The 115343-nt window shown below is 51.6% G+C and carries 83 protein-coding genes and 3 pseudogenes (2 of these 86 cut by a window edge); 21 read left to right on the plus strand and 65 right to left on the minus strand.

Annotation, left to right across the window (positions count from 1 at the left end; all coding sequences use genetic code 11):
• From MKX70_RS27965 to MKX70_RS28090, 27 genes and pseudogenes are all read right to left on the minus strand, one after another.
• A protein-coding gene (locus MKX70_RS27965; protein ID WP_231637828.1) for a cache domain-containing sensor histidine kinase crosses the window boundary here: on the minus strand, positions 1-1482 show its 5' portion. 330 nt of this gene lie to the left of the window's left edge; only the first 1482 of its 1812 coding nucleotides appear in the window; its start codon is at positions 1480-1482; its stop codon lies beyond the left edge, outside the window.
• A 29-nt stretch (positions 1483-1511) separates the two neighbouring features.
• Positions 1512-2828 carry an ABC transporter substrate-binding protein gene (locus MKX70_RS27970; RefSeq protein WP_340841308.1) on the minus strand — a complete coding sequence of 439 codons (1317 nt, stop codon included), beginning with the start codon at positions 2826-2828 and terminating at the stop codon, positions 1512-1514.
• A 44-nt stretch (positions 2829-2872) separates the two neighbouring features.
• Positions 2873-4651, minus strand: a complete 1779-nt coding sequence (locus MKX70_RS27975) for a family 43 glycosylhydrolase (RefSeq protein WP_340841309.1) — start codon at positions 4649-4651, stop codon at positions 2873-2875.
• Between the two features lie 21 nt (positions 4652-4672).
• Positions 4673-5506: a carbohydrate ABC transporter permease gene (locus tag MKX70_RS27980; protein WP_340788427.1), complete on the minus strand. Its 834-nt coding sequence runs from the start codon at positions 5504-5506 to the stop codon at positions 4673-4675.
• Positions 5507-6400, minus strand: coding sequence for a carbohydrate ABC transporter permease (locus MKX70_RS27985; RefSeq protein ID WP_231637826.1), 894 nt, complete (start codon positions 6398-6400; stop codon positions 5507-5509). It lies immediately after the preceding gene.
• A 93-nt stretch (positions 6401-6493) separates the two neighbouring features.
• A complete protein-coding gene (locus tag MKX70_RS27990) occupies positions 6494-7798 on the minus strand; it encodes an ABC transporter substrate-binding protein (protein WP_340841310.1) in 1305 nt (434 codons plus the stop codon).
• 787 nt (positions 7799-8585) lie between these two features.
• The gene (locus MKX70_RS27995; protein WP_340841704.1) at positions 8586-9473 is read right to left on the minus strand and encodes a phosphotransferase enzyme family protein; all 888 of its coding nucleotides are present in this window, start codon (positions 9471-9473) and stop codon (positions 8586-8588) included.
• Positions 9474-9757: 284 nt separating this feature from the next.
• The gene (locus MKX70_RS28000; protein WP_340841311.1) at positions 9758-9916 is read right to left on the minus strand and encodes a hypothetical protein; all 159 of its coding nucleotides are present in this window, start codon (positions 9914-9916) and stop codon (positions 9758-9760) included.
• A complete protein-coding gene (locus MKX70_RS28005) occupies positions 9883-10029 on the minus strand; it encodes a hypothetical protein (RefSeq protein WP_340841312.1) in 147 nt (48 codons plus the stop codon). Before MKX70_RS28005 ends, MKX70_RS28000 begins: the two co-directional genes overlap by 34 nt.
• Before the next feature lie 317 nt (positions 10030-10346).
• Positions 10347-10487: a hypothetical protein gene (locus MKX70_RS33490; RefSeq protein ID WP_445323722.1), complete on the minus strand. Its 141-nt coding sequence runs from the start codon at positions 10485-10487 to the stop codon at positions 10347-10349.
• 105 nt (positions 10488-10592) lie between these two features.
• Positions 10593-11665, minus strand: a pseudogene (gene tnpB, locus MKX70_RS28010) (IS200/IS605 family element RNA-guided endonuclease TnpB).
• Between the two features lie 9 nt (positions 11666-11674).
• Positions 11675-12073 (minus strand): IS200/IS605 family transposase, encoded by a 399-nt coding sequence (gene tnpA, locus MKX70_RS28015; protein ID WP_152679875.1) that lies wholly within the window; start codon positions 12071-12073, stop codon positions 11675-11677.
• Positions 12074-12199: 126 nt separating this feature from the next.
• Positions 12200-12529 (minus strand): immunity protein YezG family protein, encoded by a 330-nt coding sequence (locus tag MKX70_RS28020; protein ID WP_340841313.1) that lies wholly within the window; start codon positions 12527-12529, stop codon positions 12200-12202.
• 232 nt (positions 12530-12761) lie between these two features.
• Positions 12762-14795 (minus strand): methyl-accepting chemotaxis protein, encoded by a 2034-nt coding sequence (locus MKX70_RS28025; protein ID WP_340788445.1) that lies wholly within the window; start codon positions 14793-14795, stop codon positions 12762-12764.
• A gap of 261 nt (positions 14796-15056) precedes the next feature.
• The gene (locus MKX70_RS28030) at positions 15057-16085 is read right to left on the minus strand and encodes a bile acid:sodium symporter family protein (protein ID WP_340841314.1); all 1029 of its coding nucleotides are present in this window, start codon (positions 16083-16085) and stop codon (positions 15057-15059) included.
• A gap of 311 nt (positions 16086-16396) precedes the next feature.
• The gene (locus tag MKX70_RS28035) at positions 16397-16723 is read right to left on the minus strand and encodes an L-rhamnose/proton symporter RhaT (RefSeq protein ID WP_052416228.1); all 327 of its coding nucleotides are present in this window, start codon (positions 16721-16723) and stop codon (positions 16397-16399) included.
• Between the two features lie 128 nt (positions 16724-16851).
• Positions 16852-17805, minus strand: coding sequence for a radical SAM protein (locus tag MKX70_RS28040; protein WP_042234877.1), 954 nt, complete (start codon positions 17803-17805; stop codon positions 16852-16854).
• A 278-nt stretch (positions 17806-18083) separates the two neighbouring features.
• Complete coding sequence (locus MKX70_RS28045; RefSeq protein ID WP_340788458.1) at positions 18084-19334, minus strand: stalk domain-containing protein; 1251 nt, start codon at positions 19332-19334, stop codon at positions 18084-18086.
• Positions 19335-19507: 173 nt separating this feature from the next.
• The gene (locus MKX70_RS28050) at positions 19508-20467 is read right to left on the minus strand and encodes a nucleoside hydrolase (protein ID WP_042234872.1); all 960 of its coding nucleotides are present in this window, start codon (positions 20465-20467) and stop codon (positions 19508-19510) included.
• A gap of 264 nt (positions 20468-20731) precedes the next feature.
• Positions 20732-21913 (minus strand): MalY/PatB family protein, encoded by a 1182-nt coding sequence (locus tag MKX70_RS28055; RefSeq protein WP_042234870.1) that lies wholly within the window; start codon positions 21911-21913, stop codon positions 20732-20734.
• Positions 21914-21995: 82 nt separating this feature from the next.
• Positions 21996-22358 (minus strand): LytR/AlgR family response regulator transcription factor, encoded by a 363-nt coding sequence (locus MKX70_RS28060; protein ID WP_340788466.1) that lies wholly within the window; start codon positions 22356-22358, stop codon positions 21996-21998.
• Positions 22359-22518: 160 nt separating this feature from the next.
• Entirely contained in the window at positions 22519-23208 is a 690-nt protein-coding gene (locus tag MKX70_RS28065) for a S1 family peptidase (RefSeq protein ID WP_340788468.1), read from the minus strand.
• Between the two features lie 31 nt (positions 23209-23239).
• Positions 23240-31957 carry a chitobiase/beta-hexosaminidase C-terminal domain-containing protein gene (locus MKX70_RS28070; RefSeq protein WP_340841316.1) on the minus strand — a complete coding sequence of 2906 codons (8718 nt, stop codon included), beginning with the start codon at positions 31955-31957 and terminating at the stop codon, positions 23240-23242.
• 81 nt (positions 31958-32038) lie between these two features.
• Positions 32039-39829: an S-layer homology domain-containing protein gene (locus MKX70_RS28075; RefSeq protein WP_340841317.1), complete on the minus strand. Its 7791-nt coding sequence runs from the start codon at positions 39827-39829 to the stop codon at positions 32039-32041.
• A gap of 24 nt (positions 39830-39853) precedes the next feature.
• Entirely contained in the window at positions 39854-45418 is a 5565-nt protein-coding gene (locus MKX70_RS28080) for a hypothetical protein (RefSeq protein WP_340841318.1), read from the minus strand.
• A 386-nt stretch (positions 45419-45804) separates the two neighbouring features.
• Positions 45805-46458, minus strand: a complete 654-nt coding sequence (locus MKX70_RS28085; RefSeq protein WP_039303943.1) for a deoxynucleoside kinase — start codon at positions 46456-46458, stop codon at positions 45805-45807.
• Positions 46455-47078, minus strand: coding sequence for a deoxynucleoside kinase (locus MKX70_RS28090; RefSeq protein WP_340841319.1), 624 nt, complete (start codon positions 47076-47078; stop codon positions 46455-46457). Before MKX70_RS28090 ends, MKX70_RS28085 begins: the two co-directional genes overlap by 4 nt.
• Before the next feature lie 235 nt (positions 47079-47313).
• Between MKX70_RS28090 and MKX70_RS28095 the strand changes: the two genes are divergently transcribed.
• The gene (locus tag MKX70_RS28095) at positions 47314-48825 is read left to right on the plus strand and encodes a stalk domain-containing protein (protein WP_340841320.1); all 1512 of its coding nucleotides are present in this window, start codon (positions 47314-47316) and stop codon (positions 48823-48825) included.
• 89 nt (positions 48826-48914) lie between these two features.
• Here MKX70_RS28095 and MKX70_RS28100 read toward each other — a convergent pair whose 3' ends face one another.
• Both MKX70_RS28100 and MKX70_RS28105 read right to left on the minus strand, forming a co-directional pair.
• Entirely contained in the window at positions 48915-49469 is a 555-nt protein-coding gene (locus MKX70_RS28100; protein WP_340788484.1) for a PadR family transcriptional regulator, read from the minus strand.
• On the minus strand, positions 49466-50308 hold the full coding sequence (locus MKX70_RS28105; protein ID WP_340788486.1) for a sialate O-acetylesterase: 843 nt from the start codon (positions 50306-50308) through the stop codon (positions 49466-49468). The genes MKX70_RS28100 and MKX70_RS28105 overlap by 4 nt, the downstream gene beginning before the upstream one ends.
• Positions 50309-50560: 252 nt before the next feature.
• Between MKX70_RS28105 and MKX70_RS28110 the strand changes: the two are divergent.
• Positions 50561-51226: pseudogene (locus MKX70_RS28110) on the plus strand (Type 1 glutamine amidotransferase-like domain-containing protein).
• A 65-nt stretch (positions 51227-51291) separates the two neighbouring features.
• Positions 51292-52158: a GNAT family N-acetyltransferase gene (locus MKX70_RS28115; RefSeq protein WP_340841321.1), complete on the plus strand. Its 867-nt coding sequence runs from the start codon at positions 51292-51294 to the stop codon at positions 52156-52158.
• 64 nt (positions 52159-52222) lie between these two features.
• Here MKX70_RS28115 and MKX70_RS28120 read toward each other — a convergent pair whose 3' ends face one another.
• The 3 genes from MKX70_RS28120 to MKX70_RS28130 all read right to left on the minus strand — a co-directional run bounded on the left by MKX70_RS28120 (position 52223) and on the right by MKX70_RS28130 (position 55863).
• Positions 52223-53206, minus strand: coding sequence for a phosphotransferase enzyme family protein (locus MKX70_RS28120; RefSeq protein WP_340788494.1), 984 nt, complete (start codon positions 53204-53206; stop codon positions 52223-52225).
• Between the two features lie 295 nt (positions 53207-53501).
• Positions 53502-54638, minus strand: coding sequence for a carboxynorspermidine decarboxylase (nspC, locus tag MKX70_RS28125; protein ID WP_340841705.1), 1137 nt, complete (start codon positions 54636-54638; stop codon positions 53502-53504).
• Positions 54639-54663: 25 nt separating this feature from the next.
• A complete protein-coding gene (locus tag MKX70_RS28130; protein ID WP_042234847.1) occupies positions 54664-55863 on the minus strand; it encodes a saccharopine dehydrogenase family protein in 1200 nt (399 codons plus the stop codon).
• Between the two features lie 840 nt (positions 55864-56703).
• On the opposite strand from MKX70_RS28130, the gene MKX70_RS28135 reads away from it, so the two are divergent.
• Entirely contained in the window at positions 56704-57057 is a 354-nt protein-coding gene (locus MKX70_RS28135) for a hypothetical protein (protein ID WP_042234846.1), read from the plus strand.
• Between the two features lie 31 nt (positions 57058-57088).
• Here MKX70_RS28135 and MKX70_RS28140 read toward each other — a convergent pair whose 3' ends face one another.
• A complete protein-coding gene (locus MKX70_RS28140; RefSeq protein ID WP_340841322.1) occupies positions 57089-57925 on the minus strand; it encodes a helix-turn-helix transcriptional regulator in 837 nt (278 codons plus the stop codon).
• 156 nt (positions 57926-58081) lie between these two features.
• On the opposite strand from MKX70_RS28140, the gene MKX70_RS28145 reads away from it, so the two are divergent.
• On the plus strand, positions 58082-59902 hold the full coding sequence (locus tag MKX70_RS28145; protein ID WP_340841323.1) for an acyltransferase: 1821 nt from the start codon (positions 58082-58084) through the stop codon (positions 59900-59902).
• Between the two features lie 209 nt (positions 59903-60111).
• Here MKX70_RS28145 and MKX70_RS28150 read toward each other — a convergent pair whose 3' ends face one another.
• Positions 60112-60318 carry a hypothetical protein gene (locus MKX70_RS28150; RefSeq protein WP_039303983.1) on the minus strand — a complete coding sequence of 69 codons (207 nt, stop codon included), beginning with the start codon at positions 60316-60318 and terminating at the stop codon, positions 60112-60114.
• 18 nt (positions 60319-60336) lie between these two features.
• The gene (gene clpP / locus MKX70_RS28155; protein WP_340841706.1) at positions 60337-60954 is read right to left on the minus strand and encodes an ATP-dependent Clp endopeptidase proteolytic subunit ClpP; all 618 of its coding nucleotides are present in this window, start codon (positions 60952-60954) and stop codon (positions 60337-60339) included.
• 167 nt (positions 60955-61121) lie between these two features.
• Here clpP and MKX70_RS28160 point away from each other — a divergent pair, with 167 nt between their 5' ends.
• Together MKX70_RS28160 and MKX70_RS28165 are read left to right on the plus strand one after the other, a co-directional pair.
• The gene (locus tag MKX70_RS28160) at positions 61122-61883 is read left to right on the plus strand and encodes an RNA polymerase sigma factor (protein WP_052416224.1); all 762 of its coding nucleotides are present in this window, start codon (positions 61122-61124) and stop codon (positions 61881-61883) included.
• Between the two features lie 52 nt (positions 61884-61935).
• Positions 61936-62829, plus strand: coding sequence for an NAD-dependent epimerase/dehydratase family protein (locus MKX70_RS28165; RefSeq protein WP_340841324.1), 894 nt, complete (start codon positions 61936-61938; stop codon positions 62827-62829).
• Here the strand turns inward: MKX70_RS28165 and MKX70_RS28170 are convergent.
• Positions 62809-64893: a methyl-accepting chemotaxis protein gene (locus MKX70_RS28170; protein WP_340841325.1), complete on the minus strand. Its 2085-nt coding sequence runs from the start codon at positions 64891-64893 to the stop codon at positions 62809-62811. The genes MKX70_RS28165 and MKX70_RS28170 overlap by 21 nt on opposite strands.
• Before the next feature lie 187 nt (positions 64894-65080).
• Between MKX70_RS28170 and MKX70_RS28175 the strand changes: the two genes are divergently transcribed.
• Together MKX70_RS28175 and MKX70_RS28180 are read left to right on the plus strand one after the other, a co-directional pair.
• Positions 65081-65998 (plus strand): helix-turn-helix transcriptional regulator, encoded by a 918-nt coding sequence (locus MKX70_RS28175; protein ID WP_340841326.1) that lies wholly within the window; start codon positions 65081-65083, stop codon positions 65996-65998.
• A 63-nt stretch (positions 65999-66061) separates the two neighbouring features.
• Positions 66062-66592, plus strand: a complete 531-nt coding sequence (locus MKX70_RS28180) for a DUF1761 domain-containing protein (protein WP_042234833.1) — start codon at positions 66062-66064, stop codon at positions 66590-66592.
• A 100-nt stretch (positions 66593-66692) separates the two neighbouring features.
• Here MKX70_RS28180 and MKX70_RS28185 read toward each other — a convergent pair whose 3' ends face one another.
• Both MKX70_RS28185 and tnpA (MKX70_RS28190) read right to left on the minus strand, forming a co-directional pair.
• The gene (locus MKX70_RS28185) at positions 66693-67457 is read right to left on the minus strand and encodes an RNA-guided endonuclease TnpB family protein (protein ID WP_340841327.1); all 765 of its coding nucleotides are present in this window, start codon (positions 67455-67457) and stop codon (positions 66693-66695) included.
• A 9-nt stretch (positions 67458-67466) separates the two neighbouring features.
• On the minus strand, positions 67467-67865 hold the full coding sequence (gene tnpA, locus MKX70_RS28190) for an IS200/IS605 family transposase (RefSeq protein ID WP_152679875.1): 399 nt from the start codon (positions 67863-67865) through the stop codon (positions 67467-67469).
• A gap of 819 nt (positions 67866-68684) precedes the next feature.
• Here tnpA (MKX70_RS28190) and MKX70_RS28195 point away from each other — a divergent pair.
• Complete coding sequence (locus MKX70_RS28195) at positions 68685-69254, plus strand: YdeI/OmpD-associated family protein (RefSeq protein WP_340788510.1); 570 nt, start codon at positions 68685-68687, stop codon at positions 69252-69254.
• Positions 69255-70271: 1017 nt separating this feature from the next.
• Here MKX70_RS28195 and MKX70_RS28200 read toward each other — a convergent pair.
• The 8 genes from MKX70_RS28200 to MKX70_RS28235 all read right to left on the minus strand — a co-directional run bounded on the left by MKX70_RS28200 (position 70272) and on the right by MKX70_RS28235 (position 79956).
• On the minus strand, positions 70272-70679 hold the full coding sequence (locus MKX70_RS28200) for a VOC family protein (RefSeq protein WP_042234823.1): 408 nt from the start codon (positions 70677-70679) through the stop codon (positions 70272-70274).
• 218 nt (positions 70680-70897) lie between these two features.
• On the minus strand, positions 70898-72067 hold the full coding sequence (locus MKX70_RS28205; protein ID WP_052416222.1) for an N-acetylglucosamine-6-phosphate deacetylase: 1170 nt from the start codon (positions 72065-72067) through the stop codon (positions 70898-70900).
• Positions 72064-72843, minus strand: coding sequence for a glucosamine-6-phosphate deaminase (locus tag MKX70_RS28210; protein ID WP_042234820.1), 780 nt, complete (start codon positions 72841-72843; stop codon positions 72064-72066). The genes MKX70_RS28205 and MKX70_RS28210 overlap by 4 nt, the downstream gene beginning before the upstream one ends.
• On the minus strand, positions 72837-74480 hold the full coding sequence (locus MKX70_RS28215) for a response regulator transcription factor (RefSeq protein ID WP_042234818.1): 1644 nt from the start codon (positions 74478-74480) through the stop codon (positions 72837-72839). The genes MKX70_RS28210 and MKX70_RS28215 overlap by 7 nt, the downstream gene beginning before the upstream one ends.
• A 19-nt stretch (positions 74481-74499) precedes the next feature.
• Positions 74500-76299, minus strand: a complete 1800-nt coding sequence (locus MKX70_RS28220; RefSeq protein WP_042234817.1) for a sensor histidine kinase — start codon at positions 76297-76299, stop codon at positions 74500-74502.
• Positions 76300-76417: 118 nt separating this feature from the next.
• Entirely contained in the window at positions 76418-77779 is a 1362-nt protein-coding gene (locus MKX70_RS28225; RefSeq protein WP_042234815.1) for an ABC transporter substrate-binding protein, read from the minus strand.
• Between the two features lie 388 nt (positions 77780-78167).
• Positions 78168-78956, minus strand: a complete 789-nt coding sequence (locus MKX70_RS28230) for a carbohydrate ABC transporter permease (protein WP_340790222.1) — start codon at positions 78954-78956, stop codon at positions 78168-78170.
• 64 nt (positions 78957-79020) lie between these two features.
• Positions 79021-79956: a carbohydrate ABC transporter permease gene (locus tag MKX70_RS28235; protein WP_331281911.1), complete on the minus strand. Its 936-nt coding sequence runs from the start codon at positions 79954-79956 to the stop codon at positions 79021-79023.
• Between the two features lie 328 nt (positions 79957-80284).
• Here MKX70_RS28235 and MKX70_RS28240 point away from each other — a divergent pair, with 328 nt between their 5' ends.
• Genes MKX70_RS28240 through MKX70_RS28250 form a run of 3 tightly spaced genes read left to right on the plus strand, consistent with a single transcriptional unit; the run spans position 80285 to position 83339 of the window.
• Positions 80285-81049 (plus strand): SIS domain-containing protein, encoded by a 765-nt coding sequence (locus MKX70_RS28240; protein WP_340788523.1) that lies wholly within the window; start codon positions 80285-80287, stop codon positions 81047-81049.
• On the plus strand, positions 81046-82860 hold the full coding sequence (locus tag MKX70_RS28245) for a glycoside hydrolase family 20 zincin-like fold domain-containing protein (RefSeq protein WP_340788526.1): 1815 nt from the start codon (positions 81046-81048) through the stop codon (positions 82858-82860). Before MKX70_RS28240 ends, MKX70_RS28245 begins: the two co-directional genes overlap by 4 nt.
• Complete coding sequence (locus tag MKX70_RS28250; protein WP_039305222.1) at positions 82860-83339, plus strand: GNAT family N-acetyltransferase; 480 nt, start codon at positions 82860-82862, stop codon at positions 83337-83339. Before MKX70_RS28245 ends, MKX70_RS28250 begins: the two co-directional genes overlap by 1 nt.
• A 126-nt stretch (positions 83340-83465) precedes the next feature.
• On the opposite strand, the gene MKX70_RS28255 is transcribed toward MKX70_RS28250, so the two are convergent.
• The 3 genes from MKX70_RS28255 to MKX70_RS28265 form a co-directional block, all read right to left on the minus strand.
• The gene (locus MKX70_RS28255) at positions 83466-84233 is read right to left on the minus strand and encodes a class I SAM-dependent methyltransferase (protein WP_042234811.1); all 768 of its coding nucleotides are present in this window, start codon (positions 84231-84233) and stop codon (positions 83466-83468) included.
• 13 nt (positions 84234-84246) lie between these two features.
• The gene (locus tag MKX70_RS28260; protein ID WP_042234810.1) at positions 84247-85041 is read right to left on the minus strand and encodes an SDR family NAD(P)-dependent oxidoreductase; all 795 of its coding nucleotides are present in this window, start codon (positions 85039-85041) and stop codon (positions 84247-84249) included.
• A gap of 123 nt (positions 85042-85164) precedes the next feature.
• Positions 85165-86184, minus strand: coding sequence for an AraC family transcriptional regulator (locus MKX70_RS28265; RefSeq protein ID WP_042234809.1), 1020 nt, complete (start codon positions 86182-86184; stop codon positions 85165-85167).
• A gap of 220 nt (positions 86185-86404) precedes the next feature.
• Here MKX70_RS28265 and MKX70_RS28270 point away from each other — a divergent pair, with 220 nt between their 5' ends.
• Positions 86405-87388 carry a zinc dependent phospholipase C family protein gene (locus MKX70_RS28270; protein WP_042234808.1) on the plus strand — a complete coding sequence of 328 codons (984 nt, stop codon included), beginning with the start codon at positions 86405-86407 and terminating at the stop codon, positions 87386-87388.
• A gap of 710 nt (positions 87389-88098) precedes the next feature.
• Here the strand turns inward: MKX70_RS28270 and MKX70_RS28275 are convergent.
• Positions 88099-88269: a hypothetical protein gene (locus MKX70_RS28275; protein WP_156123072.1), complete on the minus strand. Its 171-nt coding sequence runs from the start codon at positions 88267-88269 to the stop codon at positions 88099-88101.
• Between the two features lie 178 nt (positions 88270-88447).
• Here MKX70_RS28275 and MKX70_RS28280 point away from each other — a divergent pair, with 178 nt between their 5' ends.
• Both MKX70_RS28280 and MKX70_RS28285 read left to right on the plus strand, forming a co-directional pair.
• The gene (locus MKX70_RS28280) at positions 88448-89605 is read left to right on the plus strand and encodes a glycosyltransferase family 4 protein (protein ID WP_042234807.1); all 1158 of its coding nucleotides are present in this window, start codon (positions 88448-88450) and stop codon (positions 89603-89605) included.
• Positions 89606-89800: 195 nt separating this feature from the next.
• Entirely contained in the window at positions 89801-91195 is a 1395-nt protein-coding gene (locus MKX70_RS28285) for a helix-turn-helix domain-containing protein (RefSeq protein ID WP_340788540.1), read from the plus strand.
• Between the two features lie 467 nt (positions 91196-91662).
• Here the strand turns inward: MKX70_RS28285 and MKX70_RS28290 are convergent, their stop codons facing one another.
• The 6 genes and pseudogenes from MKX70_RS28290 to MKX70_RS28315 form a co-directional block, all read right to left on the minus strand.
• Positions 91663-92007 (minus strand): DUF2642 domain-containing protein, encoded by a 345-nt coding sequence (locus MKX70_RS28290; RefSeq protein ID WP_231637823.1) that lies wholly within the window; start codon positions 92005-92007, stop codon positions 91663-91665.
• 234 nt (positions 92008-92241) lie between these two features.
• On the minus strand, positions 92242-92808 hold the full coding sequence (locus MKX70_RS28295; protein ID WP_340841328.1) for a GNAT family N-acetyltransferase: 567 nt from the start codon (positions 92806-92808) through the stop codon (positions 92242-92244).
• Between the two features lie 70 nt (positions 92809-92878).
• Positions 92879-93796 (minus strand): helix-turn-helix transcriptional regulator, encoded by a 918-nt coding sequence (locus tag MKX70_RS28300; RefSeq protein ID WP_340788545.1) that lies wholly within the window; start codon positions 93794-93796, stop codon positions 92879-92881.
• Positions 93797-93966: 170 nt separating this feature from the next.
• On the minus strand, positions 93967-98070 hold the full coding sequence (locus tag MKX70_RS28305) for a choice-of-anchor I family protein (RefSeq protein ID WP_340841329.1): 4104 nt from the start codon (positions 98068-98070) through the stop codon (positions 93967-93969).
• A 436-nt stretch (positions 98071-98506) separates the two neighbouring features.
• A complete protein-coding gene (locus MKX70_RS28310; RefSeq protein WP_340841330.1) occupies positions 98507-99082 on the minus strand; it encodes a GNAT family N-acetyltransferase in 576 nt (191 codons plus the stop codon).
• A gap of 38 nt (positions 99083-99120) precedes the next feature.
• Positions 99121-99207: pseudogene (locus tag MKX70_RS28315) on the minus strand (VOC family protein); the annotation flags it as partial.
• A gap of 240 nt (positions 99208-99447) precedes the next feature.
• Between MKX70_RS28315 and MKX70_RS28320 the strand changes: the two are divergent.
• Both MKX70_RS28320 and MKX70_RS28325 read left to right on the plus strand, forming a co-directional pair.
• A complete protein-coding gene (locus tag MKX70_RS28320) occupies positions 99448-100611 on the plus strand; it encodes a copper amine oxidase N-terminal domain-containing protein (RefSeq protein WP_340841331.1) in 1164 nt (387 codons plus the stop codon).
• Between the two features lie 153 nt (positions 100612-100764).
• The gene (locus MKX70_RS28325) at positions 100765-101148 is read left to right on the plus strand and encodes a hypothetical protein (RefSeq protein WP_042234798.1); all 384 of its coding nucleotides are present in this window, start codon (positions 100765-100767) and stop codon (positions 101146-101148) included.
• Positions 101149-101156: 8 nt separating this feature from the next.
• On the opposite strand, the gene MKX70_RS28330 is transcribed toward MKX70_RS28325, so the two are convergent.
• A complete protein-coding gene (locus MKX70_RS28330) occupies positions 101157-102992 on the minus strand; it encodes a UbiD family decarboxylase (RefSeq protein WP_042234797.1) in 1836 nt (611 codons plus the stop codon).
• A 187-nt stretch (positions 102993-103179) separates the two neighbouring features.
• On the opposite strand from MKX70_RS28330, the gene MKX70_RS28335 reads away from it, so the two are divergent.
• On the plus strand, positions 103180-104268 hold the full coding sequence (locus MKX70_RS28335; protein ID WP_042234795.1) for a low temperature requirement protein A: 1089 nt from the start codon (positions 103180-103182) through the stop codon (positions 104266-104268).
• A 69-nt stretch (positions 104269-104337) separates the two neighbouring features.
• Here MKX70_RS28335 and MKX70_RS28340 read toward each other — a convergent pair whose 3' ends face one another.
• The 3 genes from MKX70_RS28340 to MKX70_RS28350 all read right to left on the minus strand — a co-directional run bounded on the left by MKX70_RS28340 (position 104338) and on the right by MKX70_RS28350 (position 108596).
• Complete coding sequence (locus MKX70_RS28340; protein WP_042242114.1) at positions 104338-105741, minus strand: flavin-containing monooxygenase; 1404 nt, start codon at positions 105739-105741, stop codon at positions 104338-104340.
• A 324-nt stretch (positions 105742-106065) separates the two neighbouring features.
• Positions 106066-107199: a Ger(x)C family spore germination protein gene (locus MKX70_RS28345; protein ID WP_042234793.1), complete on the minus strand. Its 1134-nt coding sequence runs from the start codon at positions 107197-107199 to the stop codon at positions 106066-106068.
• Complete coding sequence (locus MKX70_RS28350) at positions 107196-108596, minus strand: spore germination protein (protein WP_340841332.1); 1401 nt, start codon at positions 108594-108596, stop codon at positions 107196-107198. Before MKX70_RS28350 ends, MKX70_RS28345 begins: the two co-directional genes overlap by 4 nt.
• Positions 108597-108722: 126 nt before the next feature.
• On the opposite strand from MKX70_RS28350, the gene MKX70_RS28355 reads away from it, so the two are divergent.
• Positions 108723-109790, plus strand: a complete 1068-nt coding sequence (locus MKX70_RS28355) for a GerAB/ArcD/ProY family transporter (protein WP_042242110.1) — start codon at positions 108723-108725, stop codon at positions 109788-109790.
• Here the strand turns inward: MKX70_RS28355 and MKX70_RS28360 are convergent.
• From MKX70_RS28360 to MKX70_RS28370, 3 genes are all read right to left on the minus strand, one after another.
• On the minus strand, positions 109765-110757 hold the full coding sequence (locus MKX70_RS28360) for a hypothetical protein (RefSeq protein ID WP_042234791.1): 993 nt from the start codon (positions 110755-110757) through the stop codon (positions 109765-109767). The genes MKX70_RS28355 and MKX70_RS28360 overlap by 26 nt on opposite strands.
• A 14-nt stretch (positions 110758-110771) precedes the next feature.
• Entirely contained in the window at positions 110772-111503 is a 732-nt protein-coding gene (locus tag MKX70_RS28365; protein WP_042234789.1) for an alpha/beta fold hydrolase, read from the minus strand.
• Positions 111504-111643: 140 nt separating this feature from the next.
• Complete coding sequence (locus tag MKX70_RS28370; RefSeq protein ID WP_340841333.1) at positions 111644-111979, minus strand: hypothetical protein; 336 nt, start codon at positions 111977-111979, stop codon at positions 111644-111646.
• A gap of 195 nt (positions 111980-112174) precedes the next feature.
• Here MKX70_RS28370 and MKX70_RS28375 point away from each other — a divergent pair, with 195 nt between their 5' ends.
• The gene (locus tag MKX70_RS28375) at positions 112175-113449 is read left to right on the plus strand and encodes a S8 family peptidase (RefSeq protein WP_340841334.1); all 1275 of its coding nucleotides are present in this window, start codon (positions 112175-112177) and stop codon (positions 113447-113449) included.
• Positions 113450-113697: 248 nt separating this feature from the next.
• Here MKX70_RS28375 and MKX70_RS28380 read toward each other — a convergent pair whose 3' ends face one another.
• Positions 113698-115008 (minus strand): amidase, encoded by a 1311-nt coding sequence (locus MKX70_RS28380; protein WP_340841335.1) that lies wholly within the window; start codon positions 115006-115008, stop codon positions 113698-113700.
• Between the two features lie 200 nt (positions 115009-115208).
• Positions 115209-115343, minus strand: the 3' end of a protein-coding gene (locus MKX70_RS28385) for a hypothetical protein (protein ID WP_042135502.1). It continues 309 nt past the right edge of the window; only the last 135 of its 444 coding nucleotides appear in the window; its start codon lies off the right edge, out of view — the gene reads right to left on this strand; it ends in the stop codon at positions 115209-115211.

Here is a 115343-nt window from a genome sequence, read left to right on the forward strand (position 1 = left end):
ATTGATTGCATTCTCCACCAGCGGCTGGATCATCAGCGGAATGACCTCACAGTCCAGCAGCGAAGGTTCAATGGTCATCGTGAAGTGAATGCGTTCTTCATAGCGCATCTGCTGGATTGCCATATATCCGCCGACATGGTCCAGCTCATCCTGAAGCGTCACATGCTCCGTGCGCCCGCTGAGGCTGTAGCGCAGCAGCTTGCTGAGATTGTTGGACATCGTAATAATCTCCGGACTGCCCTCAAGCTCGGCGTACATGCTGATGGAACCCAGTGTATTGTACAGAAAATGCGGATTGATCTTGCTCTGCAGCGCGGCAATCTGCGCATCCTTCTCCCGGATCTCCGTCTCATAGAGCAGATATCCCAGTTCGCTAAGCTTGGCGAGCATGCCGTTGAACGAATGGCCCAGCATTCCTACCTCGTCCGTACCGCTCACCGGGAAAGCCCTGCTGAGGTCTCCGCGCTCGACACTGCGCATCAGCCGGCTCAGCTTGCGCAGCGGTTGGGTGATCCGGTAGGCGATAAACACATACAGCAGCAGGGCCAGACCTACACAGATGATGCCAATAAGAATAATGTAGGTGCGTAGAACCTCGGTATCTTTCATCAGACTGGAGACCGGTACAACACCCACCGTGGTCCAGCCTGTCACTTCAGAAGTTACGTGGGCCATCAGCAGCCCTTCGCCCTCCGACTTCACATGACTTACCCCTTCACCCGAATGTTCAGGAGACAGGGAAGGTGCTGCCTGCGGCAGTCCATGATCCTTGCCGATGACCAGGTTGCCGGAATCATCCGTAATGTACAGCAGTTCCTTGGCATCCAGCTTTACTTTGGACAGAATCTCACTAATGAACTTAGGGTCCACATCAATGACGATGTACCCTAGGGTCACCCCGTCATCGAAGCTGCGCAGCTCCCGCACAATGGAGAAGGCCTGATACACATTTCCGCCGCTTGAGCTTAAGTCATGTGTGGCAACATACACTGGCTGCCCGTAGTGACCCTTGAACTTGTTCAGCCAGCTGACATTCTCGTCGAGCTTATAGGTCGTCACATACTGGCTCTCCGGCATGACCACATACGAAGCTCCGCCCGTACCATACAGAGAGACACCTAGTATATCTACCCGGCCGTTCAAAAACACCTGAGTGACGAAGCTGTTCAGTCCGCTAATCTCATCCAATGTCAGCGGTTCACCGGAGATACGTTTGGTAGCCAGATACTCGGTTACTTTCGGATACTGATAGGGCATCACGGTCAGCCGGTTCAGCTCATTCATATAGGTGTCGATATTCAGGGTAAGCTGCTTCAGCGTCTGAAGCTGATAATCGCCAACCTTGCGCTCCGTCGTTTCGGTGAAGCGTGCGAAGGCGAAATAGCCCATCAGCCCCAGCGGCAGCACAATGAATACCACATTGATAAGAATAAGCTTGCGCGCGAGCGCCAGATTCCTGAACCAGCCGCGAAATGATTTCAACCGCATTCTCCCCTTTAATCCTTTTGCATTTATTTCTTCAGCTGAAGGTTAATGCTGTCCACCGCTTTTTGCAGAGCCTGCTCCGGGCTTTGCTCCTTGTAGATCATTTTCTCAAACTGCCGGATAATCTCTTCATTAATACTCCACTGCTTCACATTTCTCGGCCAGTAGGCTACGGAGTTGGCGGTATTGGCATAATCACTGCGGAACTTCAGTGCAGCATACGCTCCGCTCTCTACGACCTCCCGGGAACTCGGTACATGACCGGCTTCCGCCCACATCACTCCATGCTCCACCGCCCAGCGGGCAAAAATCATGGCAGCATTACGCTTCTCCGCACTCATCTCGCTTTTGGCCGGAATAGCCAGCGTATGCGAATCTCCCCAGACCGCCGGATGATCGTAGATGACCGGAACCGGCACGACGCCCAGCTCCAGGTTCTCATCCTTCTCAAAAGCGCCGGTTCCCCACACCCCCGTAATCAGCATAGCGGCCTCCCCGTCATAGAACAGCTTGAAGGCATCATTAATATCCGGCGGAATCAGCTCCTGCTGATACAGGCTATTCACGAACTCCAGAGCCTGAAGCGATTCCTTGTTGTTAAAGACCGCCTGCGTACCTTCGGGATTGTAAAAGACACCACCGCCCTGCATCTGATTGTACAGGCTCCACCACAGCCACACGGAATCAATACGTGTGCTGGGCAGAGCCAGCGGAGCAACACCGGGCGGCAACTCCGCCTTCAACTGCTGCAGGAACTCCGTAAACCCTCGCTCTCCCTTGCTGATCAACGGTTTGTCCCCGGCATCCAGCAGCCCAGCCTCTTTTAAATACTTCTTATTGTAATAGAGCACTAACGTATGCGTATCCAGGGGTATAGCATAATGGGCACCGCCGTAGACCGTGGACTCAGCGATTTTGGCATTGAACTGGCCCCAGTCCAGCCCGGTATCCGCAGCGAGTCCGTCAAGCGGCTCAATATAACCGTTCTGCACGAATTGCGGCAGATTGGTCGCGTGAATAATGGCTAAATCAGGTGCATTACCGGACAGAATCGCCGTGCGCAGCCGGGAATAATAATCATCCAGCCGGGAGTTGATCTGTTCGATCCGGATATCCCCGTGCTCCCGGTTGAACTGCTGCACCAGCTCGGTCATGAAAATGTTGTCTCCGCCGCTGAATGGAGTCCAATACTCCAGAGTTACCGGCTCAGCGGCAGCCTGGGGGGATTCCTCTGCCCCATCTGTACCGCAACCGCCCAGCACCAGAAGCATAGCCAGCAGCACAATTGAAAGCGTAATCAGTTTGTTCCGTTTGAGTCCGCTATAGCGTCCCGTATCTCTCATATGGTTAAGCCCCCGTCTTGCTTGCATTCTATGAATCTTCCGGCTCATTCACTCTTCTGCCATATATCCATATAATCTATACCGAAGCTGCCTTGTCTGTCAAAAAGAATGATTTCGTTCGCTCCGCTCTGCAATTGCAGCTCCAGCTCCATGAAGGATAATTGGTTTCGTTCCTTAGATTCCAGGGTTGATACGATCGCAGAATCCCCGTTCACCCCTACCTCCAGCTTCGCATCCGGTGAAGCGTTAAGGACAGCTACAGAGACAGTGTAAGTCCCGCTTCCCGGTAGACGGATGTTGCTGAAACGCAGCGCCGCATCACTTCCGCTGAGGGTTGCCGCCGCCCCGCCAGAGGCATACGGGTTATCCTCCGCATCAGCATTCCCCTCCAGCGTCTGGGCTTCAGCTTCATACCGGGGAATTTCAATGGCCTTCAGTTCAGCTGCGCTTCCCTCCGGCAGCTCAATGGCTACTGTATTCATCCCGGCTGTGAACGGTAAGCTCAGATAGGCGTATCCGGTCTGTCCCTCTTCGGAAGGCGGCAGCTGAAGCTTTGACGGCGTTCCAGCATTCACTGAAACTGCCGCAGCGGCCGGTTCTCCACCCGGATTCATATAATGCACCAGCAGCGGGGTATCGCTATTCACCGTGGACGGCAGGGACGGGAACGCCAGCCGGTTCCCGCTGCGGATGGCGTTCTCAGGTTGGAATACTCCCATTCCAGCGGGAACATCAAGCGCCGTGCTCAGCGCCAGCGGCTTCCCGAACACCGGCAGACCGCCATCGTCCCAGCTGACCCGCTGGGCCCGTGCTTTGCGGTTGTTCCAGCCGTCCGCCGCTCCAGTAGTCGCGTGATAGACAATCCACTGCTCGCTGCCATCCGGCGACACCGTGAACGAGTTATGCCCCGGCCCGTACACTCCGGCGGCTTCATCCATCGCCAGCAGCGGCTGCTGCAGCTTGGTCCAGTCTGCCGCCTCCAGCGGATTGCCGCCGGGCTTCAAGACCAGCAGGCCCAGACTGTAATACGGAGTCCAGCTGCCCGCGCCGGAATAGACAATGAAGACGCGGCCGTCATGATGAAGGACCGACTGGCCTTCATTGATATACGGCGGGCCTCCGGCCTGCTCCCATGGAAGCAGCGGCTCGCTGAGCAGCACCCTCGGACCGCTGATCGTCAGCGGGTCACTCATCGGCGCAATATAGGTGTTCTGCGCAGCGTTCACTTCGCCTTCCCAGCCGGACCAGACGAAATACAGCTCATCATCCACTTCCATCGCCAGCCCATCAATCGCCCACTTGTTGGTGTCGTCGGTGACTTGGCCCTTGAAGGTATAATCGCCCAGCGGATCACCGCTATCCCCCTGCAGCACATACATCCGGTGATTCTCGTTATTACCATCATCTGCGGCAAAATAGACATACCAGTTCCCACGAATGTACTGGAGCTCGGGTGCCCAAAGATTCGCCGAATAGGAGGTCTCCGCCGGGGGATACCATACCACCTTCCGCTCGGCCTGGCGGAAATCCATTGTGCGTGACTTCATCATCATAATATCCGTTCCGTTATGGGTGAAGGTCATGTAATAATATCCATCCTTGTAGATCATACTCGGATCCGGAGTATCGATCTCGGCCAGTGTATTCTTAAACGTTCCGCCGTGCCCGTTATAGACTTCATCTGTCCCGCTATTATTGTGCTGATGCACCAAATATGCACCTCCCGCCAGTATAAGTAACATAATCGCTGCAAGCGAGTAGAGTATTCTACGTGATTTCTTACCTGTCCATGCCATGTGCGGATTATCAGGTTTCATTCTCATCCGCTTCCCTCCCATCACCCGTTATTTCACACCCGAGCTCGTTATGGCTTTTACAAAAGACTTCTGGCCTACAATGAAGATAATCAGCACCGGGAGCGCCGCGATAGTGGTCATAGCCATTAATTTGCCGTAACTCTGGGTGTAGCTTCCGGTGGCCATCATAGCAATACCTGCGGTGATCGTCCGCATCTCCGGCGAGGTGGTCGCATACAGCGGCCAGACAAAGTCATTATAGATTCCCATGAAGGTGAAAATCCCCAGCGTCATCATGATCGACACTGCGGAAGGCAGCAGGATCCTGGCATACAGATTCCATTTGTTCACCCCGTCGATCCGGGCCGCCTCTTCGATTTCTTTCGGGAAGGAGACAAAGAACTGATACAGCAGGAACACGCCGAACGCCCCGGCTGTAGCCGGCAGAATCAGCGCCTGATACGTGTTGATCAGCCCTAGTGTATTGAACTCAATGTACATCGGCAGAAAGGTCAGCACGCTGGGAATCATCAGCGAGGCAATGAACATGGACAGCAGCGTACGGCGCAGCGGCAGATCCGGCAGCCGGGCCAGGGCAAACGCCGCCATCGAATCAATCAGCAGCACGATTGCTGTTCCCACAATCCCGACTGACAGGGAATTGATGATCCAGCGCAGAATCGGTGTATTCATCAGCTCCCCGCTCAGCCCCTGAACGAAATTATCAAGCGTGGGCTTCTGCGGGAAGAAGTTCATCCGCCCGGAGAGGGCTTCGAAGTCATTTTTAAACGCAGTGGACAGCATCCACACGAGCGGCAGCAGCACGAACAGTGCAATCAGAATGGCCAGCAGCAGCAGGCCGGTTTTTTTGGCTTTTCCCATTTATACCTTCTCCTTCCGGTTCGTAAGACGGAACTGTACGATGGACACCATCATGATCAGCAGCGCCATCAGAATCGCCATCGCGGAAGCTGAGCCGATATCCTTGCGCACGAATGCCTGGTCCAGCACATTGATCAGCAGCACCTTGGTGGTGTCTCCCGGCCCTCCGCGCGTCAGCAGGAACGGCTGGGCATAAATGTTGAAGGACGCGATCGTTGAGGTAATCATCACGAACAGCATCACCGGCCGGATCGAGGGCAGTGTAATTGACACGAACCTGCTCCAGGCGCCCGCCCCGTCAATAGCAGCAGCCTCGTAATAATCTTCAGGCACCTCATTGAGCGCATTCACAAAAATAATCATATTGAACCCGATCGTCCACCAGAGCGTCGTGAGCACCAGCGCAATCCATACCCAAGGCGTAGCGGTCAGCCACGGGATACCGGTCAGACCTAGCTTTTGCAACAGACTGTTAATGAATCCGGCATTGGTATCGAACATCATCAGCCAGATCACGGCCATAACCGAAGCCGACAAGGCATAAGGCAGGAAATAGAACGTCCGGAATAACCCCCGGAGCTTCGAAGGCAGCGCATTGACCAGCATCGCCATCCCCAGCCCCACCACGATCAGCAACGGAACGGAGTACAGTACAAACTGGAAGGTGGTCCACAGCCCGCGGAAGAAGATACTATTCTCATACGTCCCCGGGGTGAAAATCGTAATATAATTGCGCAGCCCCACAAAGGGATGCGCGGCAGACAGCAGCTCAAAGTCCTGCAGGCTGATCACAACACCATACAGGATCGGAAACAGCAGAAACAGTCCGAAGGCTGCAAGGTAGGGCAGGATGAACAGGAATGAGGTGAAGCGGGAAGTCCATGTGCTTTTCAAAAGGGGTTCCTCCATTTCTTCGTATAGGGAAAAGCGGGAAGCGATCCGCGCTCCCCGCTTTTGCTTACCGAAATGATCACATCATCATAAGTGCTATTTCATCGCCTGACGGGATTTGGCAACTGCATCATCCATCGCCTGCTGCGGTGACTTTTTGCCGAGAATGGCATTGCTCAGCTCGCTCCATACCGGCTCGACGATGGTGCCCCAGTTCAGTACATTCGGTGCAAACTGTACAGAGGAGAAGCTCTGCGATACGGTACTCTGGAACTCCATAGCTCTGAATTCTGCACTGTCCATAACAGTTTTGGAAGCTACCGCCTGACCGGATTCAGCCCAGTCCAGGGAGTTGCCGGAGACATATTTCAGGAAATCACCGATACCGGCCAGTGTGTTGCTGTCTGTCACAGCCTTTGGAACCACAAAGCCATGTGAGCCTGCATAAATAGCCTGCTTTGCTTTGCCGATCTGCGGCATAACGGCTACGCCATAATGAAGTCCGGCTTCGTCAAACTGCGATTTCATCCACGGTCCGTTAAACTGGATCGCGTTCTTGCCCTGCAGGAACAGGGTATTCTCGCCGTCCTGCTGAACATTGGCCGGGGAGATCCCCTTGTCTACCATATCGCGCAGCCACTGTACCATTTCTACCGCTTCAGGAGAATTGTAGGCTACATCCGTTCCGTTCCAGAGCTCTCCGCCATTCTGCCAGACGAGCGACGGGAAGATGAACTGCTGCGGCCAGAGGGTTGGCACTACATATCCATAGACCCCTTTGGATTTATCCGTCAGCTTCTCTACGGCGGCGTCGAATTCGGCACGGTTCGTTGGCGGTGCGGTAATTCCCGCTTTTTCAAACAGATCCTTGTTGTAATACATCACCACCGGGTGAATGTCGAGCGGAATGGTGTACAGCTTGCTGTCGATGGTGGCGTATTTCACCGGGGCTTCGGCAAAATCAGCAGAATTAATTCCGGCTGTTGCCGCCAGCTCATCCACCGACTGCAGCTGATCCTTGCTCTGGTAGGTAGGTACCTGATCCACGTGCATAATCATCAGGTCCGGCCGTTCCTTGCCGGTGCTGAGCGCTACATCCAGCTGCTTGTAATACTCACCATTGGGCTGGATCACGAAATTCACTTTATATTTATCCTGGGAGCTGTTGTATTTATCTACGATTTTCTTCATGAACGGGCCATCCGAGCCGGAGAACGGTGACCAGAACAGAAGCTCTGTCTTCTTGCCGCTGCCGCTGCCTTCTCCCTGCGTCTCCTTGCCGCTGTTGCCGGCGTTTGCGCTGTTGTTCTTCGCATTGTTCCCGCCGCAGGCGGTTACTACCATTGCCAGCATCATAACCATCAGTAATATTGACGTTACTTTTTGCATGGATCGTTTCATCTGTGTACTCCCCTTTTACCCGGTAATTCAAAGCTGGCTGCGCTTTGATGTCTTTATGTTACCGCCCCAACGGAGATCAAAAAATGTCCTTAGACTAGGAACAATGGACATATTTACAGATTGGCGGATATGCTGCAGGTCTAACGTATGACTTCAACGCTCAGGGGGTCCGAATCCAACGGCGGCTCCCGGCGGAACAAAACAAAAGTTCAATTAACGCAACTTGCTCAGTGACATATTGTATTCGGTTTTTCGCATACATTGGGCTCGGTTACCTTCGCAGTGACATATTGTATTCGGTTTTTCGCATACATTGGGCTCGGTTACCTTCGCGATGACACATTGTATTCGGTTTTTCGCTTACATTGGGCGCGGTTACCTTCGCGGTGACACATTGTATTCGGTTTTTCGCTTACATTGGGCTCGGTTACCTTCGCAGTGACATATTGTATTCGGTTTTTCGCTTACATTGGGCGCGGTTACCTTCGCAGTGACATATTGTATTCGGTTTTTCGCATACATTGGGCTCGGTTACCTTCGCGGTGACACATTGTTTTACAGCTCATTTCCTCCATGACTCACTGCGGGAGTCTCATCAATACATCGCATAATTTCCTAGCATAATTTTTGGCTTATTTTCTTGAAATACACAATAAATGACTGATCGGATACCTCCCGGCACATCAAAAAAGCTGCCCCACCGGCATTATCACCGGGGAACAGCTGATATTGGAGAAGCAGACCGCAAAGGGCTCTGCTATTTATTAAGTACAACTGGACGCTGCCCTCACTCTATCACGAAGGGTTCGATACGACTGAACAAAAAACGCTCACCCTGCAAATATTCTCTCAGGTAAGCCAGGGCATACGGCTGTTCTTCCCGCAGACCGGGGATTTCATCCGGATTAGAAATGTGATGGCTGTAATTGCCTATCATGATCATAACGAAGAAGCATTCCAGCTTCCGTTCATAATCCGGCTCCAGCTCCCGGACACTTCTATAGCCCTGGATCAGGTCGCCGCGCTGCCCCGGGGAGAGCTCCAGCAGTGCGGCGGCCATATCATAGAGGAAATATCCGTAGCCGCAGCGGCCGAAATCGATCGCACGCGGCTGGCCTTGGTCAAAAACAATATTTCCGCTATGCAAATCGCCGTGAATCAAGCCGTAGCTGCTGGCGTCAGGCTGCATGGCTTCGAGATCTGCCCGTATCTTCGCGGCAGCAGCCTGATAGAGCTTCCATTGTTCCTCCGTTACCATTACCGCGTGATGCGCCTCCAGCTTGCTCCACTCCAGCTCGAAGCTGCCTGCTCCCCATACCGGACGGGTGAAGCCGGCAGACGGAACGAACGGTGTACTCGCTACGTGCATACCGGCCAGCATTTCCCCCATCCGGAAGATATAATCATCCGGCAGATTGCCCTCTACAGGCGCCCCTTCCACCCAGTGCATCACCGTTGCCCTGGCAAGCCGCCGCTCTTCGCTTCCAATCTCAAGGATATAGCCGCCGCTGGAACTGGCCAATCCTTGCGGGACCACAAAGCCCGCTGTCTGATTGAGATACCGGGTCCATTCCAGCTCCGACAGGATCTCCTCCCGGCTGAAGCGCTCACCATGAATCCGCAGCAGAAAGCTGCCGGCGCTGCAGTCTCCACCCGGAATGTAAAATTGTCTGATAAGCCGATAAGCTCAATCCTGTTCCATTCCAGATCATACTCTGCCAATGCCCTGAGTGCTATATTCCTGCCCGATCTCCAGAGATCCCGCGATGGATCACCCGCACTGCTGCTGCATAAATTATGTTCCGTCATCTTCCTGCCTCCCGCATACATCTGTCTATATAATTATAGGGGTGACTCAATGGATGAACATAGATAATAAACAGCTGCAATTCATTTTTTGCACAAAAAAAAAGAAAGAGCCCTGTTCGACTCCTTCTCTCATCTCAATATAAGTGCTGCTCATAGCTGCTTGCTTCCATAGACAATCTTCTTGATGCTGTCACCCGACAGACAAAATTGCTCGGCAAGCTCGGTTACGCTTAAGCCCCTGGCATAATGGTCACGAATGGACTGGTTCCGGGCCGTCAGATAGGTTCTGCCGCCTGAGTTCTCCCCCACCGTTTCCGCTGTCCCTCGGGCTTGGGGATGTAGAGCATCCCGCCTTGCATATATTTCTGTACTTCCTGCAGCAGTTGCTGCGGTAATACCAGATCTGCATTTACATATTTCATATAGCTCCGCTCCTTTAAAGTAGTGAACTTGTAAAGGCAGCAAAGTCTATAGAACAGACCATTTTATCCGGCGGATCGTTGCAGCGGAGACTTGCTATCAGCTCTACACAACAACCACTGCCATGTCGTCCATAGACTTTGCGTAGAGCTGAGCATTAATCTTCTCATGAATCGTCCTCCTTCCATTATCTGACTTGGATTATAAATAATATAGCATACTGAAACTGCGATTTCCCGCTAAAAGTTCCATTTCTAAATAAACAACTTGAGGTGCTTCGGTCAGCCGTTGAATAGCTGAAGGGACACCTCTAGGGGGATTAATTCGTTTTTGTTTTGAGATATTCATCTAAATACTTCTGGTGAAAGCCATCTGTAGGATGTAGTCCTAGAATTTCATACTCCCAAATTGTACGCTGTTGTGAGGGGGAATACAAAACAGCGCCATAATTATAATCAATAGTGAACTACACACCACCTAAGAGGTGGGTGTTTCTTGGTCAATAGAGCTACTGCTCCAAGTTTACCCAAGCTTATAAGCTAGTTCCTAACCCGCTAAGGGCCATTTACATGGCTAGTTGTAGAAGATTCAGTGCCGCATTCCGGTCTCTGTCATGCTCCGTATGACTGGCAGGGCAGGACCACTCCCGTACGGCTAGGTTCTTGACTTCTGCATTTTTGTAGCCACAGCAGGAACACAATTGACTGCTTGCAAAGTGTTTGGGAGCAATGATTAATTCTCTGCCGTACCATTTCGCTTTGTAGGTCAGCATGTCTCTGAACAGGCTCCACGACACTTCGGATATGGCTTTGGCTAACTTATGATTCTGCATCATGTTCTTTACACGCAAGTCCTCCATCACGATCACTTGGTTTTCGTTTATCATTTGGGTGGACGTTTTGTGCAAAAAGTCTTTCCGTTGATTCGCTATTTTTTCATGCAGTCTGGCGACCTTCAGCCTTGCTTTATACCGGTTACGGCTCCTTTCTTCTTTCGTGACAAGTCCTTTTGCAGCTTGGCTAATCGTTGTTCAGACTTCCGCAAGTACTTCGGATTCGGTATGATTTCGCCATGTGAAGGAATCGCAAAGTCTTTCAACCCCAGATCCACACCGATCTTCGTCTCGAGTGGGGGCAATGGGATGATATCCGTTTCCACCAATACGGAAGCGTAATATTTTCCCGTGGGTGTTTTGGAAATGGTGCATGATTTAATACGTCCCTCGAATGGACGGTGCAGCTTGATTTTGATTTTCGTTTTTAGTTTGGGGATTTTGATCCTTCCCTCTGTAATGGCAATGGTTCCCTTCTGGTTATTGGTTGTGAAGCTATGGCTATTCTTCTTCTTGCTCTTGAATTTTGGAAATCCCGCGTTCGGTTCACGGAAGAAATTCTGATAAGCCTTCTCTAAGTGAAGCTGGGCATTGGCTAAGGCTAGACTATCCACTTCTTTCAGCCAGGCAAAATCCTTTTTGTATGGCGCAGGTGTCGTTTGGAGCATCGTTTCCGTTTGCTTGTAATGTTCAAGCTTATCTGCAAGCATTCGATTGTAGATGAAGCGAACAGCGCCGAATACTTTAGTGAAGTACTGCTCTTGCTCATAGGTGGGATGGATTCGATACTTATAAGCCTTTAACACCTGCCCACCTCATTTCTGACCTTGAGATTCGATGTACTTCCGGATGACTTCAATCGGCGCACCGCCAATCGTCAGTAGACAATAACTTCTGGACCAGAAATATTCCTTCCACAGCTGTTGACGAATTACAGGAAATTCTTTCTTAATTAGACGGGAGGATGCACTCTTATAAGCGTTCAGAAATTTAGAAATATCGCTATTGGGGTGAGCTTTCATTAGTATGTGAACATGATCCTTGTCATGCTTCCATTCCTGCAGGGTGATATTGTAATTAGGCTGAATAGACTCAAATATCTCTTGTAACCGATTCGAAATGTCATCGTCTATTACTTTTCTGCGGTACTTCACGACTAGCACAAGATGATAATGAAGAGAGAATACTGAATGATTATTTGTGTCTAATTCCACGGATATCACAACCCATTTCATAATACTACTGAATGGTTTTATTGTAATATTTTAGGTTGTATTTATCTGTGAGAAAGACCGCTGACATTCATCCCGCCACTTAGAGAAGTGGGGGAATTCTGACAGCTAACTATTAAATTTGCCTGTTTGACTTAAATACATAGTTAAATTTGTCCATTGTTGAGGATTGTTTTTGCTAAATTCCGCATTAAGATCAACAAAGTACTTTTCTAATTCACTACACAAACGGTCATAAATGCGCTCATCTACCCCATAAATTTCAGGAATATTATGACCAAATATCAACTCGTTCCGGGTTGTAGAATTGTAATAAAAATAGACTATTCTTGAACCCGGCAATACCTCAGCATAGAGATAAACTTTGTCCCACTCATCAGGAATTATTCCTATGAGCTTATTGCCTATCAGCTGATATAATTCTTCAATCTTTCCCACAGCTACCTTAGCCTCCACTCCAAATTCAACGCTACAACCCAGTTTTCACCATAATTCACCATTTGCGGAGTCTTGAGAATGTGGAATGGGTGAGCCTGAATTCCAGACAAAAAAAGGGACCCCGCCAGCGTCCGGCGGGGTCTAAGTTATATTAAAGGGGGGTTATGTGTTTAATATATACCCCGAAGCTTAAAATCAGATGAAGCGCGGGTAAAAATCTGCTGAAACCGGCTTAGATTTTGAACTTCTCTACCAGGACCTGCATCTCCTTGGCGCTCTGCGTATTCTCATCAGCCATGGTGGCCTCATGGAAGGTTTTCTCCACAATATCCGCCGTCTTCTCGGCGATATCCTGAACACCAATTGCACCCTCGTTCACGGTAGCCGCCACTTCATTGACGGCGATGGCGATGCTGGACACCGTTTCGTTCAGATGGTCCGCTGCCTCCTCGAACTGGTTCATCAGCTCATTAATCGTTGAAGCATCGCTGTTATACTGCTGACTGACCTCAGTCAGCCGCTCATAATCGCCCAGTACATTCTGATCAATGAACGTCAGCATGGCTTCAGAATGTTCAATCATCTGCTCTACGGAGTTGTAGACATTCTTGACAACACCCTGGATACCTGCCGCAGTCTCTGACGACTTCTCGGCCAGCTTACGGATTTCACCCGCTACAACGGCGAATCCGCGGCCGGCATCGCCCGCCCGTGCAGCTTCAATCGCCGCATTGAGCGCCAGCAGATTGGTCTGGCTTGTAATGGAGAGAATCGTATCCGCCAGCACATTGATCTCGTTGATGGCACCCGATTGCTCAATAGCTTTCTGCATCTCACCACGGACCGAGCCGTAGATCTGTTTGGCATTCTCGGTGGATGTGACCGCATCATGCTGAAGCGCCAATGCACGCTCCGTAATTTGCCCGGATACACCGGAGCCTTCTTTTACCCGGGTGGAGATCATTCTGACATTATTCTCGATCTCATGAATGGCCGCTGTCATCTCCTGGGTAGATGCCGCCGTTTCTTCCATTCCTGCGGACAACTGCTCCGTAGTGGCTGAATTATCATGCGCATTCTCCCTGACGTCAATGGACAGCTTCTCCAGCGTCTCCGCATTATCCAGCACTTTCGAGGAAATCGAGATCAGGCTTCCGGCCATCTCACGCAGAACGGCGCGGGTATGGAACATTGCCTTGGCAATGGTACCTGTCTCATCTTTATTTTTAGTTAAATATTCATACTGGTTGTCATACTTCAAATCCAGCTCCGCGGTGCGGTTAATCAGCTGGGTAAGCTTGATAATCGGTGAGGAGATACGGGTAGCTACAGTAACCCCAATTAACAGCGTAAGCAGCAGGCTTCCCAGTCCTAGCAATAAAATGTAGTTGGTCATTTCATCCACAGGCAGCATGATCTCCTCCAGATCTCCAGTCAGTACCAGGGTCCAGTGAGTCTCCGGAAGAACGGTGAAAGCCGCTTTTTTCTCAGCGCCCTCATACGTGTACTGCACCGTTCCATCCGGTACGGTCTCGCCCACCTTCACACGCTCCACAACAGCTTTAATTGATTCATTCTCAATCACTGAACCAATCTTTGTTTCATCCGGATGGTAGAGGATATTGCCAGTTTCGTCCACCAGATAGGCATAGGATGAAGGCGCATTGGTCACCTTGGCATCGGCTAAATATTTAATAATACTGTTCGCATTAACCGCCGAAGCGACGAAACCGATCATCTTGCCCCCGCTCTTCACAGGATGGACAAAGGCTAATACGTAGGCTCCGGTAGATTTAGATTTCAAGGTCTCACTGACGACAGCTTCACCTGTCTTGAATACATTCTTCGTGTAGTTTCTTTCGCTGAAATCGGTGCCGACCAGCTTGGTGTCACTGTCAGCTACCGCAATTCCCTTCATATCAGCCACAAACATATGCTCCAGGTTGCCAGCATCTTTGACTAAGCCCTGAAGCTTCACATTCACTTCATTCTGCAGTGCATCCCCGGTAGTAAGTTCGCCGTTTCCGGCCTGAAGCAGCAGCTGTTGGATCTCGCTTTCACCTGCAACGAGCTGCATGCTCCGCTTCTCTTTATCGATCATTGCCGCAATCGTCTGCGCTTTGTTGGTGTTCACCTGTGCCATAGAAGCTTCAGTCAGATTCAAGATAGTGCCAGTGGACTTGGTGTACGTAAAAATCCCCATTAATGCTGTAGAAATTAGTGTAACGACAATCATCATAACCGATAGCTTCATACGAATCTTCATAGTTTTCTACACCCTTCCGCCTCTATCTAATCCACTAGTACCTGAATAGCTAAAAACCGTAACATTTATTACAATTACTATCGGATTTTCCACAGAAATAATTAATATTTCTAGACGAATTTTCGGAAATAATATCGCATTTTGTCGAATAATAGTGAAATATAACTATTTTTATTTATATTCAGCCTGAAAAACCCGCAATTCCCCAGCCGCAGGCAGCGGCACTCAATATAGGGGGAAATGCGGGATTGCCGGGATACTCTATAACGAAATGCGGCTCTCTGCCGGTGTGGCTATAGGTCCTCCTGAAGTAGGAGCTTCCGCCTGCAGCAGACGTTTGGCCCGGCTGCGGATGAACATGCCGGAGCAGGCAGCCAGAATCTGCTGAAACAGCATGCCGGAAATCACGGGCAGGGCGACGGCTGGCGGAAAGTATTTCACTGCCAGTACCGCACCTGCACTCAGATTGCGCATACCGGAGTTGAACTGAACGGCGACGGTATTCTCATAATCCCAGCGGAAGCTTCGTGAGACTACAGCACCGATAATATAGCCCAATACGACAGTTACGAAAGTAACGGCAATAATTAGGATCAGCTTGCCATCCGGCTGCTTCAGATAACGGGCAATGCTGGCGCCATTGATCGACACAACGATGAACAGGCCAACTTTGACAAACGGTGCAAGCGGCGGGCCGCAGACTGCAGTAACCTTGCCTTTACTGAACTGATTGAGCAGCATCCCCGCTACGGATGGCAGCACCACCATATAGAGCAGCCCCCGCATCATCTCCCCGATCTCAATCTGCACGCTCGCCCCCATCAGCAGATACAGCGTGCCGGGTACTACCAGCGGCGAGAGCAGTGTATCGATCAGGATCAGCGCCAGCGTAAGAGCAACATTCCCGCCATGCATCGACACCCAGACCACACTGACCACACCGGTCGGAATGGCAAACAGCAGCACATACCCTGTAACTGTATACGGATCTCCCGGGAAAAAGGCCATGGCTGCCAGCCAGCCGATCAGCGGCATCACCACATGCAGAATAATCAGCAGGATGATCAGCTTTTGCGGTTTAGCCAACACTGCCAGCAAGTCACGGAAATTAGATTTCAGACTGCCGATCAGCGTCATACAAGCAAAGATCCACGGCACCAGCCAGGTAAACGGCAGCAGCGCCGCCTCATTAAGCACACCAACGACAATGGCTGCCGGAGTGAGCAGCGGCATTATTTTCTCAAGCACCACATTGGAAGATATCAGTCCGCGTCTTATTGCACCAAGCATGTTATATCCCTTTATGTATGGCTGGCCACACATTCCTTATCTGCAGATTTCTTGGTCTTAGTTACTACCTCTAATGAAATCATAACAGAACCAAGCCGCCCGGAAGAGTGGAAAATTGCCAATTTGCAGAATATCCTATGCCATGCTGTTGGCGATCCCCACTACAATCCAGGACAGAATCAATATTACATTCCCACACAGCAGCAGCTTCTTGGGAGCCGTGAATCCTTTCTACTCCCCATCCTTAAGTCCCCAGGCATTGCTGATGATCAGCGACAATCCGTTGAAGGCAAGCCAGCCCACGACAGAGCCTAGCGACCGAGTAATGCGGTTGCCTTGGCGTAGACACCGAGTGCCAGGAACCAGACTGCAGCGGTTAACAGCGCCTTGCCGTAGGCCGGGCCTGCACCTTGGGCGAAATAATCCTTATAGGTCCGGTTCTTGAGTAGCAGGATAAAAGCATACACGAAGTTGGCGATGAAGCCGCCGGACAGCGTAATTACCCAGGAAATAAGATTGGCGCTAATTCTGACTGTTCCATCGGCAACAGCTATATCTGCCGCCTGACTCGCATAGGAGAAGCCGATATTCATCGCAGCAGAGCCTAGTCCGGCAGCTGAAGCGATAATCAGGCTCATGATGAAATCCTCCCAGTTCATATGTGACCAGCAAAAAGACAGGACCACAGCGGTTGGGCTGCAATCCTGCCTGATATAATGCACAATAATAAGTTCCGCTCATAATCTCTTCTGCTGCAGCGTCCGGACTATACCCCTTGCGGGAAAAGCGCATCCAGCGCCGGGCAAGGCCGCTTCTCCAGATACTTTTCGAGCGGTGCAGGCATATTGCTGTACAGATCCTTCAGCGAGGTGCCGCTGTAAATATTGCCGATAATAACCGGGTGGCATAGCTCAGAGATCAGAATATCGCCATTGCCGTGCAGGTGAAGCTGCTTCATGCCCTCAATGCAGTGCGGGAAGTAGACACCCGGCTGTTCCTCGAAGCCCATGGCCTCCATGAACCGGTCCATACATGTGAAATAGAGTGTGGTATCCGCCGGTTTACGGGCAATCAGCTCGTTCACGGCATTCTTCAGCTGTTCCCGGGCCGCGATCGCTTTCCAGCCGGTATGCCCCATAATAATGCTGTTCTGGATCTCATGCGTTCTTACGCCCATGGAATAGACATGATCGCTGATCTCGCGCATATTGTCCTGCGTTTCGTTGAACAGCAGCGTTTCCAGTACCACATTCACATTTGTTTTGGCGAACATCGTGATGTTCTCTCTGATTTTGGTATAAACGCTTGTGTGGATATTGTAATAAGCAGAGAATGCTTCGGCAGTAGTGAAATTGAAGGAAATATGTATCGTAGTCAGGCCTGCATCCACCAGCTGCCCGATCCGCTCTTCATTCAGCAGGCTGCCGTTAGAGTTCAGCTGGGTCTGAATCCCGCGAGAGGTGCAGTAAGCCACAATATCCACGCAATCCTGGAACTTCAGCGTCACCTCACCGCCCGAGAGGCGCACACGCTTCAGATTCGGCAGCTCCTCCAGAATGCGAATAACCTCCTTGCCGTTAATGCTCTGTCCATCATTTCTATTGTAAGCGCAGCAGTAATCGCAGCGGAAATTGCAGTTCGAGGTAACCCCGACTTCCAGCCCTTCCAGCTCATAAGTCATCGGTTTATCCAGTTCCAGTGCTTTGTATTTCGTACTCATGCTCTATAGTCCTCCTATATTTAGAACCGTCAATTTAAAGGTCAACCTTTAAAATTATACAGGTTCCCCCGTCAGCTTAATGTGACATTTGATATCGCCAGCCCGAATATACAAGATACTGCATAATAAACAGAAACCTGAGGAGGACTCAAATAAGGAACCCCATACATTCATATGTTCATCAAAAAGACTGCCGTGTGGTCAGTATCACCATACGGCAGTCTCTCTTCAGCCAGATTTATTTATAGCTACCATTGCATGAATACTAGCAGCACATTCTACAATTCTACCGATTCTCCCATTCTGCTGAACACCGGCTGGCCAATGAGACCCAGTCGCCAGATGGCAATTCCTTTGAGACCGTAACGCTTGGCCAGGCCAATCTTCGCGTTAACGGAGGAATCATTCTCGCTGAATACTGAAATGCCGAGAATTAGCTTGTCTTTGCTGACCTGCTGCAGGGCAAGCCGGATACCTTCATCCACTTTATCCATCGGCTCCGGCCCCTTCTCGCCCTCGTAGGCGTAGGCCATAATGACCAGATCGTCAGCGAGCGAAGCAAGCGTTTTGTAATCATAGCCTTTGTAGGAGCTGTTGAGCGGATGCAGAATCACCGTCAGCTTCAGACTGGCAGCGCGTGCGGCCACGGAGAGATTTTTGACAAAAGCATTATACTGGCTCTGCACAAGCGCCTTATCTCCGGTCAAGCCCAGTCCTTCCAGATCCAGTCCGATGCCCTGAAATCCCTTCTGCGAGGCCAGGTCCACGATGCTGGCGATGGTCTGCTGCTGCAGCTGCGGGTCCGTCAGATTCTTGCTCAGTTCCAGAGCAGAGTCACTAGAGTAGACCATCAGATACGGGGCTGTACCTCCCGCTGCTGCATTCTGGACAATGGATTCCGGCGTCACCTCTCCTGCTGCCTCAGGCCACCAGAAATCCTTACCGGTTGTGGTGAATTGTCCGGCCGGGTCAATCCGGCTCCAGCCGAAAGCTACCGCATCAAAGCTTGGAATCAGCGACACTTCGCTGTAGGCCTTTTGCGCGTAGAATCCCAAGGTATACAAATCCCGCTTGGGAGATGTAATCGATACGGTCTTGGCCGCCTGATTCCAGGAAGCAACCGCCCCAAACTGCTGGCTGAAGAACTTGAGCGGAATCATCGTTGTCCCGCGGATATTCTGTGGCGCTACGTCGAGCTTCACTACGGTCCCGTTCACAGAAGCGTTTTTGCTGCCCAGGGTTAGGATAACTTTTGCCGGAGCTGCTTCACCAGCGGACTTCTGAGTTGCCGTAATCTGGCGGGCCGCCTGATTCCATTCCACCTCAATGCCCAATGCCTCAGAGATCGCACGGAAGGGTACCATTGTCGTTCCGCTCATGACTACAGGTTCTACCGGAAAAGGCAGCGGATATCCGTCCAGCAGAATACTGACACCGCCTGGTGCCGCCTGTGCAGCACTTCCAGGAAGTGCTGTGTAGCTCCCCAGTGTGATCGCTGCGCATAATACTATTTTAGCAAGATGCTTCATTAATTAATTCCCCATTCTCTTATAGATAGATTATGAATCTCTCAATCTTACATCCCCTACCATTTTACCAAACCAGGTAATTATAGCAAATTAAGAGATTGTAACTATTGGGAGATTCATATGTCTGCTAGCTATAAAAGACGGGTAGCTGAAGCTGAATTCGGTTCCTCCATTCACATAAACGCGCTCAAAAAGACACCAACCGCCCGTTCAGCCTCTACATCCACCGCCACTTCGATGAAATGTCCGACCTTGGGCTGCGGCCGCAAATCTGCCACGACCATACCGGAGGTGAATTCTCCCTGATGCTCCACACGGACCTTCATCCGGCGCGTAGTCACCAGATCTGGCTGCACTGCGGCCATCAGGGCCAGCGGATCATGCAGCGGCGCACTGTTGATCAGATAATTGGCTTCCCGGTAAAACTTGAAATAGTATTCGAGTGACTCCTCCATGAAGTCTATGATGGACTTGTTCTCTTCTCGCCCATGGCGCTTCAACAGCTCAAGATGCTCTGATGTGATCCGTGTCTGCAGTGTAACATCCAGCCCGATCATCAGCACAGGCAGGCCAGAGGTGAATACACGGTCAGCTGCTTCGGGGTCGCCCCACAGATTCGCTTCGGCCACCGGAGTCACATTGCCCGGCTTAAAGACCGTGCCGCCCATGACCACTACCTTCTTCAGCTTGGAGGTCAATTGCGGGTCCAAATCCAGCGCGAGCGACAGATTGGTCAACCGTCCGAGCGTTACCAGTACAATCTCACCCGGGTTCTCATCCGCCATCCGCGCTATGAACTCCGCCGCTGTCTCCTGCACCGGCACTTGCCCGGAAGGGGGAAGCTCAACGCCGCCAATCCCATTCTCCCCATGCACATGGGTTGAGAAGCCTGTCAGTTCGCGCACCAGTGCCTTGGACGCTCCAAGCGCTACCGGGATGTCGTATCCGGGATCTGCGAGTGTAAGCAGCCGCAAGGTATTATCCGCCGCCTGCTTCACATCAATATTGCCAAACACCGTCGTTATCCCCTCAACCACCACTTCCGGTGTGCGTAGGGCATATAGAATAGCCAAAGCATCGTCTATTCCTGTATCACAATCAATAACCATCCGGGTTGTATTGCTGCTACTCATCTCTATCTCTCCCACTCTCTATATATACTTACTCTATCAGCCGTACTGCCCATCTTAACACGGCTCTGCAGTCTGCTCAATAAGTGGTTGTGGTTGATGCGCATGCCGGGAAGGGTCAGCAATGGAGTGTTCACCGCGAGGTTGGTGGGACACCATCTACCTTCTCAGACAGCAGTATAACAAGAAATCCGCTACCTCTAGGGCGCGGATTTCTTGATCGCTGTAAATGTTTTAATATAGCTTCTAATTTACGGTACGCTACCTTTATTGCTGAACATATGGAGCAGCAGCCTGAGTGAACCGCTCCAGCGCTTCGGCAAGAATGGAACGCGGACAGGCCAGATTAATACGCAGATGGCCTTGGCCTTCCGTTCCGAAGACAGAGCCTTCATTAAAAGCCACCTTGGCCTCACGGTACATCAGCTTCTTAAGTCCGTCCGCATCCAGCCCCAGGGCCCGGCAATCGATCCACAGCAGATAGGTGGCTTCAGGCTTCATCGGCTTCACCTGCGGCAGATGCTCTGCGAGGTAGCTGATGGCATACCCGGCATTGCCGCTGACATGCTGCACCAGCTCATCCAGCCATTCTCCGCCTTCATTGTAAGCCGCCTCAACCGCCTCCGGCGTGAAGAATGCCGACATATGCAGGCTGAGTGCCTTGAGCTTATAGTCAAATTTACGTTTCAGCTCCGGGTTCGAGGTTACGATATACGAGGTTTGCAGGCCCGGCAGATTGAAGGTCTTGGTCGCAGCCAGTGTAGTCAGTGTAATATCCGACAGCTCCGGTGACAGGGAAGCAAACGGGATATGCTTGTAACCCGGCATCGCCATATCGCAGTGAATCTCATCCGAAATTACCGTCACACCATACCGCAGGCACAGCTCCCCAAGACGCAGCAGCTCTTCCCGCTCCCACACTCTGCCGCCAGGATTATGCGGACTGCACAGCAGCAGCAGCTTGGCGCCGCCGGCCATCAGCTCTTCTAGCTGGATATAATCCATAACATAATGGCCTTCTTCGAGCTTCAGCGGGTTGATCGCCACCTTGCGGTCATTCATCCGGATCACATCATAGAAAGGATAGTAGACCGGCGACTGCAGAATCACCTGATCTCCCGGCTGGCTGAACAGCTCTACGGACAGGCTGAGCGAGGTCACAATTCCCGGGGAATCGGTAATCCATTCCTTCTGAATCTCCCAGTTATGACGGCTGCGGTACCACCCGGCAATCGCCTCCTTGTAGGAGTCACTCGTCACACTATAGCCGTACACCCCTTCCTGTACACGGCGCAGAATCGCTTCCTTCACGGCAGGAGGGCTCTCAAAGTCCATATCCGCGACCCAAAGCGGAAGAATCTCCTTGTCTCCGAACAGCTTCTCGGACTGGTCCCATTTGTATGAGCGGGTATTGCGGCGGTCAATGATACGGTTAAAATCGTACTTCAACTAAAATCACCCCATCCTTTCTGCTTGTCCGTTTATTGTAACATGGAGAGAGCCTTCCGGCATCCTGATTCAGTCTGGCGCTTCAGCTTCCCTTACGCAGCCGCTCGAGTGACTGGCCCAGCCGGACCTCCTCCAGCGGCTTCAGCATATAATCCACAATGTCTTGGTCGAAGGCCCATAGGGCATGCTGTTTGCTCTCGGTGACAATCACAATTTGAATATCAGGCAGCTTCTTTTTTACCCGTTCGGCTACAATTATTCCTTGCTGGCCGGGCAGCTGAAGATCCAGAAACAGCACATCCGGCTGCAGCAGAACAATTTTGTCCACGACGTTCTCGGGATAGGCTGACATGCCAATTACATTCACTTTACCTGTATGCTGCAGCATGGAAGACAGCTTATAAAGATCCTTCTGGTTCATATCCAGCAGAAATGCCTTAATCACTCGGGTTCCTCCTCCTTCCGGACGGGTGAATTACGCAGTCTATCGGTACAGGCTTCTAAAAAAAGTGCTGTCCCCCGTTTGCTCCAAACGTCAGAGGACAGCCATTGTTATTATTATTTTGCAGCCTTCATTGTTGTCTGAGCTGCTTCTGAAATGAACTCTACTTGAAGGTTGCCGGCAGCAGGCTGCGCAGATCCTCCATATTTACAACCAGATGAATGTTATTCATGGTCCGCAGCGAACCGGAGATAATTCCGGCAAGCTGGCCATGCGTATCCAGCAGTGGTCCTCCGGACATCCCGCTTGCCACCTGGGCCGAAGTCAGAATCCGGCTTCTTCCATTGATCTCCGCAGCAGGTGTGTTGACAATCCCTTCGGTGATGATCGCTGTATTCTTAAGCGGATAGCCCAGTGCGAATACTGCCTCTCCATGCTTCAGGACGTCCTTACGCAGCGGAAGATAAGCATACGCATTACCCTTCTGCTTCATAGCAGCAGGACTTGGCAATTCAAGAACAGCCACATCCTTAAGCTCATCGAATTTCGTGACTTTGATCGGACTGATAATACTACCATCCGCCATCACTCCTTCCATCCGCTCCGCACCTTTGACCACGTGATACGCCGTTGCCGCTGTTCCGGCCGGAGACAGGATAATTCCTGTCCCCGTGGAACTTGCGGTGCCGTCACTTTTGAGTACCCGCAGATAGAACATGGCTTCATTCGCAATTCCGTAGCTCTGTTCAGCGTTATACACACTTGGTGTATCGGCGCTCGTAGTGCCTGAATAGAAGAGCACTGCCGAGATCAATGAGAAGATCAGGCTTACGGCAAGCAGTTTTGATTTCATCCGCCAATCTCCTTCATAAAAGAATTACAAATTATTGCACAACCGACATGATATCTTTGTAAGCCCAGTGGGTTGCCTGAAGATCCTTGAAGCGTACTGCTGTTACAGTCAGCTTCTTCGTACCGGCAATCCGGTTGATCAGCACTACAGCCTGAGCACGGGTAATCGGTGATCCCGGTTTAAATGTGCCGTCTGGGAAGCCTTGTACATAACCTGCTTTGGACAGGGCATTCACATAATTCTCTGACCAGTGGCCCTTCAGATCCGACTGCTTCGTAACTCCGGTATCTGTAACGTCCAGCTTCAGCACTGTAGTCATGATCTTGGAGAACTCGGCTCGCGTCAAGCCCTTCGCTCCGCCGAAGCCGCCGTCCGGATAACCTTCAATAATTCCTGCCGAAGCGAAGAATCCGGTCAAAGCCTCGTTGCCTGCACTTACATCATTGAACAGGTTTCCTACATTCACCTCTTCCATATCCAGCAGCGGAGCAAGGGATTGGATCAGCTCATATCTGGTAATGGCTGCATTTGGCATAAACAACCCATTCGGATAAGCAGCAATATACTTAATTTCTCCAGCATTGCTCTTCAGGCTGTACTTGGCATTCTCCACCACATACTCGATGGTAGTGACAGTATCGTCCTTATCTGTGATCGCTTTGATCGTCATGGTCTTGGTAATCAACAGCTCACCGGTGTATTTCATGCTGTTTAATGTCGGTGTGCTTCCGTCCGTTGTATAGTAGATCGTCTGCCCTTCTGGAGCTGTAAGCTTCAGCTTGCTGTTCTTGGCGATTTTGACTGGAGCTTCACTGTCTCCATTCACTGTCGATCCGCCTGCAATAGCCGTAACCACTGGGGTTGCTGGCTTAGGTGTTGGACTCGGAGCCGGAACAACAGGTCCAGGACCCCCGGAGCCTGGACCAGAACCAGGGCCAGGATTAGGTACTACAAGCGTCCAGGTCCAGGTTGCAGCCGGACTGTATTCCTTGCCTGGTACAATAGTGATAGCTTTAACCGTCGAAGTGCTCTTAAGAACGATAGCTCCGTTGTACAGCATTGATGCTTCGGTAGGATTCGTACCGTCCAGTGTATAGTAGATACTTCCTCCCTGCTCGCCTGTTGCAAGTTCCACCTTCACTTCACTGGTGAAATTCTTATCCTCAGGTGTTGCAGTTGGTACAACTGCCGAGCCCGGGTATTGCAGTGCAGCCGCATTAACTGTAATGCTTCTGCTCTGTCCTCCGGCTGTTGCCTTCAGTACTGCACTGCCCCCCTGTTTCAAGCTTCCTGCAGCCCCGTTCACATCAGCCTTGGACGGATCTGCACTCCATACTAGGGCTCCGCTGCCGCTCAAGCTGAATCCCGAATCTACACGATTAATCAGATCCTGCGGGTTCAGTATTACAGCCGCAGAAGCAAGAGTTCCTTCGTCTGTTCCGTTAAAGGCCAGAAGTACCGGATAGAATGTGTTCTGTGCTGTCCAGATTCCGGCATCCAGACCAGCAGGTAGATTCTTGCGGGTCAGTTCTGTGCCAAGCAGCCCCATTGCACTACTGCTGTTGCCAGCTACTGCTTGACCAGCCAGATTGTAGAACGCAATATTATTCTTCAGCATTTGTCTGTTGAACAAGGATTGGCTGATGGTTGCATGATCTGACTTCTGTCCGGCAATCCCTCCGAAGAAGGCCTGCAGCGGAAGGATTTTGCCTTTCACTCCAGCTTTCACTTCTCCGGTATTCAGGGAAGAAGTAATCGCTCCGCTCTCCGCCAGACCGGCGATACCGCCTGCCCATGCTGTAGACATTCCTTCTGCGTAAATAGTCCCGGCAGAAAAGCTGTTCTTGATCTCTCCCGCGTTCAGACCGCTGATTCCTCCGGCTATGGCCTGGGCTGAAGCCACATGAATATCACTATAGGACATCGATTCGGTAATTATGCCTTCCGCACTGTTCTCGCCGGCGATGCCGCCGGTTGCCAGTGTGGCAGTAACATCAATATTGCCTTTGGACACTGCCTGGTGAATCACTCCGGCGTTGCGTCCGGCAATTCCACCTTTACGGCCTTGTCCCGAAAGAGTAACTCCGTCATTAGCTGCCTTCTCAATGAGTCCTTGATTCACACCTGCAGCTCCGCCTGCTGTGGCACTGCCAGCTACAGAACCACTGACGTTAACCTTGCGAATTACTGCATCTGCGTAATTGATCCCTGCAGCAATCCCGGAATTCACTGCGCCGGAAATTTCCGCTCCGGTAAAGTTAACATTCAGAAGCTGACCGTGGTTTTCTTTAATGAATCCAGCTGTCTGCTGCTCTGAGGTATTCAGTGAAAGTCCGCTAATCGTATGGCCTTGACCGTCAAATACTCCCTTAAAGCTGTCGAAAGCGGTCCAAGTGCTTCCGGCAAGATTAATGTCCGCCCCAAGCAGGATGGTTATCAGCTCCGGTTTGTCGTCAGCTGTTCTATTGAACAGCTTGTAATAATTCAGGCCTGTCTCGTTATAGAACATGACTGCACCCGAGAGCTGCAGCGGAGTCTGGACCGTGATTGTTCCGTCTGTCAGATCGTTCAGGAAGGAGGTATCATAATCCATAATCCATGTGCCTGAGCTGAGCGGATTAACCGCTGCTGAACTCACAGCGCCAGCTGCCGCACCTGCATTGTGGCCTATAGCCTTCAGTCCTGACGTCAGCGTACCTGTCGTATACGACGAACCGGAAATTTTGCCGTCCCGGAAGTTATAGCCGACCAGTGCGCCTGTAGAGACGTTATTGCCTGCTACATTAACGGAAATCTCCGGAACATTGGCATAGACGCCTGTCAGAGTCCCGTCATTATATCCGGCAAAGCCACCATTGTAAGAACGGGTCGAAGACTTCACTCCGACTGTAGAAATCTTGTTCTGCAATGCGTAAGAATTGCTGATGCTGCCGCTTCTCTCCACCGCTGCTGCGAAACCGCCGCTGCGTGTGTCGAAGCCGGTATTGCTGATATCACCGGAAGCATAAGAGTCCGAAATCGAATAATGATCTACTGAACCTGCGAAGCCGCCGACATAAGAGCCTAATCTGCCGCTAACATTCTGCTTGCCTGCTGCATAGGATTTCTGAATTTGTCCTGCAAGCGTACCGTTATCACCCAGAAGTCCGGCAAAGCCGCCCGCATAGATGGTATTGTCCTGATTGGTATCAGTGATTTGTACCGGAATATCCGTATGGGTATACGTAATTTTTACAGTATCCCCCATACCGATTACCCCGCCGGCATGTGTCGCCGGTACAGATTGACCCAGTGTTAACGCTGTGCCAACCGTCAAAGCTTGTCCAGATCCGGCGATCACCTTGCTGTAATGAATTTCGCCGCCTGATCCCCAGCCGACCAGCCCGCCGGTATTATACACTCTGCTGGTATCCGCATGCAGACCGGTCTTCACGATGGTATCTACAATGATACCGCTGCTGTATCCAGCAACTCCGCCTGCATTCACCGTGTTGCCGCCGGTTACATTCAGCCCGGAAGCAACCTCTGAACTATAGATTGAGGCATTGTCGTTCTTGCCTGCCACACCGCCCACATAGAGATCAGCACTATTGTCTGCTCCAGTGACCGTTATCTTGCCGCTTTGAACTTTGGCAATGTAAATGCCGCTGTACAGCGGATAGGCTTTGCCGAAATCAAAGCCCTGGTCGATATCATCCGCAGAGACCATTCCGGCAATCCCGCCGACTACTGCATCGCCGTTCTTCGCTGCAACCTGAAGATCAGGTGATGCATCCGCATGGTACAGGATAGAATTCACACTCTCTCCCAGGATACCTCCGGCAGTGATGGCTTCACCTGCGGCCTGCAAAGAAGCATTGAACCGGACATCATGGATCGCCGTATGGACAGCCGATCCGGCAATCCCCCCGATAACAGCCTTCAGGCTGTCACCCGTAGTAGACAGCTTCACGCCTTCAACTGCTGCATGTTCAATGTCAAAGCTGTTTCCTGGGTCAATGGACCGGGCCAACATTCCGCCCAGCTTGCCTTCTTTAACGCCCACAACACCACCGGCAGTACCGTTGGCGGTCAACTGCACACCACTTCCGAAGCCTGTCACTGTGATATTGCTGATGCTGTTTCCGGCATCCGATTGGCCGATGATGCCGCCGAGAATCGAGCCGAGTCCGCGTGCTTCAAGCATTCCGTCAGCGAAGGACAGCGTAATATCCTTCGCCTGGCCCGAGGTGAATTGGCCAATGAGTCCGCCGACAGTGGATTCCATTCCCGTAGCCGAAACCCGGTAACGTGAATTCACTTCATGCTCAAGACCTGTTACATCACCCGTCTGGACTCCGATAAGCCCGCCGACAATCGCATGGTCAGCAGCGCTGCCTGTGCTTCCGTCTATATCCTTAATGGTATAAGTCCCGGTTGTGAAATCTGCTGTATTCTCACCGATTAATCCACCGGCAACGCCGTGGTCAGCAACCGTCTCAATCCGGCTTCCGCCGTCCAGCGTAAGGTGGAGTCCGGTGATACTGCCTGAGTTGCTGCCGATCATCCCCCCGACAATTCCGCCGCTGACCTTCACGCCGCCAAGCAGCTTAAGGTCCACATTGTTCACTGTACCCAGGTTCATCCCGGCAAGGACTCCGGTGTACTGGTTGCCCGCAACAGAGAGCGGCTCCAGATTGATATTCTGAACGATCGCCTTCGTACCAATGACTCCGAACAATCCGGAATGAGTGTACACCGGCTGCAAGGTTAAGCCATCGATCAAGTGATTGTTTCCTTCGAAGGTTCCTTCAAAAGGATTGATTACCTTGTTGCCGATCGGAACCCACTGCTTGGACTGGATATGGATCGGATTCATGATCGTCACCGTTCTGTCCGTGAAGTCGAATTTGTCCGCACCGGCAATCGTGCCGTTGACAATCGCTGCCAGACCGGCAAGCTCTGCTTCCGTAGTAATCTGGAAGCTGATAGCATCCTTATCCTTCATGTACCAGTTGATATTGGCATTGACATCATTACCGATATCACCGCCGGTATTCGCTGCACGGTTTACTTCAGGATACTGGTAAACTGCGTTTAGCGAGCCGTATTTCCACGCGCCTTCAAAGTCCCAGCCTGACAAGCCAGGGAAGACCGTTCTATCCTTCAGCGTTTCGGAGAGGATCGTAGTCAGCCGCACATGCACATTCAGCCAGCGGTGATTGCCCTCTGCGAAATCTGGCAGGTCAGAGTTGATGTTGAGCGCTTCATCTTTAATGTAATAAGACTTGTAGAGCAGCTCTTTGCTTGCATTGTCATACCGTCCGGCGAAGCCGCCGGCATAAGCGCCCGAACCAGCAGTAACTTGCGCCGCCGAGTATACATTGTTCACTTTACCGTTAGTTATTCTGCCGATGAAGCCGCCAACGTAAGAATTGGCTTTGGCAGCTGCTACACTTTTGGCTACATAAGAGTTCTTGATGGTACCGCCGGAGTGTTCCCCGACCAGACCGCCGACATTCGTATATACACCGTTTGCCGTAACCTTGGAGGAGGTATAAGATTGCTCCACCGTACCGGCTGTGTTTCTGCCGATCAGCCCGCCCAGGTAGACCGATCCGCTTGCTGTTCCTGTTGCATTGCCTGTAACGTCGATATCTACATAGGAGCCGAGAACTGCCCCTGCATTCTCACCTACCAGTCCGCCACCCAGGGTGCCTACACCCTCGATGGTCAAGTTGGCATTGGAATACGTATAATAGAGAGTTCCTGTTGCCGTGTTCACCCCGGCCAAACCGCCGATGATAGAAGAATTGCCTCTGGAGATTACTGTGATCTTATCAGTAATGCTGTTATTGGCAATCAGAGTGCGGTTCTCACCGACCATCCCGCCCACGATTGAAGTAGGTGAAACAGCGGATACCGTACCGAGTGTACGCGTATTCTGAATCGTACTAACCGCTGTGGCCGGATTCAATACAGGATCAATCGTCTGGGCATCATTCAAGCCCACAATCCCCCCGATATAAGATGAAACCGCTCCGGCGTTAGCCTTCAGATTCAGAGCACTTATATAACTGTTCACAATAATCCCTGAAGAACTACCGTGATTGTACCCTGCAACCCCCCCGGCAGTAGCGCGTGGTGCATTAATCGTCAGATTTACCGTTGTACCTACCAGACGGTCAAGCTTGGAGGCATCATTGTAGCCGACAATACCGCCAATATAGGCATCTGTAGCGGCTGGCGCCACCAGAATCAACATATTTTCCAAATTCACTAGTTTGCTGTCACTGTAGATAACGCTGTTCTCAAGTGTGCCCGCCAAGCCGCCGACAGACGGTTTAGCTGCCTGCGCTTGAATGAACGCCTGCGCGTCATCCGCTGCGTTCACTTCCGGATTATTAATATCCGTAGTTTTCGCAGCCCCTACGATTGCTCCCGCTTTGGATTCCACGGCTGTCAGCGTAATCATCGGGTCATACCCGGGAACATTCAGCACAGCTGACTTCATTCCCGCCCGGTCAGCAGGAGCTGCCGGTCCTTCCGAATGTCCGGCAATCCCGCCGGCTTCAGCACGTACACCATTCGCCTCAATAGACAGCTGGGTAACTGTAGCATTAACCAGTTGACCGGTATTGAGACCGGTATTCCCGCCGAGCACGTTATCCGCACCCGTTGAAGTGATGACTACATTCTCCGCATGATTGAACGGAGCCGCTGCTGCCGAATGGTTCTCACCGAACATTCCGCCAGCTTTTACCGAAGCACCTGTAGCCTTGATTTCAGTACGGCTCGTGTGTCCATTGAACTGGGCAGCCGAGTTATTCCCTGCGCCACCGCCGAAGCTGACCTTGTCGGCCTTCAGTTCAACCAGCAAATCCTGTACTTCCGCAGGCACGGCGACAGTGCCGATTACCGCATCCGCAGTAAGCTTACCGGCTGCGCCGCCGATGGTATATCCACTTTTGCCGGTTTCATTCAGGAAGCTGATCCGGGCAGCCTTACCGCCAGTCAGAACCAGAGGCTTAGTGTTCACGCCTACAAGTCCGCCGAACGTGATGTTATCCTGGCCGTCTCCCGGAGCGGCCACCACAGCTTTCAGAATTAACGTGCTGTAGCTTGCCGAGGAAGCATCTCCGGCAGTGATGTTGTTCATGGTTCCTTGCGCGTTGCCGGCAATTCCGCCGGCAACCCCGCCTGCAGAAGTTAACTGCAGTGTTGCATATTTAACAGAAGAATCATTCAAGGTACCTTCCAGATAGCCGGCGATTCCCCCGGTCGTGCCATCTGAAGTTATCGCCAGAAGATCGTCAGCGGTTTTGCCGGTTACTGAGGATGTAATCATTCCGCCGGCTTCATACCCTACGATACCGCCGGTGTATACATCCGCTGTACCTTTTACATTCAGAGCACCTTTGGAGGAAGCCTGGCTCATATTCCCGCCGGCATCATAACCCGCAATCCCACCGGTGTATACTGCGGTTCCCCCGTTAACAGAGATAAGCGCTGTATTCTCAAACGCTGCTGCTGTGGCGTTGCTCGTTACCAGTCCGCCTGCAGCATATCCGACAAATCCGCCAGTAAATACATTTTGTGTACCTGTAGCTGTAATCGGCTGCGTGTTGATGTAAGCATGTGTCCAGGTGAATTTGCTAACGGTGTAACCGGCAACTCCTCCTGTGTATACATTCTTACCGCCGTTATTGACAACCGGAGCGGTATTTACGAACGTAATCCCAACCTCCGGACTGACTACCGTTCCTGTCGCACCCACCAGTGCCCCGGCTGCCGAGCCTTCTGCTGCAGGTGCATTAATCGTAACTGCACCCTTGTTGGTAGTCATGTTAGAGAATACTACGGTATTGTCCACTTTACCGGCAATTCCGCCTGCCACAACCTGGTTTCCGCCAGCGATGGTGACAGAAGCATTATTGATGATTGGAGTGTCTTCATCACTCAGACTAAGCGGTCCTGTAGTATGACCTGCAATCCCGCCTGCGGTGAGAACGGCACTGTCAGTACCTTGTGCGAGAATTGCTCCATTATTGACCACTTTTTTGATGATGATGCCTCTGGATGTGCCATAGCCCAGGATCCCGCCGATATCAGCTGAGCCTTGCGCCGTAATGGTTCCGTTGTTGATAGAGTTAGAGATCATACCTTCGCCCATTCCGACAATTCCTCCCGTGAAGGAGCGGTACGGATAAGCGTGAGTGCTGATGCTGATATTGTTGGTAATATCGAAAACGATGCTGCTGCCGCTCATTTTACCTACTGCGGAGCCTGCATATACATCATAGGTTACACCTGTGACAGTGATGGAGCCTGTGTCAAAGATTAGGCCGCCTATAGTACCGCCCTCCATGTTACCTACCAATCCCTGGTATGAAAGATTCTCTACTACATTCATCCCGGATATTCTCTTCATCAACCCGCCTTCTGTGATCAATGTTCCCCGGAATGGATGCTCAGCCGTACCTATCGGCACCCACTGATAGTCAGAGAGATTCAAGTTGGTAGTAATTTCCATGATTTTCCCTTGCAGGCCGTTACCCGTGCCTTCGTTGACCAGCTTGGCAACACCTGCAAGTTCCTTTGCATTGTTAATTTTGAAGGTATCATTAGTTGGTACATACCATTTGACATCCGCTTGGCTGTCCCAGGTCTGCGGATCAGCCTTAGCCATGATTCCGCCCGCAACTGCCGCAACGACAACCACTGCCAGCGCTATTAAATACCCTATAATTGATTTCCGCTTCAAAGCCATTTTGACACCACCCGAATAGTATTATGAACTCCCAGCAAAGTGTGCCCGCACTCCACAATAGGCGGTACGGGCACATTCTTGTTATTGCTTGGCTGTAATCAATTGATCAAGTCTGATAGCAATGGCTGCCGCCTGTTCACGCGTAAGCGGACTGGACGGATTCACCTTGTTGCCTTCCCCAAGGATAACGCCGTTCTTGATGCTCATTGCTACTGCTTGTCTTGCCCATGCGGGAACTTTATCTTTATCGGTGAAACCAGCCAGAATTGCTGTTACTTCTGCTTCGCTGATCTCACTGCCTGGGCTGACAAGAGTGAGCAGTCTGCCCAGCATCGTCATGGCTTCCATTCGTGTCAGCGTATCCTGAGGCGCATACTTGCCGCCTTCAAGTCCGGTGACAATACCCAGCTGTGCAGCAATGGACACGCTGCGGTTATACCAGCTGCTGCTGCCGACATCACTGAAGCCTGCAGCAGGTGCCTGCTTGTTCATCAGACCTGCGACGCGCAGCAGAATCGTTGGATACTCTGCTCGGGTCACTTTGCCGGTCGGATCAAAGGTATCTGCAGATTTGCCTAATACGAACAGCTTGGCGGAGGCTGCTGTAATTCCGTCCTTGCCCCAGCCTGCAGGCATATCCTTGAAGTTCTTCTGATTCCGGATGAAGTAGAGGCTGCCTTCTCCGGTCAACTGTACGTTCACTGCCGTACCGCTGCTGTCCAGCTTCCATGGCACAGTAGTCCAGTTACCGGCTGCATCCTTCAGCACGATTGCTGTAATTTCGTTTGCTGCAACCGGCGAAGGAATGGCGATCTTGGCTGCAAGTGCCGGTGTCCAGCTGCCTGCTGGCAGGTTAGCCGTTACCGTAACACCCTGTCCTGCGGCCATAAGCGTGAAGCCCTGCTGATCGGCTATTGTCTTCATGTCCTGCTGATCTGCAGTGCTGCTGCGGCCAATGCCCACCACAAGCTCACCATTCACAGCGGTAAGATTCTCAGGTTCAAGAACCAACCGGCCCATAGGAACCTCGATAGTCACTTTCTTCTTCGCTGCAACGGACTGCTTCACCACATTCTGATCCACATGGATACTGAATGCACGAGCAGCCGGATCTGCGGAACTAACCGTGAGATCGCTGCCCGCTGCGGCCTCTTTATCCGTAATCCGGATTACAGCTGTAAGCCCATTCCATTCAGTGACAACCGGCTGTCCGTTGACAGTTACTTGTGCGGCTGTATCTGGTGCTTGCTCTTCCACTACGCCTGGTGTGGCAGCTCCGCCACCACCGCCGCCACCGCCACCGCCTGTTCCAGCACCGCTGCTGGACCATACAGTTGCTGTAACTTGACCCGCTGCCTTAACCAGCTTATCGGTAGATGTCCGCTTAGCGAGCACGATTACATCACCATAAGAAGCGCTGATTATGCCGTCCAGCGGAAGGAGCGGCCAAGAGCTGACATTATCATCGAAGGCCGGAAGCACAGCGCCGGAACGATAAACCTTGTACGCAATCTGCTGTCCGGTCATATCCCCGGAGGAAGTAATGGTGATCTTGGTGCGGCTGCTGTCTGCATAAACATAAGTAGTGCTGGCTTGAATTGCACCAAGCTTCTCTGGTTTCGGTACGGCTACTGTTGCCGCAACCATGCCTTTGAGCGTTACACCCTCGGACACCTTATACGCTGCTTCAATTAAGCTGGAGCCTGTGGCAAGCGCCGTAACACTGCCATCTGCCGACAAGGACACCGCATCGCCTACAGTAACTGTATAAGTCAGATTCTGCAGATCCTTATCTGCAATTGGCTCATCCTTGAATTTCGGCTTGCCGGTATTCTCGTCCTGTCCATCCGAGACCTTGAGATACGCCTGAACTTTGCCTGTTTGCCCTGGCTCCAGGTCCTTTTCCATTCCCTTCAAAACCAGTGCTACAGGAACCTTGTAACCAGCGTTAGTAATATCCACAACCGCTGTGTTCAGATTCTTTGCCTCATCGGAGGCAACAATGTTAAGTGCCACGGAAGGCTCATCGGATTTGATCTCCACAGTTCCATTAAAGTCCCCCGTCAGCGGGTCCACCTTAAGGGTAGTAGGAATCTCCACTTCCTTGTATTTGCCATCCGGCTGCAATTGGTTCACTGTATATTTCGCTGTCAGCACAGTTCCTGTGGTTGTAGTTCCTGCTACATGAACAGCGCCGTTTGCGGTACGTTCACCCGTTACCGGCTGATCAAGATACAGGACCGGAGCGATCGTATCTACAGTCATATACAGCATAGTGACCGAGATATCCTTGGTCGTCATGTTTCTGGCTCTCAGTTCAAGAGCAAACGGTCCGTCTGTCTGGAACTGGTCGAGATTCAGGACGCCTTGGCTTCCGCCCCCAGCCTTGTTCGTTAAAGCTACCGACCCGATGGACTTCTCAGCATTAAAGACCTCCACCGTCACATTGGACTGGTCTGAAGTGAGCGTCAGCTTCTGCTTCGTTTCACTGGTCAGCAGGTTAATGTAATTTCCCGTATCCTGCACGGTACCAGATCCGCTTGCCATAGTAAGCTTCGGCAGGCTTGGAACCGGCAGCAGCTTCTTGCTGCTGTTCTGGTGCTCGGCATAGTGATAGTTCTGATTCTTGTCCGCATCTTCAGTTGGAACCGTTGCGGCAGTGACACCGATAACATACTCCGTTCCAACCTCCAGACCGGTATACTTCACCTTGGTCACATCCGTAACCGTTCCTTCAAGGCTGGTCGTATTCACTTCATCCGAAGTGGACAGGGCCTTCCATCCTCCGATCAGAATACCTTCATATTTACCAGTTGCTGCATTCCAGTAAGGCTGAAGTTCTTCTTCGGTGTACAAAATTTCGCCAAATGGAGAATAAGACTCCAGCTTGCCGTTCACTTGGGCCTGTGCATCAATGACGAAGCTATGCTCGTAAGCGTTATGTCCCGCTTTTTTGGCTCCCGGCTTGAAGGAGAGTGAGAACAGTCCGTTACCGGCAGGTACAACAGAGACGCTGCTAACAACCTGCGGTGCAAGCGGATCAATGAGCTCGAATCGCTGCGGTGAAGTCTTGGTGCCGAAGGTTGCACTGGATTTCAGCTCGGCCCGCAGATAGTAGTTGCCTTGTCTGAGCAGCCCGCGGATATCCTCGGGATTGCCCATCAGCGTTACATTCGTTACATCAATTACTGTACTGCCGCTGGTTATGCCACCACTGACAGAGCCGCCTGCACCAACCGGCACATCTTTGGCAATCAGCATCCCTGGATCTCCCGGTGACAGCACCTCTTGCCCTTCCACGATAGTCTTTTCAGTGGTTACCGCATCTTCAGCCAGGTACAGATTCACTGTATCTCCTTCTGCTGCGTTGGCTACTTTCCAGGATGCCGTAAATTTATTGACATTCGAGCTATCCTTCGCGAGATTTACTTCGCTGAGCTGAGGCAGGGTTGGAACATTCATCAGCTTGGTTTCTACTGCCGAGACTGCAGTAAGCGTCCAGGTTCCGCCTTTCTTAGCTTCATTCTCAGGGATAATAATGTAAGCTCTGCGGATGTCCACTTCAGCATTAAGCTTGGATGGATCCGGTGATACATCACTTGCAGGAATATATTGTGTAAAAGCATTAGCTTTAGGATTAGGCTTGTCCGGATTCGCAAAGGTTTCGAATATCACCGGATAATCCTTGCCCGCTGCGTCCTGCAGCTTAAATTCCGGCATATCCTTACTGCTGTATTCCATTTCGATAATGGCATTACCGGTTGCAGCCCCCATAGGAATCTCATGGATTCTGCCGCCGTTCTTGACCGTAATGCCGCCTACGCCGACATTAACCGATCCATTCTCAACAATTTTCACACCTTCTGCTACTTCACGGTAGATAATCTCCTGATTCTCTTCCTCAGCAGCAGGGGCGGCCGAAGTGGCAAGAGTCTCTACACCTTCACCAATAACCATCAGGCGCGGTCCATTATCGGGATCATCCACTACGAGCTGAATCATACCATCCGGCAGCTGATCGCTTGATGTACCGAACTCTATGCCCCCGCTCCAGTAGTAGGTAATACCCAGCGAGATGAAGAGAATGCCGATACTGCCCCATACCTTATCATTGTTGACCCCGAGGAACATACTGGACAGCGGCATTCCACCGACAACCGGTACACTATTCGGGATCTGTACTTTGGAGCCGATATAGCCTTCAAAGTCAGTGCGGTTCTTCTCCAGATTCTGTCCGACGAAGATCCCCGCCTTACCGATGATGATATCCCAGCCGCCAATATCCATTGCCGCTTCTACGCGCACGAACCATGGAGTCACCCATTGCGCTTCAAGCAGTGCTTTGGTGAGCATCGGGAGCCGATCGTCTTCCTCCGCTTCCGCATCTGCGGAGAAATCCAGCTTGCCTTCGATCTTGAGGCCAGTGCGCTTCACCGTCAGATCCACATCCCCGAAGAAGTACGCCGGGGCTATTCCGAACCGGAGGCCTACGCCTGCTTCAATGGTCAGCGGAAACGGATCCTGATCTGTTCCACCAGCGATGGTATCGGCCAACTCTCTTACAGCTCCGCGTACAGCAGTCAGATAAGTCGCACCCGTAACAATGATACCTGGTGAAGGTAATTCTGCTCCGAAGGCGATGACATCCGGAAGGATCCGGCCGTCTTTTACCTTTTTGAGTGAGAATTCAATCTCCACACCCAGCATATTCTTCAGCTGTGCGGCGAATTGCAATCCATACTCATTGCCTACACCACCATCCTGCACAGCATGTTTAATTGTAACCTCACCACTAGGTGCATCTGGTCCTTCTTCTTCATCCGCGTTCTTCTCTTTTTCCGGTCCGAACAAGCCCATCTCCTCGTTTAGATCGAAGCCGAGTGAAGCATCTACGCCATAGAAGCCGGCGCTGTTGAATATTACATTCTTAATTTCTGCGTTTATTATCTTCAGGGACAATGAGCCGCCGAAGGAAATCCCGCTCTCTCTGAGGATGAAATCATTGAAGGAGAAGCCAAAGCCATCAATAGCGAAGCTTGGTGCTCCAAACAGTGACTGTTTATTGAAGTACACATCCCCAATCATGACCTGGCGCAGCGGGTTCAGTCTGTCGCCCACGCCGCCAATGGCCCATTTCAGACTGCCGTTAAGGCTGTCATCTTCCGGGTTGCCTTCATTGCCCTCTTCCTCTTCTTCCTCTTCTTCATCATCCTCCGGTGTTTCCACCTTGGACGGATTGTAATTCTCATCTCCAAGGGATTTGGAGAAGCCGTTGAAGAAATCAAGCGTCCATTCTCCCTTATGGAAGACAAAGCCGCTGCTAGCTACGCTTAGTGTTCCATCACCTTTAATGAACAAGGTATCCAGGAATGGGACATCATCCGGCAGGGAGTTCCCGAAGATATCCAGCTTGCCGCGTACAAAAGCCAGGTCCTTGCCTGTATATGCTACGGCATCATTGATAATTGCCGGTTCAGTTTTGGTATCGACAATGACCTGTTCGTCCTTATTCGAACCTACCTGCTTAATCATGCCTCGGATCGTAACTAGAATCTCACGATCGAATTCCGGTTCTTCCGCCTCCACTTCTTCCTTGAAGGCTTCAAAGTCTTCTTCCGTTGCAAACAATTTATAAGCATACATCGGAGTCTCGGCAAGCGCATCATCATCCATGAATTCACTGATATCAAATTCAGGATCTACCGCCTTGCTCGCTGCTCCGAACAATGCTTTGGTTTTTTTATAATCGGTAACAGCGGAATACAGGAAAGCCCCATCTTCAAACGGCTCACCCGGGAACAGCGAATTCAGCTGATCCAGTAATTCACCCTCTACAGATGACCCGTTTGCCAGGCCGCTGATATCCACAGATTCCCTGTAAACGACCATAATGCCCGCTTCACGGATCCGCGTCTCATCATTATCTGTAACCAGGAAGGATTGCGGGGTAGTAATATCGTAAAGAGCTGCTACTTCCTCGTCGCCTCCGGCATCGCCTTTATAGTCGATCTCAACTGCGTATTCACCAAGCGGCAGCTCAGGTCCCAGTCCGGATTCCAGCACATTGCCGCCTTCATCAACCCGTTCCCCGCCGCGGTAAGTAATCCGCATGGCACCGGAGAAACCATCGTCTGTAGGCTGCATAACCACTGCATCCTGCACATTCACCTTGTACCGGCTTCCGGAGACCAGATCCTTGAGGTACAGGTCAAAGTTCGGTGCTGTGGTTGCATTGCCCGTATTATAGGCTTCAATGTTCGACAGATTCACAGTCAGATATTTCACATCTGAGCTATACAGCTCTGCCGGTGACAGAGCGTATGAATACGTAGCCGTTGCTTCGCCTACCGGCGGCAGCAGAATGAAGTTTGTACGGTTCGACTCATACTGGGCTTTGATGCCTTCATCCTCGATGCCCTCAATCTTGCCCTGCGTTTCCGGGCTTCTCGCGGAAATCATGTAATCCCGCGTTACCGGCCAAGGTCTGCCTTTAGCCTGAACACGGAAAGTCGCAGTGATAGCATCACCCGGCTTGTACTTCGGCTCAATTCCCAGTGCAGCTTCCTCTGGAGAGGCTGACTTTTTGAATTCCAGCATTTTGCTGCGGCCATTCTCCAAGACAGGATTGCCACTTGCGTCCATGACGTCTTTGCCGCTCTCATCCTGCCTGACAAAGCTGAGGCCGCTCTCCAGCGTCATCTCCACTTCGATCTTGGAGTGCTCCATATTGTAGGCCTGCAGATTCTCAACCTCGGCTGTGATCGTGAAGACTCCGTTGTCCTTGTACTTCGAAGGAACCGTCTCTCCTTCTCCCAGATCAGCCGTAGCCAGCTGTTGAACCTGATCCACATAGCGGATCGAGAACACTTTATCCGGAGCGGAAATTTCTCCAAGCCCATAGACAGTCTCGAAGCTCTGGAAGCCTCCGGCTGCCAGCTTCTCCGGTGTCCAATAGAAGGCAACGGCGGAGTCCGCCGTGCCGTAATCATTGGTGTCTCTGGTGAAGTCCAGGTTGGGATGCACTTCATAATCCCATTTCGTATTCGCCAGGCCGTTCCAGTGCCCGACAATCATTTCATCCACAATATTAATGTTCTGTTCGGCAAAGTTATTGAAGCCATAGGCAACGACATTGGTTGCCTGAGGATTAGTCAAATCCAGCTTGTCGCGCATTACCCAGTAAGAAGGAATCTTGAAGTATGCTCTGTCCTCTTCAGGGATTCCGGCATTATCCTCCGGATTATGCACCAGCTTCCGCTCTACCTGCAGCGGTGACTTGTAGGCTGTTCCAATCTGGAACTGCGGCCCGTCGTTTCCGCCGACCATCGTATCCAGCAGGATCCGGCTTCCGATCTGAACCTGCGCATTGCTCCGGTTATTCACTTCATAGCGGATGTTGACATTTCCGGAGTTTACAGCATCCTTGCTGTCGGTGTAGAGCATCAGAATCTGCTTAATCTCTACGCCTTTAATCCTCCAGATCATCTCCAGCTGCTTCGTGCCATTCGAATTCTCTACCACCTTGGGTGTAGTAGTCTCTGAATAATGACTGTTGTCAAACTTGTACTTATTCCCGTAAATATAATCAGTTCCGTCAATCCGGAACGTCGTGAACGACGTTTCCGGATCATCTCCCTGGAACAGCAAGTTTACGTTGTTGTCATTCTTGCGGATGGGCTGGCCATCCAGGGTCCGAATCCCGTAGCGTCCGGTTTCATTATCCACAGTAACCTTAATAAAGTTATTCTCTACAACAGTTGTCTTTGTACTGCTGGCCGCCTCCACAAGCGCATGAAAGCTCTCGGAGGTGGACAGAAATACCATGATTATTGTGAGCATGAGCGCGGTAGCGCGTTTGAGCAGCTTCACCATGTATTCCCCCTGTTTATCTTTCATTTATTTCATGTTGCCAATAAAGAAGGTGGCAAACTCGCGGTCCCGCTCCTGTGTTCTCACGACAATCGTGTACCAGCCTGTTTTCGGGAAGGTGACTTTAAATTGACTGCTCACGAGTTCATCATAAGTCAGCTTCTGCTTCACCAGCTTCAGCTGTCCTTCGCGGTACAAACCAGGGTAATACAGAATATCAAATGTTCCTGCCTGATTGACCTTGTCTACTCCGGCTACCTTCATAAGGTTGTAGCCTGATACCTTAAAGGTAAGTGTATTGGTATTGAACAGTGCAGACTCTCCGGAGGATGCCGAGATTAAGGTATCGTTACCGAAGATCAGCAGTCCGCCATCCTTCACGACCACCACATCCTGATACACAACCGTCTCATTCCCTACCTGGTCAACCGCCGTATATGCTACACGCTGGCGTCCAAGCTTGCTGAGATCCAGCCCACTGATTGACACCTTCACGCCTGCTGCTTCCGATACATTATCGGAAACTGTGAAGCCGCCGAGATCTGCGCGGAAGTTAAAGTCTTTCTTGTTCTGGACAATACCTGCTGTTTCGTTATTCAGTGTCAGCTCAGGCGGTGTGTTATCAAGACCCGCTATCGTAACCGGAACCTTGTTCACATTGCCCAGAAGATCCGAGATGGCGACTACCGCTGACCCGCTGCTCTCGAAGGTACGTGAGTAGCTGAACGTTCCATCAGCTTTACTGATCTGATTCGAATAAGCTGCTCCGCCCCCAATAGGTCTTACTCCGAAGAACATTTTATTCGGTGCTGTGACGCTGCCGCTAATCGTAACCTTCACTTTACCCTTGGCATATTTCTGTCCGCCGATCGTAACAATCTGATCGGCTGGAACAGCTTTGCCTTCCGCATCTACAAAGGTGTAGGCAATCTTCTCAGCTTCAGGCGGTGCGGAGAGAATATTCGTAACCTTCTCTTTAATGACTGTCGTATTGCCGTACTCATCTACAACTGTGAAGGAGGCTGTTCCATTCTCAGTCAGTGTAATGCTCTTGGCCTGACTGATAATGTTAATAGCTTTAGCCGAGGCATCTGCCTTCTCAACCGTTACTGTAGTGCCGGTGGAGAATAGTACATTGCCGTTATTATCCTTCACGGTATTGAAGGTGCTGCTGCCGTTCAGGCCATATTGGTAGGAACGGACCACTTTCACCTTCGGAGCTTCTTTGTTAATGTTCTTTACCGTGGCTTCGACGGTATTTGTATTCCCGGCCGCGTCCTTAATCTCAAAGACGAAGGTGCCATTTTCCTTGAAGGTGTAGGCATTTTTGCCGCCATTGTTCGTAATCGTTACCGGCTCAGAGGTGCTCTGAAGATAGGCGACCACATTGCCATTCGTACTTACCATGTTCGAGTATTCAACCGTTCCTTCCGGTTTGGTTCCATCAATATTCTTCACGACCAGATACAATGTATCTGTACGGTCCGGATCACCGAGATCGGTCAGATCGAAGCTGTAGTAGCCATTCTCATAGATCTTGAATGCATTCCCGGTCCGCACAGGCGCCGATGGATTAATCTTCGAAGGCATCACACGGATACCCGGCGGAAGCGTGATCTCAATATCTGCACCAACCGTGGCATTTACCGGACTGTTCACGCTGAGCGTTGCAAGCGCATAGACTGGCTGTTCGGTTGTAGAAGCGCCTTCGATATCAAGCTTGGCCGCTTCACTGATCAACCCGCCCGGTGTTCTGTACTTGACCCATACCTGCAGCTCTGTCGGATCACCAGTCGGAACCTTCACGGCTACGAAGTTGGTATAAGGCTTCCAGTTGATCCAGCTTGCACCGTTATCAGGTGATACCGAATATTCATAACCCGCTTTGTCCTCTGTCTCGAGGCTCAGCTTCACAATCGCTGTGTAGCCATCCTTCGCATCACCGGACAGATAGATGAGAGAAGAGTCTGCTTCAGCCGGCGGCGTATCCGATTTTGAAGAGGCTGAAACTTTGAAGGTCCCCGTGCTTGCCGTCACAGAGCTGTTGCCTGCCCCGTCAACCGCGAGTACATAGATTTTGTAATCAGCAAGTTCTCCTGCCTTCAACGTTTTGTCGTCAATAGATACCGATCCGCCTGCTGGGACGTTCAGCCAGTCTGCAGAGGACTCTGTAGGCACTATTGCATCTGCATCTTGTTTTACCCATTGATATTTGCTGACAAGTCCTGTTTTGCTATAGAATTCTGACACGTTTACCCGCGTCTTCTGTTCCGGAAGCGGATAAGCAATAGCGTTAGGGCTTAAGGTAACCACCGGTGCTTCATTGTCAAAATAATAAGCTTTCGAATAGTAATACGTTCTGTCGCTGTGCTTCACCATAAGATGAATGTATTGCGTTCCGTTCAATTCAGATTTAGCAGGAATGACATAGCTATAGGTGGCTTCACTTACAGAAGCATGAAGTCCCATCGCTGCCAGCTTGGAATCCGTGTTATCTTCTGCCGGCTCCGCTGCGGCTTCTCCTGCCGGTTCAATGGCACCTGCTGAAGCAGCAGGTGTAGCTTCCGGCTCAGCACCTGGTGCCGGAGTCTCTTCAGCCGCCAGTGGGGTCAGTTCAGACTGAACCGGTCCTGCGGACAAGAGCTTAAGGATTGCCACCGGTCCGATGTTTGCCGTAACTTCCGGTTCTGCCTGAGCATTCGGCTCTACTGGAGCCTCAGGCTGGGTAGTCTCTTCCCTGCTGTCAAAGGAATTGTCCACGGACAGAGGTTGTATCAGATCCTTAGTTGCTTCAAGGCCTGTATATTCATTGTCGGAGTCAGGATGAATGGAGCTGCTGCTGATGGCATAGCCCACATAATCCGGTGTCACTCCGCTGATCTGGAACATGACATCATGACTTTGAACATACTCAGGATTCGCTTCCGGTGTGAACTGCGTCGGAATCGTAGCCTCTGAACTCACAACAACCGCCTTTTCCTGCGGTGTCTTGACCGTTTCGTTGCCCGCATTATCGAGTGCCTTCAAATAGAGCCAGTAAGCGCCATCCTCATCAATATCCTCATAGGTAGACCGGGTTACAGTTGTACCGGAGTAGGGAGTAGCTGCCCATTTGATGTCCTGCGGTGAATCCCCGTCCTTCACCCATTGATACTGCACGCTCTTGACGCCACTATGCGGGTCCTTCACAAGAGCTTGTACAGTGGTGGTGTCCTCGGCGGCCATTGTAATGGCAGGTCCCTGGTTGTCCAGCTTCAGGATCCCTACTTCATGCGTCCAGTTGGAATCATCCTGTTTGAAATCGTCAACCTTCCAGACACTCAGGTCGCCGTATTGTCCAACAGCGGCCAGTGCCTGATTGTCAGCATAGAAAATTTTATCTGCCTTTGAACCCGGTGCTTCTGCGATCCAAGCGTCATACTGCGCCTGATGGCTAGCTACATAAGCTTTTTTCTTCTCGTACTGCATCAGTTCTCTGGCCGAATCCCAGGTCATATCCGCTGTCCAAGTGTGCAGATACCATACCCCGCTGTTTCCTTCCTCGAACGCTTCAGGCGGAGGAGAGAGCAGGTTGGTCTTGTTATTCACTACAGACAGCTGTACATTCTGGAATTCTCCAGGATACAGCTCTTCCGACGGTTGTTTGGCGGAGAGCGCGTAACGTTTGAGTGCCGCGTTATTGTCTCCGGATACAGAAGCAAACGGATCCGCTTTATCCTGACTCCACCAGTAGTAGACAAGTCCAACGGAAGGCGATGCTTCCGCACTCATATTGGAAGGCCGGTAGATTCCGCGGCTCGGCCGCTCTGCACCACGGTCTGCTTCAGTCGGATCAAAGTGGGGTACTTTAATCGAAGGATCATTGGCATCTATCGTTACCTTACCTTTTTTCGAATAGGCCGTATCACTCGCACCGCCTGCCTCGAACCGGTACCCGATAACCGGCTTCGTATTGTCGATGAACAGGTTCGCCCAGTCAATCTTAGAGTTGGCGAGCGAGAAGTCGCTGCCGTAAGGATCAATTTTCTCTTCATGTATCCCATCAAAGTTAGCGGGCTGAATCATCAGGTTGCCTGCGTAATCCTGGATAACATCCGTATCCATATTAATAGGCAAGCTGCCGCCCTTGGCATCATTAGATACGGCAACGGCCTTGAGCAACGGTGTTTCCACGGTTAGTCCGCCTGGTACTGTCATGCGGAAGGTCCAATTTCTTGTATTCTTGCCTGCAACATAATAGGCTTTCATTCCGTTATTGAAAAGAATAAAGGTTTTCTTCTCATCCCAGCCGGTTTTGGCAATTGCCTCTTCCGTCATCTGCAGGGTGAAGTCAATAACATCTCCCTTATTCAGCGTCACACCGGTCAGAATCTCCGGTTGAATGCCGTTAGCAGTCTTGGAATACTTCGGACGCACCGCATCCACGATGACGCGGAAGCCGCCCCGATCGAAATCAAACGGGTTCCCGCTTTTATTATTCAGCCAGGCATTGCTGCCGCTGCTCGGTACAGTGTTGAGATTGACAACTGCTTTATTCCCTGCCGCATCACTGAGCACGGCTTCTTTCAATTTATTATCCAGCGACAGATCCATCGGTGCTCCGCCGGTGGTTCCCCCGGTAATTAGCGGTCTCAGGGGAAGATTGCTGCTGTTATGAAAAGGAACTCCCGTATATCTATAGGATATTTTCTTCTGGTATGAATCCAGGTTGTTCTCATTAAAGCTTGTATTCTGCAGATACTGCTGTTGTCCGGCTGCCGGAAGTCCGGTGTCCGGATCATTAATGAACAGCTTGTGCCGCAGGAAATAATCCGAGTTTGCCTTCACCACCGAAGTCGGTCTGACCGGCTCGCTGAAATTGTAGCTGAGCGTGATGTTCTCATCTCTTTTGACATACAGCTCTTGCTGGTTAATATTCTCGTTCAGCCGTTCAGCACCGTTGCCGGTGAAGGTATAGTTGTCGATCACCGGACGCTTGAGGTCCTGGAACTTGAGGTAGAATCCGCGTACACCCGCTGCTTCACCGTCGTCATCGCCTTCACCATACACCCATACTCTAATTTTGGAGGTAGGTGTAATACGGGCTGTAGCCGTTTTGTTATATTTCTGACTACTGCCGGTTCTTTCTTTGATAATATCCCTTCCGTCGATGGTCACCGTAATTGCCGAATGACGTGTCCACAGGAACCCGGAGTGACGCCGCAGAACCGCAAAACCTGTAATCATCTGTGCTTGTCCGCTCTCCGCCATGGCCTTCAATAACGGATTTTTGGCTACGTCAACCTCGAACGTGACCGTTGCTTCGTTATCATCGAGACCGGCATAGATATCACCGGTTGCCCAATCCATTCTGGCATCTTTGTCCGTCTCAGTCTGGGCGAAACCTGCTTCCATATTGTTGTAAAAGTTACCAAAGGCGTTCTCTGCAGGGTAGCTCAGATTCCCCACATGCGCTCCGTTCTTAAACGTTACCTCAAAATCATCACCCGCAGCTTCTGCCAAGCCGCTAAAGGAACCGGGTATTAACGACAACAACATGCTGAGAATCAAACTTAGCGAGGTATATTTCTTCAATCTCCTGCTTATAAACAATGTGATGCTCCCCCTTATTCGTTCATCATTTCCTGTCCGGCGTGTAGCAAGATTCGCTGCAGCTTCTATTAGCTCCCTTAGCTCCCGCATTCTCCTTTCGCTTGCCTTCCCGCGGACCAAAAACAATTAAATTCTAATTACTGCAATTATCATATCTGCGATCCATTCTATCAGGCCGCTCTAAACAAACTCTTAACAATTCTCGACAAAAGTCGTTTCAAATGGTCCTGAATAGGGTAAATGTCCCGAAAATATGAAAAAAGTCGCGTTCACTTCAAAAAAAATGTCTAAAAACACAAAAAAAGCAGCACCCAGATGAACTGGTGCCGCTTCTTAACATCCCTATTCTTATCGATCTCACAAACCATTCCGCTAAAATAAAATCCTTACTTCCCCACCGGAGCCCGGCCAATTGCCGCGCCTACCTTATGCAGGATATTCGCCATGGAGGCAGCATCCTTCACATCATATTCGTCAATGTTCAGTCGCAGCACCGGGCAGGCGCTGAATTCGTTAATCCACTGGGAATACCGGCCATGCATATGCTCCCAGTAGGAGACATCGGTCTGAATCTCCATCTCGCGCCCGCGCTCATTGATCCGGGTCAGAATCGAAGGCAGGCTGCCTTCAATGTAGATCAGCACGTCAGGATGCGGGAAATACGGAGTCATCACCATCGCCTCGTACAGGCTGGTGTACGTTTCATAGTCGGTTTTTGACATCGTGCCCTGATCGGCATGCATTTTGGCAAAAATCCCAGTGTCCTCGTAAATCGAACGGTCCTGCACGAACCCTCCGCCCAGCTCGAACATCTTCTTCTGTTCCTTGAAGCGCTCTGCGAGGAAATAAATCTGCAGGTGGAAGCTCCACCGCTCAAAGTCATGGTAGAACTTCTCCAGATACGGATTATGATCTACCTGCTCAAGTGACGTCTGGAACTGCAGGCGTTCCGCCAGTGCTGCGGTCAGGGTCGATTTGCCGACGCCCACCGTACCGGCTACCGTGATAATTGCATTGTCCGGGATGTTGTATGAGTTCATTTCATAAGCTCCTTTAATTGTTCTGCGATTGCGGCGAAGTCTTCCGGGTTCTCTACAAAGTCGACCTTGTTGCCATCGATGGTAATAATGACCGTAGAGGGTTCGCGGCGGGCCAGTGAAGCCATCGCATCGTCATAATCCTCAATCAACTGCTGCAGATAAGCAGGCGCAATGATCTCTTCGAACGTACGGGCGCGTTTGGCAATTCTGGCCAGCAGCGTGTCCAGATTGGCGCGAATATAGAAGATGATATCCGGCTTCGGAAAATCATCAGTCAGAATATGATAGATCTCCCGGTATTTGTCCCGTTTCGATCCCTTCAATGTCCGTTCCCCGAAGATCAGATTCTTATAAATATGATAATCCGAAATGACCGGCTTACCTTTATCTATGTACTGGGTCGTAGTGTCTTCAAGCTGCTTAAACCGGTTGCACAGGAAAAACATCTCCAGTTGGAAGCTCCAGTCGTCCATATTCTGATAGAACTTGTCCAGAAACGGATTTTCATCCACGATTTCTTTAATGACCGGAAGGTGCATTTCGCTGGCGAGCATCGTGGCGAGGGTGGTTTTACCGGCTCCAATTGGACCCTCCACGGCTATAAAAGGTGCATGTTTCATTAACGCTGATTTCCTCCTCAAATACGGACAATGCCGGGTACAGCTTATTAAATTTCAGTGCACAAATCAAATTCCACAAAAAACAGACTAAATCATTGTAACACAGGAGGGACGGCTATGAACGGTTAATTTTCAAAGAAACTTTCCGCCCTGATACAGCGTCTATATGTAAGGAAATATATACTTTTATTTACCTATATCAGTAAAAATAACATTGAGGGTAGAGGGTGCTGTTATGAAAAAAAGGAATCTGCTTGTGAGCTTGATCATGGGTCTGACCGCGATTCTGAGCATTGGTAATCCTGAGACTGGCTCAGCCGCAAGTGCTTCCGGGATTGCCTCTTATGGAGCCAATGATCTGATTAAGGATGATGGTTCCCTCTGGGTCTGGGGCGACACCAAATCTGTCCCTACGCAGGTTCACGGGTTAAGTGATGTACAAGCTTCCTTTCCCCTGTGGAACAGCGCGCTGGTTACGGCCAGGGACGGCTCTGTCTGGAACTGGGAGACCAACGCCCGGACGATGGAAATAGAAGTGACTCCGATCGCGGAATTAACGAATATGACGGACTTCTTAAGCCTGGAGAGCCGCCGTGTAGCAATCACCGGTGAAGGCAAGGTGTTTATTGCTGTAACGACACCTGACGGTGCGGAGACGACTCCTTTTTCACTAGTCCCCGGTATAGATCAAGTTACTGCTGTCTCTGGTTACAGCGAGAGTAACGGGCAAAGCTATTGGCGGCGTTTTCTTTTCACTAAGACGGACGGTACGGTATGGACCACCTTTGACGAATTTGCCACCCTCACGCCTGTAGCTGGTCTGACGGACATCACCCAGCTTGAACAGAATTACGCTCTCCGCAAGGACGGAAGCGTCTGGACGTGGCCTATCCAGAATTCTTATCAACCGGAGACGCTTGGCGATGCTACTAAGGTTACAGCTACCCGCATGCCCGCCTTATCCAGCGTAAGTATTCTGCGCAACAACGGACGTACCCGGCTCGCCATTGACCGGCAATCCCGTTTATGGTTCTGGGGCTCAACGGTCACAGGATATTCAGATGGAACTACTTATGCGGATCAACCCGTTCCCGTCCTTTTCTCAGGAATCAGCAAGGTGACCGATGCTTACATCGTTGAACGTTCGATTGTCGCCTTGACCTCAGACGGTAAGGTATACGCGGCTTCTACTGAGACGACCCGGATGTCCCCGGACGCTCCGTTCACTCTGCTCACTTCCGATGTTCAGTCCATGAAGGGCGGCGGAAGACATATTATTATGCAAAAGAAAGACGGCACCCTCTGGGGCTGGGGTGTGAACAAGAATGCTCAGCTCGGGTACGGCACCTATGAGTTCAGCTATAAAAACCCTGTCCCGATGCAAAAACCGATTTCTGTCACCCTGAACGGCGAATCTGTCGCCTTCACGAACGGGGTAATTACCCGGAACGGGCAGAATTTCATTCCGCTGCGCTCGCTGTTCAGCAAGATGGGAGCCACCGTCGGCTATTCTACGGATAAGATAGCGACCATTACCGGCACCGCGAAAGACAAATCGCCATTGACCATTGTGATTAATACCGTGAGCGGAGCCACAACAGTAAATGGTAAAAGCATTACACTGCTTAATCCGCCTTTTGTAGTCAATGGTGCCGTCTATCTGCCGCTGCGCTTCATCAGCGAACAGCTTGGAGCGACTGTGGAGTGGCTGCCGCAGGAGGGCAGAATTGCGATTAGTCTGAAATAGACAGGTATTTACCTGATAAAAAGAGCAAACGGGCTATCTCTCAGTTCTTCTGGAGGATAGCCCGTTTGCTTTGATGTATCATAAGGTGATTAGCTTTCTTTTTTGTCTGCAACAGATCCCCCTATTTCTGCTTTCAATTGTTCAAACCACGCTAAGTTAACCAAGTGATGGGAACGGGAATTTTCGTTCATACGGCCGTAGTAATCGATGGTGCCGGGAAGTTCTTGTGTGCCAGACAAGTATTCCTCAAGGCGGGAGATTCGGGTTATCGTCAGATCGATCTGCGATTGAATCAGTTCCAGCAATTTGGTTTTGTCGTATTCATCGGCAAAGAGCAGCGCCCCATAAAATTGCAGGTTCACATATTCCGATTTGGTGCCGTATGTGACCATTAATTTATCGAATTCAGCCCTTCCCGCTCCGGTGATGTTAAAGTTCCGGCTTTCGCGCCCGCTGGTTGAAGGATTCTGCAGAATCTGTTCAATCCAGCCTTTCTCTTCAAGCTGCTGCAGATTGTAATAAAACGAACCCTTCGTGAAGTTTACAATGTATTTGTAATGGCGTCTTTCCATTAAAGCCAGTAGTTCGTACCCGTGAGCGCCGGGGTTTTGGATGAGCAAGCCAAGGATCAGCAAGGGGATCAAGGCTGCATCACCTTCACCATCTTCGCCTCGAATTCCGCGTATGTGATTTTACCAGAAGCCAAATCCAGACTATGAAGGTACATCTGCTCAGTTTTTGAATAGTCGCGCTCTACTTTCAGTGACTGCTCCTCCCCCGGGAGGGGTTCCATAACATGACATTTTTTCGAAAAAGCCTCGAAATAGCGGTAGCCGAAAATGCGTTGCGAAACCGCGTTCATATGAATGCCATCAGGATTCGCGGTCAAATTTGCCGCTGTTACAAAATAACAATTGGGCTGTCCGTTAGCGAAGTGCTGCAATTGTTCATTAACCTGCGTGTACTCTTTCGCGTGCTGTCCAAAACCGGTCTTCCCCAGGAAATCACCAAGTCCGCCTATGATCAACGGCGCCCCATCAAGATTCAATTCGTGTCTTAAGGTCTCGATGATAAGGGTTAACTTCTCGTAATAAGTTTCATGCAGCGAACGGTAACTGTCGCTCTCACCCTGGTGCCACAGGATTCCGCAGATTTGACTGGACCGCAGGGCGAAGCGGGCTTCGGATAACGCATGCTGAAATAGGATGCCTTCCGGATGCCAGTCATTCAAGGAACTGCCGCCTTCCGCACAAGGAATCAAACCCATTTCTTCATCGGGACTTACTTTCGACCAGGCATCGGCAAAAGACGCCGCCAGGCTAACACCGGAAACCGGCCGGTCGTAATTAATCGGCTCTGTCATCATCTGCCACTGTCCATTGCGCAGCATTTTTATTTTTTCATTATAGATAGGATCAACTTCATGCAAAAAACCACGGCCCGCCATATTCGACTGACCCAGCATTAAAAATGACTTTATCATTTAGGCTTCACTCCATTACATGACTATTATAGTCTAATTAGACTAATTGTATTGTATAGTCTGATTAGACTATAGTCAATGGGATCTGGCTGGGTAAATGTGTTCTCATAATTCATAACAACGGTCGGAATAGGTGATTGAATGCAGTCGCTTATTCTTGGATATACCAGAATTTTTCCTAATACTTCAATTCCATGTTATGGTAGTCTAGAGTTGGATTTATGTAAATAATACATATGGAGGTAATTAAGTTTGAGTACTCACTACTATTTCAGTTGGTTTAATAATTTTTTCCCAGAGAAGCTGGTCCATTGTTTGCATGAGGATATAGGAGACAGACAATCGCTTGTTATGATTAGCGCTGATCCGTCTGTTTATACAGGTGAGCAAATTAACTTTGATGATATTTCTGAATGGACATGGCTCTATCAGGCTAACCTTATTTTTGATGAATATCATTTCATTGATTACCGCATGCAGAAGGAAGATGCCCGGCGATTCATTCAGAACGCTTCTGTCATTTTTTTATGCGGTGGTTATCCTGTTTTGCAGAACGATTTTTTGGCGGAATATGAATTATCGGATGTTATTAAGAACAGCAATGCCGTTATAATGGGTGCCAGCGCCGGTGCGTTAAACATGGCTGCACAATGGTTAAGCATGAATAACACTGATGAAGTTGAAACAAGTACTATTTATGATGGTATTGGCTTTGATCATTTTGCCTACGAATCTCATTCCCAGCGCAACTACGCCACTTTTGTTCAAGGCTAGCTGTTCCCCTTGTCTGAGGAGATTGATGTTTATGCGGCAGAACAGGAGAGCGCTATACGTGTAAAGGACGGCAATATAGAAATAATGGGTCCTGTATATTTAATTTCCCGCTCAAAAATTCAGAAATTGGTTGAGACGCTCTAATTAAGGTTTTAAGTTAGTTCGAAAAATCCGGAAAAATATTGAGCAGATGAAAGGGTGGTATTGCAATGCAACTCAAGTTGTATACGGATGTGCATGAGTTTTACAATGATACCTATGATGTACTGATGCGTCATGAAGCACAAAATTTGATTCCTCTTGGCAATATCATAATTGGGCATGAAGGAAAAGACAAAACAGACTGGCGTGACCCTGTAAATTGGCTTATGGCAACGATTTCGGATGCTAAGGGCATACAACTTACCGCCATAATGACACCGCCACACAATATTACGCTTTATGCATCAGACAACATAATTAACCCGGAAGCTATAAACTGTCTGATAGATGGGTTGAAAGACCGGGAAATTCCAGGGGTGACAACCGAAAAAACCTTGGCAGAGTATTTTGCCAAAGAATATACCTTGCGCAAGGGAATAACCTTTAAAACAACCATGAGCCAGCGTATATATGAACTTACGGCAGTAAACCCAGACATTCAAAAAGTTGGTATCGTTCGATTGCTGGATGAAAAGGATATTCACTTTTTCCCATACTGGGCTGAAGCATTTTATGCAGCGGGGAGCTATGGCAAAACAGAAATGTCCATCCCGCAAGATGCAGACCCTTACCTCTACCGGATAGCATCGAAAAAAATCTATATTTTAGAGGACAACGGGATACCCGTTTCTATGGCAGGATATACAAGGGTAATGCAGACGGCTATTGGCGTGGCATTTGTATATACCCCTCCATATGAGCGTGGAAAGGGTTACGCTACTTCAATTGTGGCTCAAATCAGCCAGCTTGCATTGGATACAGGATTTACGAAGTGCGTTTTATATACGGACTTAGCAAATCCCATATCTAATAACATCTACCAAAAGATAGGCTATAGGCCAATTTGTGATTCGCTTCAGTTAAAATTTGATTAGAAGAATGATACGGACAGAATTTCTTCTACCTTAGAAATAAAACACGTCTAATCCGGTATATTATTCACCTGATCGGTCCGCTAAACCGCGAAGCCTTGGCCGCACAGGCACCTGCCAGCCGGCTCCGCAGCGTGATAAGCCACTCCGGTTCATGCTCGCTTTGTTCGGCAGCGGATCTCAAGATCCGCACATAGCCGTACAAATCAGCAAACCGTCTGCACGCCGCCATGGACGGACCCTCTTGAGGCAGGTTATACCAGCCGGCATAGCCGTCCATGAAGCACTGTTTTTGGTGCTCATAAGTCTCCGGAGCCACCTCTCCCCGCAGACTGTCCAGCGCCTGCTCGATATCGGCTGCATACCAGTGGTACATCGCGTCATCGAAATCGATAGCGCTGATGGTATCCGTGCCCTCATCATAGAACACATTGTCGAGTTCAAAGTCATAATGGGTTAGCCCGTAATTCTTAGTCGTGACCGGCTGCCCGGAAAAATATTCAATTAACAGCCTTGCCTCGGCCACGGCTGCCTCTTCCCAGGGAAACTCAGCCAGCACGCTCAACATCCACTCCAGTACATCCTTATGGGACCATCTCGCCGCCTCAACCGGCGTATATTCGCTAGACAGTTGATGAAGCTGGCCCAGCGCTTCGCCATATTTGTATAGGATATGATCGCTCAACTCTGTGCTGCCCAGCTGTACCCCTCCTACCCGCTTGAATACGGAAGCATAGTATGCCCCCCATGGGGTATCAGCTTCCACAAGCTTCTCACCTGTGTTCGAGGCTACAGCTTCCAGCACGCCATACCCGCACTCCCGCAAGTAAGCAATGAACTCAAGCTCTGCCCGCACATTATCCTTCCGCTTCTCAGCCGCTGGTGCAAATCGCAGCAGTTGGTTCTCCCCGGCATTCTCGAACGGATACACCGCGTTGGAGGAGATCCTGTAATACTGGAACAAATGCAGCGACTCCGGATCGAATTCCCAATTTCCCAGCAGCATCGATGCCAGTTCCTCATTATTGTGTAGATATTCTAATTTAAGCACGCTTAGCGGCAGCTCCCTTATATGTTCGTCATTTATTTCTTCCTCTGTCATCCCTCTCACTATCTCTGCAGCAGTAAATCAATCGTATAACCCGGCGTTTCATGCCGCTCACTCCCTTCACGTTCAAGCCATTATACGTATAATGCTACGCCTGATCCAGACTAAGGACAATGTAACAAATGTATTTAACTATTCCTTACAAGTAGCAGCAGCGAACAAAAGAGCCCGGAAGTTTCCTAAATCGCGCAAAAAAGCGCCCCATCAGCCGCAGCTGAAGGAGCGCTTCTATACTTACTTAAGATAAACGGCCACTAAAATCACTATATTCGAACTCGCGGATGACCTTGATGCCTTCTTCCTCATTGTAGGAAGCGATGGCCGGCAGGTTCACGCCGTTGAACATATGGTTCTTCACCATGGAATAATGCGCCATGTCGAGGAAGATGAGCTTGTCACCGTATTTCAGCGGCTCCGGGAAGGAATAATCCCCGATAACATCCCCTGCCAGGCAAGTCATGCCGCCGAGTCTGTACGTGTGGGCGAATTCGCCCGGCATTCCGGCACCGATGATGCCCGGACGGTACGGCATCGCCAGCACATCCGGCATATGGCATTCGGCCGAGGTATCGAGAATCGCGATATCCATACCGTTATGCATTGTGTCGAGTACAGTCGCGACCAGGTAACCGGTGTTAAGGGCAATTGCTTCGCCCGGCTCCAGATAGATCTCGACATTATACGTTTCCTTCATATGCAGGATACACTTGATCAGTGTCTCCAGATCATAGTCGGGACGGGTAATGTGATGCCCGCCGCCGAAGTTCAGCCATTTCATGCCGTGCAGATACTGGCCGAACTTCTCTTCCACAACCTTAAGCGTACGCTCCAGGGTATCCGAGTTCTGTTCACACATGGTATGGAAATGCAGCCCGTCGATGCCGTCCAGCTCTTCCGGCCGGAAGTTCGGCAGGGTTACGCCCATACGGGAGTAGTTGTAGCAAGGATCATACAGCGGCACTTCAATCTCGGAGTACTCCGGATTGACGCGGATGCCGCAGCTGATCTTCTTCGGTGCGTTCTGCACCCGTTCCTTGAACCGGCTCCATTGATCAAACGAGTTGAACACAATGTGGTCGGTGTAGCCGAGCAGCTCATCGAACTCGCGGTCTACATAAGCCGGTGCATACACATGGACCTCTTTGCCCATTTCCTCGAAGCCCAGGCGGGCTTCGAACAAGGAGCTGGAAGTTACGCCATGCAGGTATTTACCCACCAGTGGGTACATGGAATGCATGGAGAAGCCTTTTTGTGCCAAAAGAATCTTCGCCCCGCTGCGCTCCTGCACGTAGTTCAGAGTTTCCAGGTTCTTCGTCAGCAGGCGTTCATCCACCAGGTAAGCAGGCGACGGCAGCGTGCTGATATCGATATCTATTTCTTTATCCTTCATGACTTAAGCCCTAATCCAGCAGCGTCGGCGAGAAATCTTCTTGCCAAGGCAGCCCGTGTTTGTTAAGTGCATCCATGAATGGATCCGGATCGAATTCTTCGATGTTGTGTACGCCCGGTTTGTTCCAGATGCCTTTGATTATCATCATAGCCCCGATCATTGCAGGAACGCCGGTAGTATAGGAAATGGCCTGGGAGCCAACCTCTCTGTAGCACTCTTCGTGATCGCAGACATTGTAGACATAATAAGTTTTAGGCTGGCCGTCTTTCACGCCCTGAATGATGTTTCCGATGTTCGTTTTACCTTTGGTTCTTGGTCCCAGGGAAGCCGGGTCAGGCAGAATCGCCTTCAGGAACTGCAAAGGAATGATCTCTTTACCTTCATAATTGATCGGCTCAATCGAGGTCATGCCGACATTCTCAAGCACCTTCAGGTGAGTCAGGTAGTTCTGCGAGAAGGTCATCCAGAAGCGGATTTTTTTCACGCCAGGGATATTAACAGCCAGGGATTCCAGCTCTTCATGGTACAAAAGATAGATATCTTTCGGACCGATCTCCGGGAGATCGTATACTTTTTTCTCGGACAGCGGTGCCGTTTCAATCCACTCGCCATTCTCGAAGTAACGTCCGTTCGCTGTAATTTCGCGGATATTGATTTCAGGATTGAAGTTAGTTGCAAACGGATACCCATGGTCGCCCGCGTTCGCATCCACAATATCAATCGTATGAATTTCGTCAAAATAGTGCTTCTGCGCATAAGCCGTGAATACACCGGTTACGCCTGGGTCAAAACCGCTGCCGAGCAGCGCCGTAATTCCGGCCTTCTCGAATCTTTCCTTGTATGCCCACTGCCAGGAATATTCGAATTTCGCTGTATCCTGCGGTTCGTAGTTAGCTGTATCTACATAATGCACTCCGGTAGCCAGGCAGGCATCCATGATCGTCAGATCCTGGTATGGGAGAGCGACATTAATCACGACATCCGGCTGGAAGCTCTTGATCAGTTCAATGACTTCTTCCGTGTTGTCAGCATCGAGCTTGGCCGTAGAAATCTTCGTCAGGCCCCCGTCCAGTTTCTCCTTCAGAGCATCGCATTTTGACACCGTACGGCTGGCAATGCAGATCTCTTCGAATACATCCGGGTTCTGGCAGCATTTATGAACAACAACGCTCGCTACACCGCCAGCGCCAATAATTAACGCTTTTCCCAAATTAATAACCCCCTAATTTTGCTTAAGTTATTAGTTATTAGCCTTGCTGCTCTGGATCCGTTTCGTTGTCAGTCGTTTCGTTTCATCAAGCTGAACAGGCTACATCCTATGAAAAATCAACAAGGCTGATTATACAGAAACCTTCTCAATAAATCAATAAAAAACGACAAAAAATGATATGTTCCGTGTAAAATCTGTCGATTTCTCCATTAATACTCTGTAATTCACAGTAATACACTGGAAAGCTTCGTTTTCCTGCGCTTATTAGCTTCATTCAATCACGGACTCATCAGGAGCACCGGACGATTAACCATGCACAAGGCCAACCGGATAATTGTATCACAGCAGAAGAAATCTTCATACGATTTATTTTAAAATTAAGTGGAAACGGCTGAGTTTGCCCTCTTTGTTTCGATGAAATCTGCTCACCTCCAAGTGGTTGTATAAAGCTGCAAATACCGCACATTATAGTAACTTACCCCTTTTTCGCGCAGCACTAACTGCTTGACCGGCAAAGCTGCGTCAGGAATTGCCGGCAGCAGCACCACCAGGTTATTATGTGTAACGCTGATAATCCAATACTCTGTATGCAGAAATAAACCCCGCAGATGGGGCTCTGAGGGGTGCAGTCAAGCATTTATACAGTATTGCGCGTTTCGTTGTTAAGTCTCCGCTCATTGTAGCTATTGTACCGCTTGCAGAACTTTGCCGTAATCTTCACCTCAGCACGAATCTTTGTTATCCCCAGCTCAATGCAAAATCATTGGCAATGTGAATAGGTAATGTGACATACAGTAGTCTAGTTACTCATGTTAGGATATAAAAAAAGGAGGTAACACAATGTCAAAACAACTACCGCAACCTGTTGAAATATATATGGATTCGTTAAACACCAATGATACTACGGTCATAGATGTCTGCATGGCAAAAGATGCACACATCCACGATAGCGGTGAAAACAATCATTTCAATGGAATTGAAGCTATTAAAGAATGGCGTGGAAAATCTATCGGATATGAATTGAAATCCAACGTTATTGAAGTGGAGTATAAACACGGGATAATCATTGTAAGTTCATTAACCAGCGGTATCTTCCCGGGTAGTCCTCAGCTGTTTTATTATTTCTTTACTGTTGCCAATGATCTAATCACTAATATTGAAATTGTCCCGGGAGCGGAGAACTATAAACAGTAAGGCACTTGGCAGGGACTCCAACCGGTAAGGATTATCCGCTCTTCCCGTGCTCTAGAGTCCGCATAGCAGAAGGCGGCTGTCCGTTCTGTTGCTTGAAGCTTTTACTGAAGTGAAATTCGTCGCTGTAACCGCAGGCTGCTGCAATCTCCTTCAAGGTCAGTCTGGTGTACAGCAGCAGCTTCGCCGCATGCTCATAGCGGATTTCACTTAAGTAGCTTTTGGGGCTCCTATGCAGATATTGCTGAAAAAGACTGCGTAAATACGAGGAGGAAATCCCGTAACGCACCGCCAGCTCGTAAATAAGCAAAGGTTCACTGTAACGGCGTTCAATATCATCCTTGATCCGCAAAAACAGCTCATAGCCCTGCCCCCGGCCCAGCTGGAAATTCGCCTGAACCTGCAGCAATTCGTACATGAGCTCATAGAGCAGGGACTGGGTCATCAGCTGGCTCCCGGTGCTTCCGGGGACCCAATCCGCAGCAATTTTATGAAACAAATGACCAAGCTGCTTGCCCTGTTCCCGCTCCGGCTTCAGCATGAACTGCAGCGGCAGCACATCCAGCGGCTCTATCCTGCCCTGATTATCCGCCGAAGGCGACAAGGTATAGAGCGAGAGCAGAATCATTGTAATCCGCAGAGGCTCCTCCCTTCCGCAGCTCATGTCCAAAGCCAGCCCAGGCGGCAGATAGAACAGCATTCCCGGCGATACCGGATAGTCTTCGTCCGTACGGAAGATCCCCTGACCTTCCTGAATCCAGTAGAAGCTGTGCACATTGATATTCTGGCGGATATCCCTCCAGTCCGGGAACGTGATCTTATCGTGAATCCAGTGAATATCTATGGCCAGATTCTGCACAATTTTCTCCATCCTCTGACTCCCCCGTTTCTGCAGCATCTCTGAGATCAGCATAAAATGTTGAAGCGTTTTTGACAAGCTAGTCGTGCTCTTTATGCCATGTCCCTTCCCTTCCTCTACTGCTACACTTAAGGAAATAATGACTTATGCTATAGAGGAGAGACTCAGATGCCCGAACAACGTTCCGCCTCACGGAAGGCGCTCGATTACATGCCCTGGATCGGCCCCTCCGCACAGGAGCAGCAAGAGCAAATCCTATACCAGCAGCAGCTATCCGCTGAATACTCCTGTACCTTCGGAGAAGCCTGTTATGTCTCGCCGCAGGCGGTGGTATTGCCGGATCAGCTTCAGATGGGCGACCGGAGCTATATTGCCGGCGGAGCGATTGTCCGCAGTGCCCGGCTCTTCATGGGCAGCGACTGCTCACTCAACAGCTACAGCGTGCTGTCAGGCGATATTACCATGGGAAATGGCGTAAGAGTTGCTTCACACGCGAGTATGTACGGGTTCAATCACGGATTCGCCTCCACCGATATTCCTGTCTTCCGCCAGCCTTGCACTGTCCAAGGGATTGTCATCGGGGACGACGTATGGATTGGAGCCAATGCCGTTATTCTGGACGGTGTGCAGATCGGTTCGCACAGCATTGTCGCCGCCGGTGCCGTAGTTACCAGAGATGTGCCGGCCTACAGTATTGTGGGCGGCAATCCGGCCAGGCTCATCCGCAGCCGGCTGGCCGGGGATACAGCAGCAATTGCCGCGGCATGTGAACAAAGGGAGGATATAGGGATGACAATGGATGCACAACCTGGAGGTACAGCAGTGAAAGGAGGTACGGGTACAAATGCGGCTGATACAGCTGTTACAGCGGATAAGGACACTACCGTAAACACGAAACCAGTTACTGAAAGTGTACCGGCATACAGCCTGCTCTCACAGCAGCTGGCTGACTTCGGCAAGCTGGCAGGAGACCAGCTGATCCCGCTGCTGGAGTACTACTCAGAGTCAACGGAGGAAGAGAAATTCTTCCGCGACCGGCCCGGATATAAGCGGACGGTTAGAGCTTACTGCGATGCGGTGGAGATTGCCGCGATGTTCAGCAGCCTGCCGCCCGGCTGGACGCGGGCAGAGCTTACCGCTGTATTGCAGGGATTCCAGGATGCCGGGACAGGACTGCTGCCCGATCCGTGGTCTCCGCCTGGACCGGAGGATCACCCTGAGCTGTTAACCGACCATCTCTCCCGGTACCATCTTCTCGCTGTAGGGTACGCGCTGGAGGTGCTCGGTTCTGCCCTGCCCCATCCGGTTACCGTTGCTGAGAATATGGAGACCGCTGCGTTGTATCTATATCTGAATGATCTGCCGTGGGAGCACAATGCCTGGGGCGGCGGCGACTGGATTGACTGCTATGCCACGGGTCTGTACCACAACCTGAAGACGTTCGGCTCCCGCAAACGGCCGGATGATCTGTTCGGCTGGCTGGCGACCCATTGCCGCCAGGACTCCGGCCTATGGGGCCTCCCTACCGCAGAGGAGGGCTGGCTGCAGCCGGTGAACGGTTTCTACCGGCTCACCCGCGCGACCTATGCGGCGTTCGGTCTTCCTCTGCCATATCCGGAGCGCAGCATCGATACCGTGCTGGCCCACAGCAGGGACCGCCGGTTCTTCCGTGCAGAGGTGCTTAACGCCTGCAATGTGCTGGATGTGGTCCATCCGCTCTGGCTCTGCCTGAAGCAGACCGATTACCGCCGTGCAGAGATCCGCAGCTGGGCGGAGAATATGCTCAGCGAAGTGCTGAAATTCTGGGTTCCGCAGCGCGGCTTCGCCTTCCAGTTATCACAGCAGCAGGACACGGGTCTGCAGGGAACCGAAATGTGGCTGAGCATCCTCTATCTGCTGGCTGACCTGTGCGGCGTAAGCTCATCGCTTGGATATACTCCCAAGGGTGTGCACCGCCTGGCCCCTGCCTTCTCACTGCCCCCGAGATAGCGGCTTCCCTCTCCGCTTCCGCGGTGAATGAATACTTCACCAGCTTCAGCCTTACGGACTTCTGATTCCGGTAATGGTATCCGCATATAACGGATATTAAGACCGAATATCAGCAGCAACAGCTGCACTATGCCAAACCCAAAACCCCCGGTTCTCCCTGATAGAGCGGAGAACCGGGGGTTTAGATTGCTTTTACCAGGATGTACTGTCTACTGCCCGAAACCGACACGCGGCCGTTCCCGTTCTTTGGTCTGCACGTCTACGGCTCGGATGGAGGTGATTGGAATGTAGAGGGTCTGGAACTCCGTGCTGTACTTCACGAACCTCTCATCCAGCTCCTCCAGAACCCCTCCTCTGACACTGGTTCCATCCAAAAAATGAATCGTTACTTCCTGCCCTTTCAACGCTGATAACATCTTAATCCGCTCCTTCGTCTACAGATGGGTAATAATCGTGTCGATGATCCCGTATTCCAGTGCTTCCTCAGCTGACATGAAATAATCACGGTCCATGTCCTTCTCCACCTTCTCCGCCGGCTGGCCGGTACGTTCCGCCGTAATCTGGACTATCTTGTGCCGGATTTGCAGAATACGTCTTGCGCTGATGGCGATATCACTGGCTTGGCCCTGTGCACCGCCATGCGGCTGATGGATCATGATCTCGCTGTTGGGCAGTGCGGATCTTTTGCCTGTAGCTCCTGCCAGCAGCAGCAGCGAAGCGAAGGAAGCCGCAAAACCGGTGCAAATCGTATTCACCTGCGGTTTGATTACCTGCATCGTATCATAAATACCAAAGCCGGCGGTAGTCGAGCCCCCGGGGCTGTTGATGAACATCTGGATATCCTTGTCCGGCTCATCCGCCGCCAGGAACAGCAGCTGGGCAATAATGCTGTTGGCCAGCCCGTCATCGATTGCCGCACCCACGAACACAATCCGGTCCTTCAGCAGCCGGGAATAAATATCGTAGGACCGTTCGCCTCTGGAAGTCTGTTCAATGACATAAGGTATAATACTCATTAGCTTGTGCCTCCTCTGATCTGTCTTAGGGTATATATCCTGTAGACGGACCAGGGAAGCTTAAAGATACGGGCATGCGGAATTCGGCGGGTATACAAGGATAGCGTATCTTTTACAAAGTGCCGTTCGTTTATATAATAGAAGCAATAACTATATAAAATGAATTCAAGAACATAACAAAAAGCACAAAGGAGAGGGCCAAGATGACAATTCTTGAACATCACCGTATGCCGGACAGGGCGGATATGGAAAAGCAGAGTCTGCAGGAGCTGGGGACTGCGCTGCACCGGTATTGCCTGTCGCTGACCCGTTCCGCCTTCGACGCTGAAGATCTAGCCCAGGAGACCTGGACCAAGGCACTCGGATACAGCAAGTTCACTTTGAGCCCCAATCCTGAAGCCCTGTTGCTGCGGATTGCCAAGAATACGTGGATTGATGCCTCACGGCGCAAAGGCTCCCTGATCCGTGCGCTTGAACGTTCAGAACCCCCGGCAGATTCAGCCCTTACACCGGCTGCGCAAGGAGATCGCACCGAAATCGAACTGGCCTTTCAGGCCTTGATCAAGCATCTCTCCCCATTGCAGCGGACCGCCTTCGTACTCCGTGATGTTCTGGGATATTCAGCCGCCGAGACAGCCGGAGCCTTAAGCACTACCGAAGGGGCAGTCAAGGCGGCTCTGCACCGGGCACGCCTGGCCTTATCCAGGGTCCGGGAAGAACTGGCTGAGAATGAGGGGCCCGCTCTTCCGCCGGATGCTGATTACCGGGCTTATCTCCGAGCGCTGGCCCATGCCTATGAGCAGGGTCAAATTCCGGTGATGCTGGAGCTGCTCCGCCAGGCGACTGCCGCAGAAGTAACTGTTGCTGTAAGCACCACCACAGTGCATGCCCTGTATTCCGGAAGCGGAAGCTTCTCCTATCTGAATGGAAGCAGCACCTATGCCGGGCTGCGGATGGCAGCTTAACTTTATTCATTAGAATCTTAGCCCGCACACAAAACTTTAGGAGTGTAGCCAAATGAAGAAGGTACTTGTACTCGGAGGAACGCGGTTTTTTGGTAAAAGACTGGTGGAACTGCTGCTCCAGAACGGGGACAGCCAGGTAACCATTCTGACCCGCGGTGTAACAGAGGATGATTTCGGTGACCGCGTAACCCGGCTGGCCGTGGACCGGACTGATGAAACTGCGCTGGAGCATGCTGTAGGGGATATAGACTGGGATATCGTCTACGATAATATTTGTTTCTCACCGGATGAGGCTGCGGCTGCGGTGCGGATATTTGCCGGCCGGACGAAGCGGTATATTCTGACTTCAAGCCTGTCTGTCTATAATCCGCAGCCGGATATCTTGACTGAAGCGGATTTCGATCCTGTACATTATCCGCTGAAGCTAGGCGGGAAGGCCGATTTCAGTTACCAGGAAGGCAAAAGACTGGCCGAGACCGTTCTGCTGCAGACGGCGGACTTCCCGGTGGCCGCGGTGCGGTTTCCGATTGTGCTGGGCACGGATGACTATACGCGCAGACTGCATTTTCATATAGAGCATGTACAAGCAGGGCAGCCGATCGGCATCCCGAACCCGCAAGCGGAGATCTCATTCATCCGTTCCGATGAAGCCGCTGATTTCCTGCACTGGCTGGGCAGTTCCACGTTGACGGGTCCGGTGAATGCCTGCTCGGACGGTACACTGACCATCGGCGGGGTTATCTCCATTGTTGAAGCGGCAACAGGTAAACCTGCCGTGGTCCGGCAGGAAACCGTAGACTCGGACAGCTCTCCCTTTGGCATTGAAGAATCATGGGTCATGGATACGGCAAAAGCCCGCTCCGCGGGCTTCAGCTTCCTGTCTTTATCCGAGTGGTTCCCTGAGCTGGTCACTTCGCTGAATCATTCACTTCGCCAGCACCAGTAAATCAGCCTCCGATTCAATCCGCCCGTTTGCGGCTGAGGATTCCCCCGTCTCCCGTATTCCTCCAGACTGAGGCCGGTGAACTCCGGCTCCGGTCTTTTTCTCAGTCTCCGCAAACGTTCTGGCTTCTGACTGTTGTTCCGGCTTCTCTGCTGTCTGCTTCTTAGTCTTCTCTGGCGCCTCGTCCACTTTCTTCTCTTCCGCCTTCTCGGCTTTCTTCGCTTCTATTTTCGCTTCTATCTTCGCTTCTATCTTCGTTTCAGCCTTTGCTACTGTATTGTCAGCCACTGCCGCCTCAGGCCCGTCCGCTATCCCATTTAGCGTTCCTTCTTCCGGTCCTGCTACGGCAGTGTCCGCAATTTTGAACACATTGATCTCCCGGAACAGCCGCTGCGAGATTTCATGAATCTCCTCCGCCTGCCGTGCAATATCGCTGATCGCCTGATCCTGTTGAGTGCTGGAGGCATTCACTTCCTGTACCCCCGCCGCTGTCTGCTCCGCCACGGATGCTACCGAATGCACAGATTCGGCAAGGCGTGAGTTGATCGTACGGGTCTGTTCTACCTTCTGGTGAATCTGCCCGATCTGTGTGCTGATGCCCGCAATGGATTCATCGATCGCCTCGAAGGATGCCAGTGTCTCCGCCACCTGATGATCTTGCTGCTCCAGACTTTCCCTGGTCTCCATCATATGTCCCTGGAAATCGGCCATGCCGGCCTGAAGCTCCTGGATAATCCGGCTGATATGCACGGAAGAATCATTCGTCTGCACGGATAAATGTCTGACTTCATCGGCAATAACGGCGAAGCCTTTTCCCGATGCCCCGGCCCGCGCTGCCTCAATCGCAGCATTGAGCGAGAGAATATTCGTCTGCTTCGAAATCTCCGTGATTGAATTGGTGATGCGTGAAATATCCTTGGACTGGTTCACCAATTGCTCCAGCGCCACATAAACCTTGTTGATCGACTCCCGGGAACGCTGTGAAATCTGGCGCAGGGCAGTAACGGTATCTGAACCCTGCTGCGTATTCCGGTTAGCCGCTTCACTTGTCGTCAGCATGACATCCGTATACTCGGTAATATCCTGAACCCCGCGGGCCAACTCCTCCAGCAGCAGCGTACTCTGCTCAGACTGAACAGCCTGCTGGTCGGCACCCAGCGAAATCTCCTGGATCGTCCGGACAATATCCCGGTTCGTATGCGCGGTAATCGCCGATGACTGCTGAAAAGAATGCGAATAGTCAGCCAGCGAACCCGCAGCAGACAAGGTCTGCCGCAGCATGCCCTGAACTCTGCCCACCATATGATCGAAATGATGGCTGAGCCGGCCCAGCTCATCATTATACGGGGAGTTGATCTGCTGCCGCAGATCCCCGTCAGCAATTTGCCTGAGCGCAACCTGCAGCTTGCCGACCGGCGACAGGAACGAGCGGATCAGCAGCCAGGCCAGCACCAGCATGAACAGGAATACTCCACCTGCAGCATAGGCCACGATTGAGACCGTATCATCCAGCAGGTTAAAAGAAACCGTCTGCGCCTGCTCTGCATTGTCGGCGGCTGCCTTATACAGCTTGCCGTTCGTCTCAAGCATGGATTGATTCAGCGCAAGTGCCTTCGTATGTATAACATCAATCTGTTCCAGTACAGTCAGCGGATCAAGCGTCTCATCCGACATTACCCCGGCCAGCTCCGTAATGAACTCCCCATATTCCCCAGCCTGGGTGCCCAGAAGCCCAAGCATTGTAAACGCAGGCGTATCCGCCTCAAAATCAAGCTTGGCCAGTTCAGCCGATATCTGCTGCTGTTTCTCCTGTAACGGCTCTGCCAGCTCCAAATCACTGGATTCAGCGAAGAAAGTCTCTGCACGGTTCTGCTCCTGCAGCAGCTGGGTGATGGTTGAGACTGTAATTCTTTTCTCCATTTCGCTCTTCTGCTGTTCCATAGATAGCTCTACCTGGTTAATTTTATGTCCTTGGTACAGAGCCACGCCCAGAAAAATGAGCGTAATTGCCGAGAAACTTAAGATTAGCTTCCATTTCATCGAAAAGTGCAGCAGGTTCCCCTTCAAAAGTATCATCCCTTCATATCTAGCTTGTCTTTACAATAGGTATATTCTGCTAATATCCTCATTGTAGAAGCCGGATATTAACTGTTCTCTTAGGTTGTGTATGCTGAGCGTAAAGAATATGTTGCGAAACTGTTAACAAAACGTCAATATTTAAGGAAATAGGACCAATGGACGGGGGTGTATACCTATGAAACTGGAACGGCTGATCTCTATAATCTATAAGCTTTTGAATCACGAGGTGTTGTCTGCGGCTATGCTGGCTGAAGAGTTCCAGGTATCGCAGCGGACTATCTACCGGGATATCGATGTAATCTGTGCAGCGGGCTTCCCGGTCGTATCGTATCAGGGGATGAAAGGCGGATATGGTATGATGGACGGCTACAAAATGGATAAAAGCCTGCTCGGCACTTATGACGTCAATGCCCTGATTACCGTGCTCCGCAGCCTTTCTACCGTGTTTGAAGACGGGCGTGCTCAGGGGACTATTGAACGGCTACAAACCATTGGACCGGAGCATCTGACGCAGAGCCTGTCCGTAGACCTCGACACCCTGCGGACGGAACCCGATGCGCTGCGTCATATACGGACTGCCATCACCGGGCGCATAGTGATCCGCTTCGATTATATCGACACCATGAATGAACGTACGGCCCGTGACATCGAGCCGCTGCGGCTTCATTTCAAATACCGTAACTGGTACATTTACGGATATTGCCGCACCCGTCAGGCTTACCGCGAGTTTCGCCTGTCCCGGCTGATGAATTTGATGCTGACCGGGGAAGCTTTCGAACCGCACCCGGAGGTGCCGGAAGAGGCAGCTCCCTCAGAACACGCACGGCAGAATCAGCTGGAGGATGTAGTGATCCGGGTAAGGCCAGAGGCGTTGGCCGACGCGCTGGATCAGTTTCAGCAGATGGACAAACAGTTTCACGAAGACGGAAGTATGACGATGCGCATTCCGGTATATCAGCCGCTCAGCGCACGCTGGTTATGGGCCATTCTGCTCAGCTTCGGCAGCGGTGCCGAGGTACTCGAACCCATCCCCCTGCGCGCCATCATCAAAGAGCATCTGCAAAACGCACTCAAACCTTATGAAGAAGTATGACACGCTGTTGTCAAACTTCTTTTTTTATGATGTAAGCAGACTTAACCACACGAGGAGGATATTATGTTTAATGTAATTCAGGAAATCAATTGGTTGGCTGTTGTGCTCGGGACGCTGGCGTTGTCTTTGGTGGGAGGCCTATGGTTCACTGTGGTCTGGGGCAATGCCTATGCCTACGCTCTGGGTAAAGAGAATGCACCAAGTGAAAACGGCGTTGCCGTCCTTAAGGAGGACGGTATCGTTTCAGCGGGAAATGGAAGGAATGTTAATCATACGAAGCAACATACGAAGCAACATACGAATCCTTCTCCTTCCAAAGAAAAACCGGCGCTCCGGTTCATCTTGGGTCCCTTGGTATGCGGACTGGTAACAACAGTGGCGATGGCGGTACTGTTCTATGCGTTCGATATTGAAACCCTTGCCGATGCTCTCCTCTTTGGCGGAATTGTCGGAGCAGGGTTATTGGCGGCCACAACCGTGAATACCGGGATTAACCCCAATATTCCCCGGCCGCTGGTCTACGGACTGGTTAGCGGGAGCTACTTTTTCCTGTCCGGGCTGATTGTCAGTATAATTCTTGTAGCGATGAGGTGAACTACACACCACCTAAGAGGTGGGTGTTTCTTGGTCAATAGAGCTACTGCTCCAAGTTTACCCAAGCTTATAGGCTAGTTCCTAACCCGCTAAGGGCCATTTACATGGCTAGTTGTAGAAGATTCAGTGCCGCATTCCGGTCTCTGTCATGCTCCGTATGACAGGCAGGGCAGGACCACTCCCGTACGGCCAGGTTCTTGACTTCTGCATTTTTGTAGCCACAGCAGGAACACAATTGACTGCTTGCAAAGTGTTTGGGAGCAATGATTAATTCTCTGCCGTACCATTTCGCTTTGTAGGTCAGCATGTCTCTGAACAGGCTCCAAGACACTTCGGATATGGCTTTGGCTAACTTATGATTCTGCATCATGTTCTTTACACGCAAGTCCTCCATCACGATCACTTGGTTTTCGTTTATCATTTGGGTGGACGTTTTGTGCAAAAAGTCTTTCCGTTGATTCGCTATTTTTTCATGCAGTCTGGCGACCTTCAGCCTTGCTTTATACCGGTTACGGCTCCCTTTCTTCTTTCGTGACAAGTCCTTTTGCAGCTTGGCTAATCGTTGTTCAGACTTCCGCAAGTACTTCGGATTCGGTATGATTTCGCCATGTGAAGGAATCGCAAAGTCTTTCAACCCCAGATCCACACCGATCTTCGTCTCGAGTGGGGGCAATGGGATGATATCCGTTTCCACCAATACGGAAGCGTAATATTTTCCCGTGGGTGTTTTGGAAATGGTGCATGATTGAATACGTCCCTCGAATGGACGGTGCAGCTTGATTTTGATTTTCGTTTTTAGTTTGGGAATTTTGATCCTTCCCTCTGTAATGGCAATGGTTCCCTTCTGGTTATTAGCCTTTAACACCTGCCCACCTCATTTCTGACCTTGAGATTCGATGTACTTCCGGATGACTTCAATCGGCGCACCCCCAATCGTCAGTAGACAATAACTTCTGGACCAGAAATATTCCTTCCACAGCTGTTGACGAATTACAGGAAATTCTTTCTTAATTAGACGGGAGGATGCACTCTTATAAGCGTTCAGAAATTTAGAAATATCGCTATTGGGGTGAGCTTTCATTAGAATGTGAACATGATCCTTGTCATGCTTCCATTCCTGCAGGGTGATATTGTAATTAGGCTGAATAGACTCAAATATCTCTTGTAACCGATTCGAAATGTCATCGTCTATTACTTTTCTGCGGTACTTCACGACTAGCACAAGATGATAATGAAGAGAGAATACTGAATGATTATTTGTGTCTAATTCCACGGATATCACAACCTATTTCATAATACTACTGAATAGTTTTATTGTAATATTTTAGGTTGTATTTGTCTATGAGAAAGACCGCTGACACTCATCCCGCCACTTAGAGAAGTGGGGGAATTCTGACAGCTAACTGTTAAAAAGCCGATGTTGTTGTACGTTTTGCAACATTAATTCATAGTTACTGGGGTAACCGTAAGGATTCTTGTACGCGATACAACAATTTCCCCGTTTAGCCACTTGGTGGAGGAAGATTGATGACTTTTGTGCAACAATTTTCTATCAGGGTCGGTTTTGATGGGGGGAATGTTGTATTTCGTTCAGGATTACTTCAACGAACCACGACCGGTTCTCCACCACTGATTCACCTATAAGTAAAGCTGCCTGGTCTTCTTGTGAAGGCCTGGTTGAAATCTATTGTCTATTGCACTTCGTACAACAGATCGCTCTAAAATCCGCCGAAAAATAGATTCTGTAGCACTTTGTACAATAGAATTCTATGGAATAGGTGAATTTGGGCAGGTTGCTGGAAATCAATTGTATTAAATACATTAGAACTGGTTTTAGCGCAGGATAACGCTGAAGCTGTTGTAGAAAGTGCAATCAATGAAGAGCTCTACCATTCTCAAGCGGGTTACGCCTAGCGGAAGGTTGTATATTTTGCTGGGACAGCTCGTTATAATTGTACAAACCGGTCTAGGAGAAACTACAGTCAGTACTTGAGCGGGAGTCTTCCCGCCCTACTAAGTGCCATTCACGTAAAACGTCCGTGCAGACTCCTGTTCGGGCTATATATTTGACAGAAGGGAGTGTACAGTAACTATGAGCACAGAAAATTGGATTGCGGCTACATCAAGGGAAGAGTTGCGGAACTGGCTGCTGGTGAACAGCACGGCTGAACCCTTTTGCTGGGTTGAAGCGACTATGAAGCCAGTCCCGGGTACGCTGCTGTACCTGGACGCCGTTGAAGAAGCTTTGTGCTTCGGCTGGATCGATGGGGTGAAGAAGGTGAACGCTGAAGCAAAGCTGGTGCAGAGGCTGTCTCCCCGCAGCAGACGGAGTTCATGGACTGAGCTTAACAAAGAGCGTGTCCGCCGCCTTGAGAAGCTGGGCTTGATGCGTGAGGAAGGACGGCGGGTCCTTCCTGATATGGATATCCGCTCTTTTAGAATAGACAAGGTTATCGAAGAGAAGCTGAAAGAGGAGACGCAGGTATATGAGAACTTCATGGCCTTTCCGGCGCTCTACCAGCGGGTCCGGATCGATACCATACAAAGCTATATCCATCAGCCCGAAGTGTTTCAGCGCAGACTGGAGAAATTCATCGCAAACACCAGAGCCAATACAATGTACGGCCAATGGCATGATAACGGGCGCCTGCTGGAGTATTAAGTGAAGTCCTGATGTACTAATTGTATTCGGAGAAGTTGTTGGGGGAGTATTTTAGGAGGAGTTGATGGGGATTGGCGGGGACTCGGCGGGGCTGGGCGGGAGCTGGGAGGGACTCGGCGGGAGTTGGGCGGGACTTGGCAGGACTCGGCGGGGCTTGGGGGGCTGGGCGGGGGATGAATAGCTTCACGAGCGTATACGATCGTGAATAGGACTGAGAATCCGCTATTTAAACAAAACAGATGCTTTTGCGGGTCAAGCGGACTCAGAATCGCTTATATGGCTGCCCGCTCCACATTTTAGGCTCGAATGATCAAAATAACTGATTCTCAGTCCGTTTGGGCGCTGAAAACAGTGTTTTGGGCAAAATAGCGTCTTCTCAGTCCGCATTCCCCTACTGATCGACATCTGCTGGGCTGACGGTCCTGCCACACTGACGGCCATTCGCTCCAGAACACTACCAGGAATCTGTCTTTCAGGTACGCTAGCGTCTTCTCAGTCCGCATTCTCCTGCTGATCGCCATATGCTGAGCTGACGGTCCTGCCACACTGACGGCCATTCGCTCCAGAACACCACCAGGAATCTGTCTTTCAGTTACGCCTCAGCTTTTTTACAACGCCCGGCTTGGTACAATCACAGAACTAATGAAGTGAGTTCATTTCATGCAGCAATTTATGTATTCGGATTCAGCTTCAACTGGAAACTTACAGCATAGTTGTACACTGTACAACTAAAAACCGCGAAAAGGCAGGCTTGCCTCTTATAACTGTATTCTGTACAACTATATCTGCCATAAGCGGAGAAAACCATCTATATGTGGCAATTTAATTGCACGGAATACAACTAAACGAATAATTGGTTATAAATCAGACGATTTAGTTGTACAAAGTGCACTTAAGCATACCGCGCACCGCATTCCGCATACCATAATAGCATCACTGCAACCCTCAGAAGATTCCTCTATAAACAAACAAAAACAAGCCCCCGCATCCGGAAGCCTGTCCTCATGCAGCACTATGCTATTGCGCGTTCTCATCCATATACATGACTTCCCACAGATGTCCGTCGATATCCTGAAAGCTCCAATTGTACATAAAGCCGTGGTCGACAGGATCATTGAACGGTTTGCCGCCGGCCCCAAGTGCCTTATGCACAAGCTCGTCCACCTCTGCCCTGCTTGCTGCGGAGAAGGCGAGAATGACCTCCGTGTGTCCGGCAGTATCCACAACCGATTTCGAAGTGAAGGTGTTAAAGAATTCCTTGGTCAGCAGCATGGCAAACGTGTTGTCATTAATAATCATGCATGTTGCGTTCTCATCCGTGTACTGCGGGTTGAACTCAAATCCGAGTGCGGTAAAAAAGTTGATCGAATCCTGCAGATGACTCACCGGCAAATTAACAAATAGCTGGCCTGCCTTATATCCCACTTTCTAATCACCTCTGCATCTAAGGAGTGTGTTCCGCACTATTATAGCATGAACCTGTCTCAGGCAAAAAGTTGCGGGGGCATAGTTGAGAATGTGGATGAGGGTGCAAGTGCGGATGCAGATGTAGGTGACAGATGCAATCGCGGGTACAGGTACTCGTGCCGGGGAGCGGGCGCAGCACCCCGCAGCAACTCCCGGCGAATAGCTACCGCCGGACATCATCCCCGGCGGTACACCCATTCGCCGGCTTTGCAGAGCGCCGCCAGCGCCAGCCCCCCGCTGCCCCGCTGGAGCAGCGCAATATCCGCCGGCGCGCCGGCGGCCAGGCCCGCTGCCTCCGGCAGGGCCATGAAGCCTGCCGGGTGCACGGACGCCATGTCCCAGGCGTCCGGCAGGTCGGCCAGGCCCGCGGCGCTAAGGCGCGCGATGTGGCGCAGCAGCAGCTGCGCCGAACCGGCCAGCAGCCCGGGCTGGCCGGCGAGATGCAGCCGGCCCTCCGGGGTCAGCACGACGCGGCCGCCGACCGGCGTGTCGTAGCTGCCGGGCGGCAGGCCGGCGAGGGCAACGGCATCGCTGATCAGCAGCGCCCGGCTGCCCTTGACCTTCATCGCCACCTTCAGCACCTCATCCGGGAGGTGGAAGCCATCGGCGATTAAAGTGCACCACAGCTCTTCTTCCGCGAGCTGGGCCCACAGATAATTCGGATGGCGCGGCAGCACGGCATGCGCCCCATTGCCGAGATGCGTGGACAGCCGCGCTCCGGCAGCGGCCGCCTCCGAGATCTGTGACGTGCTTGCCGAGGTGTGCCCTATAGAGACCGTCACGCCCTGCCGCACGCAGTGGCGGATGAATTCCGCACTCCCCTCCCACTCCGGGGACATCGTCACGATGGAGATCCGCCCGCCTGCCGCTTCCTGCCACTGGTCGAACAGGGCTGTACTCGGTGGGCGGATATGCTCCAGACTATGCGCTCCTCGAGGTCCGTCTTCGGGCGAGAGGAACGGCCCCTCCAGATGGATGCCGCCAATCGTGGCAGCGGCGGCGGCATCCTCTTCGCAGGCCCGGGCAATTGCCCGCATTGCGCCGTGAATCGTATATGGAGCACCGGTGATCACGGTCGGATAGCAGGTGGTTATGCCTTCGGTCCACAAGGCGCGGATTGCTTCCTTGACAGCCTCCGCGGTCAGCACGGGATGATTAAAGTCATGGCCGCCGAAGCCGTTGATCTGCAGGTCTACCAGGCCGGGCGCGGCTACCGGCAGCTCCAGCAGCTCGTCCGGCGGCAGCGCAAGAGGTCCGTCCAGCGGTTCAATTCCCGCAATGATGCTGCCCTCCAGACGAATCCGGACCGGCTCGCCTGTACGGTAATGCAGCGCATCCACAATCATCGCACAACCGCTCCGAAGGAATCCGTGTCCACAAACAGCCGGCAATCCCCGTGGCTGCGCAGGATTGTGGACGGACAGGCCGTGGAGACAGATTCATGCAGTGTACGGGTAACTGCACCACGCTTCGTCGGGCCCGGAACCATACAGAACAGCCACTTGGCGGACAGCAATACAGGGATCGTCAGGGTCAGTGCCTGCTGCGGAACCTCCTCCAGACTGGCGAAGCATCCGTCATTCACCTGCTGGGTGCGGCAGGCGGCATCGAGAGTGACCGCTTTGACCAGCCGGGGATCATGGAAATCCGCCACCGGCGGGTCATTGAAGGCCAGATGGCCGTTCTCCCCAATGCCGAGGCAGACAATATCTATAGGAGCTTCCGCCAGCAGCCTGCCATATCGCTCACATTCAGCTTCGAGGTCAGCGGCAGGATTAATATAATGAACCCTGCCCGGCTTCACCTTGTCGAACAGCGCTTCCCGGAGGAAGCTGCCGAAGCTCTGCGGCGAGCCTTCCGGGAGACCGAGATATTCGTCCATATGGAACGCCGTAATCCGGCTCCAGTCCAGATCCGGCGCTTCAGCAAGCTCGGCAAGGAATTCATTCTGGGAAGGTGCGGCGGCGAAGATCATTCTGACCGTAGTCTTGGAAGCCAGCAAGGCGCGGATTGCAGCCGCAGCTTCACGTCCGGCCGCCTCTCCGAGCATCCGCCGGTTCTCAAATACACGCACCAGCATGGAACCTGCCATTTCGGTATGGATTGGTGTCACTTTCAGCATGAGTAGTGCCTCCCTGTCCCTTGTGGTTGTCCGTTCCTTGTCCCTTCTTCGCCCCGGAATTCACCCGGGGTAAGGCCTGTATGCAGCTTGAACAGCTTGGTGAAATAGCTTTTGTTCTCGTAGCCCAGCTGCTCAGCGACCTGCTCCACACTCTGCGGAGACTGGTCCAGCAGCTCTTTGGCATGCTCCATCTTGGTGTGGGTAACATAGTGGATGAAGCTCATCCCGGTTTCTTTCTTGAACAGGCGGCTGAAATAGCTCGAATTCAAATGAGTGTATTCGGCGACCTCCTCCAGCGTAATTTTACGGTTCAGATGGCGGTCCACATACTGCTTCACCTTCTTGATCTCATCCCGCCGGGTCTCCTGGTACATCTCACGGATCACCGGCAGACGTTCATAGAAGAATTGCAGGGACCACTCTTCCAGACTGTCGATATGCTCAATGGCAGTGATAGTGTCATGCAGCATCTCCAGGGAGAAGGTCGACTGGAACTGTTGACGGGCCATCAGCCGCATCTGGTTATCGTAGAGCAGTTTGAGCATCCATTCCTTGACCTGGCGTGGAGCAAAGCGCTTCAACCGGATATAGTCCATCCATTTGGACAGCAATTCCTCTAACCGCCCGGCCGATTCCTCCAGGAAGGCTTCGCGGATCTCCCGGGAGGCTTCGGTGTAATGCAGGAACAGATCCTCACCGGTGAACGGCTGGAGCTCCTTCAGCCCGGTAAGCTCGCCCGGCTTCAGATAAAAGGCATTCTCCCGCCCTTGCGTTAACAGCGTTATAATCCCTTCACGGAAATGCCCGCTGCCGGGCGGAATACACAGATATTGAAAAGAAGCCCCTACCCCCGGCATGCTCTGAACCGCGGAACGCAGCTTGCCGAGCATGGAGATATGGCCGGCACTTGCGCCATTGCCCATCCCTCCGGTGAAGACCAGCACGCAGTCCCGTCCGCTGTAAGGCAGACATACTGCGGCCGTTCCATCCTGAAGCACCGCTTCGGCGGCGGATTCCACCAGTGCCATGAGCGCAAGATCATCCCGGACCGGCTCCCCGGTACTGCCGCTGACCCGGCATAGGACGGCTACATTCGCTGTCAAATCGGGTACAATCCCCAGCTCGGCGGCATCCGGAAGCCATTCGGTGTCCGGCAGCTCCCGGGCGGCAATCCGCCGCAGCACACTCTGCTTCAGCAGCACCTTTTGGTTCTCCGCCATGCTTTTCCACTTCAATGTCTGGGCTCTCTCCGCGTCCCTGCGGCGCAGATCATCGCCAATCTCCTGCAGCAGCCCGGTAATCAGCTCGCGGCTCATCATCTCCTTGAGAATGTAATCGCTCACCATCAGCTTCACCGCCTGCTGTGCATACGTGAAATCATCCATACATGACAGCACCACAACGCGTAAGTCTTCGTTCATCAGCTTCAGCTCGCGGATCAGCTCAATGCCGTCCATATAGGGCATTCCAATATCCGTTATCACAATATCCGGCATACCGGCCTGCGCTTTCTCCAGGGCAACCAGACCATTTTTGCAGGCCGAATGAAGGGTCAGTCCAAGCTCGTTCCAGGGAATCATTGCCGAGAGAAAGTCCAGTACCGGATAATCATCATCCACCAGCATCACGCTATACATCGTTCCCACTCTCCCTTTCCTAACCTTGATCCGGAATTTCTTCAGGAAGCACAAACAGGAAGGTTGTCCCTTGTCCGGGGATACTGTCAATGGTAACCTGGAAGGCTGAACCATAGGTCAGATACAGACGCTCGTATACGTTCGACATTCCGATATGAGCCAGTCTGCTGGACGGCATGGTTTCCAGCTCCGGCGGCTCGGAGCCAACCTCTGCCCGAAGCCGGTTCAGGGTCACCTCATCCATGCCCCGGCCGTTATCTTCAATCGCGATGAGCAGCCGTGTGTCCTGGGTCCAGGTGCGGATCAGAATGCGTCCACTCTCCTGGCGCAGGCCGTGAATGTAAGCATTCTCGATAACCGGCTGCAGCAGGAAGCGCGGGATTTTCAGCCCAAGGCTCTCCGAGGTGCAGTCTGTATCCAGCGTAACTTCATCGGCCTGACGGAAATTCAGCAGCTCCACATAACTCCTGACAATATGCAGCTCATCATGCAGAGTAGTGTACTCATCACGCTGTTGAATAGTCATCCGCAGCAGCCGGGACAGCGAGAACAGCAGCTCCGCATTCTCTTCATCTCCCCGCATCATAATGCGCAGGCGGATGGAATTAAGAATATTGAACAGGAAATGCGGATTGATCTGCGACTGCAGCATCGCAAGCTCAGCCTTGCGCTTCTGAGCCTGCTCGACCTTAATCTGAATGATCATCTTCTCTACCCGGTCCAGCATATGGTCAAAAGACTTGCCAAGCCGCCCGATCTCGTCATACCCGCGGACTCCGGAACGGATGCCAAGCTCGCCCTGCTCCACTCTGGCAGCCACACTGTCCAGCTTGATCACCGGCTTCGTGAATTGACGGACCAGCAGAACCAGGATCAGCAGGAAAAAAGCTCCAGACATAATCTGCACGGCTGTACTCCAGCGGTGGGTTGCACTGATTTGGCTGACCGCCTCACGATAAGGCGACAGACTTACAATCCGGTAGTTCCCGTAGGGAATATCCAGACTGCTGAGCAGATATTGTTCATTCCGGTAATCCATAAACCGCGAATCGGCTGTACCCGTCAGTTCATGCGCGAGTGCAAAAGGCTGACCCAGCCGCGCCTTGTCCCGGGAAGCTATTACCGTTCCGTCAGGCCCGATCAGCAGCGTCTCCTGGCCCTCACGGTTGTCATTAAAGATCTGGCTGATCCGGCTCTCGGCGATACTGATGATGACTGTGGCATAGGTTGAATTGGAGGACAGCTTCAGATTGCGGGCAATCGTTAGCACCTGAGGGCTGGTAACCGCTCTAGTCGGGATATAGTTATCCAGCACACCCGCCCAGTACAGCTCGAAGGCAGGCTGCTGCCGGGCTTTTTCCATCCAGGGCTGAAGCATCAGGGCGCCGACATCCAGCTTGGCGTAAGAATCGTTTGAATAATATTGGCCATCCGAGGTGAGCACGGTGACAAACGTTTTTTCCATCATGGAGGTAACGCTAATCAGCTTCTCGGTAACCTCTGTAAATTCCAGAACATTTTTGGCTGTATCCGGCTGGTGCAGCTTACTGCGCTGCCAATTTTCTTTGAGAATAAGCGTGATCCCGGGATCGAACTGAATGTAATTCGACACCAGCACCAGATTGCTGAGAAGGTTCGAGATATACATGCTCTCCTGCTCCAGCGAACGGCGTTCATTCTGAACCACCTGGGAACGGAGGATGTGCTCGGTATAGGAATTGGAAATATACAGGGTAATGGAGGCGGGAAGCAGCAGACAGAGCAAGGAAGCGACGAGCAGCTTGTTGCGAAAACCGAGTTTCCATCCTTTTGGCAGCAATGGCAATCCCCCTTCACAATCAGACTATCGTTTTCTTTGCCTCTATCATATCAGCTTTCCGCCTCCAGTAATTCATTTCCCAGTAATATCTCGACAAAATATGACGATTCGCCCTTATTTACTTATTGGCATCCACAATCTTTTGCAGTTCAGCTTGCGCTTTGCTGATTGTAGTCTCCAAGTCCTGCTGTTTCAGGATGTACAGCTCGGTTTCTTTAGTAAAAGCAGTTTCCAGCTCGCCCTGATACGTCGGTGGCACACTCAGCGGAGCCGGCTTGGCATTCTTGATTACGTAGGCCAGCGAGGTTTCGTCAATCATATCCGGGCTCATGGCAGAGGACTTCACCCCGGCGATGTATTGATCCACATCCTGCTTCTTCCATGCGGAGTATACATTCTGCATCTGCTCGCCCTCAGTGGAATACCAGCGGATGAAATCATAAGCCTCCTGCTGATGCTCCGATTTCTCCAGAATGCCCACATAGTTGCCGTTGGCAATGCTGACTCCGGCAGGCTGACCCGCGCTATTGGACGGCATCGGTGCAAACGCAGTGGTGAACGTAGCCGGGAACTCCTCCGATCCGCCCGCTTCTCCAATCATCCAGTTACCGGTCACAATCATCGCGGCATGTCCGGTGAAGAACTCCGAGCGGTAAGCCAGCTTCTGGGAAATGGTATCCGCATACGGCACGGCAACTCCGGATTCCTCTGCCTTGCTGCGCAGCTCCAGGGATTGGCGTATACCCGCACTGTCAATATTTACGATGCCGTTATTGACCAGGTTGTTGTCCTTCTCCTGGTTGATAATGGCCAGCTCCCAGTACATAGCCCAGGTATGGAAATAAGTGCCGAAGGTCTTGGACGGCCCGCTGCCACTGGTCAGCTTAGCGGAATAGTCAAGATAGTCATCCCAGCTCCATTCCGTAGGCACAGCCAGTCCAGCCGCATCCAGCTTGTCCTTGTTCAGCAGGACGAAATAATTCTCCAGGGTATCTGGAAGTGCATACACCTGTCCGTCTACGGAAGGATCAATCGTATATTCATCCGCCAGCGTGATGCCTTCTTTGCTGATCAGGTCATTCAGCGGTGCAAGCAGTCCGAGTCCCGCACGCTGTGAGTAGTCGGTTGCACCCGGCATGAACACAACGTCCAGGTTCTCGCCGGAAGCAACGAGGAGATCCAGCTTCTTCATCCCGGCCACGGAATCGCCGTTGTCAGCCAGCTCCACGTATTCCAGTGTAATTCCCGGATGGGAATCCTCATAAGCCTGCAGCACAGGCTCCATATCCGCCGCAGGTGACCAGTTGGCAACCTTAATGGTTACAGGCTCTGCGGATGGTGCGGCACTCTCAGCCGCCTCAGGTGCAGCAGTACTGCTATTAGTGGGAGATGCATTATTAGTGTTGTTCGAATTGCCGCAGCCCGCCAGGGCTACAAGGAGTACGGTGATCCATATCAACGCGAAACCATTCTTTTTCATGAATAACACCCCTTCTAATGTGAGTTCTCCCTGCCTATGAAGCTTGTCCGGCAGCTGTTCCTTATCGATGTGTATTTGCTGAACCAGTCTGTTCACTTAATGCTAAGCGTCACTACGGAGAACATTTTGGACTTCCGGCCGCTGCCCGCCCCCAGATTTCTTCATTTAAACCGCTCTTCGCGGTAGAAATCCGGTGAATGCTGATGCTTCCGAAGTGAGCTTTCCATAGGAAAGCTTTCAGGCGGTCGCTAGCGCTCCTACAGTTCCAAATTTCCCCTACGATCCTTTCGCATTCTGTTGCTTTCTTTTGTTCAGCCCGTACACTCACTGACCGTCACGTCCGCTCCACCCACATCCGGTTATGCAACTTCCGGGAACTTGCCAGCCTTCACCCCTTCACCCCCCCCAAGGAAATACCTTCGATGACCTGCTTCTGGCCGAGGATGAACACTACCAGCAACGGCACAATCGCCGAGACGGAAGCCGCCATGATAAGGGAGTAGAATGCGCCGTTACGGTCGGCGAAGGCATTCATGCCAAGCTGAAGGGTATAGAGCGTCTTGCTGTTCAGGAAGACCAGCGGCGTCTGAAAATCATTCCAGGTCCAGATAAACCGCAGAATGGCATAAGTGGCAATCGCCGGCCGGACCAGCGGCAACAGAATGGAGAGGAAAATGCGGATATGGCCCGCTCCGTCTATCTTCCCGGATTCGATGTATTCATTCGAGAGTGAGGCGAAAAACTGGCGGAGCAGGAAGGTTCCCAGTACGCTGAACCCGCCCAGCAGAATCAGGCCCAGATGCGTGTCATACAGGCCGATGGAGCGGAACATGATGAACAGCGGCACCAGCGTGGCTTCCGCAGGGATCATGTAAGTGGCAAGCACCACCACAAATAATGCGTTTCTGCCCGGGAAGCGGATTTTGGTGAAGCCGTAGGCGGCCATACTGGAGACGGCTACGGACAGGAGTGTCGTGAGTGCTGTGACTTTGATGGAGTTCCAATAATACAGGGTAAAGTTCGCTTTGCCAAACCACACAGAGTGGTAGTTGAACGATGCCCGTAAGGTTTGCGGAATCCATTCGATCGGATATTTGAACACATCGGCCTCAGGCTTGAGCGAAGCGGACAGCATCCATATAAAAGGGAGCAGAAACACGATGCCCAGCAGCGCCATGAGTAGAGTGATGACCGCTTTTCCCCAGTCCAGATTTCTTAATTTCACAGGGGTCCCTCCCTTTCTAGTAATTGACCCAATAACGCTGTCCCAGCCACTGCAAGCCGGTGATGGCGAGTACGATAACGAACAGAATCATGACCATGGAGGAAGCATAGCCCGTCTGAAGATCCACAAATGCGGTCTGATACATGTCGTAAACCACAACCGAAGTAGAGTTGGCCGGACCACCCTCCGTCAGCACCTTAACCAGCGCGAAGGATTTGAAATTGCCGATAATTCCGGTTACCAGCAGGAAAAAGGTCGTCGGCGTCAGCAGCGGAAAAGTAATGGAGCGGAACTGGGCGAACTTCGAGGCACCGTCGATCGTCGCCGCTTCATACAGATCGGCAGGAATATTCTTGATCCCGGCAATGTAGATAATCAGCGAGACCCCAAGGTCTATCCAGATCATCAGCAGCATAACCGATGGAAGCGCATACGATGGATCGGCCAGCCATTTGGGCGGGTTGTCCACTCCGAGTGCCATCAGGAAGCCGTTAACCGGACCGTAGGAGGGATGGAACAGAACCTGCCACACTACTGCGACAGCGACGACACTGGAAATCTGGGGCATGAAATAGATGACCTTGAACGCACCCGGGGCGTAGACATGACCCGTAATAATCACCCCCAGGATCAATGCTATAGCCATTCCCACCGGTACCGCCAGCAGCATAATGAAATTATTGCCCAGTGACTTCAGAAACACTTCATCCTGAAACAGCTGGCGGAAATTGTCCAGTCCGTTCCAGCGGATCTTGTCAAACCCGGTGACGAACGACCACTTGGTGAAGCTGAGTACGAAGGAGAACATCATAGGGATCAGCGTAAATACAATAACTCCAAGCAGCATGGGCCCTGTGAACAGATAACCCATCCCTATTTCTTTCCATTTCCGTTTGTTTCGGCGGTTGACCGGATTCTCCCGGGACTGTGGCAAGGCAACTGACGTCTTCAAGGCTCTGTCCCCCTCTTGCGTGATGTTATCTCTCATTATAGAAAAGCGAATAATTTTACATAAGTCACGATCCTGACCCGTTCAGAAAAATTTTTACCTGCCGTTGTCCCAATCAGCGATTTGCACACATCTTGGCCTGCTGCTGGCCAAATCAGTCAAAAACGGTGCGGATTTGCGCAAAATAGTTGATTTACTACGCCTGCCCGCTTTGTTATCTTCTAGGCAAGCACAGCTTATGCTTACAAAACTTTAAGCGTATGCTTCCGAAGCCAGTTTTGCGAAGAGACTCAGGAAGCTTATGCTTACAAAACTTTTAGGAGGAATGCAGGTGAACGCAAAGTCAGATATTATGTCCGCTTATATGGAAAGCATTGTGGAGCTGCTGAATGAGATACGGAGTGAGCCAAGGGACAAGCTGGTGCAGGTGGCGGAGCTGCTTGCGGATCATATTGCAGAGGATAAGCTGGTCTATCTGTACGGTCCGGGCGGACATTCCAACATGAATGCGACCGAGGTATTCTTCCGCGCAGGCGGCCTGATGCATATCAGCGCTATATTAGATGAAGGCACGATGATCTCGAATGGCGCTCTGCGCTCGATGGCCGTTGAACGTACTCCCGGCTACGGAACACTTGTTATAGAAGATAACCGGCTGGGCGAAGGTGACATCCTGATCCTTGCCAATGCCTACGGCATTAACACCGCCTGTGTCGATGCTGCCCTGGAGGCGCGGCGCCGGGGGGTTACAACGATTGCTGTCACCTCTGTCGGCCATGCCGAAGCTTCCCCCAAGAATCATATTGCCCGCCATCCTTCGGGGCAGAACCTGTATGAGCTGTGCGACTATGTTCTGGACAGCAAGGTCAAGCCGGGGGATGCTGCGCTCCATATTGACGGCATTGAACCGAAGATGGGCTCGACCTCAACGTTCGCCAACGCTTTCCTGCTGAATTCACTGATGATGACCACGGCGGCCTGTCTCGGGGAAAAAGGGATTGAGGTGCCGGTCTGGCGCAGCGGCAACGCTCCCGGCGGGGATGAATGGAATAACCGCTTCATTGAGCGCTTCAAGGGCCGGGTCCGCTGGCTATGAACATTCCACTGATTCCGCAGCCTCAGGTGGTGCAGAGCCGGGGACCGGAACCGGTCAGCGGCATCCGCGGCTGGACGGTGCAGCTATGGAGTCCCGGGAATGATGTCCGGTTATTGGCGGCAGCGCAAGGGATATTTGCAGGGGTTACGGTGAACCTGGAGTCTGGCGGCAGCAGTGTATACGCCCTAGTCTCTGAAGGAACCCCCTTCAATCCCCGCATGGCCCGGCGGGTAGAGGGCAAGCATGACGGTTACGTATTGATTACAGATACAGGCCGGGTTGAACTATACGCACTTAGCGCTTCCGGACTTTTCTACGGGATTAAGACACTGGAACAGATGCTCCATAGCAGCGGCGGCAGTACCGTGCCTGCGCTGACGGTTGCCGACTGGGCGGATCTGCGGCTGCGCAGTGATTATCTGGATCTGCGCACCGTCTATCCGACCTATGAGCATATGCTGGAGTATATCGCAGAGCTGGCCAGCTACAAGATCAATACGCTGATCATCGAATATGAGGACAAGCTGCCGTTCCGGAAGCTGAGCTTCCTGCGCCATCCCGGGCTGGCCTTCACGGAGGAAGAGCACCGGCTGTTACTGCAGACTGCACATGACCATTTCGTCACAGTGATTCCGAAGCAGCAGTCCTTCGGGCATCTGGAATATATTCTGAAGCATCCGGTCTACATCGGTCTGCGTGAAGTCCCGGAGACTGTCTCGGAATTATGCCCTCACCGGGCAGGCTCCTTCGAGATGATGGCCGGCATTCTGGAGGAAGTGGCTGCGCTTCATCCGCACAGCGATTATCTTCATCTGGGCTGTGATGAGGTCTGGACACTCGGCACCTGTGAAGACTGCCGGAATTCCGGGCTTACTCCGGAAGCCTCCTTCATCCGCTTTGTCAATCAGCTGGCTGAGAAGACGCTCAGCCTCGGCAAAACACCGATGATCTGGCATGATATGATCATGCACGCCACCCTGGACGAGATCGCCGCACTCGACAAGCGTGTCGTAGTGGTGGTCTGGATCTACGGCGGGCACCGGATGAAGGCGGATGCCCGGCTCATTCTCCACAAGCTGCGCGACGCCGGCATTGAGACCATCGGCGCCTCCTCTGTCCGCTGCTGGGATGATAACGGCGACCAGAATTATCCGGTGATTCATAACCGGATCAAGAATGTGCTAGACTGGATTCAGCTGGCGCAATCGGAGCAGCTGGACGGAATCATTCATACGAACTGGGGATGCCCGTTCTCGCTGGGCAGTCCTTACGGCCTGTTCGAGACCTCGCGTTATCCGGCGTTTTTTGCCGCAGAGCAGAGCTGGAATGCCAAGGCGGATGTCCCCTCCTTCCTGACCCGTTTCCTGCACCAGTTCCACGGTATGGATACGGCTCAGCTTATGGGCGAGGAATGGGCGGATTACGCAGTACCCGACTATTATTCCCTGATTCCGCAGCTGCTTCCGGCTGTGAAGAAGAACCGCCTCACTGCCAAGCTGATTGACGCTATGATTCAGTATGAGATTCCCGCGCAGCGCCGCTCCCCGCTGCATACGTTCCTTTTCCGGGGAGCGATGTCGCCGGGCAGCGAGGAAGTGATAACCTTCCTCCGGGATAAATACAGGAGCGGATATGGTGATTTACTCAGAGCCAGGCAGCGGATGCAGAGCGTGCTTGCAGAGCTGCTTCCGCCGCAGATGGCGGAGCTGTTCATCCGCTCCCGGTTCTACCGGCTGGAATTATTCGAAGCGGACCTGCACGGGATGATTACAGATCTTGAGATGATTGAACAGAAAGAGGGAGAGAATTGATGCCTGATATGCTTGTTAAGTTATATGATCTGCCGGATAATAGTGCGCTGTTGGAACGTCTGCGGGGAGAAGGAATTGCCATTAAACGGGCGATGACCGGGGATAAGCAGGCCATCGTGGATTTCGTCGGCCGCCATTTCACGAATAGCTGGCGGAATGAATGCGAGACGGCCTTCGCGCATCTGCCCGTCCATTGCTATATTGCTGTGAAGCAGGGCGAAGTAATCGGCTTTGCCTGTCACGATGTTGTTGTGAAGAACTTCTTCGGCCCGACCGGCGTACTGGAGGATTACCGGGGCCTCGGCATCGGGAAGGCACTGCTGCTGGAATGCCTGTCCGCGATGCACCGGAACGGCTACGGCTACGCCATTATCGGCTGGGTCGTGGACGCAGTGCCTTTCTATGAGAAGAGTGTCGGCGCGATTGCGGTCCCTGATTCTTTTCCCGGTGTATTCCGCGACTTGATCAGTATGGACTGAACTCCCCTCTGATACAAACAAACAGCGGCAGCCAAGGACCTAAATGTCCCTGAGCTGCCGCTGTTTGTTTGTCATTACAGATGACCTATTCCGCCGAGCTAGCAGAAATCGGAAGTCGGCAATCCTTCATTTTCTGCCCAAATGCAGGTCGATCGTATCATATATAGTCATCACATCGCCGAACTTATTGATGGCCGCTCTGATCTCTTCCTCAAACGGCGCTTTAATGGCAGAAGGCATACTTCTATGGTCTGAATATGTATTGAGTAAGGCAATGTAATCCGCTGAGGAGAAGCTTCTGGTTAGGTGATACAGCTTAAGCTGGATATCCCTGAACCCGTAGGTATGCAGATTCTGTGAGATGGCATTATATCTTTCCGTATCATGTTCGATTAATTTGGTATTTGAGGGCCTGTACTGCTGGTAAATACGCTGAATATGCTGATGTAATTCGTCATCCTCCCGTGCTGCAAAAGGCCGGTTCCAGAATATGGCCAGTGTGCCGCCGGCTTTTAACAATTTGAATGCCTTCGGATAACCTATGTGCTCTGGAATCCAATGAAATGCAGTAGCGGAGTAAATGAGGTCTACACTCTCGTCCGGACCTGTGAATTCTTCAAAAGTCGTATTGTGCACTCTGAAATTCTTGTGTTCCCGGAACTTTAGTTGTGAGTATTCCGCAAGGTCTGCCCCAAGTTCAATGGCCGCTAATTCGCAGCCCGTTTCCAGAAAAGGCCGGGTGGCCTGGCCCGTTCCGATCCCGATTTCAATAGCCTTGCCGCCCTGTCCGGTCCGGGAATACGCTATAATGTCCTGGAACAATTCCTCACAATAGGACGGCCTCCATTTATCATAATTCGCCGCATCCTCATTGAATATTAACCGTGTATCCATACATCCTCCTCCATCAGTAAATAACCGGCACCATTCCACCATCCATACGGATTGGAGAGCCTTTAAATGCTGCCGCATGGGGACTGCATACAAAAGCAGCCAGTCTGCCGATCTCCATAGGCTTGATGAAACGCTGTAATTCAGATTGCGGCAGACTTGCAGCCATGAATTTCTTCTCTTTTTCTGCAAACGTTAGCTTCTCCTCAGGATACATCCCGTCAATGATTTGCTGCACATTTTCAGACAATGTAGGTCCAGGCATGATTGTATTAACCGTAACCTCAGTTCCTGCTGTAAGTTTGGACAGACTCTTGGACAAGGACAGCAGCATAGATTTGGTCATTGCATATTGAGGCATTTGTCCTGAAGGCATGACGGCTTCTTCACTGGCGATGAAAAGGATACGGCCGAAGTCTTTTTTCAACATTCCAGGTATATATAATTTCGTTAATCCGTTTGCAGCAAGCACATTCGTACGGAAATACTTCTCCCATATGTCATCGTCAACATCCTCATACTGCATCAATTCATAAATGCCCATATTGTTGATCAGAATATCAACGCTGGGGAATTTTGCGAATAAAGCTTGCCTTTGTGAAGCGTCCACTATATCCGCAGCGGCATTCTGAGGAGAGGTGGCCGGGAAATTCATCTTCAATTCACTGACGGTCCGCTCTGCCTCTTCGTAATTCCTTCCATTGACCAGTACGTTAACGCCTTCCTTGGCAAGCTCTATAGCAATAGCTTTCCCTATGCCTTTCGTAGATCCTGTAACGAATGCTGTTGTGTTGTTTAATCCCATATCCATAATCCACTTCTCCTTATTCGAACATTCCTGTGTTCCGGATAGTGAATATTGTACCCCGCCGGGATTATTCAGTAACTAGCCCCATGTGCCAAACTTCTTGTTTAACACGCCAAAACATACTGCTCACGATATGCCGGCATCCGGAAGATGCTCAGCACGCCACTTCGAAGGGGTGTCCCCCTCCCACAGACGGAAAGCACGGTAGAATGAGTTCTGGTCCTCGTAGCCAAGCAGGTAAGCCACTTCTTTAATATCAAGCGAAGGGTCTGCCAGGTACTCCAGGGCCTGCTCATGCCGGACTTCTGTCAACAGCTGCTTGAAGGTCGTATTGTCGTCAGTCAGCCGGCGTTGCAGGGTCCGGCCGCTCATCTTAAGCTCCTTCGCAGCGGCCTGAATGCCGGGGCATCCTCCTGCAAGGCTATGTTTAATGACCATTTTGACCCTTCCGGTAATAGAGCGGTTGTCATGCAGTTCATCGAGTGACCGGTCCAGAGCGGGCGTCAGGATCTCCAGCAGCTCTTCGTTATACGATACAAAGGGAAGATCTAGATCACTTCGATGCAGCGTCAGCCGGTTACATTGCCCGCCTGCCTGGATTGCACAGCCGAAGTAGGCTTCGAGGACCCGTGCATCGCCCATGGACTGCGTAAATTCGACGGACTGTGCCTTCAAGTGACGGCCTGTCCCCTTCCTCCCAAGCTCCAAAAGAAAGGCCAAAGTGATCCCTGCCAGCACCGGCGGACCGGATGCTTCGGTATTCAGCCACTCCAGTTCAACTGTACAATGCCCGTTCTCCTCCTTGATCCGCAGACTTTCGGGAGGACACAGCTGTTTGTATCTGGCCATACGTTTCAGAGCATCGCGGTAGTCGCGGGCGTGATACAACGCTAAGACGGCTGGGGGATACTGTGTGGTTTCAAAGGCGGCTGCAAGCTTGATGATCCCCTCTGCAGTGTCCCCGGTGAGCTCGGAATACGCCTGCCAGATTGCGAAATATTGGGCAGTGGTGACTGAGGATTCCGTTATTATCGATACAGGCAGCTGTGCATGGCGGGCCACGTCGCGGGAGGCAATTCCTATGTGATTTATGCCTGCCCAGAATCCCGGAGGCATTTTAATTCGGTCAGAGGGACGAGACTTCATACGCACAGATCTCCTTTTGCCAGTTGAAAATTCATAGCTGTGGTTGTATTAAAGCCATATAAGAATACTCTTATGCCTGTAATAATGTCTACCTTAACGTACAAAAATGCCATACTTCAAGACGGTTAACACATTTCTCATTTTGTTTTAACATGCAGGCGTTACAATAGGTACAGATCTGTATTAAGCTGTGCTCACAAAACCTGTAGGAGGATTAATCATGCCTAATATCTGGATGCATCTCGAATACGGGCAACAGCTGGCCGGGGAATTCCGCAGCCGGTTCCCGTTCTTACATCATCTGCAGCAGCAGGAACAGTTGTATAATCTCGGATGTCAGGGCCCTGATTTCCTGCTGTATCATAGTTTTCTGCCCTGGAGCAAGGATGCGGGGGCCCTTCATCTCGGGGATCTGATGCATACGCAGCACTGCGGGCCTGTGCTTATTGATTGCTGGGAAGCTGCGCGGACTCTCGAAGGGCCGGAGGCGGACCAGGCCCGGCTCTATTTCCTTGGCTTCCTGACTCATCATCTGCTGGACCGGAACCTGCACCCATTCATTAATTGGAAGGCAGGCTACAAATTCCGCGATCACCAGCGGTTCGAGATCGATTTGGATACCTTGTTCATGAAGCGGCTGCGGGGCATCAATACCTGGCAGAATGCTGCCTGGACAAGAATTGACGCAGGTCCCCGGCTACCTGAGCCGGTTCATCATATTCTTCACACCACTGCACTCCGGCACTATCCGGAAGCCATGGGCAAGCTGCCCTCCGACATCTGGCAGAGCTCCTACCGGGATATGGTGCTGGCTCACAGATGTCTTTATGACCCGAAGGGCTGGAAGAAGGCCCTCGCCTGGGGCCGCACCCGGCGTCTGTTCTCCCGGAAGCTGACTGCCCACGAAGAGGAGCTGGATTATCTGAATGACCAACACGCCGAGTGGCGGCATTCCGCACTGTATTCCGAGGTCCGGACGGAATCCGTCTGGGAGCTGTGGGAGCAGGCGCTGGAGGAAGGCCGGACTGTGCTCACCGCGCTCGCTGATTGGCTGGAATGTACGGACGCTGCGGCTGCAGAGCATAAGTTCGGGCTTTTCAGATCCGTGCTGGGCGACCGTTCGTACGATACGGGCAAGGAATGCAGCATGAACCTGCAGAACCAATATGCAGAGCCCATCTGGTCCAGCCTGCCTGGCAGCTGATCGCAGTCAGCGTCTCACCCGGCTCTGCCGCCGCTTCAACCGGGGCAATGGAGCTGCCGGGGGGGGGGAGGCGGTGGGAACGGGTGGGCGCTTGGCCAAAACTTGGGCGCTTCTGGCCGCACCTTGCAGTAACTTGGCCGCTTCCCGGCGGCGCTTCGCAGTCACTTCATGCCCGCCAGCTGATGAAGCGGACTGAAAATCCGCTATTTAAACAAAACAAGCCGATTTCCCGCCCAACCGGACTCAGAATCGCTTATTTGTCCGACTACTCCTCATTTCATCCCCATTTGAACAAGATAGCGGATTCTCAGTCCGCATACTCTTCATATGGAGGGTTTTAGCTGAAATAGCGGAATCTCAGTCCACTTCAGCGAAAGGGGAACTCATATTATTGGCGCGAAGCAAATATATAGAATGTTTACAATGTTTATTTTGGAACAACATCATCCCGCCCGCTTCCCGCGCAGCCAAACCGAGTTCTCACAATATTCCACCTGTATATCTCCCAAGCAGCCAAAAAGCGCCCAGTTTCCCGGACGCTCCTCGTAATCCATCCTATAGTATTCCTATCGTCACGTACTGTGCCTATAATCACTGGTAATGTTCTTATCATCCCAATATCGTTCCTATCATCCAGATGTCGTTCCTATTATCCCATTGTCTTTCCTATTATCTCCATGCCGTTCCATTCACCCGGCTTATATCTACCATTACAAAGGCTCCCTCGGAATAATCTCCGGCGGGGTCTGGGGAATGATTTCCGGCTGCTCCTGCGGAGGAACCTCCGGGGGAATCACAACCGGTCCCGGTTCAGGGATCATGTCCGGCTTCACTTCAGGTACAACTTCCGGTGGAACCTCTGGCGGCAGATCTTTATTCATATCCTCTTACCTCCTTCATTCCTGATACCTATGTATACCCGCTCCACCCCTTCTTGAAAAAAAAGCGGATTCGAAACTCCCTGATCTTCCTCTGTACCAGATGTTTAACCTGCGGTTGATCTCCATGAAATATTCACCTGCTAAGATCAAGGCAACAAGAATACAGGGAGGGATTCCGATGCGTCTGGCTCTATTCACGGACACGTTTCTTCCGCAGACCAATGGTGTTGCCCGCACGCTTAGCCGGTTAACCGGTCATTTGCACCGCAGGGGAATTAAGCATCTGTTGTTTACCCCTAAGTCCGCACCGGAGAGCAGCTACCCCGATCCCGTCCGCCCCATCGCCAGCATCCCTTTTTTTCTGTATCCCGAGTGCAGACTGGCCTTGCCGGGCATGTCCTCTATTCAAAGTGAGCTATCGGCCTTCGCCCCTGATCTGATCCATCTGGCCACCCCGTTCAACATCGGCTTATCCGGCCTCCGCTATGCCCGCAAGCAGCAGCTCCCTCATGTTGCCTCCTACCATACCCACTTCGACCGTTACCTGGAATATTACAAAATGAGAAGAATTGTCCCGCTCTACTGGAAATATATGAAATGGTTTCACCGTTCCTGCGATGCTGTGCTGGCCCCTTCCCAGGAGACATTAACCTCGCTGCGCGCAGAGGGCTTCATGAGACTGCGCCTGTGGTCCAGAGGCGTCGACTGCACTCTCTATTCTCCTGAGAAACGAAGTGAAGAGTTGCGGGAGCGATATGGTATGCGCGCGCCGCTGGTTATGCTCTATGTTGGACGGATTGCCCCGGAAAAGGATATCACCACCCTGCTGCTCGCCATGCAGCTTCTGCCGGAATCCGTACGCTCCGGTGTGCAGCTGCTGATTGTCGGAGACGGGCCTCTCCTCTCTGAGCTAAAATCACAGGCACCGGACAACGTAACCTTTACCGGTGCGAAGCATGGCGGAGAGCTGGCGGAGCTGTACGCTTCAGCCGACCTGTTTGTCTTCCCTTCCTGCACGGAAACCTTCGGCAATGTAGTGCTTGAAGCCATGGCTTCGGGGCTGCCGGTCATCGCGGCAGATGCTGGCGGCACCAAGGATCTGATTGTTCCCGGTGTCACCGGGAATTCGTTCGAACCCCGTAATCCGGCAGCGCTAGCACGCGGAATTAGTACCCTAGCCGCCCAGCATGCCTTGCGTGCGTCTATGGGCCGGGAAGGGCGGCGCCTCGCGCTCGGACGTTCCTGGGAGCATATTTTCGATGGATTGATCAAGGATTACGAAGAGGTGATCGAGAGAAGGAAGAGCCAGGGAGGGGCGGGTATTTTCACTGCCTAGTCCAGTTTCAGAAGCTAAGCGTCTCATATCACAATCTGCAAAAATCCGGAAGAGCGTTCCTGTTACATCGGGGATGCTTTTTCCTGTTGTTCACTGTTTCTACCAATCACGCTCTTGACCGGTGGTATAATGGCGCATATTATACACTTATAACATGAAGAACCTAAATTATGGTATTAGATTGGTGGTGTTTCTTTGGAGCCTGCAGCCACGATTCGCAGTCATTTAGAGGCTTATCTCTCTGCACAGCATATGTCCATTAATCAATTCTCCATACAGACCGGCATTAATTCGGGAACGCTCAGCCGTTTACTTAACGGCCAGCAGCCGATTGCCATGAGTCATTTGGAATTGATAACCCGGGGAATGGGAGTACCGGTGGACCATTTCTATAGTTTGTATGTGGACGAATGCTTCTATCATTCAGCACCAACCTGGCGGCGTCTGCGCCCGTTCATTCTGAGTTCAGCAGAGCTAGGGCGGCTTGACTGTATTGAACTTGTGGTTAGGAATCTGCTCGACAATTTAATCTATGCACCCATGCTGTTTGAAGTGGCCGAGGGCTTGTTTCAGGAGGGCCAATGGCAGGCAGCAGCGGTGCTGTACAAGAATGTGAGTGCAAGTGAGAAGTATCAGCATTCCGAAAGGCTTGCTATATGCCAATACCGCTTATTCCGCATTTCCATTGGTGACAGCCAAGTCCTCAATTTGCAGGCGGCTCTACTTTTTGAATGCAATATTGAGCGGTTAGAGGTAGCAGATCAGCTGGATGGGCTGAAACACCTGATGCATGTCTATTATTCACTGCACAAGTGGGACAAGGTTGATGAGCTGGCCCTGGAGATGCTCCGTTTGGCTACGCTCAGCTACAATTTCCAGTATCCCTCCGGCCGCAAGGACAGAAGCGAGAAAGCTCCCGAGAAACCGTTATACTTCTACATTCTATATTCCTATCTTATGCGCTCCAGTGTGCAGGAAGAGTATAGGAATTATACAGCGGCTCTAGATCTTATTCCACAATATATGGAGGCCGACTGGATACAGGAAGACAGTGATGAGGTCGGGGAGACGTTAGCTCAATTTAAGCTTTGGGGAACAGCAAACACCTACCTCTACCGTGTAATGGCCGGGCAATATGAGGGGCTGCAGGATTATGTAGACTATATCTCTAACCATGAGGGGCAGGTTTTTACAGCTGTCTATAATATCATTAAATCAGCAAACCGCTACGGATGGAATATAGATTATATTCTTGCCAGGTTTTCTAAGCATGTTCCTTATGAACCATACAACTCCGGCTTCGGCAAATATAATCATCAGATTATTGCAGACCAGCATGCCAGATTCCTCACTGAACTAGCTATGTATAATTTACACAACAAACGGCATGATGGAATTAGCGTAATACTCAAAAGTTTGGAATCATCCGTTAGAATCAATAATGAAAGCCTAATTATTAAATGTGTAAATTTGTTTGAGCAGCACCGGCATGAAGCCAGCGAAGAAGAGCAAGTGCAGTATCAATTTCTAATCAGAGAGGTGCAGGATCCAAATGACCAAAAAGTTTATCATGTTTCTAACTTCGTTTAGTCTGCTACTTGTAATTATGTTACCGGTTGGAGGTATCGGATTCACAACAGATCTGAATAGCTCCCAATTAATTTCTACTATGGGCCATGGTGCGGGTGAGGGTTAAGTCTGTATATATTTGAATAATATTGTTAAGAAAATAGTATAACGATAGTCCTAAGATGCTCCCGGACCCGGGAGTGTCTTTTTTGCAGAAATAGACTTAAATTTGAAGTATAGTGGAATTACCAGCAACTATTCGACGGGAGCAGGGAAGGTACAATCTATCGGCAACGGTTTTCACCATTTAGATGAAGAGAAGACAGGGAATTCTGACTACCTGAATGTTTAAGAAAGCATCATTTATGTCCTTCATTCCCGCTTTCTTAAATAGTTTAATCTCCAAAGTAACAAAAAAAGACCTTCCTCCATCCCATAAGGGATGAAAAAAAATCTATAAAGCTTATTGCTTATTTCATACCGCCAACCTACACATACGAAGCCAGAGCCCCCTCAAAATAAACAATCTGCGCAATCCGTATATGCAGCGAACGGTCCTCCAGATTGATCTGTATATGATCGACGCCCACTCCGGCAAGCGTACCTTCGATCCTGCCTGTAGTGGTCATAACGGCAAAGCATTGTTGCCCCACATGACGGCTGATATGCTGGAGAAACACCGGATCCAGGAGTGTTACATATTCCGTCGGCTGCGGCACACCGGGAATCGGATAGATCTGGGTATGTACCGCCGGCATCCGGTCCACATTACAAGGCTGTATGATCGGATGCTGCAGCATTTGCGGATGCCGGGCTGCTCCGTCTGTGCTCAAATAACCTCACCCCTCACCTTAAAGTATCAGTAATATCTATGCGGGGTGAGCCGGATCTATTCATGTTCACTATTTGCCATTCCATAACCGATTTCCTTGAATTTTATGCTTGTTCTTCACGAATACCGATATGCCAGGAACAATTCCGATATTGTTCAGCAGAAAATTCAGCCCTTCCTGTTCTCCAAAACGGAGACCGGAAGGGCTGAGACAAATAATACTAATCATTAACTTTTAATTGGATCTTTTCAGATAATAATCGGTATAGCCAAAGTTTCCGTTCAGCTCTAAGCGGTGATACCCCTCCTGACGCAGCACACGAATCCGCCGTTCTGCCTGCGGCACTGCTTTGGTCACCATCCCGCTGAATTCAAACCATTCACGGAAACGTTCTCCTGCTAGAGAGATAAGCTCGCACAAGTTCTCTTCTGTCTCATAGCGAGAGGCCAAATCCAGCCGCAATACGCCTGTACTCTGATCGTCCCCGTCCACTCCTCTTCTGCAGAAAAATTCAATGGTCCCTGCAGTTGTGCCCGCTAATTTATCCACAACACTGAAGCGTATATAGGCTCTTTTCTCATATTCCCCGAGCCATGCCCCGATAATATCCTGCATATCCTTCAGGGTGTTCAACCGGAAATCTGAGCGGCAATTGTCACTGTTAAACAGCAGGCTGGCTTCAGGGTCACTGTAACAGCCCAATAAATCCTCTGCATCCTCCAGTTGTACCTGTCTAAGCCGGAACTGCTTGGTTTCAAAAACAGGACAGGTTACGTAAGGATCTGATATTTCTATTTTCATGCTAAGCTCTCCTTATGCTATGGAATAAATCCATTATAGAGGGCTATATCAGACAGCATTATGTCGCTATTCAGTTGTAAGTATCCAGAATCATTCTGGCTCTGGCCAGCAGCTTCTCCCGGAGTGACTCCGGTTCAAGAACAGTGACCTGATGGCTGTGCTGCAGGATAATGCCGAACCAGCCCTGCTCCTCTTCAGGCACCGTAAAGCCCATTACCAGGTTTTGCCCGCGCATCTCCAGCATCCTGGCATTCGGCAAAGCCTCTTCCAGCAGTACCCGGTACTCCACTGGACAGAGCAGCTTAATATTTAGATAGACCCGGTTGTCTCCATGCCCTGCCAGCAGGAGCTCCGCATCTCCATGAACTGTGGTGAAGCGTTCGGGCAGAGCCAAGATATCACGCATCCGCGACAAGCGGAACAGGCGGTAATCCGCTTGCACACAGCAATAGGCAAATAAATACCAGGCGTACCACTTGTAGGTCAACAGCAGCGGTTCAACCCGCTTGGAGGAAGCCTTAAGATCGGCATTCGTATATTGGAATTGGACAGCATGTTTCTCACGGATCGCTCGTTCAAGTACAGCGATGGTTTCGCCGGTCCCCACACCTTCCTGAAGCACCCCGAGATTCAGCTGAAAAGCTTGCGGAGCCGCCTCTTTATCCGGCGAGAGCGCAACCATTTTCTCCACCGTATCCTGAGCCTGCCTGCTGTCATATCCGGACACGAAACCTCTCAGCGCTGCCAGAATATACGCATAGTCCTGCGGCTGAAGCAGCTGCCTGTTCATCTTGAAGCTGTCCAGAATGTAATAGCCGCCGTTCAGGCCCTGCAGCGAGCCTATGGGAATCCCGGCCAGACTGATCGCTTCAATGTCCCGCTGAATGGTCCGCGCGGACACTTCGAACTTCCCGGCCAGCACCCGCCCGCTGACGGTCTCCCGGTTGAGCAGATAGACTACGATGCCCAGCAATCGATTAATCTTCATGGTCAGCCCCACGCTCCATTCTCATCCTCATCCTTATGCGTCCCTTGTAGCTTATCCCGAAGCTCCGGATTTTTCCATGATGCATCTAACTGCTCCCTTTAACGGCAAAAGGGGTGTTTAGAGGCCGCTTTATGGCCTCTAAACACCCTTCAGGAATCATTTAAAATGGTTTATTTCTGCACTGCTTTGAGCAGTTTGGCTAACATATGTGCCGTTTCCTCACGTGTAGCGGTTGCCTTAGGTGCGAAGTTAACACTGCCGTCAGAGCTGGCATGGCCGGTGAGAATGCCGGCCTGCGCTGCAGCTGTGGCGGCTTCCACTGCATAAGAGCTAATCAACTGCTGATCTGCAAAGGCCGCAGAGCCGCCGTTCTCCTGCAGATTCCACTTCATTGAATCTGACAGACGGATCATCATCACGGCGAACTGCTCGCGTGTGACCGGTGCCTTGGGTTCAAATCTTCCGTCTCCCGTTCCCCGGACAATTCCGCTCTGATTCGCCCAGTCCACAGCGGCAGCATAATAGTCCCCCGGCTTCACATCCGTAAAGCTGCCCCCAGCTGAGGATTTCAGCTCTGCCCCGGCCAGACGGGCCAGGAGCAGCGCGGCATCGCCGCGGCTCAGCTTGCCTTTCAGGCCAAATGTCTCTGAGGAGACCCCGGTAACAATGCCGCGTGCCGCAAGGTACGTAATGGAATCCTTGGCATAACTGCTTCCCATATCCGCAAACACAAGCTTATTGTAGCCAACCGCGTACACCGAGAAATGATTCGTGCGGAAGGAGAGCAGGCCGTTCCCCTGATCATAGCTGCTGCCCGGAAGGACAACCAGCTCGCCGCCTGCGCTCACCTGATAGGCAGCAACCGCATTGGCGTCTTCACCGGACGCCAGTGTATAAGGGATGCTTACATCCACCTTACCTTCACCGAAGCTCGAAAGCGTCTGCGTTCCGGCCTGTACCATTAGACTTAGCACCGGGCGGCTGCCAATGATGCTGGCTGAACCCGCCGCTGCCTGACCGGTCAAGGTACTGCCGAGCTCGGCTTTGGCGATGGTCAGGCTGATATCTTCGTTGCCTGCCGCCGTGTGAATGGCGGAGAAGGCAGCCCGGTCGAAGGTAACTGTACCGGGTCCTCCGGTCACACTCACTGCCTCCAGCGAACTGCCGGCAATCTGAGCCCATGCTGCGGCTGGAATCTTCAGCGACACCGCTGCGGCCGCACGATCCGAAGCGATACGCAATACAAGTTCCCTGGCACTTGAAGTCTTCAGGGTCTCAAGTGCTGCTGCCACTTCAGCAGCGGTTACCGACAGGCTGAGTTTACCTTCTGCATCAGCTTGCCCCTTCAGCTCCATAACCGCTTTGCCGCCTTCTATAGTTACCGCAGCCGCAGAGGCTGCAACAGGTGAGGGCACGCTTCCACCGGAAGAACCCGCCCCCGGTAAGCTGGCAACCGGACCAGCAGCCGCAACCGTTACCTGCGATTCAGCTACACCGTAGCCGTCCGCACTGTATACCGAGACAACAACCGTTCCTGCGGCATGCGGTGTTACTATGCCAGTCTGATCGACAGAAGCTACAGAAGCGTTGGAAGAGCTCCAGCTGAGCGCGCCCTCCGTTCCTCCGCTGGCTTGGGCCGTCGCCTTGAGCACTGCTGCTGTTCCTCCGGCTGTCAGAGACAGCGAGGACTGGTCCAGTGAAATTTTCGTTACGTTCAGCTGGTAGACGGCAACCGTTCCCCCGACCTCGTTGGCGACCAGCACGAGCGGCAGTCCGGTCGGACTGGCCGTAGCCGGGATGAAATCAATCCCTTCCGGCCCGGTGTCGGTCTCCAGATTATTCTTAGGCGTGAATTCACGGGAATTGATATAATTCACAAACTGCGGCTGCCCGGGATTGGTTACATCGTAGGTCATCAGACCGCCGATACGCTCTAATCCGGTGAAGGCCAGCGCCTTTTTCCCCACCATGCCTACCTTGACATATTCAGGTTCCGGCCCTTTTTTGGAGCTGCGGCTGTCAAGTGTCGTATTGCTGTTGCTTGCATTGAAATAGTCTGGCAGACGTTCCGCAGTAATCTGTTCAAAATCGCTGCCGCTGTCATAAACCTGCTTCATGTCCGCCGCATCCCATACTGAGAAAGAACGGCCTCCGTACAGATAGATGTCCTCATTGCCCATATCCGACATCACTTCTACCCCGTCATATTTAGTGGTGCCGTTCAGGAACTTGGCCGCAGCAGAATCCGGATTTAGCAGGCCTTTCACTTTGCTGATTCTGGTCGCATTTTCCTTGCTGTCCCATTCGGTGGCATCCCCTTCGTTGGCTGTAAACAAATAGGTTTTGCCGTTTACTGTGTATTGGCTGATGCCGTCCGGCATGTAGACCCCTTTAAACGGCACATTCTCCAGATGGATCGTGCTGTCATTTAACAAATCAAGCTTATTCTCCGGCTTGCTGAAATCCTTGAATCCAAGACCCTTGACCCATAACAGCTTTCCGGAGACAACATCAACCGCGGCAATCGCATTATTCTCCTGAAGCGAGACATACGCTGTTGTCTGATCCCCGGAGAGCTCGATGAACTCCGGCTCCAGATCGCGTATAGCATCCGCCTTGCTCCCTTTCCCGGTAATCAGCTTGGTCTTAGGATCCACAGCACCACGGATATGCACAAGGTCATCAATAACCCCCGGATCGTCGAATTTCACAAGGTTCACTGCTTTGGTAGCCGTATTGATGATCGTTACACTGCCTTCAGGATCACCTGCTAGTGTACGGGGCTCGGCCTCGTCTGCCGTAAGAATATAACGGCCGTCTTCCGTATATTTGAGCATATCCGGCTGGACGCCGGTCTCATATTGTTCCAGTAGCCTGCCGTCATAATCCAGCACAAGCACTTTACCATTCTTCAATGCATCTTCTTCCTGTACAGCAACAGCAATCCGCTTGGTGGCCGTATTGATATCGACACTCGTCAAGTCACCGTAGCTGAAGCCCCCGGTTTCTGACAGCTGCTCCACATTGATGCTGGTTTCCTTCTCCGGGTGAATGCCATCCTTCAGATTCACGATGTCCACCGATGCCGGATGGGTTGAGCCGTTGACAAGGTAGAATTTCCCGTTATCACGGTTGTACTTGATGATCTCGGCTACACCGCCATCCTCACTGGTCGTACCGACCGCATACCCGCCAATTTTGGTGATGCTGATGACATCCTCCGTAAGCGGAGCAGCCTCAGGTTGGACTGTCAGCGGGAGCATCGCTTCAGCCTTGTTGGAAGGAGTTGCACTGTCGTATACAGAGAAACTTACCGTTGCCGTTCCGGATTTCAGCGGAGTGCCGCTAACTGCACCGGATACGGAGTCAATGCTCAGCCCGTCAGGCAGGCCCGCTGCGGAGTAGGAATACGGCTGTGTTCCGCCATACACCGAGAGGGATACTGAATAAGGCGACCCTGCTGTAGCCTGAGGCAATGATGCAGTCGCTATGCCCAGGGCAGGAACCGTTATCCCCCACGCGCCATCCGCACTGTTATGCGGCTTCAGCTGGTTCATCGCCGCCCCATCCAGCGAGGTGAACGTAATTTGCGCAAAATCCGCTTTATTGTTGTCCGTGTCCACGTAGTCCGTGCGGCGCACTGACTTTTGCTTGGAGGTCCCGCCGGTCTTGCCCGTCGGATAATCCGCCTCATAGCCATCGATCGTAGCACCGTTATCATTGCCAGCTGTGCCGATCATATCTACATAATCCGGTGACTTGTCCAGGAACGGATTTGCGTTCTCCAGCAGAGCGGAACTGCTAAGAAGGACTACCTTCATGCCTTTATTATTAAAAAGAAGTTCATCCCAGCTCTGATCCCCCTTGCCGCTGAGGTCACTTTGGTAGACGGGATTCACTTTACCGTCCGTAATAAGGTAGGAGGTATGCGCTTTAATGGTACCTGTCAGGGCAAGCTTGCTCCAGGCACCGTTCATGCCGGGATCGGAATACTGCACCGACCAGCCGCTCAAATTCACATCCGAATCTGTAGGATTATATAGCTCAATGAAGCCTTTGGAGAAGTAGCCCTCTGTAGTTTCGGCATCACCGCCGCCGTAAATCTGGTTGACGACAATGTGCGGAACGGCTACATCATAGCTGCCGGAAGCATTATACGGAGTGCCTGGCTGTATCGAAGGGGCGGCGGCTACCGGGCCTGCGCCCCATGCGGTTCCGGCTGCAAGCTCTGCGGCGAGGAGAAGAGAAAGGATGGCTTTACTGGATGAATTCAAGAGATTGTCACTCCTATACTCTATAGTTTATTTTTTAACTACTTTTTAAACTACTATAGGAGATGATTATTTGCTCACTTGAAGATTTACATAAACTGAATGTAAAGCCGCTGCCGTATACGTGAAATAGCCCTACACAGCGGGGCTGTAGGGCTATGGCGTCGAAGATTTTGTAAAATCCTGCACATAATACAACATTCTCCTCACTATACTAATCCAAAAACCAATATTGTTGTAGAAAACGCAACATTTCTCCCCCCACTTGGCGGTTTAGCAGGATTATTCTTGTATTTCATACAACAATCCTCCCGGACACCCAGATATTCAGGAATTAATGCTGTACAACGTACAACATTGATTCCAATTGTGCTTACTTAAGAGACTCTATTCTGCCGGAAACGAATCTAGCATGAGGAATGGACGTATTCCGCCAGCCTCACAGCGATCTGCCGCTAACATCTTCCCTTTGGTTCATACTCATCCACTCGCTCCCCAGCACACCATAGGCATAAGTATCATGCCATCCCGGGTTGCCCTGTTCATCATGCTTGAAATACCCCGTCTGCAGAAAATGTCCCTCCCGGCGCAGCTTCAGCCGCTCCAGCAGCCGCCATGACGGATGATTATCCGGATCACAATGCGCCGTCACGCGTCTGATCCCGAGTGTACCGAAGCCGTACGCCAGCAGCTCACGGCAAGCCTCTGCCGCATAGCCTTTTCCTTGATAGTGACTGTTGAACACATAGCCCAGCTCCCAGGTCTGAAACTGCGGCGGGCTCTGCTGCTGGAAATATAAGTTCCCGATCAGTCTGCCGCTGTCCTTCAGACATACGGCCCAGAAGGCGTGATCGGTTGCGCGCCGCTCCGCCTCGGCCTGACTCGCAGCTTGGTCATATACGCCGTAAGGCTCGAATCGCACAACCTCTTCCTGCGAGAGATAGGCATATAGCTCGTCCCCGTCTTCTGCTCTGAAGCCCCGTAAGAGTAACCGCTGCGTTTCTAATACATCCATCTTTGTTTCCCCCTGTATGAAGTGTATACTCCCTAATTTCAACTTTCGGGTATCTGATCCATATCCATATAGAGCACATTCCAGCGGTGTCCGTCGGGATCAGCGAAGCCTGCGCCGTACATCCAGCGACCAGGCCGGCCATCTCATCACTGCCTTCATGCCCCGGATGAGAGCGCTATTCTGCCACTCTAAACAACATAGTAGCATATCCACAGGAGACTGGGCATACTCATCATCACTTCGTCCATATTTTTACAAACACCCGAAACCTTCCATCATTATATCCGTCTATATATTCGTCAATATGGAACAGAAGATTAATGCCAGAGCATGGCAATCACGCTTTTATTGAAAGGATGGGAACGATGAAGATTACCCGGAAAATATTACTCCTCCCCGCACTTGCGCTTGCAATGGCAATGGGCACACCGGCAGTCCCGGCTTCCGCCAAGTCTGTTTCTGAGGTAAAGATCTACTTTACCTATAGCAGTGAGAGCGGTATATCAGGGAGTTCAGTGGGGAACGCACAGATTAAGAATGGAATCTCCTACATGCCTGCCAATCTGGTGAAAGCTACCGGAATGGAGATCCTGTGGAACAATGCGGCTAAAACTGCTACATTCAGCGGCTGGAATAAAAGCTTCAGTGTACAGCTGGGCAGCTCCACCGGTGTACTCGACGGGCAGAAGGTTCAGCTAGGCGGCACTCCGTATATGTCAAACCAAGAGCTGTATGTACCTGTTAAATTTATTGCAGCGGCACTTGAAGGGGGACCTGTCCGGTGGGACTCTGCAAAGAAGACTCTGCTGATCAATCATCTGCATATGTACCGCAGCTATTCGGAAACCTTCGAGGGCGGAGTGTATTCCCTATCCCTTGACAGCGGTGAGTTGTACCTCACCACCAAGCAGAACACGAAGCACAAGCTTGCTACGCTGGGCAGAGGTCTGGATGTTATTGACTTCACCTTCGAGCATACACCTGCAGGCCTGACTTTGCTGCGTGTAAGCAATGTTTACGGCGAACCGCATCTGCATGCCGGGTACTACACCTATCTTTTGAAAAATGGCAGTGTCATTCGTCAGGGGCATATAGATACCTACACCTCCTTCGGCACAGCCGCCGAATGGTCTGAGGGGAAGCTGGTATTGAATGACGGGCAGACTTTGCGGCTGATTGAGGATGGAACGGGAGCGGTCAGTGAAACAATTGATTTACCACACCTGATGGGTGCAACCGTCACGAAAGATGTCTACTATAATGTCGAAGCTGTCTTCAAGGATGTCCTGCTGGTCCGCCCTCTGGATACAGCCCTCCTGACACTCGTCAATCGTACTACCGGCGAGCAAGTCCCGCTGTACAAGGAGCTACTCAGTGCTGAAGGGCAGCTTGATGTGGAGCAAATCGATTACATGTTCCCCGGGGACCATATTAAGTTCACCAAGCGTGTGGGCAATGTGTTCACCTTCACTGTTAACTATCTGGACGGCAGCGAAGAAACTGTGCATACCTATACACTGCCTGAATAAACGTCAACTAATTCCGGGGAAATCTCCCTAAATGGCGCTGTAGTTGGATAAACAACACTTAATTTAACCCATCTTACGGGATATCGGGATATGGGCTGAACTTAAGTGACGTTTTTCCAACTAAAAGCTTACTGAAAGGAGTAAACCAGACGAATGAAGAAGTTCATCGTTGCCGCAAGCGTAATCTTCCTCGCTGCCTGCTCATCTGCCAACCAAGAAGTACAAACCCCGCAGCCGGGTCCCTCTAGTCAACACATAAAGATCCGCACTGCGGGGTCCATTGCCTTTCCATGTGTCAAATGGAATGACCGAATATATCAAATTACGAGAACGCAGGTTACTGATGTGGGGGAACAAATCGGCGAAATTACATTGCAGTCCCTGGAGCCTATCGCAGATACTCCCAACAACTTCTCCACTACTTTCTCTGAAGGCAGCAAGCTATACGCCATTAATGATATCCCTACAGCAGAAGCAATCGCCGTCTTAAACAGTGAAGATGAATACCTTAAAGTTGAGGTGCCCGTCAGGGAGTAAGCTCCCTTCTATCCCCGCATACCGCCCAAGCTGGCTCCGGGAGCAAATACCCGCTGTATATTCTTCTGCACCTCAGGGTCGGGGATTAACGGCGGCGCCTGATGCGGCTTCACCCGGGCATCGATAATGATAGTATCGCAGGCCCAATGTTTATGCTCTACCCTGCTGTTCACCCCGTGGATATCATGGGAAGGATTGCTCCGTGTAAAGGTCGCCCACAGGAAATTGTTCAGATGCTCCGACATGAATCCGCTGTCGTCGCACAGAATGATCATCGGGCAGGAATCGAGCGGCCCCTGCTCCGCAATGGCGGCACACAGGCCGGCGATTTCCTCTGCTGCTGACTGGTAATCCGCGAACGGCTCGCCTTGCAGCGCCACAACACCCGGCATAATCATCGCCGCCGGTCCCCAGCTCTGCTGTGCCTGCAGAATCCCAGGCACTTCCGTGCATAGGCTCCGCTTCTGCTCGCCTACCGCAGCGAATACCACCTTACTGCCGCTGTTGATTCCGGTGCCGGAATAATCCAGTGTATCTATGGTGGTATTCGTCTGGAAGTGAATATCGCGGTGCAGATTAATCCGCTCCAGGATATACGTCAAGAAACCTTCAATATCATGCGTGCTGACCGGCTGGTCCTCTTCTGCGGTGATGAACAGATATTTCGCCAGACTGAGCTGTCCGGTTCCGAGAATGCGGTTGGCGATGGTCAGCAGCTCCGCCGGCTGCTTAAGCTGCTGATAAGGTGTATAGCGTTCACTGCCGATGGCGAATAGCAGCGGATGCACTCCTGAGGCATCTACGGCATGCACTTCTTTGACGCCGGGAACCTCCGACTGGATCGCCCCGCCGGTCAGCTCGTGGATCAATTCTCCGAAGGCGGTGTCTTCCTGCGGCGGACGGCCGACGACCGTGAAGGGGAAGATGGCCCCTCGCTTGGCATAGACCTTATGCACTCTCATCACCGGAAACGGATGGGTCAGGCTGTAGTAGCCCAGATGATCCCCGAACGGACCTTCCGGCTTCGTCTCACCGGGATGGATCTCTCCGGTAATCACGAAATCGGCATCGCTGCTAATGCAGAATCCGTCCACATAGGTGTAGCGGAAATGGCGTCCGGCCAGCAGCCCGGCAAAGGTCATCTCGCTGAGGCCCTCCGGCAGCGGCATCACCGCCGACAGCGTATGTGCCGGAGGTCCGCCGATGAAGCAGCTCACCTTGAGCGGCTCGCCGCGTTTATTGGCCTGGGACTGATGTATGCCGATGCCGCGGTGAATCTGGTAATGCACGCCTACTTCCTTATTCATCTCGTACTCATTGCCGCTAAGCTGAATCCGGTACATCCCGAGATTGGAGTTCATGATCCCCGGCTTGTCCGGATCTTCCGAATACACCTGCGGCAGCGTGACGAACGCCCCTCCGTCTCCCTGCCAGTGCTTGATCTGGGGAAGATCGGAGATTTGAATTTCCTCGAAACCGGCAGGAGCACTGCCGCGCTTTTTCAGCGGAAGTGCTTTTCTGGCTGCAAGGGCGGTTCCAATATATCTGAAAGGCTGCTTGAGCGCCTTCATGGGATTGCTGCGCAAAGCGATAACATCCTGGGAGGATTGCCAGGTATCCCGGAAGATGAATTTGCTGCGCTCGATCGTTCCGAACAGATTCGATACCGCGCGGTACTTCGAGCCTCTGACATTCTCGAACAGCAATGCTGGACCGCCCGCTTCATAGACCTTCATATGGATCGCCGCCATTTCCAGATGCGGGTCAACTTCCTCATGTATGCGAATTAAATGTCCGTGCTTCTCCAAGTCAATAATGCATTCTTCCATATTACGATATGACATGCTTCTACCCCGATCCTGTAAAGAATATGAACCTCTATATTATCCGTGAGAGCGCAGCCCAGGTCAATTGCTGCCGGAATGAACCATGGTTAATCCACCTGCTGTCTTGCCTTCTTCTATCCAGAGCCTTTATTATACTTGTTAACCGGACTGCTCCGGTAAACAAACGGCAAAGGAGACTTACAGAATGATCATCAAAAAAGTAACCTGGCTGGAGCTCTTCTATGATTTGCTGTTTGTCGCTGCGGTCTCCAAGGCCAGCCATGTGCTCCTGCATGTAGAAGACGAGGTTCTCTCTCTAGAGACACTGGGCAAATTCGTACTGATCTTCATTCCGATTTGGTGGGCCTGGGTAGGCCAGACGCTTTTCGTCAACCGCTATGGACAGGATACGGTGACGCACCGGATTTTCCTGATCATCCAATTGTTCTTCGTGCTGATTATGACAGCCAGCCTGTCTGTGGATTTCGATGCCAACTATCTGCCGTTTCTGATTGGCTATCTCGGACTCCGGATCATGACCGCCGTCCAGTATCACTACGCACATTCCAAAGAAAGCGGCCATCTGCGGAACACTGCCCGTTATTTGGGAACACGCTTTTGGATCGGACTGGTGATTTCGGCCTGTTCGCTGTTCTTCGATTCCTGGCTCCGGTATGCCGTGCTGTACGCCGGGATTACGCTGGACATTATCCTCCCGCTTACCGGCCGGCGGATTCTTGTGAAGACTCCCGCCAATACGCATCATCTGCTGGAACGGTTCTCACTGTTCGCTTTAATTCTCCTGGGTGAATCTGTCGTCAGCATTCTTGCCGTACTGCAGTCCAGTACCTGGACCGGACAATCTGTCGGCTTCGCCGCCCTCACCTTCGTATTGATTATCGCGGTGTGGTGGCAGTATTATGACAACCTGGAGAAGAAGCTCGATATGCATATTCAAACGGCCGGACAGACTATTATCTACGGACATCTGTTTATCTATCTGTCGTTATGTATGCTTGCCGCATCAATCCAGCTGCTCTTCCTGAACAAGCTTCATTATGACCTGATGCTGAATCTGCTCTTCGGCTCAGTCCTGCTCTACTTCGCTTCAACCACACTGGTCTTCCATGTCTACAGACATAAGCAGCACCGGCTGGGGGTTAAGCATCTGGCGCTGCTCACCGCTCTTCTGATCTGCTTCTACGTGCTGGATCTCGTAATCCATGTTCCGAATGTGCTGATCATGGGCGAGCTGGCGCTGTTCTTCGCGGTGTATGCCAGGATCACAACCTAGACAACACGCCCAACAAGTACAAAGGCTGTACCAAAGGTCTCCCTGACCCTGGTACAGCCTCTTCTTGTATTACTTGCCTGTAAATTCAATCTCGTCGTAATCATAATAAGCCTGAAGGGTCTGCTGGCGGTCATCCATGAACAACTGGTCGGCTACACCACAGACAAGCTTCGGTATCGCATTCTTCAGGCCGGAGATCGCCGATGCCGATAAGCCGCAGCTGGCCAGGGCTGAATAATTGAAGAGGAATATTCCATGCAGCAGCTTGCGGCCTGCCTCATCCCGGCTCTGCAGCGCAAACCCCGGGCTGAGGTACGGATGCGCATCCAGCAGCGCATTCGCAGCTCCGGACGGCGCCTCATAGCGGTCGCGCCAGCGGGCAATATGAGCTTCAACCTGCTGCAGCTCCGGCCGCAGGGCGGGATCACTGAGCAGCCCGGTGCTGACAATCAGGAAGTCGAAGCTGAATTCACCCTTAGGTGTAGTCACTGCCGCTTCTTCTCCGGAAGCTGCCACACTAAGCCAGGGAGAACCGAGATGCAGCCGAAAGCCGGGCCAGGCCGCCGCCCGTGCAAAGGTGTCGTTCGTTGGCGGCTGATTATAATTGAAGAAATGCGAGATCACTGCATATTTATCTTCATCCGCTAAGGCATGGAACCGTTCAATCATTCCCGAAACCTCCATCTGGCGGATCGGATTCACATTCGGCAGCTGTTCGCGGCGGACGAACACATGCGCTTCCGCCGCTCCTTCAGTAAGAACGAAGTTGGCATTGTCGAAGGCCGAGGCCCCGCCGCCGAGAATCGCTACCCGCTTGCCGCGGAGAGCGGCGAAATCAATCTTCTGCGAGGTATGTGCATACAGATGCTCCGGCAGATGCTCCGCAATCATCGGCGGGACATGCCACTCGCCTCCGCCCTGGATCCCTGTGGCCAGTACGATCTTGCGCGCCAGCAGCAGACCGGACGGGGCACCCGCTCCAGCAATCCGCAGCCGGTAGATCCCGTCCTCACCCGGTTCGATCAGCTTAAGCTGCACCTCATTGATCACCGGCAGCTGCAGAATCCGCCGGTACCAGCGCAGATAATTCATCCAGTCGCCGCGGGGGATTTTGCCTAATTCCTCCCAGGCTGCTGTTCCCTTCTGCGCTTCCCACCAGGAGCGGAAGGTGAGCGATGGAATGCCCAGATCAATGGAGGTCAAATGCTTGGGCGTGCGCAGAGTCACCATCCGTGCATATGTTTCCCAAGGACCTTCCAGCCCGTCACTGTTCTCATCAATAATCAGAATGTTGGATATCCGTTCACGCAGCAGGCCGAAAGCCGCTCCGAGTCCGCTTTGCCCCCCGCCTACAATCACTACATCATAGACATGGCCTTCGGGATGCTCCAGAGGGCGTATCCAGTCCGCGCCCCCATAGGCAAGGTAGGAAAGATCCGTCTTCACACGTTCATTCAAGGCTTCCAGGCTCATCATCCTCAGACCTTTCGCTGGCATCTTTAGGCTGCATAATTACGGGCAGTTCCGCACTGTATCATCCCTATACCTATGGCCACATTATAGCTTTAATGCTCCGGCTTTGAAATGTTCATGGCAGGTTTATTGTCATTATAGCTAAAATTTGCGGATTGGTTTGTATAATCGAACAATATTTTATAGATATCACCCATCGAATCTTGACAAAAGATACATCACACCGTCTACACCGCTCATTCGCGGCACGAAATCTGTCATATAAAAAAAGCTGTAACCGCAGCCCTTATGGCCGTGATAACAGCTTCTATAATTATCATATTGCTATTCCGCATCCCTAAGCGTTGTCGTGCCGTTGATATCTACCGTAACCTTAAGGTCGAGCTCTGTACTCCCGATGATATTCCGCCCGGCGAGCTTGGGATATTTCCGTTCAAACTTCTCCTGGATATCAAAAATATCGGTCCCTTTATCCTTCCACTCCTGAAACAGCGCCAGACAATTGGCTCTGATCTTCGCTGCCATGGACGCCTCCAGCTTCGCAATGTTTTCCTCGTTCAGCTTCAGCTTCCCCTGGATTAAGGATACATCGGTGTTCAGCTTAAGGATGATCTCCATCTTTAGTATGCCGTCTTTATAATCGAGCCTGGACTTGTAGCGGTTATTCTGCAGCAGCAGGCTCACCGTCTTCGTCCGGTCCTCGGGATTCTGCGTATTGATATTGCCCGATACCTCGTTATTGAGCAGGAAGTTGAAGTAGATGGACTTCTCGCTGCTCAGCCTGCCTACCATTCTATATTCTTTAATCAGTGCCAGTCCGTCCAGGAAATACTGCCCCTTCGTATCCTTATCCTTGGACACATTCATGATTGACATGGAATTCACATGATCACCGATAATCTTCTGATTCATGAACTCCCTGATGTTCAGCTTGACGCCATAGGAGGTTACGGATGCTTTGTTGCCCAGCATGTCATAGAGGTACAGGCCGGTCATAACCTCTTCCTCATGGTTGGGCTTGATGAAATCCTCAGTCTCTCCTACATACACGCCCAGAAGTGTACGTGTGCTGGATTCCTGCCACCGGTCAAAAATATCAAATGCCTGGTCCAGCCCGCCCGCCGCAAAACGTTTCGTGAAGAGGATGACTTTGTTGTGGGCAAGGGTAACCGGGGAACTGGTATGAGTTTCCAGACGGTTGAGGGCATCGCCCGGATTCTGGGTTGCTATTTTATATACAATCCTCTCCTCCTGGTTCGCCTCTTTGGAGGAGCTGCGGATCGAGTTCAGCGTCTCAAAATAAAAAATGAGATTCTCCTCCTCATCCTGATCAATCAGAATGGAGGTCACGAATGCGATGTGGTCAAGATCCCTGTAGCCCAAGCAGGAGGCCAGCAGGAAGGGCAGCACCGCCAGCATCAGTGTGACGAGTACTTTTCTGCGGAGCGACTTGATCATTTTCTGCCCCGGTACAGGAAGGGTTTCGATACTTTGCTCAGCGGTCCCCGGACCAGCACATCCAGATTGGCGGCGCGGAACGATTTCTCGGTGCCCAGCGGGAACAGATACGGATAATCACAGGATCTCAGCGATCCCAGATGGGCCACCAGCAGGATGAATCCCAGATAGAAGCCGTGCAGCCCGAAACCGGCAGACATGATGATAGAGAACACTGCCCATACAGAAATGGCCGAGGTCAGGCGCGGATTAATGAACGAGGTAATGGCATAAATCCCTGTCACGACCACCGTAGCCTGGGAAGCCAGTCCGGCGCCGACGGCAGCATCACCCAGAATCAGGGCGCCTACAATACTGAGCGCTTGTCCGATCTGATGTGGCAGCCGCCGTCCGGCTTCCCGGGAGAGCTCGAAGAACAGGAACATCAGGACCACTTCCACCACTGTCGGAAAAGGCACCCCCGAACGGGACACGGCAAGCTTGAACACAAACGCCGAAGGAATCAGCGAGAAGTGATGCGTGGTCAGCGCCACATAGAATCCCGGCAGGAGCAGCGATACCAGCACCGAGCCGAATCTCACAAAGCGCAGCAGCGTAACAAACAGCCTGTTGGTGGCATAATCATCCGGGGACTGCAGGTTCTCAAAAAAGAAACAGGGCGCGGTCAGTGCAAACGGCGTTCCATTCACAATTACGGAGATTCTGCCCTCAAACAGCTTGGCGACTATCGCATCGGGCTTCTCGGTGTATCCTATGGTATCGAACAGCGTCTTGCCCGGACTTAAGGCTTCCGCAACATACTGTGCGCCCAGCACGAATTCATTGTCCATAGCCTCCAGCTTCTGGCGGACAGTCGCGACAAGATCCTCCGGAGCCGTCCCCTCCACATAGAGCAGAACCGCCTGCGTCTTCGACTGCTTGCCCAGAATATTGCTTTCAATCTTCAGCGTCTGCGTAGCCATCCGTTTGCGGATCAGGCTGACATTGTTGACCAGCAGCTCATTGAAGCTCTCGTTCGAGCCGACGAGCGACGCTTCGAACTGCGATTTCTCGACCGGACGGGATTCCAGCTTGCGGGCGTCAAAATAAACAGCATACTGGAGCTGCTCAAAAATCAGCACCGGATCACCTGCCAGCAGATGCTCAAGCGCCTCGTCCGCATCCTTGACCTCCCCGAATTTAGCGGCATAGATGGCCTTACCGACCGCTTCTCTGCTTGTTATCCCCCCTGCCGCCTGCGACAGCGGCTCAATAATATATTGGCTCATATAGTTAGAATCACAAATGGTTTCTATATAAAAGAGAGTTATGACAGTATCATTCATCACGATATCCCGCTTAATGAAATCAAAGCAGCCGCTTAGTATAGAGGAAAGCTCACTCGCTTGTACGGTCATCCGGTTTCCCGCCCTTCTTAAGTGGTAGGGATAGTATGCCGGATTACCGGAATAATATTCCTAACAGCAGACCATACTAGACGTTAAGTCTAGACTTTTCTGAGAGAAGGTGGAATAGTGGCAAGTATGAACTCCAAACATCTGTTTTTCATCATCTGCAGCCTGGCGATTGTCACTCTTAAGACCTTCCCCTCATCGTTCATCCGGCTAGGCGGAAGAGATACCTGGATTGCCATGATTGCCGCTTCAGCCTGTATTCTTGTGTACATGTGGGTTATTCTGACGATTAAGAAGAGAACCCAAAATTATAACCTGCTCGACATCTATGCGAAATCACTCGGCAAATGGGGCGGCGGCTTTTTTTCTGTGCTTTTTTTGCTGACTCTTCTATTAACTATATTTGAAAGTGCGGGCGCTGAGGCCAGTGTCATTCACACCGGTTTCCAGCTGTTCACGCCCGTATGGGTCTTTATATTGGTCACTGCGGTAGCCACGGTCTATGTAGTCAAAAAAGGGATTGCTTCCGTAACGATTACGACCATTGTGGTGATCTTCTTCATCAGCCTGTCCGGTATGCTGCTCGCCTTCCTGACTCATAAATACAAAGACATGAAGTATATCTATCCGATTCTGGAGCATGGAGTTACCCCTGCACTGCTGCTGAGCACCCTGAAGATTCTCGGCGCACTGAGCTGTGTCACCATTATGATCCCTTACCTGGACAGTGTGCGGGACAAATCCAAGCTGCTCCTGCATACTTCGATTGCCCTGCTGTTCATTATCCAGATGCAGATCTTCTCGATGCTTGGTGTCATTACTACCTTCGGGCCGGACCGGGCAGTCAATCTACTGTTCCCCAAGCTGACACAGACCCAGATTATCAGTGCTTTTGGCTTCCTGGAGGCTGGTGAATTATTCGTTATGCTGCAGGTGGTCGCCGGCTGGTTCATCCGTTATATCGTCTGCTTCTTTGCTTTGATGGAGCTGATCCGGCTGTCGGGCCTCAAAATCAGGTTCAAGGAGCATTATATCTGCGCGCTGACGATCCTTTTCTCGTACCTGTTCTCGCGGGATTTGTTCGATATGTTCAAGCTGCTCGACTATCTGCTCTATATCCAGCTGGCCAACTTCCTGGTCATTCCGCTGATCCTCTACAGTATTTATTATTTCAAAAAGACTCCAGCTCAAGGTTGATAGTCTCCAGCATTCTGCCAATCGTATGGGTATCAAAGAATAAGCCTACACCGGCCGGTTTCGGCTCTGCGGAAAGATGATCGAATTGTGCGAAATCCCCGTACGGCCGCATTAGGTAAACGCGGGCCTCTTCATGCAGATCAGCCCAGGTCTCAAGCTTGTCCTGCTTGCTCAGATCGACTACATATACGAGCTTCCTGCCGAGATCCAAATACAGATAATCCCCGTTCCTGCGCGGCGGCTTAGGCCACCCTGAGCGCAGCAGAACCGGACGGCTGAATTCCTCCTGGGATAGATGAATGCTAATGACTTCCAGGGTGCCGGCGTCCACGGCGAGCGTCAGATGCGGCGCGAATCCGGCCAGGAAACGCAGCATCAGGGAATCCTTAAGGGAATCCTCAAACTTCCAGCCCAGTGGTACCCACCCAAGGTCGTCACCCGGCGGTTCAAGATAAAGTTTCCGCAGCAACTCCTGCAGTTCCCTTATCCCCTCTGCTTCGTAGGGTACTAAGGCCTTACTGTTAACCGGATAATTCACGACTGCCCGTTTAACGCCGTTTCGCCATCCACTGGTATCATGGTGGCGGTATAAGTCTTTCATCGGAGGCATAACGCATGTCGTTGTAGCCAAGAATAGGTCTCGCGAAGCTGGCTTCAGCTTCCGGAGAACCATTTCATCTCCCCTTCCAGGAATAGCATACTGCCGGGCTTCGGCATAATGCGGGCTTACTTCTTCCAGCACCCGTTTCACGGCTTCTTCGTTCCGCAGAGGAATAGATGTATACATATCCTCTGACAGCCAGACACTTGCAGCAATGAAATATTGCGCCAGTGCAGTCATTTCAACAGGCTGCTCCTGCGGCTCCATTCTGTGAATACTCTCCGGCGCCCGCAGGGAGCTGAAGTCGAAAGGCTCCAGCTCCGTGATATACTCAAGTCTCGTATGATTCTGAATCCAGTGATACATAGACTTACCTCCTCTTAGCGAAAAGTCTCAGACATCCATCTCTTAACCTCAGCTATATACTTCGCCTGCTCTTCATCCGGTATCATATGTCCCGACAGTGCAAACTCAACTACAGTGAAGCAGGGCACCAATGTACGATACTTCTCCAGTACTTCATCTGATATATCCGATGAGATCATAGAATCCGGATTCCTGCCGGCAAACAGCGTGACGGGAATTGCAAGCTGCGGCAGTTGTTCCGAGAAGTCCACCTCACGGGCTTCCCGCCCCATTCCCTGCAAGGCTTCCCGGCGAATATAGTTCAGAAGAGGCACCTGCTGATAGACAAGGCTGCTCCAGAACTCCACTGTTTCAAGAGACATGGCCCTGTGAACCGGCGGTTGATCAACCAGGATAAGGCCCCTCACCTGATCCTGATGCCTCAGACTCCAGGCAAGGGAATAGGCTGCTCCGCGTGAGAAGCCCAGCACAATATATTGTGCGAGCCCGCAATAATTAACTACAGTCTCAATATCGGACAGATGATCTTCCAGATCATAACCAGAATCCGGTGTAGAGCTTAAGCCGCGGCCGCGGAAGCTAAATGCAACTATATGACCCTGCAAATGGGACAGAAGCGGAATCGCCCGCTCCGCAGGTTCCCACAATCCACAGACCACTAATAGCGACGGCAGTTCAGCATTCTTCTCTCCACTCTCCAGCACATGCAGCGCCAATGATTCATTATGAATAAAATAGCTGTTCATTTGTGACTCCCCTCTGCTATGTATGATGAGTTCAATATTTCTATAATTTCACATTTCGCCGAAGGGTTCAAGGAAACATGTCCATGAGTACGCACGAAATAACAGCGCGCCTCCGAATTGACCGGAGGCGCGCTGTTGTCTTAGAAACGGGCTACAAAGAACTCACGGTTGGCAGGGACGAATTTCTGAGTACGCTGAACATTATCCGCGTCAATAATTCTAAGGGTGTAGCTGATAGTTGTCAGAGTGCTGATTGTGTTAAATTGCGCTACACCGAATTCATCAAACTGTGCCGTGGTAACGGTACCAGAGCTTCTGGTCAACGTAGCCGTCCAGCCTTGCGTTTCATAAGGGACATTGTTGTTGTTTACTGCGAGCACGATGAAATTGCTGAGAACCTGTTTGATCCGCCGTCTCTTAGGTCTTACTACCGCCGATGCTTTTGCTTTTTTGGCCATAAGGAGACGTTTTGCCATTAATGCTTTCTTCTCTGATTCTTTCAATTGCTTCACCACTTTCTGTTGGAATACAGTAGTAAATGCAACTGAAGAACCGGCCGACACGTGTTATTGCCTGATATTCATAGAAATGTAGCAGTGTCCTATATTAATAGATTCGTACCCACTGATCACCCGGCCGCATACTATGCTTCCATAGAGGTGATCACATTAATGACTGATAAGTTATGGGTTCAGCATCATACCGCCAAGCTTAACCGTCCGCTGAAGCAAAAGATCCGCAAGTCCTATACATCCACCGTGAAACCGGCTGCCCTTCCGGTCATTATACAGTTCAAGCATCCGCTGACTCCAGAGAGAATGAAGGCTCTTCAGAAGCATCTGGGGACACACGCTTTTCCGGTTGAACATCTGTTGCCCCTGCACCGCGCGGTTGCCTCACGTATTACGCTGAAATGTCTGGAGCAGGTATGCTGCTGGAACGGGGTGCATAAGGTCTATCTCGATGGCATCAAAAAAACCACCTTAAATGTCGCTACTCCGTCCATTGGTGCCACCGCCGTTCAGCGTACAAGAGGGCTTACCGGCAAAGGCGTCAATATCGCCGTGCTCGATACCGGTGTGTATCCGCATCCCGATCTGACCCGGCCTGTGAACCGGATTATAGCCTTCAAGGATTATATCAATCACCGGAAGTGTCCGTATGACGATAACGGGCATGGCACACATATTACCGGCGATGCCGCAGGGAACGGCTGGTCCAGCAAAGGTAAATACAGAGGGCCGGCACCTGAAGCAGGGCTCGTCGGAATTAAGGTACTGGACAAAAACGGCGACGGTTATGACTCCACCATCATTAAAGCCATTGAATGGTGCATTGTCCACCGCAAAAAGCTGAAGCTGCGCATCCTGTCCATGTCCTTCGGCGGACCGGTGAGCCCTTCTGCCAAGGACGATATTCTTGTTCAAGCGGTTGAGAAAGCCGTCAAAGCCGGACTCACTGTAGTTATCGCCGCCGGCAACAGCGGACCCGGGCGCAGAACGGTTGAGTCGCCCGGAATCAGTCCCTCCGCCATCACCGTCGGAGCCGTGAATGACCGCCGGACGGTAACGCAAAAGGATGACCGTATCGCCGTCTACTCCAGCCGCGGACCTGCTCCAGGCGGTAAGGTGAAGCCTGATCTAGTTGCCCCCGGCGATTCGGTGATCTCACTGCGCGCACCCGGCTCCCAGCTGGTCCGCGAATTGCCGGGAAACAAGGTTGGCAGGAAGTATTTCAAGCTGTCCGGCACCAGCATCTCCACGCCGATCGTGTCCGGTGCAGCTGCACAGCTGCTGCAGCTCCGCCCTTGCCTGACGCCCGGCCAGGTGAAGTGCCTGCTGAAGCGGAACGCCTTCTCCCTTGGCCTGAAGCCCAATACTGCAGGCAGCGGCGAGATCGACGTGCGCTTCCTGAAGCGCTGCGCCCCTAAGCCTGCCGGCAAGTAGAAGCAGCCCTTAAGCGTGATGTAAGCAGCCCTTAAGCATAACGGAAGCAGCCCTTAAGCGTAACGGTAGCAGCCCGCTTCCGTTTGCTTAAGGGCATTTTTTATCCCAAAGCAAGTGGTCATTTGCCCGTAGTTAAACGGGATGTTGCTAAACGTTGTACGGATTACAACTCGAATGCAGAGTTACCTCAATCTGAAATCCCCGGCCTGCGGATTAATGAATATCCCTGTGGAGAAATTGCTGGAGGCTTATGCGCTTGTGCATAAGTGAGGCCAGAGCTCCCGCGCCCAAGCCAGCAGTGTCTCGTCCTCCCCGTAGGTGCCGATGCACTGGAAGCCGAGCGGCATATTCCCGATCGTTGCAGCCGGCAAGCTGATTGACGGCGCCCCGGCGAATCCCCAGATGGCAGGCATTCCTGCCCAGCCTGTATTGTTCTCCTCTACCTTGGGCGCCGTGCCTCCTTGGGCCGGCGACACCCACAGGTCGATGCCCTCCTGAACCATAAGTTCCTTCAGATCACGCCGCAGAATCATCTGCTGTCCCCGGTACTGCACCAGCTCCTCATCCGGAATCTGCCGGCCTCTAAGAATGGCCTCCTGAACCGGGAGGCCGTATTCTTCCCTATGCTCCGCGAACCAATGTTCATGCTCCCGCGCCAGCTCTCCCTCGATAAACCGAATCATGGCATCTCCATAGATGAATTCATCCTTCCAGGGCATATCCACGTGGCGGACTTGGTAGCCCAGCTGTTCGAGTATCCCTATCTGAGCGATGAAGACAGCTTTTACTTCCGGACTCATTAATTCCATGTACACCCCGGCGGGAACGCCGAGGACCGGCTTGCGGTCAGATATAGCGGGAATGGCTTCCCAACCCGGTACAAGCAGAGCTGCGGCGGCCTCCATACCAGGCAAATCTTGCGTGAAGAACCCGATGGTATCAAAAGAAGGCGAGAGCAGCAGCACCCCGTCCAGCGGAACCCGGCCATAGCTCGGCTTGAATCCGACCACGCCGCAGAAGGATGCAGGAGCGATGACTGAGCGCAGTGTCTGGGTACCAACCGCCAGCGGGCAGATTCCCGCAGCAACCGCAGCGGCTGAGCCTGCACTTGACCCGCCGGGAGTATGCGCGGTGTTATGCGGATTACGCGTTGCAATAGGCCCGTTATAGGCAAATTCCTCGGTAACTGTCTTCCCGGCAATCAGCGCGCCGAGGAAACGGAGTCTTAGGACCAAAGAGCCCTCCGGTCCGGTCAACAGATCAGCAGGTAGCTGCGAACCGGCCCGGGTAGGCAGTCCCTCCACATGCAGCAAATCCTTAACCGCCACAGGAACGCCCAATAAGGCAGGTTTGCTGTCCGCTTCGCTGTAAGTATGCAGCAGCAGCGCTTTTTCCCGGCCAAGCCGTAGTTCAGCATCCGCTTCAGGAACAAAAGCGCGGATCTGCGGCTCAAGCTGTGTGAACCGCTCCAGGTACAAATTTAGCGTTTTCTCAAGCCGGATTTCTGGTTCATCCGTACCATTCATCATCTCTATCAGTGATGAGTTGTTAAGCAGCATGATATCAGCTCCATGGAAGATTATGTATAACACCGTCTTAGTTACGCTTAACTAGCAGAATGGTAACAGGATTTTTGTATGTTTTCTAAATAAAATAAACCAAATAAAAAGCCTCCCAGGCAGATCCGGCACCAAGGCGGCTTTCGAACATTCGCTTATAAGGCTGCACTTGCGGAGGCTATCTGCTAACTTCTTACTGCTTATTTATCCCCGTCCTTCTTATACTCCTCCAGCTTCTGGTTCAGCTGCTTGGCTTCCCTTTTACCGTCAATGTGCATCATTGTGTAAACCATGGTTTTGACCACGAGAATTACGATGACGAACGGCACCAGTAC

The sequence above is a fragment of the Paenibacillus sp. FSL R7-0312 genome (genome assembly GCF_038004445.1).
GTDB lineage: Bacteria > Bacillota > Bacilli > Paenibacillales > Paenibacillaceae > Paenibacillus_AQ.

Excerpts from the sequence above, each read along its gene's own strand:
- MKX70_RS27970 (WP_340841308.1), bottom strand. The coding sequence starts at position 2,828 with ATGAGAGATACGGGACGCTATAGCGGACTCAAACGGAACAAACTGATT.
- MKX70_RS27975 (WP_340841309.1), bottom strand. The coding sequence starts at position 4,651 with ATGAGAATGAAACCTGATAATCCGCACATGGCATGGACAGGTAAGAAA.
- MKX70_RS27980 (WP_340788427.1), bottom strand. The coding sequence starts at position 5,506 with ATGGGAAAAGCCAAAAAAACCGGCCTGCTGCTGCTGGCCATTCTGATT.
- MKX70_RS27990 (WP_340841310.1), bottom strand. The coding sequence starts at position 7,798 with ATGAAACGATCCATGCAAAAAGTAACGTCAATATTACTGATGGTTATG.
- MKX70_RS28005 (WP_340841312.1), bottom strand. The coding sequence starts at position 10,029 with ATGAAATATGTAAATGCAGATCTGGTATTACCGCAGCAACTGCTGCAG.
- MKX70_RS28025 (WP_340788445.1), bottom strand. The coding sequence starts at position 14,795 with ATGAAGATTCGTATGAAGCTATCGGTTATGATGATTGTCGTTACACTA.
- MKX70_RS28030 (WP_340841314.1), bottom strand. The coding sequence starts at position 16,085 with ATGCTTGGTGCAATAAGACGCGGACTGATATCTTCCAATGTGGTGCTT.
- MKX70_RS28035 (WP_052416228.1), bottom strand. The coding sequence starts at position 16,723 with ATGAGCCTGATTATCGCTTCAGCTGCCGGACTAGGCTCTGCTGCGATG.
- MKX70_RS28040 (WP_042234877.1), bottom strand. The coding sequence starts at position 17,805 with ATGAGTACGAAATACAAAGCACTGGAACTGGATAAACCGATGACTTAT.
- MKX70_RS28045 (WP_340788458.1), bottom strand. The coding sequence starts at position 19,334 with ATGAAGCATCTTGCTAAAATAGTATTATGCGCAGCGATCACACTGGGG.
- MKX70_RS28050 (WP_042234872.1), bottom strand. The coding sequence starts at position 20,467 with ATGAGTAGCAGCAATACAACCCGGATGGTTATTGATTGTGATACAGGA.
- MKX70_RS28065 (WP_340788468.1), bottom strand. The coding sequence starts at position 23,208 with ATGAAATCAAAACTGCTTGCCGTAAGCCTGATCTTCTCATTGATCTCG.
- MKX70_RS28070 (WP_340841316.1), bottom strand. The coding sequence starts at position 31,957 with ATGGCTTTGAAGCGGAAATCAATTATAGGGTATTTAATAGCGCTGGCA.
- MKX70_RS28075 (WP_340841317.1), bottom strand. The coding sequence starts at position 39,829 with ATGGTGAAGCTGCTCAAACGCGCTACCGCGCTCATGCTCACAATAATC.
- MKX70_RS28085 (WP_039303943.1), bottom strand. The coding sequence starts at position 46,458 with ATGAACTCATACAACATCCCGGACAATGCAATTATCACGGTAGCCGGT.
- MKX70_RS28090 (WP_340841319.1), bottom strand. The coding sequence starts at position 47,078 with ATGAAACATGCACCTTTTATAGCCGTGGAGGGTCCAATTGGAGCCGGT.
- MKX70_RS28095 (WP_340841320.1), top strand. The coding sequence starts at position 47,314 with ATGAAAAAAAGGAATCTGCTTGTGAGCTTGATCATGGGTCTGACCGCG.
- MKX70_RS28105 (WP_340788486.1), bottom strand. The coding sequence starts at position 50,308 with ATGATAAAGTCATTTTTAATGCTGGGTCAGTCGAATATGGCGGGCCGT.
- MKX70_RS28115 (WP_340841321.1), top strand. The coding sequence starts at position 51,292 with ATGCAACTCAAGTTGTATACGGATGTGCATGAGTTTTACAATGATACC.
- MKX70_RS28135 (WP_042234846.1), top strand. The coding sequence starts at position 56,704 with ATGTCAAAACAACTACCGCAACCTGTTGAAATATATATGGATTCGTTA.
- MKX70_RS28140 (WP_340841322.1), bottom strand. The coding sequence starts at position 57,925 with ATGGAGAAAATTGTGCAGAATCTGGCCATAGATATTCACTGGATTCAC.
- MKX70_RS28145 (WP_340841323.1), top strand. The coding sequence starts at position 58,082 with ATGCCCGAACAACGTTCCGCCTCACGGAAGGCGCTCGATTACATGCCC.
- MKX70_RS28150 (WP_039303983.1), bottom strand. The coding sequence starts at position 60,318 with ATGTTATCAGCGTTGAAAGGGCAGGAAGTAACGATTCATTTTTTGGAT.
- MKX70_RS28160 (WP_052416224.1), top strand. The coding sequence starts at position 61,122 with ATGACAATTCTTGAACATCACCGTATGCCGGACAGGGCGGATATGGAA.
- MKX70_RS28165 (WP_340841324.1), top strand. The coding sequence starts at position 61,936 with ATGAAGAAGGTACTTGTACTCGGAGGAACGCGGTTTTTTGGTAAAAGA.
- MKX70_RS28175 (WP_340841326.1), top strand. The coding sequence starts at position 65,081 with ATGAAACTGGAACGGCTGATCTCTATAATCTATAAGCTTTTGAATCAC.
- MKX70_RS28180 (WP_042234833.1), top strand. The coding sequence starts at position 66,062 with ATGTTTAATGTAATTCAGGAAATCAATTGGTTGGCTGTTGTGCTCGGG.
- MKX70_RS28195 (WP_340788510.1), top strand. The coding sequence starts at position 68,685 with ATGAGCACAGAAAATTGGATTGCGGCTACATCAAGGGAAGAGTTGCGG.
- MKX70_RS28205 (WP_052416222.1), bottom strand. The coding sequence starts at position 72,067 with ATGATTGTGGATGCGCTGCATTACCGTACAGGCGAGCCGGTCCGGATT.
- MKX70_RS28210 (WP_042234820.1), bottom strand. The coding sequence starts at position 72,843 with ATGCTGAAAGTGACACCAATCCATACCGAAATGGCAGGTTCCATGCTG.
- MKX70_RS28215 (WP_042234818.1), bottom strand. The coding sequence starts at position 74,480 with ATGTATAGCGTGATGCTGGTGGATGATGATTATCCGGTACTGGACTTT.
- MKX70_RS28225 (WP_042234815.1), bottom strand. The coding sequence starts at position 77,779 with ATGAAAAAGAATGGTTTCGCGTTGATATGGATCACCGTACTCCTTGTA.
- MKX70_RS28230 (WP_340790222.1), bottom strand. The coding sequence starts at position 78,956 with ATGGCGCTGCTGGGCATCGTGTTTCTGCTCCCTTTTATATGGATGCTG.
- MKX70_RS28245 (WP_340788526.1), top strand. The coding sequence starts at position 81,046 with ATGAACATTCCACTGATTCCGCAGCCTCAGGTGGTGCAGAGCCGGGGA.
- MKX70_RS28250 (WP_039305222.1), top strand. The coding sequence starts at position 82,860 with ATGCCTGATATGCTTGTTAAGTTATATGATCTGCCGGATAATAGTGCG.
- MKX70_RS28255 (WP_042234811.1), bottom strand. The coding sequence starts at position 84,233 with ATGGATACACGGTTAATATTCAATGAGGATGCGGCGAATTATGATAAA.
- MKX70_RS28260 (WP_042234810.1), bottom strand. The coding sequence starts at position 85,041 with ATGGATATGGGATTAAACAACACAACAGCATTCGTTACAGGATCTACG.
- MKX70_RS28265 (WP_042234809.1), bottom strand. The coding sequence starts at position 86,184 with ATGAAGTCTCGTCCCTCTGACCGAATTAAAATGCCTCCGGGATTCTGG.
- MKX70_RS28270 (WP_042234808.1), top strand. The coding sequence starts at position 86,405 with ATGCCTAATATCTGGATGCATCTCGAATACGGGCAACAGCTGGCCGGG.
- MKX70_RS28275 (WP_156123072.1), bottom strand. The coding sequence starts at position 88,269 with ATGAATAAAGATCTGCCGCCAGAGGTTCCACCGGAAGTTGTACCTGAA.
- MKX70_RS28280 (WP_042234807.1), top strand. The coding sequence starts at position 88,448 with ATGCGTCTGGCTCTATTCACGGACACGTTTCTTCCGCAGACCAATGGT.
- MKX70_RS28295 (WP_340841328.1), bottom strand. The coding sequence starts at position 92,808 with ATGAAAATAGAAATATCAGATCCTTACGTAACCTGTCCTGTTTTTGAA.
- MKX70_RS28300 (WP_340788545.1), bottom strand. The coding sequence starts at position 93,796 with ATGAAGATTAATCGATTGCTGGGCATCGTAGTCTATCTGCTCAACCGG.
- MKX70_RS28310 (WP_340841330.1), bottom strand. The coding sequence starts at position 99,082 with ATGGATGTATTAGAAACGCAGCGGTTACTCTTACGGGGCTTCAGAGCA.
- MKX70_RS28320 (WP_340841331.1), top strand. The coding sequence starts at position 99,448 with ATGAAGATTACCCGGAAAATATTACTCCTCCCCGCACTTGCGCTTGCA.
- MKX70_RS28325 (WP_042234798.1), top strand. The coding sequence starts at position 100,765 with ATGAAGAAGTTCATCGTTGCCGCAAGCGTAATCTTCCTCGCTGCCTGC.
- MKX70_RS28330 (WP_042234797.1), bottom strand. The coding sequence starts at position 102,992 with ATGTCATATCGTAATATGGAAGAATGCATTATTGACTTGGAGAAGCAC.
- MKX70_RS28335 (WP_042234795.1), top strand. The coding sequence starts at position 103,180 with ATGATCATCAAAAAAGTAACCTGGCTGGAGCTCTTCTATGATTTGCTG.
- MKX70_RS28340 (WP_042242114.1), bottom strand. The coding sequence starts at position 105,741 with ATGAGCCTGGAAGCCTTGAATGAACGTGTGAAGACGGATCTTTCCTAC.
- MKX70_RS28345 (WP_042234793.1), bottom strand. The coding sequence starts at position 107,199 with ATGATCAAGTCGCTCCGCAGAAAAGTACTCGTCACACTGATGCTGGCG.
- MKX70_RS28350 (WP_340841332.1), bottom strand. The coding sequence starts at position 108,596 with ATGACCGTACAAGCGAGTGAGCTTTCCTCTATACTAAGCGGCTGCTTT.
- MKX70_RS28355 (WP_042242110.1), top strand. The coding sequence starts at position 108,723 with ATGAACTCCAAACATCTGTTTTTCATCATCTGCAGCCTGGCGATTGTC.
- MKX70_RS28360 (WP_042234791.1), bottom strand. The coding sequence starts at position 110,757 with ATGTATCACTGGATTCAGAATCATACGAGACTTGAGTATATCACGGAG.
- MKX70_RS28365 (WP_042234789.1), bottom strand. The coding sequence starts at position 111,503 with ATGAACAGCTATTTTATTCATAATGAATCATTGGCGCTGCATGTGCTG.
- MKX70_RS28370 (WP_340841333.1), bottom strand. The coding sequence starts at position 111,979 with ATGGCAAAACGTCTCCTTATGGCCAAAAAAGCAAAAGCATCGGCGGTA.
- MKX70_RS28375 (WP_340841334.1), top strand. The coding sequence starts at position 112,175 with ATGACTGATAAGTTATGGGTTCAGCATCATACCGCCAAGCTTAACCGT.
- MKX70_RS28380 (WP_340841335.1), bottom strand. The coding sequence starts at position 115,008 with ATGCTGCTTAACAACTCATCACTGATAGAGATGATGAATGGTACGGAT.